Raw genomic sequence first — 115,343 nt, 5'->3', positions numbered from 1 at the left:
GTTTGGTGTCGTGATGATCATTTTGTTAACAGTTTACTTAGTGCTCGATCAGAAAATGACGATCGGTGCGATCATGCTTCATATTCTTTTGTTTAATAATGTTTCCTCGCCAATCCGGCAGTTGCACCGGATATATGACGATATGAATGATGCCATGATCTATGCAGAAGGATATTTCGATATTCTAAATGCAGACGATGAAACCGAACCGAATGGAAATTTCGTAGAGAAAAATATCAAAGGGAAATTTGAGCTGAAAAATGTGAACTTCTCTTATCCGAATGGTACAAAAGCTTTGAACAATGTTTCAATGACCATTGAGAACGGAAAAACTACTGCTTTGGTCGGACTAAGCGGCGCCGGAAAATCAACGGTTATTAATCTCTTGTGTAAATTTTATTTACCGGATTCCGGAGAGATTTTGTTGGATGAAGTGAATTTAAATAATTTCGACAATACTTCACTTCGAAGTGATATCGGATTGGTTTTACAAAAAAATCACATTTTTCAGGGAAGTATCGAAGATAATATTAGGTACGGAAATATGAATGCAACTTTTGAAGAGATCGAAGTTGCCGCGAAAAAAGCGTATCTCCACGATCAGATCGTCGATTTGCCACAACAATATAAACATGATGCCACGCAACTTTCCGGTGGTCAACAACAGCGAATTGCGATTGCAAGACTATTTCTGAAAGATCCACCCATTATTTTTCTGGATGAACCGACAGCAAGTTTAGATGCGATCGCCACGGAGCAGATTAAAAATTCTCTGGATGCCATAAAAGCGGGCAGAACGGTGGTCATTATTTCCCATTCTCTTTCGCAGATCTTAGATTCCGACATCATTTATGTGATGAAAAAAGGCGAAGTTGTAGAGAGCGGAACACACGATCATCTCGTAGGTTTACAGGGAACATACCGCGAAATTTTCGATGCTTCTGCAAGGAGTTTGAATCTGGATAAACTTATGAGTACGTATCGCGAAAATTAATTTTAATAAAAAATACCTTCAATATAAATTTCAAAAATGAAAAATTTAATCATACTATCCTTTATTGCCATTACCGTAATTTCGTGCGATAAAATAGAAGAAAAAATATCGACTGTTGTTACAGAAACTACAGAAAAGGCACAACAAAAAGCCAAAGAAACCATTCAGGAATCAGTAACAGAACAAATAGGGAAAATTGTAAATTCTGAAAACATTCAGTTTGATCAGATTTTTCCGCATCAAAATAATTTGGCCCTCGAAAATGTAGTCGGGAAAAAAGTAGCTTTTCCGAATGGAACTCCATTTTATGTTTTCAAATACAAAGCTGCTGATAAAGATCTGTTGTTGAATACTTTGGTCGCGCAACCGACAAGCGATGAAACGCAATCGAAAAAAGAATTTCAAAAAGTTGATGGTACGTCGATCATTGAAAAAGTTACTTTTTTCGAGAAGTTTCTGCCTGCAAATTCTATCGATCTGAGTTTTTTAGATGACATCAAAAACGACAAAAACATAGAGTATTATAAAGTAAAACGTTTCCCAAATGCGAGTACGATCATTTATAATCCGAAAACTGAAATGGTGTATCAGTTTGTAGAAGTGAAGAAATAATTCTTTAGATAAAGGATAATAGAGTAATATAAAAGACTTTTATCGGAACGTTTATAGAAAAATTAAAATGAGCGAAAATTTAATTCAAAATACAGTTGATTTCGTAAAAGAAAAACTCGAAGGTGCGGAAGCCGGACACGACTGGTTTCATATCGAAAGAGTCTGGAAGCTTTCAAAAAAGATCGCTGCAACGGAAAATGGCAATCTTGAAGTGATAGAACTTTCGGCCTTGCTTCACGATATTGCAGATCCCAAATTTCATGATGGCGACGAAACTTTAGCTTTAAAAATATCGAATAAATTTCTGGAAAGTCAACATGTTTCTTCTGAAATCATCGACCAGGTTTTATTTATCATCAAAAACATTTCCTTTAAAAATAGGGGAGAAGTTCCTCAGAATTTACCCATTGAATTGAAAATTGTGCAGGATGCAGATCGTCTCGATGCCATCGGAGCCATTGGAATTGCGCGGACTTTTAATTTCGGAGGCTTTAAAAATAATTTAATGTATCATCCGGACATTCAGCCAAAGTTGGATATGACGAAAGAGGAATACAAAAAAAGTCAGGGTACGACGATCAATCATTTTTACGAAAAACTGCTGCTCCTAAAAGATATGATGAACACAGAAAAAGGAAAAGAGATCGCGTTGGAAAGACATCAATTTATGCTTCAGTTTTTAGAGGAATTCGACAAAGAATGGAATGTGAATTAGCGATTTTAACATTATTGGAAAAGTCTTTTTTCAGCTTAAGTATTTTTCAGTACTAAGAATACAAAATCCAACACCCAACATTTAAATCGTTCTCTCCAATATTATTTTATCTTTACACCATGTTTTACTTGTTTTTTCTCCTTTTTCTATTCCTCTGCTTTGGTCTTTTTATTTCCATTTTTAAAAACGGAAAACTAAAGATCTGGGTGAAAATGATCCGAATTGCGATTGTAACTTTTGGAGTTGCCCTTTTTACGTATTATTTTGTAACCAAAAGTTTGACTCAATTTCGTGCTGATTCTTTAACAGTGCAGGTCATTAATAATTTACCGCTTCCTTTAGATTTTTATCTTGTAAAAGTTAATACTGATAAACAGGCAGATGTAAAATACGAAACGCGCCATGTCGGGACAATTCGTACCAATTTTTTTCGGATTGATCATTTAGATATGAAATTTTCTGACGAATTTTGGATCGCAGGTTTTATGGGAAAAAAGAATATGGTTTATTTCTCTCAGCATTCCGTTCCAAATAAGAATGAAGACCAGATCATTGAGATTCACAACTACATCAATCAAAGTGTAAAACTCTCAGAAATCTCGAAAACGCTAGTCGCAGATCTAAAATTTGAAAATATGAAAACTGCGATCTGGATTACTCTAGATTTGCTCCTGCTTTTTCTTAATGTGACTTTGCTCTTTAAGAAATTTAAATAAAAAATCCCGAAAATTTCGGGATGATCTATATTGTAAAGTGTGATAATTTATTATTTACCCTTCTTTTCCTTCAACGCTTCTTTGTCTTTATCAGACGGATTCCAGACTTTCACTTCAGAATCTTTCGTGATTCCGGAAAGGATCTGAACATTAATACCATCAGAAGCTCCTAATTTCACATACGTTTTTTTGAAACTTCCATCGGGCTGTTTTACTTCTACGAAAGGTTTGTCTTCGCCTTTTACTTTTTCATACTGAATTAAAGCTTCATCCAAAAGAAGTGCATTTTTCTGAGAACTCAAGATGATTTCTCCATTTGCAGAAAATCCTGCTCTGATATATTCATGAGTTTCATTGAAAACATCGCCCTCAATCGGGAATTTAATGGTTCCACTTTCATCTTTTCCTTTCGGCGCGATCATGGTAACACGTCCGCGGAAACTTTTGTTTTGTAACGCTCCGATGACCACGTTCATATCCATTCCTTCTTTCAGTTTCCCCGCTTGAGCTTCATCAATCGTCCCTTGAAATATTAAAGAGTTTAGATCTGCGATGGAGCAAATCGTGGTTCCTGCATTGAATGAGTTGGCTTCAATAACCTGGCTTCCGACTTTTACAGGAACTTCTAAAACGGTTCCTGTCGCTTTCGACCGAATTTGAGTCGTTGCTAAACTGGCGAGTTCAGGTGTTGTCCCGGTTTTTGCAATTTGAAGATTTTTCTGAGCGGTTTGCAATTGTTGCTGAGAATTTTTCAAAACCTGTTGCGTCGATTGTAAAGATTGCTGCGCAGAAATATATTCCTGTTTAGAAATAACACCTTGCGTATATAAACGCTGTTGCATCGCGAATTGTTTCTGTTGCGTATCAACGTTTATTTTAGCGTTGCTGATCTGCAGATTTGCATTATTAATGTCCTGTTGTGCAGCATTGATATTCTGAACGGTAGGTACAATTCGAATGGTCGCCACAAGTTGTCCTGCAGTAACGTGATCGCCTTCTTTTACCAAAATTTTATCGATGATCCCCGAAATATTGGGTTTGATCTCAATTTCTTCCCGCGGTACAATTTTTCCGGTCGCCAGAACTTTATCGTCCATGTTTTGAACGATGCCTTTTTTCGTAAGAAACAGGTCGCTTTTCTTGGAATTTGAATTAATGAGATATCGAACTCCCATCACCAATCCCACTAAAAAGACGAGTCCTAAGATGATATAAATAACTTTTTTTACGGTGAATTTCTTTTTCATAATTAGTTTTTAATCTTTTTTGATGATCTTTTGTTATCGCCAATCTTCAACTCAGTATTCTTTCGAGATTTTTGAAATGCGATTTCATATCAATTTTTTCTATCGTTTTTTTTCTAAATTTATTCTGTTCTCAAAGCTTCGATCGGTCGAATGGATACGGCTCTTTGTGCGGGAATCATTCCAATTAAAAGGCCTAAAAAAACCATCACGCCCATCGCGGCAAATACTTCTCCGTAGTTCACGGTCGGGTTATAAAATGGAAAGGCATCTTGTCCTTCCGTTAAAGCATTCAAAATCATGAGCAGAAAGATCCCAAAAATAAATCCGAGAAGTCCCGAAGTGATCGTGATGACGACGCTTTCTAATAAGATCTGATTGCGGACTTCCGCAGGTTTCGCGCCTAAAGCCCGTCGAATCCCTATTTCATTTGTCCGCTCTTTTACGGTTATCAGGAGGATATTTGAGATGGCAATAACTCCCGCCAAAATAGTTAATGTTCCTACAACGATCGTTAACAGTTGCATGCCGGTCAGAAATCCGGTCAGTTTACCAAAAAGTTTTCCTAAGTTGAAGCTACCGAAAGCATTGGTGTCATCTGGTGAAACGTTGTATTTTGCTTTGAGTTCGGTCTTCACGGTATTTTCCAGGACATTTAAATCTGCGTCATTTTTACCGACAATTGCAAAAAATCCAACCTTATCGCCGTCGTTGTACATTTTGGTAAAAGTGCTGAAGGGAATATAGGCTGAGTTATCGCTTCCCATATTTCCACCTTGCTGCTGAACACGGAAAACACCGATAACATTGAAAAATAGACCTTTTACAGTCACCGATTTTCCTAAAGGATTTTCATTCTTCTTCGCATCGAAAAAGTTTTTGTAAATTTCTTCACCGATGACGATCACATTTTTATTTCCGCTGATATCGGCATCGTTAATATATCTTCCGAAAATTAATTTTTTTTCTGAAATTTTATTTCCAACGGGATAATCTCCATTTAAAGTGTAGGTTTCATTTTTGCCGTTTCGGGAAAAGAGTTCGCCCGGACTTCCGAAATTACCACGCGTCGATTGGGGCGAAATGTAATCTATTTGCGGGATCTTTTTCTGCAAAACCTGAATGTCGGGTAAATGTAAAGCCATTTTTCTTCCTTTCGGAAAACCATCATAAGGAATCGTAGTGTTTTGTGCCCAAAGGAAAATTGAATTCGTCGCGAAACCGGCAAAGGCTTTATCAAAACCGTTTTCCATACCTTTTGCTGCACCAAGAAGTGCTACGAAAAGGAACATGCCCCATCCAACGCCGATCATGGTGAGAAAAGTTCGAAGTTTATTATTCTGTAGGGAATGATAAATTTCTTGCCAGGTATCGAGTTTGAATATAATGTTCATAAAAAAACTTTGTTTTTTTTGTCAGATTTTAGTCCTTCTTTTTAAATAATAAGTGTTGATAGATTACCTATTAATCATTACCTATTGCTTATAATTAGTCGCTTCTCAATGCTTCAATTGGTTTTATTTTACTGGCTCTGTACGCAGGAACAAATCCGGAAATTAATCCGGCGATGACCAAACACACAAAAGCGACAGCGATCAAACCCCAACCAACTGACGGCGCCATTATAAAATATTTTTCTAAACTATCTCCTATTAATGTCAAAGTTAAAACGCCTAAAGCAACACCGATAATTCCGGAAATAACCGTAATGACGACACTTTCCTGAATAATTAAGGCTACGATCGCGTTAGGTTTTGCACCAATTGCTTTTCTGACCCCGATTTCTCGCGTTCGTTCTTTGACAATGTAAACCATGATATTGCTGATCCCGATGATCCCCGCCAGTAAAGTTCCCAAACCGATAAACCCAACGATCAAAGTAATGATGAGCAAAAACTGGAAAGTCTTTTCCATATTTTTCGCGTTGTTATTTACACGAACTGCGTTTTCATCATCCGGAGAAACCTGAAGATTTTTTTTAAGATCTTTCTCTAATTTATCACTGTATTTGATCGCATCAGCTGGTGTTAAATTCTGGTTGTAGGTGATGAAAATTCTACTGAGTGTATCAGAACCTTTTTTCAATTGCTGTAACGTAGAAATAGGCACGCTGATCATTCGTTCATCCTGATCGCCGCCATCATCGGAGAAAATACCGATCACTTTAAACATCGTTCCATTCAGGTCTAAGTCTTTTCCGACCGCACTTCCGTTTTTGATGAGATCGCGCTGAACCATTCTACCAATTACGGCAACATTTTGCTTCTTATCGATATCTGCATTATTGATATATCGCCCATCTAAAACAGTTCTGCTTTCGATATAAGGTTCGGCAGGATCTGCGCCATTTACTTGATAAGAGCCACTTTCCTTGCCGTATTTTACAAGCATATTGGATGTATATCTGCCGGAAGAATATTCTATTTTGTCGGGATCTGCTTTTTTTATGTTGTCAAAATCTTTATTCTGTAAGATAACTTTTCGGTCGGTTTGCAATCCATTAAATGCGATGGTGGTTTTTCCTGTAGAAATGGAAATTAAATTGGCGGCATCTCTCGCAAAGCCTTCTGTAAAAGCATTTTTTAAACCATTTCCAATTCCAAATAAAACAATGAAAATATAGAGACCTAAAGCCACGGTGAAACCCGAAAGCACTGTTCGCAATATATTACTGCGAATAGACTCAAAAATTTCTCTCCAACGGTCTAGATCAAACATATTATTTTATTGATTTCTTATTTTTATTAAAGACCTTTTAAGCTAAAACTCTTTGGGTGATAAATTCATCACTTTCGATAATTCCATCTTTTAAAATGACATTTCTTTTGGTTTCTGCAGCTACATCTGGTTCGTGAGTTACTACGATGATGGTTTTTCCGTTGTTGTTAATTTCCTGCAGCAATTTCATAATATCGTACGTTGTTTTAGAATCTAACGCTCCGGTCGGCTCGTCGGCAAGAATAACTTTCGGATCTGTAATTAATGCTCTCGCAATCGCAACTCTTTGTTTTTGTCCACCTGAAAGTTCATTCGGCATGTGCGTCGCCCAATCTGCAAGTCCAACTTTGTCCAGATATTCCATTGCTCTTTTGTTCCGTTCTTTTCGGGGGACATCCTGATAATAAAGTGGAAGTGCTACATTTTCCAAAGCATTTTTGTAGCCTATCAAATTAAATGACTGAAAGATGAATCCAAGAAATTTACTTCTGTATTCTGCGGCTTTGATTTCTGATAAATGCTCTATCGGAATACCATCAAGATCATAAACGCCGGAATCTTTTTCATCTAAAATACCAATGATATTCAGCAAAGTAGATTTTCCAGAACCCGAACTTCCCATGATGGAAACAAACTCACCTTCCCCAATAATAAGGTTTATTCCTTTCAGAACATGAAGCTTGCTTTTTCCAGTGTCGTATGATTTATTAAGGTCCTTAATTACTAACATGCAGTGGTAGAATTGATTTAAAATATAAGTATCAAAATAACAGTGTTTGTTACAATCTGCTTTTTCTTTTTCATTAAACTTTTGTTTAACTGTTCAGCCTAATAATAGAAAGGTTTTTTGAGATTTGTTTAAGAGGAATTGGCGTAAACAACGCTGTTTGCATTTTTGTACTTGGCAAATGTAGTAACAGAGCAAGGTGTGTGTCTTTGTGGAAAACTTTTGAGGTTCAAAGTCAGACTTTTAGTATTTAGCCCTTTCTTTATAGACATCAATTTTCTATTTTTGTGATTCACACGTCTGAAGAAATCTTCAGAGAATTGTGGATAAAAAATTATTTTAAAATTCAGAAAATCAGCGTTTTAACCTATTCGTTGATTTTGTCCACAATGATCACTAACATCTAATTTGTAAACCAACCGAGCATGGGAATTTTTGACAAAAGAGTAAGCTACAAACCTTTCGAATATCCGGAAATTCTACAATTCGTAGAAGCCATCAACAAATCATTCTGGGTTCATTCCGAGGTTGATTTCACCGCAGATGTGCAGGATTTTCAGTCTCAACTGGAACCGCACGAAAAAAATGCGATCAAAAATGCTCTCTTAGCCATTGCTCAGATCGAAGTTTCTGTAAAAACGTTTTGGGGAAACTTATACAACCACATGCCGAAACCTGAATTGAATGGTTTAGGTTCAACTTTCGCGGAGTGCGAATTCCGTCATTCTGAAGCATATTCAAGATTGTTGGAGGTTTTGGGATACAACGATTCGTTTAATCAGGTTGTAGAAATTCCGGCGATCAAAAAAAGAATTGATTTCCTATCCAATGTTTTAAAACACGCGAATTCGACAACGCCGAAAGAATATGTTTCTTCTCTTTTGCTGTTCAGTATTTTGATTGAAAACGTTTCCTTGTTTTCTCAGTTTGCGATTATTTTATCTTTCACAAGATTCAAAGGTTACATGAAAAATGTTTCCAATATTATCGCCTGGACTTCCGTTGATGAGCAGATTCACGCCAACGCAGGAATGTATCTGATCAACAAGATCCGCGAAGAACAACCCGATCTGTTAACCGATTCTGACATCGAAGATATTTATACTTTGGTCGATCATTCCATCGAATTGGAAAAAGAAATCCTGGACTGGATCTTCGAGATGGGAGAAATCGACAATATCGGTAAAGACGATCTTTTAAATTTCATGAAGTATCGTGTTGATGATAGTTTGAAGAATATCGGCATGAAAAAACGCTACAATATTACGCCTGAGCAATTTCGCCCGATGGTTTGGTTTGAAGAAGAAGTTTTCGCCAACTCAATGGATGATTTCTTCGCAAAAAGACCCGTCGATTATACAAAACACGATAAGAGTATTACTTCGAACGATTTGTTCTAGTTTTATTTGGGCGCTCTCGTCATAAAAGACGAGACCTTCCACTCCCTTCCGATTTCAGATCGGGATTCGTTCTAGTCGGGGCGCAGTTGGGATTTTAAAATAGAAGAGGGCGCGAGCGAAGCGAGCGTCGATCCGGTTTTAAGAAAAAATCAATAGGAACGGACTTTAGTCCGTTTGAAAAGAGAAAAGTTGCGACTGGCTTTAGCCAAAACTTATTCGTAGATTTTACCTCTGACTACAGCTCGGAACCTTGACAGGGTTTTATAAAGATAAAAAGTGGCGCGAGCGAAGCGAGCGTCGACAAGTTTTAAAGTAAAAAAGAATTGGTGAATTGAGATTTGGATCATCTAAATTGAAATGATCGTACTAAAACTAAAATCGTAACTTATCGGTTAGTAGAGAATAATTCTCTAAATTAATTTCACAAAAATTGTTATTATGAAAACAGCCTCAACAAGCCAGATAGATCAATTAGAAATTTTAAATAAAAAGATTCAATTATCAAAAGACAGTGACGCAATAAGCGAAATGTTACTTCAGATTGAAGGACTTCTGAAGGATATTGACTTTATGAGTCCTTTCTATACTAATTTTGCTAATGATATGAGAATTTATAAATCACAAAAAGTAACGACTGTCCAAAGTTCTTTATTGAAAATCCTGGATGACGCTATTAAGTCTTATAAACAAAAATAGTTGGTGATTTAATCTGCAGAGTTGAAAATCTCTGATAGACTTAAGGAAAAATAAGACACTTGTACAAGTCGCCGCAGCCGCATAGCGATGAACCCTTTCTAGATTAAAAAAGACCATTTGAATTGAGCCGCATCGCGGCGACCTCTTTGTGGAATTAGAAATCTTCGAAAGAAAAAATATAGAAATTAATAGCCCCGATTGAAACGGCATCCTTTTTTGGTATTGCGATTGCAAAAATCTCCGTAAAGATTGCTTCACTTTTTTCGCAATGACAAAAAAGATACAGTGAAAAGCGGGTACAATTTAAATAAAAAGCAAGCATTTGATGCTTCAAAAAAAATAAAAAACACAATGTACCTCAGTGCATTTTAGAGAAAAAAACTATGGAAGAACAATCGAAAATCTGGTGGCTGAACGAGGAATCGGAGCAAATGCTGAACCGTGGCTATTTGTTAAAAGGCGAAACTGTAGACGGTGCGATTCTCAGAATTACGTCGGCCGCTGCAAAAAGATTATATAAACCTGAACTACAACCGGCTTTCGAAGAGATGATCAGGAAAGGGTGGATCAGTTTTTCTTCTCCAGTTTGGGCAAATATGGGAACAGAGAGAGGACTTCCGATTTCATGTTTTAATGTTCACGTTCCGGATAATATCGAAGGAATTACGCACAAATTGGGTGAAGTCATCATGCAGACGAAAATCGGTGGTGGAACTTCCGGTTACTTTGGCGAACTAAGAAATCGTGGAACTGCGGTGACCGACAACGGAAAATCTTCCGGCGCGGTTTCGTTCATGAAATTATATGATACCGCAATGGATGTGGTGTCGCAAGGCGGCGTTCGTCGTGGTGCTTTTGCAGCATATCTGGATGTTGACCACGGAGATATTGAAGAATTTTTATCCATTAAAGATATTGGAAGTCCGATTCAGAATTTGTTCACCGGAATTTGCGTTCCCGATTACTGGATGCAGGATATGATCGATGGCGATATGGACAAACGTAAGATCTGGGCGCGAGTTTTAGAGAGTCGTCAACAGAAAGGTTTGCCGTATATTTTGTTTACCGATAACGTGAACCGAAATAAACCACAGGTTTACAAAGATCTTGGAATGACGATCAATGCAAGTAATTTGTGTTCTGAAATCATGTTGCCTTCGAGCGCAGAAGAATCGTTTATCTGTTGTTTATCTTCCATGAACTTAGAATTATACGATGAATGGAAAGATACTGATGCTGTGAAACTGGCGATCTATTTCTTAGATGCGGTTTTGTCTGAATTTATTGAAAAAACGAATGGTAATTATTATTTGACAGGAGCGAGAAACTTTGCTTTACGTCACAGAGCGCTTGGTTTAGGCGTCCTGGGTTATCATTCTTATTTGCAGAAAAACATGATCCCGTTTGAAAGTTTTGAGGCGACTCAATTTAATGCAAAAGCTTTCCGTCAGATCAAGGAACAATCAATTGTTGCTTCCCAAGAATTGGCGAATATTTACGGCGAACCGGAATTATTGAAAGGTTACGGAATGCGAAATACGACGACAATGGCGATTGCTCCGACCACTTCGAGTTCCGCAATCTTAGGTCAGACTTCTCCGGGAATTGAGCCTTTTGCTTCGAATTATTATAAAGCAGGTTTGGCAAAAGGAAACTTTATGCGCAAGAATAAATACCTCGCAACATTGCTTCAGGAAAAAGGGTTGGACAATGAAGATACGTGGAGAACGATCATGTTGAATCACGGTTCTGTGCAAAATCTGAAAGAATTAAGCGACGAGGAAAAAGCAGTTTTCAAAACGTTCAGAGAAATTTCTCCTATGGAAATTATTTCTCAGGCCGCCCAAAGACAGCAGTATATTGATCAGGCGCAATCTCTGAATTTACAGATTCCATCTACGATGCCTGTAAAAGATGTGAATTACCTTTATATCGAAGCCTGGAAAAAAGGTGTGAAAACGTTGTATTACCAAAGAAGTTCTTCCGTTTCGAAAGAAATGATGGTGAATTTTGTGAGCTGTTCAAGTTGTGAAGCTTAGACTTTACAATCTTATCATATTAAAAACCACAGATCAGTTCTGTGGTTTTTTGTTTCATAAAGTTTAGTATATTTAATTAAAAAAAGGAAATGAAATATATTATTTTAATTTATATCAGTTTTTTCCTGATATCGTGCAGCAGCAGGGAAGATATCATTAAATCGCCTGATGGTATTAAAACTGAGGTGACCGGAAAAGTATTTGATTTCCAAAGAAACATTCCCGTTTCAAATTATTTGGTCAGTGTGAAAACAGAATACCGCGATTACTGCGGTTACGCGAGTTGCATAAAAACAGAACAGGTTGCAAGTGTTAGAAGTGATCAAAATGGGTTGTACCGTATTTCATTTGATTATATTAATGATCCTGCGAAGCAGGATTTAAACTATTTTATTAAAGTTGAAAACAGCGATGGATATATCGCGGAAAAGATCAGCAATTCTGTAATAGATCCTGCCAAAACTAATGTTCAGGACATAAATGCCTGGAAACCTATCACTGCAAAATTTAATTTAAAGGTAAGTAATAATGCTAATCCACCGCTTTATGTTGCAACACTTTTAACTCCCGAGAGTGGAACTTTTAATAATGATATTGTTGCAGCTGATGGTAATGTTTCTGTTGAATTATTGGCAAAACCATCCTCAGTAATGTATGTGAAATTCTATTACTTTGTTGGTGGAAATTACAGTGTAATTCATAGTGTCACCAAACAGATAACAACTTCTAATGAGGAGGTTCAAAATTTTAATTTTGATATTGACTGCTCAACGTTTTAAAATTGAGTCAAAAAAATCGGTCTCAAAACATTTGAAACCGATATAAATATTGAAAAGTATAAAAACTACATAGGAAATCCGTTGAAATAGGTGATGCCATAATAAGCACTCCAGCCGGCGATCAAAATAATTAAAACCCACATCCAGACAGGAACAGTTTGTGGCGTTTCGCTTCCTTCGATGACAAAACTTTTCAGATTTCCTTTGTCGTAAGCATTTATCATTAGGGGAAAAGTCCCTTCAACGATGTCATCATCCTGTAATCCTTCAATACTAATTGCAGGTCCATTCTTTACAATGAAATTTAATTTGCGAATTCCTTCCCTGCCAGAAGGTGATCTGCTCACTATTTTCAAAGTATGATTTCCATCGGTCAGTTTCGAAGTATCAAAGTCGAAAACAATCGGAGTCTCAAGATCAGCAATCGGTTGTTGATCTTCATCGATGAAAAGCAGGACGGTGGTTTTATCTTTGGTCATCTTTTTAAATTTAATTTAAAATAGAATTTTTGATATGATCTCTATTTTTCTCGCCTGGTTTTACTAAATATTTTACGGAATAAAACAAAGTGTAAACCGTGATGATCGCGATCACTGCGACAATCATCCAATCCCATTTACTGTCCGGTCCGCTTCCATGGGTGAAACTTTGGGTAATTTTTGGCTGCTGCAGTTTGCAGGCTTCACAAGCGAAGGCAAAGTTTGCTGCCAATATGAATATAAATGAAATGACTTTTTTATAATTTTTCATAATACTATTTTTATAAGATTATACGAGCCTGTGGAAATTTATATTTTTATAAAGTTACTTGATCTCATCATATATTTTTTTAACTTCTTCTAAAGTCACTGGTTTTGCGGCATTGCCCCAACTTGATCGTTCGTGATTCATCAAAGCGGTCACCATTTCTGGAGTGAAATTAGCATTGGTCCCAACAGGCGGCATTACACCATATCCCGGTCTTCCATTGTAGCCTTTCATAATAATGGTCACATATAATTTTAAATCATCACCCAGTACAACAGGGCTTCCTTTCAATGGTGGGAAAGCCCCCGGCAAACCTAATCCGGTAGACTGGTGACAGGCAACGCAATTTCCATTATACAATTCACCGCCATCTGGTAAAGCTCCAGCTGCTACTGTTGCTGCAGCTTTTTCTGTCTGTTTGTACAAAAATTCCGGTGCTAAAATTCCATCTGGTAATTTGATCTGTTTCAAAGATAAAAGGTAAGCTACCAACTGAAGCGCTTCTTTTTTAGCAACAATTTTTTTGAATTTGTGTGCGAGAAACTTTTCGGGAACTTTAACTTCTACATCTCCTTTTGCCAAATATTCTTTCTCCTCAAATAGCCACTGAAAAGCCGGCATTATCGATTGACCGACTACTGCTCGTGGTTGATAAAGGTGTAACAAATGCCAGTCGATACTTGGTTGTCTTTCTCCAATATTAGTCAAATCCGGTCCTGTTCTTTCAGATCCTAATAAATTTGCAGTATTTCTCCAGACATCAGTTCTTTGATTTCTGGCATAATCTGCCGGAATATTTGGTCGGCTACCGAATACTTTATCCATTTCAACACTTCTTACCTGCTGAGTGTGACAAGCGATACAACCGTTTGCAACATAAAGGGCTTTTCCTGCCAATTCATCTCTAGTCAATGGTTTTGAATTGGGCAAAGGTTTATAAACCTGCTGGTTTTGAATCGCAGGTAAAATAGCAATATTTAAAGTCAAAAAAAGGAAAAATACAATTGCAGACCCAAATAGCAGTTTATGATTACTATAAAAATTCATGTGTAATTATTTAATTGGGATAAATTCAGTGTTTTGAAGTCTTTTCTTTGCTGCCAAAACTTCAGCTGGTGTAGTTGGAATTTTAATTTCGTCTCTTCCATTCACCATTTTATAAAAATTATAAGCAAAAATAAAGTGAGAGATCCACATCATGGTTCCACCAATTGCTCGCCACAACCAGAACGGCGCCATTAATACTACACTTTCTATAAAAGGTTTCTTCGCCATCCAAAGCAATCCTTTTTCGGTAGATCCTATCATTAAAGAAATAATATAAAACATTAAGCCGATCAAAGCGAGCCAGAAATGGATGCCGACCCAGATTTTTGGTGGTTCTTTCCCTGTTAATCTTGGAACGAGCGTGTAGATAAATGCCCATAACATAAAGGTAATAATTCCATACATCGTCATGTGTGAATGCGCAACCGTAAAATCGGTAAAATGCCAAACCAGGTTGGTATATCGAAATGCTTCAACAGTTCCCTGCATGGAGCCGGTAAAATAAAAAATAATTCCGATCAGATAAAAAGGAAGCGTATAACTTGATCTCAGTTGGTACCAGTTTCCTTTGAAGGTTAACAGAAAATTCGTAGTTCCAGCAACAACCGGAATCACCATTCCAACACTCGCAACAATGGCTACTGTTTGCATCCACCAGGGAATCGCACTGAAAATAAAGTGGTGGCTTCCTATTAAGGTATAGAATAAAATCTGTGTCCAGAATGCCAGAATTCCTAAACTGTAGGAATAAATAGGTCTGTTCAGTTGTTGAGGAAGGAAATAGTACATCAAACCTAAAGTCAAGAACATGAACCACATCCCAACACCTTGGTGCATGTAATATCCCTGAATAATAGTCTCGCCCAGTCCATGCTGCCAAAAAGGTAAATAAGCAACTACTAAAATTACCACGACATACATCATAGCAGCAACGATATACCAGTTGGAAACATAAATTTCTTCAGTTTTCCGCCGCGCGATCGTCATTAAATAATTGTAAAGAGAAAGTATAATTCCCGCTGCAAATAATCCCATGATCGGCCAAATATACTCGCGGTATTCACCACCTGCATTATTCATTCCCGCCATCAAAGCAATTGATCCTGAAATCACCGCTATATTCATCAGTATTAAAGAGTAATAGCCAAATTTCAAGTTGAAAATTTCAACATTACTTACTCGTGGAATAACATAATAAGATAAACCGACCATTGCAAAAGAAGACCATCCCCAGAAAACCAGATTGGTGTGGACAGGTCGAAGTCGCCCAAAACTTAGCCAACTTTGATGATCAACGTCGGGAGCAACAAATTTAATCCCAAGATATTCCCCCACAGATGTTCCAACTAAAAGCCAGAGAACAGAAAATCCTAAAAAATATAGAATTAGTTTTGAAAGTTCGGGTGAAATATAATTTTGCGCAAGTGGACTTTTTTTATGAGGAATTACGCGTATCTCATCAATTTTGTTAATGTTATTGATAATTCCTTTTGCGTCTGAAGCGGCAAGGTTTCCTGATAATTCATTTTGTGGAAGTTGATATTCGAGCTCTTTTCTTCTCTGCTCATATTGCTCAATTTCCTCCGGAGACATGGTTGCCATTTTCTTTTCAAATTCGTGCAGTTTCCTTCTGCTGATCAAATTTTTATAGGTTCCGTAGGTTTTTACGATCGCAATTACCAAACCCGCGAGAAGTGGAACCAAAACCAGCAAGATGGTCATCTGTACCCCTGATTCTCCAAATATTGAATTATTCATAAAAAATAAAGTTAGAAGACAAATCTGTCTTTTATTATGAGAAAAAAATTTTTACCTCTTCAAAAATGAAATTCCGTCAGAAACTTCCTCTGCTAAAAAACGCAGCGAAGTACCCTCTAATGTTTCTCTTATTTCTGCTCTGATCTTAACAAAACTATTGTGCATAGGGCACGGTTTAAAAGCATTACATTTCCGAAGCCCCAAAGTACAGTCTTCCAGTAATCCGTCACCATCTATTGCAAGAATGACATCCCAAAGTTTAACATCATCTAAATCTTTTTGATCTAAAAAAAAGCCGCCATTTGGTCCTTTGCTCGATCGCAGAACATTTGTTTTCGTCAGCTTCTGCAAAATTTTAGCAGTAAATGCTACCGGCGATGCAATTGCATTGGCAATTTCCATTTGACTTACCTTGCGCTCTTTTAAGGATTGTTTAGCAATATAAATAGAAGCTCGTATTCCGTATTCGCATGATTTTGAAAACATTATTTCGCTAATTTAGTACAGAAAAAAATAATAAAAGACAAATGCATCTTTTATTTTCTCTATATAATTTATTTATAAAACAGATAATTAAAATTTCGTCTTTGCATCTGCCATTTCAGGAATATGAATTTCAGTTCCAAATTCCTTGTTGAGGTTTTCAATAAAGTAAGAAGAGAGTAGTGGAGAGGCTTTTTCAATATTTTGATGAACAAAAAAATAGAGTTTTTCTAGTCCTTCATTTTTCCAGATCTTAATTCTTTCCACCCAGTCATCTAATCTCGTATAATCGCTTTCGGCATTCGCACCAACATAGCGGATAAAAGCAACAGGAGTTGTAAGTCTCATGTGTAGCATATCTCTTCTTCCAGCGGTATCTACAAGGATATTGGTGATTTTGAATTTTTCGAAAAGTTCACAGGTTTTATTAAAGATTTCTTCATCAGAAAACCATTCCTCATTTCGAAGTTCAACTGCAAGCGGAACTTCTTTCGGCCAATCCTGAATAAACTTTTCCAGCCGTTCGAAATCTTTTGGTTTGAAATTATTATGAAGCTGCAGAAATACCATTCCCAGTTTCTCATCAAAATTTAAAACCGCGGTCGCAAATTTTGTAACAACATCTGTGATATTGATTAACCGCCGGTAATGAGAAATCGTACTGGTGACTTTCGGGAAAAATTTGAAATCTGCCGGAACTTTATCGCGCCAGGTTGCAATTTGCTCTTCACTCGGCATTCCATAAAAAGTAGCGTTCAGCTCGATCGAGTTGAACTGAGTTGAATAATAGGTAAGTTCGTCTTCGGTCCCTTTTGGATAAAAGCCTTTCAGATCGGTTTTATTCCATTTTGCGCAACCAATACACATTTCAAGGCTTTTTGCTTTCGATTTTTTTAAAATTTTGGCAGTGCTTTTATGATCTTTTGGAAGAGTAAAATCAACTTGAGACGGGTCTTCAACTTGTCCGAATTTCATTTGATACGTCAATTAAAAAATAAAGATAATGAAATTTTGAAAAATCATTATCTTTATTTGATGTAAAATCGGGAATTTTGAAATACTGAATTTAAGCCAGAAATTCGATTTCTTTATCTTTCAATTTATTTTTATCAACCAGTTTCAACATCGTTTTCAACATTTTATTACGAAGTTTCGAGATTCTTCTGATATTTTTATCCTCGCTGTAATCGAAAATATTATCTTCAAAAGAGAACGTGTCGCCTTTTTTAAAAGTAATATTATTTTCTTTTAATTCCTTTAATAACATCAAATTAGTCATCGTTTCGAGCAATACATTTTCTGAAATTGAAAGCTCTTTTAACGATTTTAAGATCTGTTTTTTATATTTTTTCTTTGGATTCATTTTATATGATTTTATAACTTTGCAATAGTAAGGAATTTAAATTAATTTTAAAAAAGACAGATGCTATATTATCTAAGTTTTCTATTTTTAGTCATCAGTTCTAAATTTGATTATATTTGTTTTCGCAATGAAAAATACAGATCTTATAACGCTTATCTCCCTCGCTAAGAATAAAAATCAAAAGGCTCAAACTCAACTGATCAATCTTTTTTGGGTTGATGTTTTTAGTTTTGTGATGAAGAAAGTACAGAATGATAATGTTGCCGATGAATTAACCGTTTCCGTTTTTTCTAAAGTTCTGGCGAAACTTGATCTCTACGATCCAAATTTTCAGTTTAAAACCTGGATTTTAACCATTGCGCAAAATTCAGTTATTGATTACTGGCGAAAGAAAAGCCGCGAAAATGAAGATTCCACGGACAATTTCGATGATTTCAAAAACCATTTCGCTTTATCACCCGAAGAACTTTTAATTTCAGCTGAAGATCAGAAACAAATTGTCACCATTATAGAAAGTTTAGACTCTAAATATCAGGATATTCTTCGGTTGCGTTTTTTTGAAGAGAAAAGCATCAAGGAAATTGCGGAAGAACTCAATATTACTGTCGCCAATACAAAGGTCAGAATCATGCGTGCGAAAAAAGTACTCTCCGAATTATTGAAAACAAAGGAGTTCGAAGATTGATGAAAACAATTCCAAATTCCCTAAATTTGTAACTTACTTTTAAAGATGAACGAAACGCTTCTCGATACACCACTTCAAAAACCAAAATGGATCCGCGTAAAACTTCCGACCGGAAAAAATTACCGCGAACTTCGAACTTTGGTAGATAAATATAAACTCAACACCATTTGCCAAAGCGGAAGTTGTCCGAATATGGGCGAATGTTGGGGTGAAGGAACTGCAACTTTTATGATCCTCGGAAATATCTGCACCAGAAGTTGTGGATTTTGCGGTGTAAAAACAGGAAAACCTTTAGACGTCAACTGGGATGAACCTGAAAAAGTTGCGCGTTCTATTAAACTCATGAAAATTAAACATGCCGTTCTTACTTCTGTAGATCGCGATGATTTAAAAGATATGGGTTCTATATTATGGACTGAAACGGTGAATGCTGTTCGCAGAATTTCTCCCGGGACAACCATGGAAACATTGATTCCGGATTTTCAGGGAATCACAAAACATATCGACAGAATAATTGCGGTATCTCCCGAAGTAATTTCTCACAACATGGAAACGGTAAAACGTTTAACCAGAGAAGTTCGGATTCAGGCAAAATACGAAAGAAGTCTCGAAGTTCTCCGTTACATGAAAGAAGCCGGACAAAATCGTACGAAAACCGGTTTGATGCTTGGTTTAGGAGAAGAAAAATCGGAAGTCATGCAAACTATAGAAGATATTCGGAATGCCAACGTTGATGTGATTACCATCGGGCAATATTTACAGCCAACTAAAAAACATTTGCCTGTAAAACGTTTCGTAGACCTTGAGGAATTTGAAGAATACAAACTCTTCGCGAAAGAATTAGGTTTCCGACATGTTGAAAGTTCACCTTTGGTAAGAAGTTCTTATCACGCCGAAAAACATATTCATTAAAGGATTCAAAATACAAAATTGATAAATCGTTACCATAAAATTGGTAGCGATTTTTTCGTTACTTTTAAAACATAAAATCGAAAACAATGAAACTTCTGAAAATCTCGACACTGTTTCTCTTTTTTATGGCATTTTCCTGCAAAGATAAAACGGCTGCAGATGATACGAATTCATCTTCGGCCAATAAATTAAAAACTGAAGATGTTTCCTATAACATCGACGGAAAAAATTACAGATCTTTCGTTGCGTACACAGAAGGTTCAAAAGAAGCGAAACCTGTTTTAATGATCCTTCCCGAATGGTGGGGATTAACAGATTATGCAAAAGACCGCGCGAAACAATTGGCAGAATTAGGCTATTTCGCAATGGCGGTAGATTTATATGGCGATGGGAAAGTAGTAGATAATCCGACCGATGCTCAAAAGTTAACCGAACCTTTTTATAAAATTCCGGTGAATGCCAAAATGATATTCGATGGTGCAAAAGCGCGAATTCTCAATTTTGAAAATGCTAATTATAATAAAATCGCCGTAATCGGTTACTGTTTCGGTGGTGCGCAAGCTTTGAATATGGCAAGACAGGAAAGCGATTTGAAAGGAGTCGTAAGTTTTCACGGAAATTTAATGACTGGAATCAAACCAAAAAATAATAAAGTTCCTATTTTAGTTTGCAATGGTGCGGCAGATTCTTTTGTTTCACCAGAAGAAATTGCAGCTTTCAAAAAACAAATGGATTCTTCGCACATTAAATACACTTTCATTGATTATCCGAATGCAGTTCATTCATTCACAAATCCCGCGTCAACAGAATTAGGCAAAAAATTCAATTTAAAAGTTGCTTATAATAAAGAAGCCAATGAAAAATCTTGGAATGATATGAAGACGTTTTTAAAAGATATATTTAAATAAAAAACAAATCACTTTTAAGTTCAAGAAAGCCTTCTGAAAAAAGAGGGTTTTTTTATCGCACTTAATCTTTAGAATTTGGATCAAATGCGGTCAGGTTTTTAGACCTTAAAGCAACATTTCAACCAGATAAATCTTCATATTCACTTAAATAGTTTCGTTTAGTGAATAGAAAACAAATAAGAAGTAAAATTTAAAAGTTTGATTATCAGATCTTAATCGATTTATAGTTTTTGATATTCATGAATTTTACAAGCCAAAAACTTTATTTACAGGGTTAGAAAAAAGATCTTTGTTTTTATAATTCAAAAAAAATATTATGAAAAAGTTTTACACTCTGGCTATCGGAGTTTGTTCACTGGCGTTTGCAAATGCTCAGGTAAGTGATCTTGGCAGTTATGTTCAGGTAAGTGATGTTTCGAATACCGGCGTTGCAGTTGGTAACGTAGATGGAAGCACATTTTTTATGTGGTCTGAAGAAACTGGCGGAATAGTCATTGGAGAAGCCGGTGCAAACGGAGTTTCTGGAAATTGCAATATCACTGCTGATGGATCGATCATTTCTATGGCGCTACCAAATCCCGCAAACCAAGATAAAGAAGAAGCTGTTTTATATAAAGTTGCGAATCAGTCTCTAAATTTTCTGGGTTACTTAGGAGTTTCTTCGGGATCTGATACTTCGTCCGCTTGGGGAATGTCGTCTGACGGAAAAAACATTGTAGGATTTGCGTGGAATACGAGCTCAAAGGGAGAGGGCGTTTATTGGAAAGAAGGTGCGGCGATCGTAGGTTTGGGAAGTACAGTTGCAACAAGAAGTTCAAGAGCTGATGCGGTAAGTGCAGATGGTTCGGTGATCGTTGGCTGGCAAGATGCAAGTAACGGCATTCGTCAGGGAGCAATGTGGAAAAATGGTGTTCAGCAACTTTTAAAAGATAATGACGGAAATATTCTTGGCGCTGCTTCTGCAGTAAGTGCAGACGGAAAAACAGTTGTGGGAATAAAAAATACGACTGGGGAAGGTTATATTTGGAATGAAACCGAAGGAACCATTTTCCTAAGCAGCGATAATCCAGATTTTGTTACCAGCATGTCTGTAATATCCGATGATGGTTCCGTTGCATTGGGACTATCTTTCGATCCGACCACAAGTATTCTTTTAGGTGAAGGTTTTATCTGGACTAAAACAGGTGGAAAAGTTAATCTTAACGATTATGTTACAAGCTTAGGATATGATGATTTAAACATTGTTTTTGCGGTACCAACCGGAATTTCACCTGACGGAAAATATTTGGGCGGAATCGGAGCCAATTTTATTGAAGGTGATGCAAGAGGATTTTTAATTAAATTACCGGGAGCAGCTTTAGCTTCAAATGAAGTTTCGGTTTCCAACAAGTTAAGTGTTTATCCAAATCCTGTAAAAGACATCACGACGATAAGATCCTCCGATAAAATCCTAGGTGCAGAAGTTTACAGCACAACCGGACAATTGGTGTATTCATCCAGAACCGTTGTGGATAACAAAATTAATCTTTCAACTTTAACCAAAGGATTATACATTCTGAAAGTGAAAACAAACAAAGAAGTTCAAACCGTAAAATTGATTAAAGATTAAAAGTTTTCTTTAACTAATTAAGTTTGACCCCAAAAAAAGTACAGTTGATTTTTCAGCTGTACTTTTTTGATCTAAATGGAATTCTAAGATTCTTTGAAATATTTTCTCAGTTTCCACGCCATTTTTTCGTGTTTTTGCATCAAACCATTTAAAAAGTCCGATGTTCCGGCATCGCCATATTTATCTTCAACGACATCTAAATTTTTACGCAAAGATTTTACGATCGTTTCGTGATCACCTACCAGTTCGCGCAACATTTCCTGAACCGTCGGAACTTTCCCCGGTTTTTCTTTCAGTAGAGACATTTTCGCGAATTCAGAAGTAGTTCCGATCGCAACTCCGCCCAAAGTGCTGATTCTTTCCGCAACTTCATCAATCGCTTCTGCAACCGCAGTGTATTGATCTTCAAAAAGAAGGTGAAGTTCCATGAAATTATCTCCCGATAGATTCCAGTGAAACTTTCTCAGTTTAATATAAAGTACATTTCCATCGGCTAAAACATGGTTAAGCACATCGTTGACCGAATCTAAATTCTTCGCTGTAATTCCTAAGTTGGGTTTCATAATTTATTATTTGATTTAATATTGATTGTTTATTAATGAATCATTAATCGTTTACTTCATCACCATTTGCGCACCAGAACAGCGCATTTTCTAGATCTTCGATCGGGAAAAACCGAAATTCTCCCGGCATGATCACACTGAAAATTGCCGTGAAATTCTGCACACTATTATTATCCGTTACAATTGCCGCACGGTTCCATTTTGTAATATTTTTCAGACCCAAAAGCGCGTCCTGAAACCAGGCTCCTGCTGTAAACTGATCCAGATCGGTATCTAAAAGAAAGAGATAATTGAGCTCATCAAAAGTATTTACTTTCGCTTTTACATGCGGAAAAACCAGATTTTCAAAATCTTTGGTCGATATTTCACCGGTCGCTTTAAATGCCGCAACATTTTCGGGCACATCAGGAATGACTGTAATCATAATATTTGTTTTTTAATGTTTTTTAGAAGCACCAGGATTTCTATTTTCTTCCACGGAAAAACCCGCTTTCACTACTCGCTTCCCGATTGCATCGGGAGAGCTCAAACAGGCCGTTCAATCGGGGCTAAAATAAAATTGGTTTCTTCTTCCGAAAGGATTTCCTTCTGTTCTCAACAAGAATTGAACCATCGTTCCATCAAACATTTTTAAAAAGCGCGGATTTATAAAATCTATCATGAACAAACCAAAATAACTTTCAAATACATAAATTCTCTTTCCTAAATTCCGTAATTTTATCCGATTAAATTTAAAAATGAAAGCAGTTCTTATATCCATCGGCGACGAAATTTTATCTGGAAATACCATCGATACCAATTCTAATTTTATCGCAAATCATCTCAAAAATATCGGAATTCCTGTCCTGCAGATTTTTACCATTTCAGACACATTTGAAGCCATCCGGAAAACTTTAAAAACGGCTCACGAATTGGGCGATATCATCATTACAACCGGCGGCTTAGGACCAACGAAAGATGATAAGACTAAAATTGCTTTTGCTGCATTCTTTAATGATGAATTGGTTTTACACGACGAAACTTTTGAGCATTTAAGAAAACTATTCATCAAACGAAATCGCGAACACTTACTGGAGATCAACAGAAATCAGGCGGTTGTTTTATCCAAAGCCAGTATTTTTCAGAACGAAAATGGTTCTGCGCCCTGTCAAATGATCGAAGAAAACGGCAAAATTACCATTTGTCTTCCCGGAGTTCCGTACGAAGTAAAACCGTTGATTAAAGATAAAATAATTCCTTTTTTAAAGAACAAATTTTCTCTCAATCACCTTGAATCTCAAATAATTTCTGTCGTTAATTTCCCCGAAAGTTTATTGGCTTTAACCATTGAAGATTGGGAACTGGCGTTACCAAAAAATATTTCTCTCTCTTATTTACCCATCGGAAACCGCGTAAAACTTAGATTAACCGCAAACGGAAATGATTTAGAAGAATTAAAAAATCAACTCCAGCAGGAATCTGAAAAACTCAAGCCAATAATTGGCGACAAAGTAATCTCCTGGAATGGCAACGAAATTCAGGAGATTTTGAAAGAACTTTTAATCGAAAAAAAACTCACGCTTTCCACCGCAGAAAGCTGCACCGGCGGAGAATTAACGCGATTGATCACTTCGGTTTCCGGAAGTTCCAGCTATTTTCTGGGCGGAATAATTCCGTATGATTATCATAAAAAAATAGAGATTTTAGGCGTTTCAGAGAAAACCATTTCAGAAAAAACTGCGGTTTCAGGAGAAGTTGCTCAGGAAATGAGTTTTGGTTGTCAGAAATTATTTCACACCGACATTTCTCTTTCTACGACAGGAGTTTCAGGACCCAATTCTGATGAATTTGATAATGAGATCGGAACCGTTTTTTATTCCATTCGTGTAAAGGATTTCGAGAAAACAAACCGATTGTTTCTTCCGCATTTGGAAAGAAATGATTTTGCCAATTTTGTTTCTCAAAGAGTTTTGCAAGATCTCATCGAGATTTTAATCCAGGAAAAATTTTAGTTTGAGCTTAAAAAAACTTCAACAGAAACTGAAAAATCTCAAGCAGGAAAGTATCACGATTTACTATGCCTTGCGGGATAAACGAACGCCTTTGATCGCTAAAATCTTTGCGGGAATTACGATTGCTTATTTGTTAAGCCCCATTGATTTAATCCCAGATTTTATTCCTTTACTGGGAATTTTGGATGATTTAATTTTAGTTCCGATCCTTATCAAAATCACGGTTTCTTTAATACCAGACAATCTTTACGAAGAAATTAAAGCCAACGTTAATGCAGAAGAAAAGCTGCAAAAAAGATGGTATCTGGCAATTCCTGTGATTGCGATCTATGTTGCTCTTCTCATTTTTCTCTATTTAAAATTTTTTAATAAATGAAACTCAAATATATTTTATTGATCTTAACATTGGTTGCCACAGTATTTTCTCTAATTGGAGCAAAGGAAAATTTCACCTGGTGGCTCGAAGCTTTTCCTGTGATTCTGGGGATTTTAGCTTTAATTATTTTCCGAAAATTTCAGTTTACCAATTTAGTTTACACCGTAATTTTCATACATATTTTAGTTTTGCTTTTGGGAGCGCATTACACGTATGCAGAAGTTCCCGGTTTCAAGTGGATGAATGATCTCTTTGGCGGAACAAGAAATAATTATGATAAGATCGGTCATTTTATTCAGGGATTTTCTCCAGCTTTAATTGCGCGCGAAATTTTAATTAGAAAAGAAGTTCTTCATAAAAAATCCTGGCTTTTCTTTATTGTGATTTCAATTATTCTGGCGATCAGTGCTTTTTATGAAATGATAGAATGGTGGGTTTCTTTGTTTTCTGGCGAATCAGGCGACAGTTTTTTAGGAACGCAAGGTTATATTTGGGACACTCAAACCGATATGTTTATGGCACTTGTAGGTGGAATATTTGCATTGTTGCTCTTTGCTAAAATTCACGATAAAAAAATTCAGGAATTGCCGTAAATTAATTGCTATTAATTTTATTTAGTTGTTTTTACTTAAATTATTTAAGGTCAAATAATTAAAATCCTTTGTACAAAAAGTGTAAATCTTTTTTTTAAATTTGAAATAATTGAGCATTGAAAACGTTTATAAACTATAAATCAATTTAATTATGAACAAATTTTTCGGAAGTTTTTTAATCCTCGCTTCTCAATTTTACTTCGCACAATCGACCCGAAATGTAGGCGATTTTTCTTCGTTGAAAGTGTACGATAAGATCACAGTCGTACTTATTCATTCCGACGAAAACAAAGTCGAAACAGCAGGCGACAACGCCGATTTGGAAACGGTGAACAAAAATGGGGAACTTAAAATTCGAATGGCGCCCACCAAAATCATGCAGGGAGATCAGGTTTCTGTAAAAGTTTTCTACAAAAATCTCAATGATATTCAGGCAAGTCAGGGTTCAATCATCTCTTCTAAAGATGAAGTAGAAGGAACAATGCTTTCGCTAACTTCCAATGAAGGGTCAAAAGTAAATTTAGCAGTGAATGCAAAAACACTGAATGCGAAAATGAATTCTGGGGGTGAAATTACAGTTTCCGGCAATGCAGATCATCAGGATATTTTGGTCAATTCCGGTGCAAAATATTTAGGTAAAAATATAGAATCTCAAAGTGCTTCCGTCACCACGAACGCGGGAGGATTTGCAGAAGTGAATGTTTCTGATTCCGTAAACGCAACAACCAGAGCGGGCGGCGTTATCGATGTTTACGGTGATCCAAATGACAGACAGGTGAAAAATGTCATCGGTGGGAAAATAAACTTTAAATAAATTACAACAAAGTCATTCGAAAAGAATGACTTTTTTAGTTGGTATGCTGTAACAAATAAAAAATAATAGAGACTAAACTATAAATAGCTTTTTCAATGAAAAATATAAACATAGGTATTTTGGCTTTCGCCGGAATAATCGCCCTTAACTCTTGTGCTACAAAAGCGGTAGCAACACCAGAAACGCCTGCTACACCAATGGAAACACCAAAAGAAGTGGTAAAAGAAATGCCGGAAAAAGGTTTAGATTTCACAACGTTTGATAAATCGGTTCGTCCGCAAGATGATTTCTACGATTTTGTGAACGGTAGCTGGATGAAAACGGCAAAAATCCCTTCAGATAAATCATCTTGGGGAAGTTTTAATAAACTGGCAGAAGATACCGACAACAATTCAATGAAAATCCTGAACACGCTCTTGAACGATAAGTTTACAGACGGAAGTGAAGGCAAAAAAATTCAGGATTTGTACGGAACGTATATGAATATGGAGAAAAGAAATGCTGATGGCATCGCTCCGATCAAAGGTGATTTAGCAAAAATTGACGCTATAAAAAATGTTTCTGATCTGCAAAAATATCTCATCGAAGCGACCAGAAATGGCGAAAACCCTTTCTACGGTTGGAATGTTGATGCTGACATGAAAAACTCTCAAATGAACGCGGTTTATTTAAGCGATGCTTCGCTCGGAATGGGGCGTGATTATTACCAGAAAGTAAATGCAAAAAATACGGAAGCTTTAGCAGAATACGCGAAATATATCGCTTCAATGCTCGATGTTTTAGGTTATAAAAATTCTTCAGTTGCTGCAAATAATATCGTTGCTTTTGAGAAAAGTATCGCGCAATCTTATTTAACCAATGAGCAAATTCGAGATGCAACTTTACAGTACAATCCAGAAACGATGGCGCAGCTTTCGACAATGGTTAAAAATGTAAATCTGCCAAAATATTTGGCTGCTGTTGGCGTAAACACCGATAAAGTAATTGTTGGTGAATTAAAATATTACAAGAATTTAGATAAATTCATCAATGCCAAAAACATTCCTTTGATCAAAGATTACATGAAATTTCATATGATCTCCGGGAATGCAAGTCATCTTTCTGCGGATCTTGATCAGAAGAAATTTGAGTTTTATGGTAAATATTTGAGAGGACAACAGGAGCAAAGAGCGCAGAACAAACGTGGTTTCGAAATGATCAACGGCGTTTTGGGTGAAGCTTTCGGGAAATTGTATGTAGAAAAATATTTCCCTGCTGCTGCAAAAACTCAAATGATCGAATTGATCGATTATCTGAAAAAAAGTTTCGCTTCCCATATTACCAATTTAGCCTGGATGTCGCCTACAACGAAAGAAAAAGCTTTAAAAAAACTGAACAAGTTTACCGTAAAAGTAGCATATCCGGACAAATGGAAAGATTATTCGAAACTCACCATTAATTCCGAAAAAAATGGCGGAACTTTATACAACAATCTTCAAAATGTGACCGCTTGGCAATACCAAAAAGATTTAGACAAGATCGGTAAACCGGTTGACCGTACAGAATGGGGAATGTCGCCACAAACCGTGAATGCGTATTACAATCCTTTGAACAATGAGATCGTTTTCCCGGCTGCGATTTTACAGCCGCCTTTCTTTAATCCAGATGCAGATGCAGCCATTAATTTTGGTGGAATTGGTGCCGTAATTGGTCACGAAATGACACATGGTTTCGATGATGCAGGAGCGCAGTTTGATGCAGATGGAAATTTAGTGGATTGGTGGACTGCAGAAGATAAAGCCAACTTCGAGAAAGCTACAAAAGCTCTCGCAGCGCAGTACAGCACTTATGAACCTGTGAAAGGAACCTTCGTCAATGGTACTTTTACCAACGGTGAAAATATTGCAGATCTAGGTGGCGTAAATATTTCTTACGACGCCCTTCAAATGTATTTAAAAGACCACGGAAACCCAGGAATGATCAGTGGTTATACGCAGGATCAAAGATTCTTTATGAGTTGGGCAACCGTTTGGAGAACCCTTCAAAAAGAAGCTGCCGTATTAAACCAGGTGAAAACCGATGAGCATTCACCGGGATTATACAGAGCATTTGGTCCCTTGGTTAACACCGATGCTTTCTACAAAGCGTTCGATGTAAAAGATGGTGACAAACTTTATAAAAAACCAGAGGAAAGAATTAAAATCTGGTAATCATTTAAGATTAAATAATTAGAAAGTCACTTCATTAATTTGGAGTGACTTTTTTAGAGCGTAACCCTCGCCAAAGCTTTCCCATCACTCGGGTCGCGCTTTCCGCTATATCTTTTTTATACCGTTTGTTGAACGGCACAAAAAAGGATACCGCTGCAATCGCTTACGCAAGAAAAGAGACATTAATAAAAGCTATTTTAAAACGATAAAATAATTACTATCTTTGAAATATATCAAAAAATCATTTACGATCTTATGAAAAAAATCACCATTACTGTACTTGCTTTTTCAGGTATTATAGCCCTGAATTCGTGTTCAACCACAAAGACCGCAAAAACTGAAACTCAACAAATGCCGGTAGAAACAAAAGTAATTCCTGAAGAAGGTCTCAACCTTTCTTATATGGACACTTCTGTTCGTCCACAAGATGACTTCTTTAATTATGTCAACGGAAACTGGATGAAAACTGCCGAGATTCCTGCCGACAAAACAAGTTGGGGAAGTTTCAACGCTTTGAGAGAAGATGTCGATAATTCCTCTTTAGAGATCCTTAATAAAATCCTTACCGATAAATTCTCTGCCAATTCCGAAGGTGAGAAAATCCAGAATCTGTACGGAACTTATATGGATTGGAATAAAAGAAATGCCGACGGCATCAATCCCATCAAGAATGACCTGAATAAAATCGATGCGATCAAATCTGTTGCAGATCTGCAAAAATATCTAACCGAAGCAACCAAAACAGGTGACAATCCTTTTTACGCTTGGAGAGTGAGTGCAGACATGAAAAATTCTGTAATGAATGCCGTCTATTTTGGCGGTGCTTCACTTGGTTTAGGCCGTGATTATTATCAAAAAGACAACGAAGCGAATACCAAAACTTTAGCAGAATATAAAAATTATCTGGCGCAACTTTTCGGCGTTCTAGGCAATAAAAATGCAGATCAAACTGCGCAACGAGTTGTCGCTTTCGAAAAACAACTGGCAGGAGATTTATTGACTAATGAACAAAATCGCGACGCTAATCTTCGTTACAATCCAAAAACATTACTTGAACTTTCTAAATTGGTAACGCATATCGATTTACCCAAATATTTGAGCGATGCCGGCGTAAAAACCGATAAAGTAATCGTAAGCGAATTGAAATATTACCAGAATATGGATTCGTGGATTAACGAAAGAACGCTTCCGTTGATCAAAGATTACATGAAAGCAAGATTGGTTTCATCCAACGCTGGAAATTTAGACAAGCAGTTAGATGATATCAATTTCAATTTTTATTCTAAATTTTTGCAGGGACAACAGGAACAGCGAGCCATGAACAAAAGAGGTTTGGGCGTTATTAATGGTGTTTTAGGAGAAGCATTTGGTAAATTGTATGTAGAAAAATATTTTCCTGCAGGTGCAAAAGAACAAATGGAAACTTATATTGGCTACATCAAAAAATCTTTCCAGCAGCACATCGCAGACAACGACTGGATGTCTCCGGAAACCAAAGTGAAAGCGCAGGAAAAATTAGCAAAATTTGCTGTGAAAATTGCATATCCAGATACCTGGAAAGATTATTCAAGATTACAGTTGGAAGGACCACAAGATGGCGGAACTTATTACAAAAATCTTCAAAATATCACCGCTTGGCAATATGCGAAGAATTTAGCGAAAGTTGGACAACCGGTTGATAAAACCGAATGGGGAATGGCGCCACAAACTGTAAACGCTTACTACAGCGGCTCTAACAACGAAATCGTTTTCCCGGCTGCAATTCTTCAACCCCCGTTCTTTAATTTCAAAGCAGATCCTGCCGTGAATTTTGGTGGAATTGGTGCAGTGATCGGTCACGAGATCTCGCACGGTTTCGATGATTCAGGTTCCAGATTCGATGGCGACGGAAACCTTAATAATTGGTGGACTGATGCAGACCGAAAAAATTTCGATGCGAAAGTTGGCCAATTAGCTACTCAATATAATGCCTACGAACCAGTGAAAGGAAGTTTTGTCAACGGAAAATTCACAAGCGGAGAAAATATTGGTGATTTAGGTGGAGTAGCAGTTGCGTACACCGCGCTTCAAATGTATTTGAAAGATCACGGAAATCCAGGATTAATAAGTAATATGACGCAAGATCAAAGATTCTTCATGAGTTGGGCAACCGTTTGGAGAACCAAATCTAAAGAGGAGTTTATGGTAAATCAGGTGAAAACAGATCCACATTCTCCAGGATATTTCCGGGCATTTGGACCATTGGTGAATCAGGATTCATTCTATCAAGCATTCGATGTAAAACCAGGTGATAAATTATACAAAGCACCAGCAGAAAGAATAAAAATCTGGTAAAAAGATAAGTTTTTATTAATCACAACCCTTTCAGCCTTTCAAAGGCTGAAAGGGTTTTTTATTTTCAAAATGATCAATATTTTCGGGAAAGTAGCGCATAATTAATCTTAAAATCAAGCACAAAATCCTATATTTGTAAAAAACCACCATGTTAGATTTTCTTGAGGGAATGGATCAACTCCAAAAAATATTTTGGTATATCGCATTGATTACAAGTCTTATTTTTTTGGTTCAAACTGTTCTCACTTTTACCGGCAGTCATTCCGCAGATGTAGCAAACACCGATTTTGATGGAGATTTAAATCATGCAGATGCGCCATTTCAATTATTTTCATTAAGAAACCTGATCAACTTTCTACTCGGCTTTGGTTGGACAGGAGTTGCCTTCTTCGAAACGATAACGAACAAAATGATTTTGGTCGCGCTCGCTTTTGCGGTCGGAGTTGCTTTCGTTTTTATCTTTTTTATTCTCATCGTGCAGATCATGAAACTCACTGAAGATAATACATTCAACATCCACAATTTGACAGGAAAAAGTGGTGAAGTCTATCTGAATATTCCCGCAGAAATGTCGGGAAGAGGTAAAATATTAATTTCTGTAAATGGTGCAAACCATGAACTTCAAGCCATGACGCGTTCAGAAATGCCTTTACTCTCGAGCCGATTAGTGAAAGTCGTAGAAATTTTAGACGGTGTTCTAATCGTCACTCCAATATAATTCAAATCAATAAACTATTTATATGTCCGGAACAATTATTCTTATTTTAGTAGCGGTATTCGTATTCTTCGTTACTTTTTTAGCCCTTATTTCGCGTTACAAAAGATGTCCATCCGACAAGATCTTGGTAATTTATGGTAGAACAGGAGGAACATCTGCAAAATGTATTCACGGTGGTGGAGCTTTTGTTTGGCCGGTAATTCAGGATTACGCTTATCTGGATTTAAAACCGATTTCCATCGACACCAATTTAACGAATGCCCTTTCAAAACAAAACATTAGAATTGATGTTCCGTGTCGTTTTACAATTGCCATTTCCACAGAACCTGATACCATGGGAAATGCAGCAGAAAGATTGTTGGGTTTAGCGCCGGAACAGATTCAGGAATTGTCGAAAGATATTTTATTCGGACAATTGCGTTTGGTAATTGCGACCATGACCATTGAAGAAATTAATACCGATCGTGATAAATTTTTAGATAACATTTCTAAAAACGTCGATACCGAATTGAAGAAAATCGGTCTGAAACTGATCAACGTAAACGTTACCGATATTAGAGATGAATCAGGTTATATCGAGGCTTTAGGAAAAGAAGCTGCAGCTAAAGCGATCAACGAAGCGAAAATTTCTGTTGCAGAACAGGAAAAGATCGGGGAAACGGGAAAAGCTTCTGCTGACCGTTCAAAAGATATTGAGATCGCTGAAACAAATCGAGACCGTGATGTTCGAATTGCGGTAACTCAAAAAGACAGAGAAGTGAGTATTGCTGCTGCTGAAAAAGATGAGTCCATCGGAAAAGCAGAAGCGATGCGGGAATCCAGAATTGCAACTTCTCTTGCGAATTCAATTGCAGTCGAAGGAGAAAATCATGCAAAAATCACCATTGCAAATTCTGATGCACAAAGAAGAGAAAAAGAAGCAGAAGCTTTGAAACTTGCGATGACTGCTGAAAAAGTTCAGGCTGCCGAAGCGTTGGAAGAATCTTATTTAGCAGAACAAAAAGCAGAAACAGCAAGAGCTGAAAGAGAACGATCCACCCAACTGGCAAACGTCGTAGTTCCCGCTCAAATTTCAAAACAGAAAATAATTATCGACGCAGAAGCTGATGCAGAAAGAATTCGTTTGAATGCAAAAGGAGAAGCAGATGCTATTTTCTTAAAAATGGAAGCTGAAGCAAAAGGTCTTTATGAAATTTTGACGAAGCAGGCAGAAGGTTACGATCGAGTTGTAAAAGCTGCTGGTGGTGATGCTAAAAATGCCTTCCAATTACTATTAATCGAGAAACTTCCGGAATTGGTGAGAACTCAGGTTGAAGCCGTGAAAAATATTAAAATTGATAAGATCACCGTTTGGGACAGTGGAAATAATGCCGACGGAAACGGTTCTACCGCTAATTTTGTGTCGGGAATGATGAAAACGGTGCCGCCTTTAAACGATCTTTTCAATATGGCAGGATTAAATCTTCCTGATTATTTGAAAGGAAAATCTGAAGCAGAAACGAAACACGATATTGCAAAAACTGTTGAAAAGGTGAAGAAAGAGATCAAACCGGAAATCAAACCGGAAATCAAACCTGATTTGCCGGAAAACGATACGAATCCGACTTAAATTAAAACATCATGAGTAATCCAATTACTTCGCAGAAAAATATCATCATCAAAAATCCCGAAACCCGGGATTTTTTGGCGGATGCATTTTATCCTGAAAACGAAACAAATTTACCGCTCGTAATTTTTGCCCATGGTTACAAAGGTTACAAAGATTGGGGCGCCTGGAATTTGATGGCCGAAGAATTTGCAAAAGCAGGTTTCTTTTTTGTGAAATTTAATTTTTCCCACAATGGAACAACCATAGAACAACCAAATAATTTCGCCGATTTAGAAGCTTTTGGAAATAATAATTTCTCCAAAGAAATGTCAGATTACGATGAGGTTTTGAATTATTTTCAGGAAGATCCTCACGTGGACAAAGAAAAGATCGCCATTATCGGTCACAGTCGAGGCGGCGGAATTACGGTCATCAAAGGTTTTGAAGACGAGCGCGTAAAACTCATCGTTTCTTTAGCGGGAGTCAGCAATTTCAAATACCGTTTTCCGAATCAACAACGTTTTGAAGACTGGAAAACTTCCGGAGTTATGTATTCAGAAAACAAAAGAACACATCAGGAAATGCCTCATTATTTTCAGTTTTTTAAGGATTTTGAAAGGAACGAAGAGCGTTTTGATATTCAATATGCAGCACAACATTTGGTAAAACCGCTCTTGATCATTCAGGGAACAAATGATGATGCGGTTAAAGACAAGGAAGCTTTTCTCTTGAATGAATGGTGCAAAACTTCTGAACTGGTTCTTCTTGAAAATGCAAATCATACTTTCGGGGCAAAAGAACCCTGGACAGAAAATCAACTTCCGGAGGATTTGAAGAAAGCAACTTCTACGATGATCAGGTTTATTAAGGAACATTTTTAAGGCGCAATATTAATAAAACTTAATATTTAAGTCCTCTAAAATTTTGATAATTTTATCGGCCAAAATTTAAATTAAAATGCTTTTATCCATTCTCGAATTTCCAGATTTTGCGCAACCCCAGATTTGGATCAGCTTATTGACCCTTACTTTTCTGGAGATTATTCTGGGGGTTGATAATATTATTTTCATTTCCATCATTTCAGATAAATTACCCAAAGAAAAACAGAAATTCGCGAGAAATCTGGGATTGACTTTTGCCATGGTTTTCCGGATAGTTTTACTCTTAATGATCAGCTGGATCATCGGCTTGAAAGAACCTGTTATAACGCTGCCATTTATTGATGAACCGGGAAGTGATCTGCCATTAGCTTTAAGCTGGAAAGACCTGATCCTTTTTGTCGGTGGATTATTTTTGATCCTTAAAAGTACCTTCGAAATTCATGGAAAAATGCAGGCACACGATGAAGATCACAAACCAAAATCTGCCGGATCGTCTTTGATGACGATGGTTATTATCCAGATCATCTTAGTTGATATGGTTTTCTCCCTTGATTCAATTCTTACCGCAATTGGATTGGTTGATAATGTAGTTTTGATGATCATTGCGGTAGTAATTTCAATTGGAATGATGATGGCTTTTGCAGGACCAATTTCCAGTATCATTAATAAATATCCGAGTTTACAGATGCTTGCACTTTCTTTCCTCGTTGTGATCGGGGTCATGTTGGTTGCTGAAGGAATTCACCAGCATGTGAGTAAAAATATCATTTATTCCTGTCTTGCTTTCAGTCTTTTAGTCGAGGTTCTGAACATTAAATTCAGAAATAATCAAGAAAAAAAATATCTGAAATTAAACCCTGATCTGAATAAAGATTTAAGCATCAAAGAAGATAACGATTAAAATAAAAGAGTGAATTTTTTCACTCTTTTTTCTGCTTTTTCGTTGAAATTGTTGTTGCAATTAAATTTGATTTTCTAATTTTTCTGCCAATATAAGCCATCGCGAAAGGAATTAGAAATAAGATCATTCTGCCAATTCCGGGAGATAGAAGACAGACGAGTAAAGAAATCAGAAAAATGACAGGCGTAACGAGAGATCTTATTTTCCCATATTTGACGTAATTTTCCGGAACAAATTCGGTAATTTTATTTTTTGGATTAGTGACGTAAGTCAATAAAATGAAATTCATAATTCCCGAAAAACAGACATTAAAAACATAGATCGCGTAAGGCGAAATTAATTTTAAATGTCCTTCAGTTACAGAATATTCACTATAAATTGCCGTAGTGAAAGGCATAATCACAATCGTGAAAAGGAAAACCAGATTGATCCAAAGAAGTTTTTTGGTATAATTGATCACGTAACCAAACAAGTTATGATGCGCGGTCCAGTAAATTCCAATAATAAAGAAACTTAATACAAATCCTATAATTTGCGGAATCTGTTTGGCGAATTCATTTAGGAAATCCTGTTCCGTAGCACTTTCCGGAACGACCGGAACTTTTAGATCGATCACCAAAATCGTGATAGCGATCGCAAAAACTGCATCAGAAAAAAATATTAAACGTTCGACCTGAAAGTCTTGTTTGTGAGGATGATGTTGCAGTTGATCCATCAGTAATTTTTTATAAAATTAACACAAAATTCTGTTGGATTAATTTTTAAAGTCATTTTTTTTTCGGCGCTAGCTTTCAGGTTATAAATCAAATCAAAATTGTAAAGAGAAATTTTTTAGGATTGGAAAGACTTCCCTTAATTTAGGTTGCTCAAATTTGTTTCATTATATTTGGATGAATAACAAAATTTTCTCTTATGAAAAAAAACCTACTTTTTTGTTTTTCTCTGTTTTTAGGATCTTTTCTAATTGCTCAGAATACGCACAGCAATCGTCCAAGTTCAAGCGCAAATCTACCGTATTCCTATGGTTTTGAAACTGCAGATCTAGATGAATGGATCATTACCAACGAAGGTCAGGGTAATATTTGGACTCGTGCACAAGCTTCATCTTCAACGCCAGATCCGTCGGAAGGAACTTTTTACATGCTCTATGAATACAATGATACTTTTGCGGCAAATACTTATCTGTATTCCCGTGGTCTCAATTTAAAAGCTGGGAAAAACCTCACTTTAAAATTTGATTATCAGGGGATCAATCCTATTTTTACAGAAAAGATGGAGGTAAAGATTGGAACTTCAAAATCGGTAGCGGGCCAGACGACGCAGTTGTGGATCAATGAGGCGATCAATAATTATCCTTATCAAACGGCGACTGTTAATTTTACCGTTCCAGCTGACGGTATTTATTATATTTCATTCCGGGCTTTTTCTGATCCGGATGAATTTTATTTGGCATTAGATAATGTGAAGGTTTTTGAAACTGACCTGGCTACTGAAAATGTAAATACTTCAAGCTTAAAATTTTATCCTAATCCTGTAGTCGACCAATTAACGATCGCTGATTCGAAAGGACTTTCTGGTCTGGAAATTTACGATCTATCCGGGAAGAAAGTAATGTCGCAAGAATCTAAATCTTCTAAAGTTGAATTAAATGTATCTCAACTAAAACCAGGAATGTATATCGGTAAAGCAAATTCTGAGGGAAAAGTAAAAACTTTCAAATTTATTAAGAAATAAAAAATTTTTAAAATTAAATAAAATATCCCGATTTGTAGTCGGGATATTTTTGTTTAAAAAGTAAAGTCAAGTTTTATTTTAGTAAAATTTTCCAGGCTTCTGCAATATTGTTTTCTGAAAGATGCTTTTGTGCTTCCAGATGTTTGTTCTCATCCTCGTGGAAACTTCCGCTTGGTAGCTCTTCTGTATTCGCAAGCATTCCTAAGTCATTACCTGTGAGGATTTTACTGTGTTTAACTTCGTCGGGTAATAAATCGAAGCCAATTCCTTTTGTTACTAATGGTTTCGGAACTTCAAACAAATTGTCGGCATTATTTCGGGAATACCAGTTTCCACCTAATCGTGCAACGAGATCAAGTTTTTTCTGGTCTAAATTTCCATCCTCATCTAAATATTCTTCGCGAACATGTATTTTAATGATTTCACAAATGACTAAATTTCCGGCGCCACCTTCAGTTCCCAAATGTTTTACTTCCAGAACTTTACATTCTAAATTGACCGGGCAATCTTCGATCAGTTTTGGTTGAATCAGATCAGCATCTTTCATGGTTAAACCTGATTTTACAAACTCGTTGATTTCCTTCTCATATTCCGTAGAAGCTAAAGAAATCTGTTGTACAATTTTATAATTTACAATTCCGATCACGACTTCCGGAACTTCCAGAACGTTTTCTAAAGTATGTTTCGTCGTATTGTCACGAACTCTTCTGGCTGGAGAAAAAATCACAACCGGCGGATTAGAACTGAACATATTGAAAAAACTGAACGGACTTAAATTCACATTTCCATTTTTATCAATCGTCGAAGCCAGAGCGATCGGTCGTGGAGCAATTGCAGTCTGCAAAAGGATTTGTAACTGGAAATTATTTAGATCTTGAGGAGAAATTGTTTTCATATCGTTTGGAATTGGTGTCTTTTTAACACATTAGTCACATTAGTTTTTAGTTGAATTCTTGGTGAACATTTAGATCACATTATTTTAGGTTTGCAAAATATCTGCTTACAAATGTTTCATGTCCTTCGTGATACAAATTATTGACATTAAAATTTACCAAGATTGCTTTTGGAACTTTTAGCAAATTCATATAATTCATTGTTTGTGCACGATGAAAATTATTAAAGTCTGAAGTAGATTTTATTTCCAAAACAATCTGGTTTTCGATTAAAAAATCACATTTAACTTTACACGCGATAATTTTATCTTTATAATTGAAAGGAATCTCAAGTTCTGATTGATATTTTATTTCAAGTAGATCAAATTCTTTTTTAAGACACTCGTGATATACATTTTCAAAAAGACCAGGACCTACAATTTTATGAACTTCAATGCAAGCTCCGGTAATTTTATAGGTCAGTTCATTGATATATTTCTGTGTAATCTCCATCTTGCGTAAAAATTAAATGATAAGAAATCTAATGTGTCCTCATGTGAACTTAAAATTAAGGAACAGTAATAAAACTAATGTGTTAATTAGAAACGATCAATAGTTCCAGTTCTTTGTGGTTTTTAAATTAATTTGCAGGTAAAATCTTTCCAGAAACCTCTCCGAAACCAACTCTCATTCCATCTTTTTCAGCAAAACCTTTCATGATCACCGTATCATTATCATTGATGAATTTACGTTCTTCCCCATCTTTTAATTTTAAAGGATTCGTTCCTCTCCAGGTTAATTCGAGCATGGAACCAAAAGAGTTTGGATTTTCCCCGGAAATCGTTCCAGATGCGTACATATCACCAACTTCAACATTACAACCGTTGATGGTATGATGCGCCAATTGTTGCGTCATATTCCAGTACATGAATTTGTAATTGCTTTTTGAAATTAAATTTTCAGTCCCATTTTCAGGTTTGATATAAACTTCCAGATTGATGTCAAAATTTTTGTCGCCTTCAAATTTTAAATAATCTAAAACTTCTGGTTCCTGTTTTGGCGATTCGGTTCTGAAAGGCATTAAGGCTTCCAAAGTTACGACCCAGGGTGAAATTGAACTTCCAAAGTTTTTCCCTAAAAATGGTCCAAGTGGAACATATTCCCAGCTTTGAATATCTCGAGCCGACCAGTCATTGAAAATTACCATTCCGAAAATGGCATCTTCTGCTTCGGCGGTAGAAATACTTTCGCCCATTTCGGTATTTTTATTGACGATGAACGCCATTTCCAGTTCAAAATCGAGTTGCTTGCACGGTCCAAAAATGGGAGACTCGACATCGGCAGGTTTCATCTGACCTTTCGGACGAATAATATCGGTTCCTGAAACAACGATCGAAGAAGCGCGGCCATGATAACCTACAGGAAGGTGTTTCCAGTTGGGAAGCAATGCATTTGCAGGATCACGAAACATTTTCCCAACGTTGGTCGCGTGTTCGATGCTGCTGTAAAAATCGGTATAATTTGGAATGTGAACCGGCATCATCATTCGGACTTGATCTGCGTTGAAAAAACATTCTTCAATCGTTTTTTCGTCATTTGCCAGTTTTGAATTTTCGTCTAAAAGTTGTTGGATTTTTAAACGGACGGCGTTTGTTACAGGTTTTTCCAGTTCGATGAATTCATTTAAAGTGTAAGCTTCAAAAACATTTTCGTTAATGCCTTCAATTTCATCAAAAAATCCGTAATCGTATAGCGTTGCGAGATCGATGACCATATCACCTATTCTGGTGCAGCATGCAATATATTCGTTGGAAAAAACACCTACACCAAATGGAATATTATGAATAGAAAAATCTGAATTTTGATCGTAGTTTATAAAAGATTTTATCATTTTTTAGAATTTAAAGTAAAGGCTCAAAGTGTAAATGATATTTAAACTTTGAACCTATTTATAATTGAGTAAGATTTATTTTTTATTGATCGCGCCTTCTTCGATCCAGCGGTCTTTGGTATTAATGTCGACGAGATAAAGCACTTCTTTTTGTTTCGTCATGAGGAATGTTTTTGCAATGGGAATCGCAATTTTTGTTCCTTCCAGTTTATCAGCTCTTAGCGATACGATGTTGTGATTTGTTCTCACTACATCTCCCGAGAAAACATTAGATGAAGTTTCGCCATTTTTTTTATCATCAAATATTTCGACATAAGTTGCCAAATTACCTTTGATGATGATAAAACTTCTTTCTGTATGATCATCAAATTCTTTGATCAGAACAAATTTGGTGTTATCGATATTGACGTCTTTCAGATTTTGATTAATTCCTCTTCTCGCTTCTAATTTATCCAGAATTGCATTGATAGAACCGTATTGAGCCTTCATTACCATAGAACCCACGATAAGTAAGACGAAAGAAAATATTTTTGTCATTTTAAACTTATGAATTTTGTTAATGAAAAGTTTTCATATACCTGCAGAAATCAATTTTGAAAACTTTATTTAAAGATTTCCTCTTTTTTCCTGCTCTTTTTCTAAGGCTTCGAATAATGCCTTGAAATTTCCTGCTCCAAAACTTTGTGCGCCGTGTCTTTCAATAATTTCGAAGAAAAGAGTAGGGCGATCTTCAACAGGTCTTGTGAAAATTTGGAGAAGATAACCTTCTTCATCGCAATCAATTAAGATTCCTAAATCAGAAAGTTTTTTAAGATCTTCGTCGATCGTTCCAACACGTTCGGGAACCATCTCGTAATACGTATTCGGAGGAGCCGGTAAAAATTCAATTCCTCTGGCTTTTAATTCGGTAACGGTTTTGATGATGTCTCTTGTTGCAACTGCGATATGCTGAACACCTTCTCCTTCGTAAAAATCTAAATATTCTTCTACCTGAGATTTTCTTTTTCCTTCTGCAGGTTCATTGATCGGGAATTTTGCAAAACCGTTTCCGTTGCTCATCACTTTAGACATCAAAGCTGAATATTCAGTGTTGATCTGTTTGTCGTCGAAACTTAAAATATTTACAAATCCCATCACATCTTCATACCATTTCACAACCGGGATCATTCTGTTCCAGTCTACGTTTCCTACACAGTGATCAACATATAAAAGTCCGACATCGCTTGGATTATAAACGCTTTCCCATTTTTGATAACCTGGCATAAAATCACCTTTGTAATTTTTTCTTTCAATGAACATGTGAATCGTTTCGCCGTACGTATAAATTCCCGACATACGAACTTCACCGTTCTCATCGGCTAAAGTAGTTGGTTCTAAATAAGGTTTTGCACCTCTTTTTGTCGTTTCTTCAAAAGCCGAATAAGCATCATCAACCCAAAGTGCTAAAATTTTTACACCGTCGCCATGTTTTTTTTGATGTTCACAGATCGGAGAATCAGAATTTAATCCAGATGTTAAAACCAACCGGATTTTTCCCTGCTGAACGACGTAAGAAGATCGGTCACGAACTCCCGTTTCGGGTCCCGCATAAGCGACGGACTGAAAACCGAAAGCCGTTTTGTAGAAATGGGCTGCCTGCTTCGCATTTCCTACATAAAATTCAATATAATCTGTTCCGTTAATGGGTAAAAAATTCTCTGCCTGTGCTATTTTTTCCGCAAATGTAAGTGTTGACATTTTTCTTTTGTTTAGTAATGCCAAATTACGATAATTTTAGGTTTTACGAAAATGCATCCTTCAGATTTGAAAATGAAAGCAAGTGCTTATAAGTATTTTTAAGTATTTTTAAGTTTGAAGGGAGAATGTTACTTCTTTTATATTTGCAGCATAGAAATATTTAGATATTCTAGAAACACAAATGATGTAAACTAAGCCCTATTTTGGGGCTTATTTTATTTTTAGGATCTGTCCGTAATCGGGATTAAAATTATCCCAGATCTTCCATTCCTCTCCGAATCTTTTTATAAAATAGAACTGGGTATTAAGGTGATTCGCAATGTACGTATTCTGATCACCATCTATGAACAACAAATTCCAGAATTCCTGGGTTTTAATTACTTTCAGTTTTCCATCATCGCTGATCTTCGTCATTCCAAAAACTTCATAATTAGATCGGTTGTTCTCTGTAACAATAACTAAATTATTCTTTCTCTTTTCCTCCATTGCAACCCGAATTCTTTCAGTCAATGGCGATTCCAGGTAAACAAATCTTGAAATTCTGTTGATGCTAATTTTGGGTAGATCAATTAACGCTTCAAACTGAGATTTACAAAAGTTGAGAATCAGGCTTTTTTCAATGTGATCTACGTGTAGCGTATCAGTCTCAATTTCATCGATCTTATGAACGCGGTCGTGGATGTAATTATTTAAATCAATCTTCCCTAAAAATAAGCAGATCTTATCTAAAGTTTTGATGAAGCGCAAATCATTATGCGTTTTAACGTGATAATCAGTTTCAAAAAAGCGCTGTAAAGTAATGGCTGAAATGGTGACGCCCAAGTTGAGTTTCCGCTCGTGCGTTAAGAGTGGACAGGTCGACAAATATGCAGAAATAATTTCTGACAATATAATGAACTGACTTCTTTTCCATTCGGGAACAAGACCTAAAATTGATGATGTAACATCTGGATGAGATTTAATATCCTTTTTAATGGCATTGTAAATATTTTCCAAATTTTTATCTTTTTTCGGAACAAAGATAACAATTCTTTAAATGTAGCATAATAAAATAAGCATCAAGAGCTTAATTCAATTTTTGCTAGAAATGCAAATAATAATATTTTATTTTAAATGCAGTTTAAATCGCTCAAAAGTTGCCGGTCCAGCATTTCCCGATAATATGGATGAGAAATTTCGATGATTGCTTTTGCTCTTTGTTTTGAACGTTTACCATAAAGATAAGCTGTTCCGAATGTGGATGCTTTTTATTTTCTACATAAAACTCAATATAATCGGTTCCGTAATTGGTAAAAAATTCTCTGTCTGAGCTATTTTTTCGACAAATGTAAGTGTTGACATTTTTCTTGTTTTTAGTTACGCTAAATTACGTGATTACTAAACAATCAAAAATTAAAATTGAGTCCAACCGTCGCATAATTTTTTGGTTCTGTAATAGAATTTGATCTGAGAATTCCTGTTGTCGGAGAAATTTGTAAAGATTTATTTTTGTTATTTTTAGCAGAAATATAGAAAGGAACGGAAGCCACCGCCGATAAAATTCCCAAACCAGAGAGTCCGAGTCCGGCTAAATCGCGATCTGAAATCAACATACTATTTTTATGTTGTGCCGTTGCTGAAACGACGATTCCTGTCAGAAGCAAGCCGCCGCCGGTTATTAAGAGTATGTTTGCTGTCTTTTTTTTTGTATTTGCTTTTTTGAGGTACTGATTAATTTCAGATTGTTTCGTTTCCTGGGCGTTCATAACAGTTGGTAAAATAAACAGTAAGACGAAGGGTAGATTTTTCATATTTTAAATTTTTTATAAAATTACTTTAATTAAACCTTAAAAACATTGTGAAAATCAAGAACGTATTTTTACTTACAACCTCCGCTGCAGCCCGAATTCTCCGTGTAGCCTTGATTAAAAATAAACACTGTAATTATTACTATTCTGCATGTCATACAATTGAATCGTACGACAGTAGTACTTCGCTCGTAATGACAGACTTCACGAACTTATAGCCCCGATCGAAATGGAAATCCTTTTTTTCTTATCGGAATCTTATTCAAAGAACCGGGAATTATACGGAAAAAAAGATTGTAAATAAAAGCGGCGTTTTTTCATGAAAACATGAAACTTCGTTGATCCTAAAAAATTACATCAAAACTTTGAATCTTTCAAAAGTTGCCTGATCAAGCATTTCCCGATCATCTGGATGAGAGATTTCGATGAGTGCTTTTGCTCTTTGTTTCAAATTTTTCCCATAGAGGTATGCAGTTCCGTATTCGGTCACCACGTAATGAATATGTCCGCGAGTGGTTACAACTCCAGCTCCTTGTTTTAAATAGGGCACGATTCTCGGTACGCCTTTTTTTGTTCTTGAAGAAATGGCGATGATTGGTTTTCCACCCTCAGAAAGTGCAGCACCACGCATAAAATCCATTTGTCCACCAATTCCACTGAACTGATAAGTCCCGATAGAATCGGCGCAAACCTGACCAGTTAAGTCTATTTCGATCGCAGAATTTATCGCCACCATTTTTTTATTTTTCATAATGTTGATGGGGTAATTCACGTGTTCAACATCCATAAAAGCGAACGAAGGATTGTCATGAATATAATCGTATAATTTTCGGGTACCAAACGCAAAACTGGTGATGGTTCTGTTCAAATGCGTTCCTTTAAATTTATTATTGACGATATCATTCTTTATCAGATCTACAATTCCGTCGCTGATCATTTCGGTATGAACTCCCAAATCTTTGTGATTGTGAAGGCATTTTAGAACTGCATCCGGAATGGTTCCGATTCCCATTTGTAATGTCGATCTGTCATCAATTAACTCTGCGACATTTTTTCCGATCAATAGTTCACACTCCGTTACTTTTGCCCCATAATCTACAGTTAAAAGTTCCTCATCATGCCAAACCATTTTATCAATTTTGGATACATGGATCATCCCGTCACCGTGAGTTCTTGGCATTCTTGGATTTACTTGTGCAATAATTATTTTCGCATTGTCAACTGCGCTTCTGGCAACATCTACAGAAGTTCCCAAAGTGCAGTAACCGTGTTTATCTGGAGGTGTTATTGTAACGATTGCAACATCCAGGGTCAATATTCCATTTTTAAAAAGCAATGGAATTTCACTTAAAAATATAGGAACAAAATCGCCGCGTTCTGAATTTACCGCTTCACGAACGGGTGTCGAAACAAAAAGAGAATTAATATAGAAACTGTCTTTATACTCAGGTTTTGCGATTTCGACATTTCCCTGTTGCGTGATCGAAACAAATTCTACATCTCGAAGTCGGGAAGATTGTCTTGCCAACTCATCAATCAAAAAATTCGGTGTACATGCACTTCCGTGTGAGAAAATTCGATCCCCGCTTTTGATTAATGATACCGCTTCTTCGGCACTTACATATTGACTCATGCTATATTCTTTTAGTTTAATTTTATTCTGCTTTCTTTTTCAAATTTACTTATTTAGATTCATATTAGTGATGAGTAAAATCAGTTTTGAAGAAATGCTTTCTAATTTTTGCTTTTGAAGACCAATTGATTTTATATTGTCAATAAACCCTAAAATAAAAGCTGACTCAAATTGCGTCAGCTTATTTATTCAATTTAATTTATTCCTGCGAACGATCTTTCAAACTGTGATCTTCGCTTTCTAACCAGGAAGTTTTGTACGTCGGATCTTCAACTTTCATGGCTTCTTCCGTAATTTTAAAGGGCCGGAAAGGATCGACCATCACTGCAAACTCTTCAGTAAATTTTTTACCAATTGATCTTTCCATTGCTCCCGGATGCGGTCCATGAACAATTCCACCGGGATGAAGCGTGAAATCCATGAGATCAATATGATTTCGGCTCATAAAATCGCCTTCGGTATAAAATAAAACCTCGTCTGAATCGATATTGGAATGGTTGTAAGGTGCCGGAATTGCTTGCGGATGATAATCATACATTCTTGCAACAAAAGAGCAAACTACGAAATTATGCGCCTCGAAAGTCTGGTGAATTGGTGGCGGTTGATGAATTCTCCCCGTGATCGGTTCGAAATTTTTGATATTAAATTTAAAAGGATAAAAATAGCCGTCCCAACCAACTACGTCAAACGGATGTGTCGCGTAAACGAAATCCCAGATCTGGTTTTCCTTTTTTACTTTGATGAGGAAATCTCCTTTTTCATCAATTGGTTCTACAAAAGTTGGCGTGATAATATCTCTTTCACAAAATGGTGAATGTTCCAGAAGTTGGCCGAACTCATTTCTATAGCGCTTCGGCGTGTAAATTGGGGAATGGCTTTCTACAATTAAGAATACATTTTCTTCTGTATTAAATTCCATTTGATAGATCGTTCCGCGGGGAACAATTAAGTAATCGCCCACTGAAAACTCTAGATTTCCTACAAATGTTTTCATGGTTCCGCTTCCTTCATGAACGAAAAGAAGTTCATCACACTCTGCATTTTTATAAAAATATTCGGTTGATTTTCGTGGTTTTGCCAAGCCCATTTTTAAGTCATTGTTGAGCATCAAAATTTTTCGACTGTCCAGAAAATCGTCTTCTGCGGTTACGTTCGCTCCTTTAAACATTCTTGGAGTTACATTTTTATCAACTGCAATTTTTGGCGTCACATCTTTCGGTTCGCTGATCGATCTTATTTGTGTTGGGCGGTGAATATGATAAAGTAAGGAAGAAATTCCATGGAAACCTTCCGTCCCGAAAAGTTGCTCATAATGGAATTTGTCGTCTTCTGATTTGAAAACAGTATGTCTTTTTTGAGGAATTTTCCCGGAATGATGATATCTCATTTTTTTACTTTTTGGAGTCATGTAAAATTAATGAAATTTTCAGACTTTCGAAAAATGATTTATAGCGAAAAAAAATAAAGTAAATCGTAGAGCCTGCTAAATTTAAATAAAACTACAAAAGGAACAAAAAGTTAAGAAGAATTGAATTCGGTTTAAAGTAAAAATAAGCATTCCGTAACTTTTTTTCACATTAAAGAGCAGCATCTCTACTTTTTCTTTTGTGGCTTATAAATTTAAACAGGCTCCTAAAAAAAATTATTCAAAACTCATCGTGGGTTCATAAAATTCTTCTTCCATAACGCCAAACTGCTGGCAAAGTAATTTAATTCCCTCGAAGTTCATTACTAAATTTTCATCCTTTGAAATCAGTGGAATTGATCCTATTTCTGTCGTAAGAACAAATTGATCGTTGTTTTTTTGAAAGACAGATGATTGAAAAGGGAGTTTTCTGAAATAATGCGGACATTCTTCAACAATCGTTTCCAGTTCATTTGGATAAATTAGAATTCCACCGGGTGTAATTGTTCTTAAAGCCGGATCTAATTTTTCGCTGCTAATTTCCTTTGAAATAAAGAATATAGTTGGTTTAAACTGAGAAGCTTTTTCTATATCGGAAGTTTCAAAAATAACAAAATCATTATTGTCATTTTTAATCAAGCCATCCTCAAGAAAAAAGTCAAATTCTTTACCGGAAAAATTCAAAACTTCTACAACTAATTTCGCAATCGATGGATTTGAAGTGTAGATCAGGACGCGGGTTTTCTCTTTAGAATAATCGAGTAGAGCAGGAAAAGAAATCATTACAGGAAATTATTTTTTAGAACCTACGACATTCGTGTTTGCGGAAATGATCTGCTTAAAAACATTCGTTACTGCTTCCCAACGTTTTTGATCTTTCGCCATAATATAGGCAGCATCGGATTTTCTTCCAGAATTTGCACCATTTGTTACATTAATGGCGGTTGAAATGTGATCATAAATTTTTTTATAATCTTCCTGAATGCTTCGAAAATTATTTTGGGTAAGAACCGATTCGATGTTTTTCAGATCTTCATTAGAAATTTGAAAATCCTTTTTGATTTTTTTCTCCTGTGCTTCAAAAGAATAATGAGCGTTGTTGCCTTTGATCAAAAGATTTTCATAAATCGGCGCGAAACCACCACTGCGAGAATAACTGTAATCAAAATCCGAATATTTATTCTGAGTTTTACAGCTCGCTAAAATCAATATTAAAAATATAAAAATTACTTTTTTCATTAATAAATATTTTTCTTTTTACTGTCGTTTTCCAGTTCAGCTTCCGTTTTTTGTGCTTTTAATTCTTGATCATAATCGTGCAGAATGTTAAATTCTTCCGACTGTTCAATTCCTACCATGATCTTATTCAAAATTGTTTGGGCATCATCTTTATCGTAATCGATATTGAGAGGCTTTTTAAATTCCATCGTTGGTTTTACACCGGTAACTTTTACGCGTAATCCCTTTTTGTCAAAAGCTCGTCGAAATCCATTTATTTTTATTGGAATTACAATGGGTCTTTGGTTTTTTACCAACCGCGCCGTTCCTTTTCTTCCCTGCGCAAAGGCAGAAGTAGTTCCTTGTGGAAATGTGATCAACCAACCGTTGTCCAGTGCTTTCATTATATTATCAACCTCGGTAAGATCAACCATTCTGTTCACATCTTTCCCTTCAGCACGCCAAGTTCTTTTTACCGTAACTGCTCCTGCTAAAGCGAAAATTTTGGTCATAAAACCAGCCTTCATTGTTTCTTCAGCCGCAACGTAGTAGAAATCTACTTTTGGATTCAGTAGATAAATTGGATTTTTGATGGAATTAAGATAGCCGTTATTCACCGCGCAAAATGCATGATACATCGCAGCAACGTCTGCAAAGTAAGTTTGGTGGTTTGATACGAATAAAACGTTGGAATCTGGCAAATCAACGAGATTTTCCGTTCCTGTTATTTTCAGTTTGTTAAATCCGTTGAATCGTCTGTAAGAAACCATTCCCAACACAAAAATAATCAGTCTTTTCAGGAAATAGAGGTTACCGAATGCATCGGTAAATATATTTTTCTTCGCCATTGTCAATTTACATAATCCGCGAATTTACAAATTTTTCAGCAAGTGGCTAAATTCACTTAAAATCATTGAAGTTGCGCCCCAAATAATATAATTGTTGAAGTTAATCACGGGAACCTGTACACCTCGCGAACTTGGTAACACCATCATTTCAGGTTGTTCAGACAGACTTAAAAGTGCAGTTACAGGAAATTCAATCAATTCTACCGCTTCCGTTTTTTGCAGTATAAATTCGGGATTTTTTTTGGTATAAGACACAAAAGCTCTCACGTAAAAGTTGCTCGGTGGTATATAGATCGGTGACATTTCCCGGATGATCCTGTTGTAATGAATGTCGATTCCCATCTCTTCGGACGTTTCTCTTTTTGCGGTCACTTCGAAATTTTCGTCGTATTCTTCTTTTTTTCCGCCGGGAAGGGAAATTTGTCCGCTGTGTCGGTCGCGATCATTTGTCGTTCTTACCATAAGCGGAAAATACCATTCATTGTCTTTCAAATAAAGGAGAATGTTTACGGCCGCGAATTTTGGATCTTTAGTTAGAATTTCTTCATAAGAAAACAGCGGTCTGTAAGGTGGAGAATAAATTTGATGTGCATTTTCACCTTCTAACTGTGCATTTTGTATTTGTTTGAGTAAATCTCTACCGAAAATTTCCATATCACAAATTTAGGAAAAGAGTTTTTGATTATGTTTTAAGGAAAGGTTAAAATTGAGGGTATTCTCGAAAAAAACTTGTCACTTTATGTCGTTTTTAATGCAAAAAACTCCCGAATTTTCGGGAGTTATAATTTTTATTAAAAAGATCATTTGTTTTTAATGGCTCTTTTTACTTTTACCTTGATTCTTAATTGGAATAACTTTTCAATTCTTCTTTTTTGGAATTGATCAGTTTATACTCCAAATATTTGAACGAATCTCTAGGAATAATGGTTACCCATTTTTTGTACTTCAAAAACCATTTAACCTGAATACTCATAAAACCTTTCGTTAAATAAGCTTCTACAAACGGATGAACATGTAGAAATATCTTGCCTTTTTCGATCTGAATAATGTTTCGAATCACTTCTTCCATTCTTTCAACTACGACAATTGGTGCAAGAATTTCACCGTCAATATTCGGGTTTTCTTCTTTTGTTTCAATTTGATTTTCAGGGCGCGTTCTTTGTCGCGTCATCTGGATGAGACCAAATTTGCTCGGTGGTAAAATTTTGTGCCGTGCTTTGTCACGTGCCATTTCTTCTTTCAAATGTTCAAACAAATCTCTGCGATGATCTGCACTGATCATATCGATAAAATCTACAACAATAATTCCGCCCATATCTCGAAGTCTGAGTTGTCGCGCAATTTCGGTAGCCGCCATTTTATTCACACTCAGAGCATGTTCGTTTTTTGCTGCATTTCCAGAGGAAATATTATTTCCGGAGTTAACATCAACCACGTGAAGTGCTTCTGTATGCTCAATGACAAGATAAGCTCCTTTGGAACTTGGAATATTCACGTGTTTTCCAAAACTTTGTTTCAGCTGTTTTTCCACGTTATAGTATTCCATCAAAGGAATAGGTTTGTCGTAGAACTGTACAATATTTTTTCTTTCCGGCGCAATCACTTCAATATAATTCCGCATTTCATCTACCATTTGCTCATCATCACAGATGATCGAAACGAAATCTGCATTGAAATTATCCCGTAAAATAGAAGATGCTTTATCCTGTTCGCTTAGAACTTTGCTCGGAACTTTATTTTTCTGAAGATTTTTGAACGTATTCTCCCATTTTTGAATCAATTGATTCATATCGTTATGAAGTTCAGCTACTTTTTTTCCTTCAGCAACTGTTCTTATGATAACACCAAAACCTTCTGGTTTAATGCTTTCAATTAATGTTCGTAAACGCTCTCTTTCTTCAGCATTGCCGATCTTTTTGGAGATCGAAACACTTTTGTCAAAGGGAATCAATACCAAAAATCTTCCTGTTAAAGAGATTTGTGTAGATATTCTTGGACCTTTTGTAGAAATGGGTTCTTTTGTGATCTGCAAAATAACGCTGTCGTCTTTTGCGAGAACTTTTTCGATATTTCCGTTTTTGTCGATTTCCTTTTGAACCTCAAAACTTTTCAGAGAAGAGTTTTGCTGCTTTTTAGAAATAGTGTCCTGCAGAAATTTTTTGTACGTGAGAAATTGCGGACCCAAATCCTGGTAATGCAAGAATGCATCTTTTTCATAACCGATGCTTACAAACGCAGCATTAAGATTGGGTGCGAGTTTTTTTACCTTTCCGATAAATAGATCACCAACAACGAAATCGCTTTTGTCCTCCTGTTCGTGGAGTTCAAAAAGACGTCCGTCTTCGAGCAGCGCGATTTTAGAATGCGCAGCTTCATGTGAAATTATCAGTTCTTTCTTCATTGTAATAATAGGAAATTAAAAGATTTAGGGCTCAAAATAATGTAGAATAAATTCTAACACTCTGAAATTTAAAAATTTTAATTAGTCTTTTTTAGAGGTGTTTAACTTAAAAAAATCAGAAGAAAAGATGATCGTGTAAATCTTATTTTCTGTTTCTGACTTTGGGGTAAAACAAAAATATAGTCGGTGAGATTTTAATCATATAAAAACACCAACTATATTGTTATATTGTAAATCGCGAATGGATTATTTTTTCTTGTGTCTATTCGCTCTTCTTCTTTTCTTTCTTTTGTGAGTTGCAACCTTGTGTCTCTTTCTTTTCTTTCCGCTTGGCATAATTTAAATTTTTTTGTTTGTAACGTATATTTTCTTTAGTTAATTATTTTACTAAAACTTTGGTTTTTACTTTCTCTACAAATGTTTTCGAAGGTTTGAAAGCTGGGATATTGTGAGCCGGGATCTCAATTGCTGTATTTTTAGAAATATTTCTTCCCGTTTTTGCTGCTCTAGTCTTGATTATAAATGAACCGAAGCCTCGTAAATAAACATTCTCACCGCTGTACATTGAAGTTCTGATTTCCTGCATGAATGCTTCCACAACTTTCTGAGTTTCATTCTTTTCAGTTCCCAATTTGTTTGAGATAGTATTTACCAATTCTGCCTTTGTCATTTCCTTTTTTTATTTATATTTTTGGTGTGCAAATATAATAAGAATTTTTGAAAACAAAAAAACAAAATGCTGATTTTCTTCATGTTGGTAGGAAATTGCTCGATTGGTACGAAATCAACGGCCGGGATTTACCCTTTCGCAAAACCAGCGATCCATATAAAATTTGGATCTGCGAAATCATTTTTCAGCAAACAAGAATTGAACAGGGCTTGAATCATTACCGAAATTTTATAGAAAGATTTCCCGATGTTCAAACTTTAGCAAATGCACATACAGACGAGGTTTTACTTTATTGGAAAGGTTTGGGATATTATTCCCGTGCTTTAAATTTACATAAAGCAGCGTTACAGATTATTAATGATTTTAATGGCGTTTTCCCTTCTGATCATAATGATATTTTACAGTTAAAAGGGGTCGGGAAATATACTGCTGCAGCAATTTCTAGCATTTGCTTCGGTAAAAAAATCGCGGCAGTTGACGGTAATTTCTACCGCGTGTTATCCCGGGTTTTTGCCGATGATTTCGATGTTTCGCATTCAAAAGCTTTTGATTATTTCTCTGAATTGGCTTTGAAAATGATGCCCGAAAATGAAGCCGGTCATTTCAACGAAGCCATGATGGATCTGGGTTCAGAGATTTGTAAACCGAAAAATCCAGTCTGTTTATATTGTCCTTTAAACGAAGATTGCCTCGCTTTTAATTTGGGTAAAATTCCATTATTTCCGGTAAAGACCAAGAAAGTAAAACCCACTGATCTTGAACTTACCTACTATTTTGTAGAGTTTAAAGATCAATTCCTGATCAAACAGCGAAAAGAAGATTTTATCTGGAAAAAACTCTACGAATTTCCGATTCAAATTCCGGAAAGTTTTGAGAAGTTTATCACGGGACAGAAGAAGATATTGCATAAACTCACGCATAAAAATCTCACCATTCATATTTATAAAGTGACTTTATCTTCAAAAAAAATATTCGATCAATTTTCTGTTGATGAAGAATTTTCTGCAATTACCTTTGATGATTCTCATCAGAAATCTTTTCCCAAACCTTTGGAAAATTACCTTTCTTCTCGGTTTAAAGGCGAATAATTGAGATTGATTCCATTAAACAAGTCTCAATAATGAAAAATTTGAAATCTAAAACTAATTCGTATTTTTGCAAAATGTTTAAAAAACTCCTGTTCACTTTTTTAGGGTTTGCTTTGATTTCCTGTGCGAAAGAAACGCAGCCGAAACCATCGGGTGAACTGCGGTTAGAATATCCGGAAGGGAAATATCAAAAATTCACCTCGCCCTGTAACTTTGATTTTGAATATTCCAGTTTCGCGAAGATCGAAAATGCTAAAAATCCTTGCTGGTATTATATCGATTACCCGAAAATGAAGGCTAAAGTCTTTATTACTTATTTTCCGGTAAAAAATGATCTGGATGTTCACGTGAAAGAATCTGAGAAGATGGTTTATGAACATACGATCAAAGCAAGTTCTATTGACACCAAATCCTTTAATTATCCGGAACGTCGTGTTTTTGGTAATTTCTATGAATTAAAAGGACCAACTGCTTCTAATCTGCAATTTTTTGTCACCGATTCTACAAGACATTATGTGACGGCGAATCTCTACTTCAACACGAGACCAAAACCCGATTCTTTGGCTCCTGCGATCGATTACATCAAAAAAGATCTGCTCCATTTAATAGACACTTTTAACTGGAAATAATTCGAATATTAAATAAAAAATTTACTCAATAACACTTTAAATTAAATTATAAATGAAATTATTAGTCGTTGGTTCAGTCGCTTTTGACGCCATAGAAACTCCGTTCGGAAAAACAGATAAGATCTTAGGTGGCGCGGCAACTTACATTACTTTGGCTTCTTCGGTTCTTAAAGTGGAATCAGGAATTGTCTCCATCGTCGGTGGCGATTTTCCACAGTCAGATCTTGATATGCTTACAAACAGAGGCGTCAACATCGAAGGAATTGAAATTGTAAAAGACGGTAAAACTTTTTTCTGGAGTGGTAAATATCACAACGATTTGAATTCCAGAGATACTTTGGTGACTGAAGTGAATGTTTTGGAACATTTCGATCCAAAAATCCCAGAATCGATGCAAGATGCAGAGATTTTATTATTGGGAAATCTTCATCCAGGTGTACAACTTTCTGTTTTAGAGAAAATGAATAACCGTCCGAAACTGGTGATTCTTGATACCATGAATTTCTGGATGGATTCTGCAATGGATATTTTATTGCAAATGATCGCAAAAACAGATGTCATCAGTATTAATGATGAAGAAGCAAGACAACTTTCCGGCGAATATTCTTTGGTAAAAGCTGCGAAGAAAATCCACGAATTGGGTCCTAAGTTTGTCATCATTAAAAAAGGAGAACACGGCGCATTGCTTTTCCACGACGGAAAAATATTTGCAATTCCTGCTCTACCATTAGAAGATGTTTTCGATCCAACCGGAGCGGGTGATACTTTCGCAGGTGGTTTTGCAGCCTATCTGGCAAAAAAAGAAAATTTTAGTTTTGAAACTATGAAATCTGCATTGATCGTTGGTTCAGCCATGGCATCTTTCACCGTGGAGAAGTTCGGAACCGAAAAATTACAGGAAGTTACAGAAGCTGAAATCATCGCGAGAATTAAAAACTTCAAAGATTTAACCACTTTTGAAGTGGAAGTTTAACTTTTATACTTTGCTACAATCTCACTATTTCAACTTTAAAAATTAATCTTCATCTGAAGAAGACTGAATTATGAAAAAATTATTTGTTATCATCTTGATGGCTGGTTTAGGCGGTAAAATGGCTGCGCAATATATGATCATCGGTAAAGACAGCATTTCTCTTGCAGATTTTAAAAAGGAATATCAGTACGGTTTGCAGAACACCGGTGTTGATAAAACGATCAGCACAACACAGGATTTTATTTTGCTGCAACAGTTTGCGCAGCAGAAAAAAGCAGATACCACCGCGGCATTCCGGGAAAAAATGAGCGAAAAAGAAGATGGTTTGCGTACCAAATATTTTTACCCTGCCAATGTCATCGATCCGGTTTTTAATGCTTACATGAAAGACAATCAAACGGAAAAAGAGGTGCAGATCTTTATGGTTCAGAAATCAGCAGATGATAAAAATGATTATCAGCAGATCTATAATGATGTGAAATCCGGGAAGATCACCATGGATGAAGCGATTACCAAATATACAAAAGGAAGCGCGAAAGCGGTTTACGTAAAACCTGGTAGTGTAGATAACGACTTGTATTCGGAGCTTAAAGTATTACCCAATAATTCTTACACAAAATTCTTCAATAATTCAGGATTTGTTGCTTTTGGAAAGGTTTTAAACTCTCGTCCGACTTTGGGATATGTGATTTTTGGAACCATTTCTTATCCGAAAGATGCAAATTCAGAAGCGATGAAAACCAAAATTTATGCAGATCTAAAAGCGGGAAAAAGTTTTCAGGATGTCGCAAAATTATACGGCGCCAATGATCACGAAAAACAAAATGGTGGAGTAGTAATGGGTTCTCCCACACTTCCTGATGAAGTTTATGAACTGTTTAAAGGAAAAAAAGCGGGTTATTTCACGCCAGAACCTTTGCTTTTCGGGGAAAGTTATTTTGTATTTAATATTTATAATGCAGAACCTTATGCTTTGACGGATAAGAATCGCGATTTTTTCCTGCGCGAAATGAACAGCTCTTTGTATGCAGAAATGCTTCAGGATAAAATGATCGCTTATTTAAAAGGTGATCCATCTTATAAAGAATTCCCTGAATTTGCGAATGTAAAAAAATCGTATTTAAATTTTAATGCTGCCAAAGATAATTCGGTGCTTTATCAATATAAAAGCCACAAAACTACGGTTGGAGATCTTAAGAAAATCATTGGTGACAAAAAAGAAGAAGCTGAGAAATTAAGTCCGGCGCTGTGGAGTGATGCGATATCCGGCGTGAATACTCAAGATCTGTTGAAATTTTACAGTAAGGATTTTACAGATCTACCCAACATTAAAAAAGATCTGGCCGAATTCAAAAAAGGGCTTTACTCAGATTATATTTTCTCCAAATATCTTACAGAAGAAGTTGCAAAACACCCGGAATGGGCGACCGAATATTACAACAAAAACAAATCGAAATTTATCTGGGGAAACAGAGCCGATGGCAGAGTGGCAATTATTGCTGACGACAAATTGAACAGCGAGATCGAAAAAGCCATTAAAGATCCTAAAAACTGGGAAACTTTGAAAGCCAAATATTACGGTAAACTGAACGATAAAAAACAGATCCTCATCAATTTCGAGAAAGGCGAAATGTCGGAAGATGCTGATGTGTTCACGAAATACAAAGTACCTTTCAAAACCGGTGTTCATCAAACCAAAATGGAACAGCGTTCTTTGGTTATTGCAATTGACCAAATTTTGCCTCCAACGCAAATGACGCAAGCTGAAGCTGCAGACCTTTTGAAAGATGCTGTAACTGAGCAAAAACTTCAGGAGATCATCGATGAGCAAAAAGCAAAAACTAAAATCGTGGTTCAGCCCGAATTTAAGAAAGATCTGGAAAAGAATTTTAAGAAATAATTATAATAAATAATGCATGTTATATCACTGAGAATGATAATTTTGCAAATCGTTAAAAAATGAATATGAATAAGAATATAAAATTTGCCTTAGTTTTTACTTTTCTTTTAGCTTTTTTTGGAGTTAAAATGAATGCACAGCTGAAATCAGGAGATTTGATCGATGGAATTGCAGTTGTAGTAGGAAACGAAATTATCCTGGAATCAGATATCGAGGATCAGGCGAATTATTCGAAACAGCAAGGTGCAAATGTGGCCAATAAATGCGAGTTTGTAGAAGGGATCATCAGTAACAAGCTTTTGATCTACGAAGCAAAAAGAGATACGCTGATTGAAAACCGTTCTGCGGTGCTCAAAGAAAACGCCAATCAAAAATATACACAGATTCTTGGTCAGTTTCCAGATGAGAAAACAATGCTTACAACGTACAAATTCCGTACTTCGTTTGAGATGAAAAATGCCATCGAAAAAATTGACTCCGATAATTATTACGGACAGATGAAATACGGCAGGATCACCGATAAAGCCGATGTAACTCCAAATGAAGTGACCGATTTCTTCACGACATACCAATTTCAACTTCCGGAAGTAAAAGATGAGGTAAGCTTATCGCAGATCTCCATGTTCCCGAAATTAACAGATGCGCACAAGGATGAAATTATCGCCCGACTCAACAAAATAAAACAGGCAATTCTTGGCGGCGAAACTTTCGAAAGTCAGGCAAGAATTTATTCCGAAGATCCAGGTTCCGCTTCAAATGGTGGATTGTACAAAGCGATTTCTAAAGGAAAAATGGTAAAACCCTTCGAAGCTGCAGCTCTTAATTTGCAGGAAGGCGAAATGTCAGACCCTGTAGAATCAGACTTTGGTTATCACTTGATTCAACTCGTGAAAAAAAGCGGTAAAAACTATGACGCAAGACATATTCTTTTGAAAGCCGAACCAAACGCTGCTGAAATTGCAACTGCAAAAAAAGAACTCGACAGCATCAGAACTTTAATTCACGATGGCAAGATGACTTTTAAAGACGCAGCTTTCAGATTTTCAGACGATAAGAAAAGCAAATTCAATGCAGGCGTTTTAACTTCCGAAGATGGAAGTGACAAATTAGAAAAACTCAATCTTTCTCCCACAATTGCTTATCAAATTGCAGGTTTAAACAAAGGAGACATGACCGAAGTTTTTCAGGATAAGGTTCAACAGGATCGCAAAATCGTTACGTTCATCAAAATTAATGATGTTATTGCAGCACATAAATTAGACATTGCGACCGATTATGACCGCATCAAGCAAATGGCATTGACCAAAAAGAAAAATGAAATGGTAGAAAAATGGGTCAAAGAAAAACTACCCAATATATTTATCTCCATCAATGACCGCTACAAAGACTGTACGTTCAAAACCGACTGGCGAAAAAATACTGAAAAGAAATAAATGAAGATCTCTGCTAATTTGCAGAGATTTTTTTTTGCCCTCCATCGCGAGATAAAAAGCGATCCTTAAATTAAAGAGACTTTCTTTTAGGAGCAACAAGATTTCCGCTTCTCCAAAAATATTAACCTGCTTTCCGCTCTATCTTTTTCTCGTCGTTCCTCCTCAAAAAAGGATGCCGCTTCAATCAGGGCTATAATATAAAGATTGTTTCTTCCAGAAGGAAAAATTAAAGTTTTGAAGCAACAAAATTTTTATATATTTATCCTTTAACGATCACGTCAAAATTAAAAACCACGATATTGAGAATATTGCAACTCTTTTTACTTACCATCTTTTTATCCTGTGCAAAACCGGCTGAAAAAATACCAGTTTCCTCGGAAAAAGAATCAAAAACGGTTGTAGCTGTCGAAAAAAAAGAGCCGTTGATCATACAGAAGGATATTTTGAGTTTTGTTGACTACAATGATGATGGAGATTACATGTTGTTGAACGCTAAAAAAGATCAGTCAGACTTCTCTTTCATCAATGATAAAAATGAGGACCGAACTTTACTGAAAGGTGACCTCATAGAAATCACCTGGAAAAAAGATACCATTTACATTTCCGGTGATGGCGAAACTCCTGAGCTTGCGGAGTGGGTCATTTCTGTAAAAAAGCTGAAAGACGGTAAAGTTTCTCTCTTCCGAAAAAATTATCGAAAGAAACTCAAATACTACTGGTCAGCTGAAGAAAGCTTCAGTAAAGATTATTTAGATAAACTGTATTTGATCGTGGAATATTACATTGCAAACACCAAAAATGTCATGATAAAAGATGCCGTTTCAAAGAAACAACAATTAGAATATTCCATCGAAGAACAAACAAGAGACGGTAAAAAATATACGGTAATTGGGATCGCGATTGTTTTTGAACATCGCGTAAATACCTTGAGATGGTTATATTTAGACCAAGATAATGGAAACAAATTATACGAATATGATTTGCCAAATGACCAACTGGTTAATTTTGAATAAAAAAGATAAGGAAAAACTAAATTTTTTAGATCTTATTTTACGAAATCAAAGAATAGGACAAACATTATATTAATGTCATCATGAAAAATCCGGTAAAAATATTTTTAATTTTTGGACTCGCTCTTCTAAGCGTTATTTCCTGTTCCGAAAAAAAGGAAGTCGTTGAACTCGCACCTGCAAAAGAAATTACCAAAACATTTTCTCCAAAAAAAACAGCCTCAAAAGAAATAGTAGAAGCAGTTAAAAAGGATCAAATAAACCTTGTTCGGAAATTGCTCGAAGCTGGCGAAGATGCAAATGGAATTACTTCGGGATATTTTCGAGGTGGTAGACAAAAAAGTGCTTCTGACGTTTCAAACGAAGACTGGACTTTGCTGATGCATGCTGCTTTTCAAAATAATGTAAAAATGGTAAAGCTTCTTTTAAGTAAAAAAGCAGATATCAATGCCATAAATGCTGCAGGACATTCCGCCCTGTTTATAGCCTGTGCAAACCGATGTGAAGAGATGGCGAAATTTTTACTGCAAAATAATGCGGATGTTAAAAACACAGGACTCGATGAAAGTGGAACATCGGCATTACAGTGGGCCATAACGTATGGATGGAATGAGGTAGCTGCGAAAATGATACATTCGGGCGCCGATTTAAATACAAGCTCTTCTGAAACAGGAACAACCGTTTTGTTGGAGGCGATGGATGAAGAGAGCATTAAGCCGGAAACAATTCATTTACTCATCGATTCCGGCGCAGATGTAAGCATCGTGAATTCTAAATATAGAACTTCACCCTTGATGCTTGCCGCCCAGAGAAATGATCTCATCAGTGTTAAAAAAATACTTGCGAAAAAAGTCAACATCAACCAGGAAGATGAAAATGGAAATAACGCTTTATGTTATGCTGCTGGAAATGATTCGGACGATATCGAACTCCTGAAACTTCTAATTAACGCAGGTGCGAAAGTAAATATAAAAAATGGTTATGGCAGAAATGCATTGATAGAAGCAGTAAGCAGCAAAAGCTTAAATAAAGTAAATTTCCTCCTTAAAAATGGCGCTTTGATCAACAGAAGAAGCGAAGGTTTTGGCGGAGTCAGTCCGATCAGTGTCGCGGCTTTCGATGTAAATTTGCAAATGATTCAGCTCCTGATCGACAATGGCGCAGATGTCTCAATTACAGATTCGACCGGCGATACCGTGCTTTTAAAAGCGGTATTGTCTGAAAAAAGTTATGATATTGTTAAACTGCTCATTAAAAATGGAGCAGACGTAAACAAAGCAAATAATGATAAAGGCACACCTCTAATGAAAGCTGCTCAATATAATTTACCCGAAATCGTGAAGCTTCTTTTAGATTCAGGCGCTAAAAATGAAGGCCGTGATTTTTTCGGTAAAACCGCCCTTAATTATGCCGAAGAAACTGCTGAAAGAACTGGTGATAAGGGCGCTTTAAATTTGCTACGAAATTAAAATAACATCTGCAAAAGTAAAAATACATCCAAAAAATGGAACAAATAAACGATCTTGAAACAACGCTTTTAAACGGTTTAATCCAAAAATATCCTTCTTTGAAATCTCATCTAAACTTTTTGAAAGTGAAAGACAGAGAGATCACTAAAGTCGGAATGACGGTGAATTTTGAATATACAAATACGGAAGAAGAACTTAATTTTGAAGATATCAACGCCTTATTTAGCGGCGGCGAAAATATCAAGATTAAAGGTTTAAAAGAAGGTTTAGGTTACGTAATTGATGTTACCGACGGTCAAATTCTATACATGGAATTCACAACTTATGGTGAAAACTGGAACGGCAAATTCGGTGATTACAGAATTGTTAAAGAATAATTTTTCTTAGTAACCTACAAGATTTAACACAAAATATTCCTTGCAAACTACCTTTAATTCTAAAATTTCACCGGAAGATTTTTTCTTTGTCCTCGAAATAATTAAATTTACCCCATGAGTAATTTTATAGATTTCGGCGCTGCGAAAAAACTGAAGGAGATGAATGAGAACCAAAACAGGATCACGCAATTATTTCAGGTCAAATATCCCATCATTCAGGGTGGAATGATTTGGCATTCCGGTTGGCGTTTAGCTTCTGCCGTGTCCAATAACGGTGGTTTAGGTTTGATCGGTTCTGCAAGTATGTATCCCGATATTTTGCGCGAAAATATACAGAAATGCAAAGCCGCAACCGACAAACCTTTCGGCGTTAATATCGCTTTGCTTTATCCCAACTTAGAAGAAATCATCAATATTATTCTCGAAGAAAAAGTGAAAATTGTTTTCACTTCTGCAGGCAGTCCGAAAGCCTACACCGAAACTCTACAAAAGGAAGGAATAAAAGTCGCTCACGTCGTTTCCTCCACCAAATTTGCCATGAAATGTGAAGACGCGGGAGTTGACGCTATTGTTGCAGAAGGTTTTGAAGCAGGCGGTCATAACGGACGTGATGAAACAACCACTTTCTGTTTAATTCCCAACGTAAAACAACATATTTCAAAACCTTTGATCGCCGCCGGTGGAATTGCTTTAGGTTCGCAAATGAAAGCAGCAATGATCCTCGGCGCAGATGGCGTTCAGGTCGGTTCCCGCTTTGCCGCAACGGTTGAAGCAAGTTCACACGAAAACTGGAAAAATAAACTCATTAGTCTCAATGAAGGCGACACACATTTAACATTGAAAGAATTAGCACCCGTTCGTATGGTGAAAAATAAATTCTTCCACGATCTGGAAAAACTCTACGATCAAGGCAGAGACGCCGAAGTTTTAAAAGAAACCCTCGGAAGAGCCAGAGCAAAACGCGGAATGTTCGAAGGCGATCTGGAAGAAGGTGAACTCGAGATCGGGCAGGTTTCTGCTTTGATTCACGAAATATTACCAGTAGAGAAAGTCTTTGAAAATTTATTAAAAGAGTTTCGGGACGCTTCAGTAATGGAATTATAAAGAATAATCAGCATCCTCAGAATCTACAAAGAGAAACGTGTTTCTCAAACTCTAAAGATTCCCCAGATTAATATTTTAAAAATATAAAAATTAAATTTCCAAAAGAATTGAAATATCAATAGGAACGGGCTTTAGCCCGTTTTTTCATTAAGTTAATCGCATTGGCTTTAGCCAAAACCTAAAAAATCTGCGCAATCCGCGTAATCTCGGGAAATATAAACTCAAACAAAACTCCCTCCTCATTTTAACCATTTGCAAATCTTTACATCAAAGGTGCAAATATCTCCATGAGCGTTTCCCAACTTCAGAAAAATAAACATCTGCTTTTACGCGCAGGTTTTGGTTTTAACCTATCTCAAACCAAAGATTTAGAACAGCTTCCTCTCACCGATATCTGGAAGAAATTATCGGCGTCCTATACTTTTCAACCTCTTGCATTAAAAGAAGTTCCGGAGAATCTGGACTATCAAAAAGTTTCAAAATTAGATGCAGATGGAAAGAAAGAAATTCAGAAAAGAAACCGCAGAGAAAATATTGAGATCAATCTCAAATTTTTAAACTTCATGGTTCAGTCTGAAGATCAGCTTCGCGAAAAGATGGCTTTTTTCTGGAATGGTCACTTCGCAACCAGAGTCGTAAGTTCTAAATTTAATCTGCAGCTTTTAAATACCATCCGTGAAAAATCACTGGGTAATTTTGGAGATTTATTAAAGGCCGTCTCGCAAAGTCCTTCGATGTTGCAGTTCCTCAATAATCAACAGAATAAAAAAGACCATCCGAACGAAAATTTTGCGCGGGAAGTCATGGAACTTTTTACTTTGGGACGTGGAAACTACACCGAAAAAGATATCAAAGAAGGCGCCCGAGCTTTTACAGGCTGGAGTTTTCAAGCCGACGGAAGTTTTTTTGAAAGACCAAAACAACATGATTTTGGTACTAAAACTTTCCTTGGAAAAACAGGCAATTTTGATGGAAATGATATTCTAAATATAATTTTAGATCAGAAAGCAACTTCAAAATTCATCGTGACAAAAATTTACAGATTCTTTGTGAATGAAAAACCAAATCCCAGTATTATTGAGCATTTGAGCGATCAGTTCTATGATTCCAAATATGATATTAAAAAATTAATGACGGAGATTTTTACTGCGAAATGGTTCTATAGCGAAGAAAATATCGGAGCCAAAATAAAATCTCCCGTTGAACTCATGGCGGGAATAATGCGTATTCTACCCATGGAAATTGCGAAACCTGAAAACTTAATTGTTTATCAGAAATTATTGGGACAAATGCTGCTTTATCCGCCAAATGTCGCTGGTTGGCCTTCAGGAAATTCCTGGATCGACAGTTCTACTTTGATGTTGCGTTTGCAAATTCCGCAGATCTGGTCGGGTTTGAGACCTTTGGAATTCAAACCAAAATCAGATGATGACATTGAAATGGGTTTGAAAAATGCTCAAAATACGTACGCCAGTTTTAAAAATCCAACGATTACGATCGACTGGAATCTGGTTGAAGAAGCTTTTAAAAATAAAAACATAAGTGATTATCTGCTTCAAAATAAATCGTCGCTCGATGAAAAAACGGTACAGCAATTCTCAGAATCGTCGGTCAAACAAAGAATCATCAACACGATGTCAACTCCTGAATTTCAACTTTGTTAATTGCTCTTCACTAATTACTCACTGCTAATTTTAAAAATATGTTAATCAAAAGACGTGAATTTCTAACGATATCTTCTTTGGCAACTGCTTCGTTGATGGTGCCAAATTTCCTTAAATCAATGACTTTTCCGGAAGCATTAGATAAAGAAAACAGAATTTTGGTCGTGCTGCAATTAAGCGGTGGAAACGACGGACTCAATACGATTATACCGACGCGAAATGATATTTACTTTCGGGAGAGAGAAATGATCTCCATCAAAGATGCTTTAAAATTAACCGATGAAGCAGGAATTAATCCGAGTTTGAGTTATTTTAAAGAACTTTTTGATAATGGAGAACTGGCAGTTTTAAATAATGTAGGATATCCAAATCCTGACAAATCGCATTTCAGAAGCATGGATATTTGGCAATCTGCGAGCAAAAGCGATGAGTTTTTAAACACAGGTTGGGTCGGAAGATATTTAGATGAAGCCTGCTACAACTGCGATCATCCAACTCAAGCGCTGGAAATTGATGACATGTTGAGTTTGGCTTTAAAGGGGAAAGAGAAAAAAGCTTTTGCCTTCAAAGATCCGAAAAGACTGAATCAGACTTCGCAGGAAAAATATTTTAAATCGCTCTATGAAAACCATCATCACGAAGATGAAACCGTAGAATATTTGTACCAAACCATGGGTTCGACGATCAATAATGCGGGTTATATTTTCGAGAAAAGCAAAGCAAAAGCGAGCACTGCAGTTTATCCAAATACTGCGCTGGGAAAGGATTTTAAAAATATTGCCTCGCTCATTAATTCTGATATTAATACGAAAGTTTATTATCTTTCTGTGGGAAGTTTTGATACGCACGTGAATCAGAATCAGAGACAGGCGCAACTTTTTACCGAAATTAATGATGCCGTGAAAGCTTTTGTGGAAGATTTGAAATCCTCCGGAAGATACAAGGATACTTTGCTCATGACTTTTTCCGAATTTGGAAGACGGGTTTCTCAAAATGCGAGCAAAGGAACGGATCACGGAACGGCGAATCAAATGTTTTTTGTTTCCGGCGGCTTAAAAAAGAAAGGAATTCTTAATCAATTGCCTGATCTGGAAAAACTCAACGATGGCGATTTAATTTACACCGAAGATTTCCGGAAAGTCTATGCAACTGTTTTGAAAAACTGGCTTAATGCAGACTCCTCAAAAATCCTCGGCTGGAAAAACGGAATTTATGATTTTGTTTAAAATAAAAAAAACCTCATTTTAAGATGAGGTTTTGTGTTTTAAGCTTTTCTAGTGGGAAGAGTAGCCTGTTTTTTACTTTGTAATTTTTTCATTACATAACCGATTGCAAGTGGCGCAACCCAGATCAGGACTTTTTTAAATAGGGAAGATCTCATATTGTTTATTTTTATTTGAAGATTTATTTGCAATAATTTTGCCAAAGCGTATTCGTGTAATGTTCTTAATAATAAAATTTATTTGGGCAATCTCGTCTTAAATGACGAGACCTTCCACTCTCGCTTTTTTGTTTCTCTTCGTTCCACAAAAAGAGCTCCGTTAAAGTCGGGCTGCAAAAGATATGAGAAAACCTTGACAAGGTTAATAACTACTTTTTTCTCAAAGCGTCACCTTCAAACGAAATTCCTTCCCACCCAAATTCCATAAAGTTCCGGATATTTTGATGATCAATTCCCTCAGGATTTCCCAAAACATCTTCTCTGTAAAAAGCTCCAAAAAGAAATAAAGTTTCCTCTTTTGATAAATGATTCAACTTCGCAAAACTGAAAATTTTACAGGAACCATTATTTTCGTTCGCTTCATTTATAATATTCCCGTTTTTGAACTTTGTTGGGGCGAAATCGTAATTTTCATCGATGTAAGCAATGACTTCTTTGAAATCGATATCTTCTGGTTTGTTTTTTAACTGGTCTAAGATCATCCTAATTTTTTTACTATTTTTTGCATTTCCGCATCTAAGTTTTGCCAGCAATTCTGACTCCAGATCCGCACATATTCAAACCCCGAATTCTGCAGGATTTTTGCCTTATGAAGATCTTCCAGATAACCCAACTCGCCATCATACTTTTCCTTACTCATGCATTCCACAATAATGGAGCGGTGATCAGCTTTTTCGATAAGCAGATCTAAAATATAACCGCCAAAATGATGGTTTTTAGAAATTTTTAATTCAGGAAATTTCTCTTTTAAATGCTCCTCGATCTGGTTGATAAACGAAGTCGTTTCGGCATCTTTTTCTGTGGAAGCTTTATGTCCGTAAATATCCAGAACATTTAGAACTTCATTTCTTTGCGTTTCATTTTGATCACTCACCGCTTTGCAATAAGCCAGATACGCATAGAAAACCGCCTTTCTATTATTGGCGCCTTCCTGTTCGATCGCATCTTTATAGTTCATAAAAAACTCTTCGGGAATCGAATTGCAGATGTAGATTTTCTCTTTCGCTCGCGTAATAATCACATTCAATAATTTATAGCCTTTGGAATGATTCACCGGACCAAAACTTTGCACAAATTTCCCGCTCGGTTTTCGTCCGTACGTGGTAGAAATAATGATGATATCTCTTTCGTCTCCTTGAATATTTTCCAGATTTTTTATAAAAAGCCCAGCTTCTTCCAAACCTTGAATTTTCTCTTTGAAAAGTTCGTTTTCCGGCAGATTAATCTGATGAACGATCTTTCGTTTGATATAATTTCGTTGTGTAATATTAAAAGTCGCAATACCTACGGAAGGATATTTTCCCTCTTTATCAGGTTCAATCGTTGCCAAAATTTCAAGCACTTTATCCGCTTCTTCTGTGTTGATATGATCATTGAAAATACCATTAACCTGAAAAAATTCAATTGGTTTATTTTCAGTTTGCGCCGGAAGCGGTTTTAATCTTGAATTATAAAAAGCATGGTTAGAAAAATCAATCAGATAAGGATGTCTGGACCGATAATGAAAATCGAGATGGTTCTTCTCAAAATTATTTTCCATGGCGAAATCCAGCAAAGATTCGATATTAAGCATGGCGTTTTTGTAGGTGATGATTTCGTTTTCGCCCTCTAATTCATATTCATCATCGGTAGAACCGTCAAAAACTTTACTGAAATAATTCGACGGCGGCATTTGATGTTCGTCTCCCGCGATGATAATATTTTTTCCTTTCAGTAAAGCCGGCAGATTATCTTCCAGTTTCAACTGACTCGCTTCATCAAAAACAACGTAATCGAAGTATAGATTTTTATTCTGAAAAAGATTGCTGCAAACATCCGGCGTCGTCAAAATGATAGGGAAAAAAGTCGTGAAAAGATCGGTGTCTTTTTGGGCAATTTGTCGCAAAGTTAGTCGGGTGTGATTGATGCTGCTGCGTTTATTGTAAAGATTTGCGACCGTGATATCTTTATTGTCTTTCTCGAAATTTTTCACGGCTTCCTGTTGCGCAGTATTCCAGAATTGTTCAATGAAACTTTTCTGAGTAAAACCGAATATTTTTAATTTTTTAATGATTTCTGCATATTGCTGCTCATTGAAATTGAGTTTCTCATCGCTGTGATATTTCAGCAAAAGAGAAAAATATGCGGAAAGAAAAGATGATTTCCAGTTTTGAAGTGGATATAATTTCTCCAACAAACCTTTCTGGAAAACCGACAAATTTTGATGAAATGAAAACCAGTTGTATTCCGCCAATAAAGGATTCGAAGAATCATTGCGAAGTGCTGAATATTTCGAGAAAACCCTATTTAACCGTTCTTTAGTTTGCAGATAGATATTTCCAAAATCAGTATTGTTGATCCAACGGTCATTCAAAATAGCCTTTTTTAAATTCTGAATTTTTTGTGAAATCGTTTCCGTTTCTCGCCCCGAAATAGCTGGGTCAAAAAGATTCAGGAAATCCAACGACTCATAATTAACTTCGATATTGGAAGAGAATTCTGTTTGCGCCGATTCCGTTTTTTGCCGATAATTGAGGATCTCATTTTTATTATTCCAAAGATTTCCGGAAATCTCAATAGTAGGAAAAAGTGGATTTAAACTGATCTCTTTAATGGAGGAAGAAATGGCGGTTAATCTTTTTTGATTCTGAATTTTCCTTTTTTTCGTGGAGGAAAATAAAGCGCCCAATTTATAGAAGAAACCATCCGTGACTTCCGGTAAAAACTCATCTGAACTTGAATTTAAAGTGGAAGTCATAATTTCTGTTTCATTAATTAACGAGGTCAGTTTCTGCAAATTCTGCCCAAACTCTTGTTTTTTCTTTTCAATATAAATGGGTTCAAAATCGCGAATCAAGTTTTGGATTTCCTCCCAAGATTTTTGATAGCCCCGGAAAGATTGATCTAAATTTTGCAAACTGCTGAGAAAATTTTCCTGGACTAATTTTTCCGTGTTCAGAAAAGAGGATTCAATGAAAGGTTCGTATTCTCTATAAATCGATTCTCCTTCATTCAGCAAAGTTTCAATCTCAGTAAACTCTTCTTTTGAAAATGAAAAAATGGAATCCTGAAGATCCAGCGTTTCCTGAGAATCTTTAAATTCCAGTAGATTTCCCACAATTTCCGACCAGTTTTTTTCCGGCAACAATTCTGTATTCAATAAATGATGAACAGCGTTCACGTTATTTTGATGACCTGTTATTTCCGCGATTTGATCGTTTAAGGATTGTTCAGAATACAGTTGCATGGGTTTTTTAAAGTCTGCGGGATCTATCAGATTTCGTACAGAATTTACGACCAGTTTACGATCGGAAATACTGTCTTTGATCATCGTGCAATATCTGGCGTAACCCATTTTATGAAGTGCGTTGTAGAGAACTTCCAGAGCAGTTTGTTTCTCGCAAACCACGATCGTTTTTTGTTTATTTTCTAAAGCGTTCACCAAAACCGCCGTCAAAGTCTGGCTTTTCCCGGTTCCGGGCGGACCTTGAATCAAAATTTTATTTTGAGATTTCAGCGCTTCCAGAATTCCCTGTTGCGAAGGATCGGTTTCGATGGAAGTGATGGATTGAAAAGGGAGTTTTGCCGGATCCTCTAAAGGTTTAAAGCTGCTTTTTAAAACCTCATAATCATTAATAATATTTTGTTTCTGAACTTCAAAAATGGAAAAGATTCCGGATTTTATAATGAAAGCGTCGCCTTTCTTCGGCAGCAACGTTTCATAAATCGCTTTCGTTTTAATGGCCGGAATTTCAGCATAATTATTCATGATGAAATCCAGATTCTGCGTGACTTTCAGCTGACTTAAAATGGTTTCGCAAATATTGAAAAGCTCGGGTTTATCGATCTTTCCATCCGACAGCATTTCTTCTGAAAGCTGGTCTAAGACAACACCGGAATCACTTTGAAAATGGTTGATGAGAACTTCATTCAGATAAATGGGATCATCTTCCGCACGACTGATTTCCCACGTATTCATTTCGTTCGTCGGCTTGATGTTAATGGACCAGATCAAAAGGGGAGAAGCCGAAATTTGCCCATCGGAAACGTCTTTCCGGATCAATATCGGAAAACCAAATCCTAAAGAATTTACCCCTTTTTCGGAATAAATCACTTCATTCTGAAAGATGAGATTTTCTAAACTTCGCGATAGTTTTTCCTTGTTCTTATCTTTTGTTTCGTCTTTTGAAAGTGCAGCCGATGCAGGATTTTCTTCATTTTCAATTGCTTCCGTTTCCTCCTTATCTACTTCAAAAGAAAGCGTCCTGCGTGATGAATCAGCGGAATCTTCCTCCACAATTTGATCGTGGATCGAAAATTTAAAAGAAACATTTTTCTGCGTTAAAAGATCTACAATAAAATGTTCGGGTAAACTTTTATGAATTTCCGAAAGCTGTGCGAGATCCAACTTATACCGAGAATTCCCGGGAATGGCATTGAGGTGAACGCCGCGACGGTTTCCGGTTTTCAGTTTATTTTGAAAAGCTTCGAAGATTTCTGGGGATATATTGAGCATTGGATTTTGTAGGAAAATTGTTGTGGATTAAAAGTAGGAAATTTTAACTGGAATGCAATGAAGTTAATATTTTGCAGCAAACTTTATTTTAATGCACTTCCTTCGTCACTTTTTACTCATCAATTTTATTATCCACAGAATTTAAAATGATCTTTCCTCTTAATTCCACCGGTCGCAAGGTTATTAAAGCGATAGTTTTCATTTCTTTCGTCTGCAGTTCCAGGTGGTATTTTTTATAGAACAATCGTAAAAATAAAATCATTTCCATGTAGGCAAAATGTTCGCCGATACAGTGTCTTGCGCCACTTCCGAATGGAAAATAAGGTTTGCTTTTGATGTCACTTTCGTTAAATCTTTCCGGAAGAAAAGAATTCGGTTGCTCCCAAAAAACCGGATTTCTGTGCATATCATAAAGCAAAAATTCTACGATCGTGCCTTTTTCCCAGGAGAAGCCTTTATAAGTATCATCTTCCAAAGCCACTCTGTCGATGATCCACGCGGGAGGAAAAAGTCGCAGTGATTCTTTAATGATCGTCATGGTTTTAGAATTCCCAAAAAGTGTTTTCAATGAGAGAAAATCTTCGCCCAGATCGTTGATCTCTTTTACTAATAATTCCTTTTCGCTGTCATTATTTTCAATTAAAAACAAGGTAAAAGCCAGCGTATTTGCAGACGTTTCGTGTCCCGCAACGAAGAGGATGATGATCTCGTCGATCAACTGTTCCATCGCCATTGGTTCGCCAGTGTCTTCGTATCTGGACTCCAGTAAATTTTGCAGAATATCGTTGTATTCTCCCGTTTCACTTTGCCTTTTCACTATAATTTCCCGGAAAACATCGCGCATTTCCTCCGACAGTTGCAGGTGTTTTTTTAGTTGTCCGGAAGTTTTATACCACCACATCAAATAAGGTTTCCGCACTTCTTTGATGAACATTTTCTGGATTTCCGTAATAGAACCCGAAATTCTCAGGATCTGATTATAATCGATAGAATTTCCGAATAACGTTTTCGCGATGATATTAAAAGTGAGCGTATTGGTCATCTTATAAAGATCGATCGTTTCATTTTTGATCTGATCTTCAATCACGGCGTTTATTTCGTCCACCATCGTTTGATGCAGCAGTTCTATATTTTTATTGCTGAAATTGGGTTGAATGAGCCGGCGTTGTTTCAACCAATCTTTTCCTGTATTCGTTAGTAAACCTTTACCCAAATACTTGCCCAAAACATGCGTTTGAATGGCAGATTTCTCATAGTTTTTTTGATTTTTTCGCAACACATAATCAAACAGTTCGGGATCGCGGCTAAAGACAAATCGCTTTTTCACTAAAAAAGAACTCAAGGTGTATGTATTTCCGAGTTCCTGAAAATTTTGAGAAATAATGGCGATTGGATCGCTGTTTAACTTCAGTAAAGTTTTCCAGATACTTTTTTCGCTAACTTTTGGTGGATAATTGTACACAGTTCTGTTTTGTATTTGTAGCGAAATTACGGGAAAATATTAAGTATATTTGAACATTGCCACCTAATATAAATCCTGTTTTCATGACATTACACCAGAAACTAAAACTTGCAAAAAGCGAAGAAGATGTAAAGGATGCTTATATAAAAGCACTCGGTTTAAAAGGATATTCTAAAAATCTCATCGATATTCAAACGAAAGAAATTTGGTTTGAAGCCAAAGATTCCGGCAGAAATTCTACGTACGCCATGTTTACGCAATTGATGCATTATGTACAGGATGCTTTGAACAAAGGTCACTATATTCCGCCCTTTTTGTGTGTGATCGATACACACAAAGCTGCGATTATGAAAACTGCAGATGTGCTCCCTTTTTTGGAAAAGAAAACCATCAAATGGGGAAAATCTGCGAGTGGTTATACTCAAGAAGCTTTGGATGCGGTTTCTGCGTACATCGGGACTTATTTTGTTTCCTTTAAAATAGAAACGCACGAAGAAGAATTTATTTCTACCATCAAAAATGCCATTAAAAATGGTGATATTATTCGCACCCAAATTACGCCCGACAATTTAAAACAGGTTTTTGATAAATGGGTTTTGATGATCGGTCGGGAAATAAATGGCGTTGCCGAAGAAGATTACGCTCTTTTATTTTTTGCAGATATTATGAGTGATGGTACAATTTCTACGCACGAAAATTTACCGGCTGAACTCCTTCACAAAAACAATGCACCCGTTTTTTCTCTGGGTGGAAAAAATTATGAACTCGGCAATAAAGATGGGTACCGACAATTCTGGGCAATCTACCACCGACCGCCAAAAGCAGAATACCGCAATTATTTATTAGAACGCCGCGACAGTTTAATTCCTTTGGATGAACGCAGTTTCAAAGGAGCTTTTTACACGCCTTTGGCGGTTGTAGATAAAGCCTATGATAAATTGACTGAAACTTTGGGCAACAATTGGCAAAAAGAATATATCGTTTGGGACATGTGTTGTGGCGTAGGAAATCTGGAAGTAAAACACAGCAACCACCGAAATATTTATATGAGCACTTTGGATGAAGCTGATATTGATGTGATGAAAGCCACCAAAACCTGCGTTGCCGCCCAAAGATTTCAATATGATTATCTGAATGATGATATTGCCGATGATGGAAGCATAGATTATTCCTTGACGAATAAAATCCCCGAAGGTTTGCGAAAAGCCATTGCCGATAAAAAGAAAATTTTGATTTTAATTAATCCGCCTTATGGGGAAGCGGGGAATACTGGGACAATCACAAATGGAGGTGAGCATAAAACTGATATTGGCTCTACAAAAATTGGTAATCACATGAATGATTATGGTTATGCAACAAGAGAGTTATTCACACAGTTTATTGCAAGAATTACAAAAGAAATTCCGACCGCAACTGTCGCGATGTTCAGTAAATTAAAATATGTAAACGCACCTAATTTTGAAAATTTCAGACAGCTTTGGAATGCAAAATACTTAGGTGGATTTGTCGTTCATAGCAAGTCATTCGAAGGATTAAAAGGAAATTTTCCGATTGGCTTTTTAGTTTGGAAAACTAACATGACATCAAATCAAAACATTTCAATAACTGAGATTGTCACAGATGTTTTAGATAAAAATGTAATACCGATTGGAGAAAAAAAGTTTTATAACATTCCAAACCAATACTTTTTGAGTGAATGGTTTAAAAGACCACGTTCTAATAAAGAAGATGCTTTACCATTAAAAAATGCAGTAACTCCTGCTTCGGTGACAAAGGATTTAAGAGGAGCAAAATGGTCTGATAATGCAATTGGAAGTATTTTATCAAACAGCAACATGCTTCAAAACGCAAGTACATTAACTGCAATTTTTTCATCTGGTTTTGGAAGTGCAGGAGCTTTTTTTATTAATCCAGAAAATTTATGGCAAGTCGCTGTAACATTTTCAGTACGAAGATTAATAAAACCAACTTGGCTCAACGATCGCGACCAATTTCTACAACCCACCGAAGAACTCTCCGATGAATTTAAAACCGACTGTTTAATTTGGATGCTTTTTAATGGAAGCAATCTTACCGCAAGTGCAAATGATTTGGAATGGAACGATAAAAAATGGAGCATCGTGAATCACTTTATTCCATTTACAGAGCAAGAAGTCAACGCACCCGATCGTTTCGAATCGGATTTTATGGTTCAATATATGAGTGATAAAAAATTCTCTGCTGAAGCAAAAGCAGTTTTGGAAGAAGGAAGAATTTTGTGGAAAGCTTATTTTGATCACACCGATGTACGAAGCGTAAGAGATGAACTAAAATTAAACCGCCCCGATGTAGGTTGGTATCAAATTCGAAAAGCCTTGCAAGCAAGAAATTCCAGCGGTGATTTTCCACCAGTAAGTTTCAAAAATTTTGAAACCGCCTATAAATATTTGAGTGAGAAACTTCAACCGATGGTTTATGAACTTGGATTTTTAAAAGTGTAAATAAAAAGACTTTCTCATCTTCCAGAAATTATAAATCGCCCTGCAGATATGCTTCCGCAACTTGCAGAAATGCTTCCGCAACCTGCAGGAATCATTCCGCAACCTTTAGTAAAGGTTCCGCAACCTACAGAAATGCTCAATCAACATTGCGCACTCATTTCTGCAATTGATCATGCATTTATTTAGTCCATTATTTATTATATTTACATCTAAATACTAAAAACAATGGAAAATCCTGAAAACTTAAATCCCGAAATGGGTAAGACAACATCGAGAAACCGATATGTTTCTGCAGAAGAATTAATTGCTAAAATGAAAGTAGCATTCACCAATGCCAAACAACCTGATATTTTACCGGAACTGGAAACCGTAGGTATTACAGAAACTATTTTAGACGATTATCTGGCAGAGATTACCAATCTGGAGCAACTGAGCCAAAAACAAAAGCAAGAATACGGGGAACAATACGCTGAAACGGATAATTTTAATTTGAAAAAAGCAGAAATCGACACGCTTTTTACCCGTCATCGTAATCTTGCGAAGATCGCCTTCAAAGGTGACCGACAAGCGAATACCACATTGGGAATTGACAGTGGACGAAAACAAGCTTTCGCCGCATGGTTTCAGCAGGTGAGTAATTTTTATGCACAAATTCTCGCAAACCCTGATTTTAAAACCAAAGCCAACGCGGTGAACATTAAAGATGCAGATATTTTAGCAATGCGAACATCACTGGAAGAAATTTCTGACGTCAAAGAATCTCAGAAGAAAGAACTCGGCGAGGCACAAAAAGCAACCGATACAAGGGATGCAGCAATAGATATTCTTTATCCAAAATACACGCAACTCATCGCATTTGCCAAAGTGCTTTTCAAAGATGATCAAACCCTGGAAAAACTTGGAATTATCGTAAAAAGAGAGGGTAATTTGCTATGATGAGAATCTAAGAACCACGAGCCAAGAGGAAAGATTCAAAAGCCAAGAACAATTACTATATTTCAACCATAAAAAAACTCCCGAAAAAATCGGGAGTTTTTATTATAGAAAGAATAAGATTTTATCCTTGATTATTTTCAGGATTCTGACCATCATTATTTTGAGGTCGGTCTTCTCTATTTTGCTGAGGTCTGTCGTTTCCGTGTTGCGGCCGATCATCTCTTCTCTGAGGTCTGTCGCCTTGTGGACGATCTTCTCTCGGTCTGTCATTATTATATTGAGGACGATCACCTTGTGGTCTTTCTTCACGAGCCGGTCGGTCTAAAAGAACTTTTCTCGAAAGTTTCATTTTCTTACGGTCATCGTAACCCATGAATTTCACGTCTACCATATCGCCTTCGTTGTAAGGAACTTTGTCCAAACGAGCCCATTCGATTTCGGAGATGTGAAGTAAACCTTCAGTTCCTTTTGCAATCGCTACGAACGCTCCGAAATCCATTACTTTTACAACTCTACCGTTGTAAATTTCGCCTACAACCGGTACGAAACAAATCTGATTGATCGCTGCAATGGTTGCGTTGATGTTTTCTCTGGAGATACCGGAAATTTCAATTCTTCCAATTTCGCCAATTTCTTCGATCGCGATAACGGTTTCGAAATCTTTCTGCATTTGCTGAATAATTTTTCCACCAGGTCCGATGATCGCTCCGATAAAGTCTTTGGAGATCTCCAATACTTCCATTTTCGGTGCGTGAGGTTTCACGTCTGTTCTTGGTGCATCCAAAGTTTTCATCATTTCTCCAAGAATATGCAATCTTCCTTCTTTTGATTGAAGTAAAGCTGATTCCATAATATCCATGGTTAAACCTTCTACTTTGATGTCCATTTGACAAGCGGTGATTCCTCTTTCAGTTCCTGTAACTTTGAAATCCATGTCTCCTAAGTGATCTTCGTCTCCTAAGATATCAGAAAGAACGGTGAATTTACCGGATTTTGGATCTGTAATTAATCCCATTGCAATCCCTGAAACCGGTCTTGTAATTTGAACTCCTGCATCCATCAAAGCTAAAGTTCCGGCGCAAACCGTTGCCATAGAAGATGAACCGTTAGATTCTAAAATATCAGAAACGATACGGATCGTGTAAGGATTTTCTGTTGGGATCATATTTGCCAAAGCTCTTTGAGCTAAGTTTCCGTGACCAACTTCTCTTCTTGAAGTTCCTCTCAAAGGTCTTGCTTCACCTGTAGAGAATGGTGGGAAATTATAGTGTAAAAAGAATTTTTGATCGTAATTGATTGCAACGGTATCAACCATATTTGCATCTTTCACAGAACCTAAAGTCACTGCGGTCAATGATTGAGTTTCCCCTCTCGTAAACACTGCAGAACCGTGAGCTCCCGGAAGATAATCAACTTCTGACCAGATCGGACGGATCGTAGAAGGAGTTCTTCCATCTAAACGAACGCCTTCATTCAAGACCATTTGACGCATTGCTTCTTTTTCTACATCGTGGTAGTAAACTTTCGCGAATGGTTTTACAGTTTCTAACTCTTCTTCAGAATATTGTGCTAAAAAGTCAACCAGAACGGCTTTGAAGTTTTCGCTTCTTTCTTCTTTTGCAGAAGGTGAAGTTGCTACTGCATATACTTTATCATAAGTTTCTGCCCAAACTTTCTTACGAATATCTTCGTCGTGATTTTCGTGGGAATATTCTCTTTTAATTTTGCTTGATTCTACTCTTGCTGCTAAACGTTCCTGAGCTTCAACCTGAACTTTAATTTCTTCGTGCGCATATTTGATGGCTTCGATCATTTCCTGCTCAGAAATTTCTTTCATTTCGCCTTCTACCATTACGATAGAATCTTTTGTTCCTCCAACCATCATGTCAAGATCAGCTTTCGCTGCGTTTTCCATGCTTGGATTGGTAGATAACTGCCCGTCGATTCTTACGACTCTTACTTCCGACATTGGTCCGTTGAAAGGAATATCTGAAATTGCGATCGCTGCAGATGCTGCTAAACCTGCAAGTGTTTCCGGCATTACTTCTTTATCATAAGAGATCAAAGAGATCATTACCTGAACTTCTGCGTGAAAATCTGAAGGGAAAAGTGGACGCAAAACGCGGTCAACCAATCTCATTGTCAAGATCTCTTCATCTGAAGGTCTTGCTTCTCTTCTAAAAAAGTTTCCGGGGATTTTTCCACCTGCGTAGAATTTTTCTCTGTAATCTACAGTTAAGGGTAGGAAATCTACACCTTCTTTTGCTTCTTTGCTGGCTACAACGGTTGCTAATAGCATTGTTCCGCCACATGTTACTACTACAGAACCATCGGCTTGTTTCGCTAATTTTCCTGTTTCAAGCGTGATTTCACGCCCGTCTTTTAATTGAAATTTTTCAATAATTGCTTGTGGAGCATTCATAAAATTTGTTCGTCTTTGGCACTCCGTATTGAGTGCGTTATTATTTAATTTATTTAAATTTTCGTGTGCAAAGATACGGAATTTTTACAGAGTACGATTGCCCTGAAATACGGGATTTACTTCATTAAAGGCAGGGGGTTTTTGCAATAAATATTTAAATAATACGGCTAAAATGAACTTGAGTTTAATTCCGATATCAACTTATATTTAAAACTGTATTCGAATAGTAAATACATATTATCCACCAAAATATCGTCGGCAGAAAATTTTATGATTTTTATCATAATTTTGACAATTTCGGCACAAAATTGGATAATATGGTAAACGTAACAGAATTATAAACATTAAAAATTTAACATTATGGGAATTTTATGGACACTTATTATCGGTGCAATTGCAGGATGGTTAGGATCACAAATCTTTAAAGGCGGAAGTCTTGGATTAATCGGAAATATCGTAGTTGGTATTGTCGGTGGTTTTATCGGATATTGGTTATTAGGAGGCAGACTGGGCGAAGGTGTAGTTGGTGAAATTTTAACCGGAACGATCGGTGCGATTGTATTATTAGCAATTGTAAACCTATTTACGAGAGGAAGAGTATAACCTAAAATTTATCTTCTAATCAAAAAAAAGCAACTTATTTCTAAGTTGCTCTTTTTTTTTCTTGCGAAAAAGATTATTTTCTTAATCCTAATTCTGCAATAATAGCTCTGTATCGAAGTACATCTTTTTTCTTAAGATAATCCAAAAGTGCTTTTCTTTTTCCTACCAGAAGTACCAATGATCTCTCAGTTGCGTAATCTTTGTGGTTTTTTTTCAGGTGACCTGAAAGGTGATTGATTCTGAAAGTAAAAAGGGCTACTTGTCCTTCTGCGCTTCCTGTGTCTGCGTCAGACTTTCCGTGTTTTGCGAAGATTTCTTTCTTCGTCTCAGTTGTTAGGTACATTCCAATATTATTTTAATGATTATTATGTAATGGGTGCAAAAGTACAACTATTTTCTGAATCGCTAAAACGTTATGCAAACTTCGCATTAAAAGGAAATTTATAAGTGTTAAAAATTTCTTAAAATTCTTGTTATTAATCCATCAAATGGCAGTATTTTTGCAGCAACACCATGTAATGAAAAATCTTTATTTCTTAACCTTTTCTGTATTGACTTTTATTTCTTTAACTTCCTGTAAATCATTGAATTCTCCAAGTATTATTTCAGGTAAAGAATCGAAAAGTCAAAATATTCTATATTTCAATCCCGAGGTTTTTCCTGATTTGGAAGAAATTAAAGAACCTACCTATTCAGCCTTCTACGCTGCAGTTTCCGTAAAGATAAATGATTACCGCAATTATAAGATGCTTCGTGTCGATTCACACATTCCTTTTGATTCCGTAGATGTAGAATCGGTTAAAGAGTTTTGTCGAAATAATAATGCGCAGTTCGCCATTATTCCTAAAGTTAAATATTTTAAGGTCGGTATTGGGAAATATGTTTTTTCAAACCAGGTGATCGTTAGTATGAAACTGTACGACGCCTCCGGAAAGTTTATGGCAGAAGCAGATTATGATACTTATAAAAAAAATGCAAGAATCCTCGGTTCTGCAGAAAATTCTATAAAAATAGGTACAGAAGGTGCAATGAACTTTATTGCAAAGGACCTCACCAAAAATAAGAAAGCACTATAAAAGAATTTTAAAACAGGATTAATTTTAATTTAAAATTAATACGTTTATTCGTTCCTCTTAACTATTTGGGCTAATTTTGCAATTCTTAAAATCGAGGCAGTGAACATCAATCAACTTGTTTTTAATCCCGCAGATATTGCAGAAACGCTCAGTGAACTTCATGCTGATGAGCGCCTTTTGGCATTTTTGAAAGTTCCGAAAGAGTACAAAGCTGATGTTTTCTCCCATCTCGATCCCGATTTTCAGGAAGAAACAATTAGAAGCATCGCAAGCGAAGACGTTTCTGAAATTCTAAATGGAATGACGCCCGATGATAGAACGGCGCTGTTTGAGGATTTCCCCGATGAATTGATAAAATCTTCCATCAATCTCCTGAATCCGCAGGAACGGCGAATTGCGCTGAAACTTTTGGGTTACGATTCCGATTCCATTGCACGTTTGATGACACCATATTATATCCAGATTCGAAAAGAATGGACTGTAAAAAAATGTCTGCAACAAATTAAAAAAGTCGGAAAAAAGATGGAGACCATGAACCATCTTTATGTGGTTGATGAAAGAAATAAACTCATCGACGATATTGCGTTGGGTTCTTTGCTTTTAGCTGAAGAAGATACTTTGATTTCTGAGATCACCGATAACCATTTCGTTGCGATTACAACGACTACATCCAAAGAAGATGCGGTGCAGTATTTTGAAAAATATGACCGAACTGCAATTCCGATTGTTACAGAATCCGGTGTTTTAGTCGGCATCGTGACAATTGATGATATCTTGGATCAGATTGAAGCACAAAATACCGAAGATATTCAGAAATTTGGGGGTTTGGATGCTTTAGATTTACCATACATTCAAACTTCCTGGACAGAAATGATCAAGAAGCGCGCGACATGGCTCGTTATTTTATTCTTTTCGGAAATGTTGACCGCTTCTGCAATGGGTTATTTCGAACATGAAATTGAAAAAGCGGTTGTTCTGGCATTATTCGTTCCCCTAATTATTTCCAGTGGAGGAAACTCTGGTTCGCAGGCTGCTACATTAATTATTCGTGCGATGGCATTGCAGGAAATCACCCTCAAAGACTGGTGGTATGTGATGCGAAAAGAAATTGTTTCCGGAATTTGTCTGGGCGGAATTTTGGGTGCAATCGGCTTTATCAGGATTATGATCTGGCAAAAAACAGGATTGTTTAATTACGGTGAATATTGGGTTTATGTGGCTTTGAGTATTTCTTTTTCTTTAGTCTTGATCGTGCTTTGGGGAACACTTTCAGGTTCAATGATCCCATTTGTGTTGAAACGTTTAAAACTTGATCCTGCAACTTCGTCAGCACCGTTCGTTGCGACGTTGGTCGATGTTACAGGTTTGATCATTTACTTCACAATAGCAGGCTTTTTCCTTAGTGGAAAGATGCTTTAATTTGAAGTTTCTTCCTTAATGATTTTTGAAAAATAGCAGCAGAATCATGAAAATTATTTCCCTCGTTCCCAGTATTACAGAAGCGCTTTTCGATTTTGGTTTGACGGATGAAGAAGTTATCGGCAGAACAAAATTCTGTATCCATCCAAAGAATTTGGTGAAAAATGTGGAAGTTATTGGCGGTACAAAAAACCTCAATATTTCTAAAATTAAATCGCTCAAACCTGATTTAATTATTGCCAATAAAGAAGAGAACGATAAATTTCAAGTAGAGGAGTTGATGAACGATTTTAAAGTTTGGGTAGCCGATATTGAAACTTTAGAAGACAATCAAAATTTCCTTATCGAACTCGGGTCGCTTTTAAATAAAGAAGAAGTTGCTGAAAATTTCAACCAAAAGATCAATTCAGTATTCAACTTAAAAAAAGCATCAGCATCTAAAAAAGTAGCCTATCTAATCTGGAAAAATCCCTACATGACGGTAGGTTCAGATACTTTTATTCATGAAATTATAGAGAAATTAGGTTTTGAAAATTTATTCAAAGATCAAAAAAGATATCCGGAAATTTCTGTAGAAGAAATGAAAGAAGCGGAAATGATCTTTTTATCAACCGAACCTTTTCCTTTCCAGCAAAAACATATTGAGGAACTTCAAAAAGAACTTCCACATCAAAAAATTATTTTAGTTGACGGGGAAGCTTTTTCCTGGTACGGAACGCATCTCGCAAATTGTTCTGACTATTTTCAGACTTTAATTTCTGAAAATCTTTAACAAAAAAAGACTCTCTTTCGAAAGCCTTTTATATAAATTAGTGTTGAGTGAAAATTAGATTTTTTTCATCTCTGTTTTAATTTTATCCTGTAAACCTGCACTTGCAGCTACTAAAGGTAATCTTAAATAATTTTTCAAAATTCCCTTTTCAGCCAAGATCGTTTTAATTCCGGCCGGATTTCCTTCTGCGAAAATCATTCTCGTGATCTCAACTAATTTGTTGTGAATTTCATAAGCTTCTTTTACTTTTCCGTCAAAAGCCAATTGTACCATGGTAGAAAATTCTTTCGGATAACCTTGTCCGATGACCGAAATAACGCCGTCTCCACCCGCTAAAGTTACGGGAAGTGTATATTCATCATCTCCGGAAACTAAGCTGAAATGAGCAGGTTTTTGTCTCAAAATATCGAAATATTGTGCGATGTTTGGTCCTGCTTCTTTGATCATGATCAAATTTGGGAAATCATTTGCCAGTCTTAAAGTCGTTGCAGCTTCCACATTTTGTCCGGTTCGGGAAGGAACGTTGTAAATTATAATTTTTTTGCCGGTCCCTGCTAACATTTTATAATGTTGGTAAAGCCCTTCCTGATTGGGTCTGTTGTAGTATGGGGACACCGAAAGTATCGCTTCAAAAGCAGAAAGATCAGCTTCTTCGATTTGTCTTTTTACTTCCATCGTATCATTTCCACCAATTCCCAAAACCAAAGGAAGACGCCCGTTATTTGCCTTTATGATATGATTGATCACTTGCGATTTTTCCTCTTTTGAAAGGGTTGCAGCTTCTGCGGTAGTTCCCAAAACCACCAAATAATTAGTGCCGTTTTCGATATTGTAATCTACGAGTTTCGTCAATGAATCAAAATCTACTGATAAATCTTCATTAAACGGCGTTACCAAGGCAACACCAAGTCCTTTTAAATTGCTCATTCTTATAAAATTAATGTTTCAAAAATACAAAATTTAATGCAAGAATTTATGAAAAAAAAACCTAAGTTTATATTCATATCTTTATATTTGCAACACTAGATTTTACCTCTATGAAAATTAAATTTCTACTATTCGGTTTCACAGCTTTAGCTTTAACGTCGTGCAAGACGCCTCTGAATGTTGCGAAGATCCATACCGAAAAAAATATTTCTATTTCGAAAGATCTACCTGATGATCAAGCTTTCAATACGATCATAGCACCTTACAAATATGAACTGGAAGGGAAAATGAACAAGAAAATTTCCTATACTTCCGTTGATTTAAATAAATCGGGCGATAACAGTAATTTGGGAAATCTTCTGGCCGATTATACTTTCGATGGTGCCGATGAGTGGGCGAAAAAAAATGGAATTCCGGGTGGAGTTGATTGCGCTTTGATTAACGTCGGAGGGATTCGTTCAACGATTGGAGCGGGCGATATTTTGACAAAAAGTATTTATGAAGTGATGCCTTTTGAAAATGAAGTACTGATCGTAAAAATGAAAGGTTCTGATTTGAAGGGACTTTTTGACTATTATTTAACGACTCAAAAAAATAATCCTGTTTCGCATTTGTACATTGAAACTGATAATGGAATGACGATCAAAGAATTAGTGAACGGCAAAGAAGTAGAGCCCAATAAAGATTATTATATTGCGACTTCGGATTATTTGGCAATGGGAGGTGATAACATGACTTTTTTCGGGAAAGGAAAGATGATTTCTACAGGCATTAAATTGCGGGATCTGTTTCTGGAAAAATTCCAGGCAAATCCACAGATTGTGGCACCAACCGATATCCGTTTAAATTTTAAAAATAAAAAAAATAAAACCAATGAATAGAATACAATTTCTAAAAACAATTGGTGGTGGGACTTTGGCAATGACTTTAGCTCCCAATTTACTCTTGGCAGAGAATTTTAAATTTCTAGATTCCAATTCTGAATATAAATTAACGATTCTTCATACCAACGATCAACACAGTAGAATTGAACCGTTCGAGGAAAGTTATACCCGAAATCCAAATCAGGGTGGTTTTGCAAGACGGGCAGCTTTAATTGAAAAAATTAGAAAAGAAAACAGTAATGTTCTGTTGCTGGATTCTGGTGACACATTTCAGGGAACACCTTACTTTAATTTTTTTGGAGGTGAACTTGAATTTAAATTAATGTCGATGATGGGTTATGATGCTTCTACAATGGGAAATCATGATTTTGATAATGGTTTAGCAGGATTCAAAAAAGTGCAGCCGAATGCGAAATTTCCGTTCATCTGTTCCAATTATGATTTTAAAAATACCATTTTAGATGGACAAACAATTCCGTACAAAGTGTTTGATAAAAATGGAATAAAAGTAGGAATTTTCGCAGTTGGAATTGAATTGGCCGGTTTAGTTGGCAAAAAAGAATATGGCGAAACACTTTACCAGGATCCGATAGAGGTCGCTCAACATTATTCTGAATTTTTGAGAAAAGAAAAAAAATGTGATCTTGTCATTTGCCTTTCTCATATTGGTTATGATTACAAAGATAATCCGGATAAAATTTCAGATAAGATTTTGGCAGCAAAAACGGATGGAATCGATTTAATTCTGGGAGGTCACACGCATACTTTTTTACCGGAACCACAATCATTTATGAACAGAAAAGGGAAGAATGTCTTGGTCAATCAAGTGGGTTGGGCTGGATTACTTTTGGGTAAACTCGACTTTTATTTCGATAAAAATAAGATAGTGAAAAATATTTCATGGAACAATCAAGTTATAGATGATACAATTCTAGTTTAAAATGATGAAAAAACTACTACCGCTTTTATTACTTTTATTTTCCGGAAGCATTTTTTCGCAGGTTATTTCCTCGAGTAAATGGACCGATTTATTTTCTTATAATAACGTTCTAGCCGTTCGTGAGGACAATGGAAAACTCATTGCAGCAACCGAGAACGGGATCTTTTTTTACACTCCAGCTTCGGGAGAAATTACCAAACTATCTAAAGCAAACGGCTTGCATGAAGTGAAAATTTCTGCTTTCGATTATAATCCTACGACCAAAATAGGTTTAGTCGGCTACAAAAATGGGTCGATGGATGTTATTACTCCAGACGGAATTACTTACGTTGTAGATATCCCTATCGCCTCAGGTTTTAACGGTGATAAAAAAATCAATCATATTTCGATTACAGGAAATTTAGCGGTGATCTCTGTGGGTTATGGAGTTTCTATTTTTAAGTTAGACAGAAAGGAATTTGGAGATTCTTCCTTTTTTACCAATGCGGGAACTTTTGAAGTTGCAAAGGAAGCAGTCATCAAAGATAATTTTGTCTACGTGGTAACTGCAACAGGCTTGAAATCTCACGAAATGAATGTTACATTTCCTATTTACTCAACCTGGAATACGGTTGCAGGCGGAAATTATAATCAAATTGCAGGTAGTGATGTGGTGGCTTATGCTGATGCAAATACCGTAAAATATGGCAATGGAACGACGTTTTCTACCATTCCGCAGAGTTTTTCGAATATTCAGGATGTCACCGTCACCAATCAGAATATTGTGGTAACGGATGCGAATTCTGTTTCGGTTTTCAGTATTACAGGTGCTTTTGTGAAATCTTACGATGCAAGTGAACAACTAAATACAGGTTATTATTCTGCCTCAAAAATTTATGCCGGAACAAAAGTTTCAGGAATTAAAAACGAAACAGGAGATATTTTAAAACCTGATGGGCCATACAGCAATATTTCTTATAAAATTAACATTGTCGGTCAACAAATTGTGATTTCTTCAGGTAGCAGAGATGCGTTTCTAACACCCAGCGAAGTATCATCTAATTTAGGATATTATCATTTCGACGGTTCTAAATGGAATCACCCAGATCTTTTTAAAAATACTACAACAAAGTATAATGTAATGGATGCAGTTATAAATCCATTAAAATCCACAGAAATTTTCTTTACATCATACTACGACCCTGAAGGTTTAAAAGCACTTTACAAAATGGATCATGATATTTTAGTTAAGAATTATGGGGAGGGATCTTCAATAGTTGGTTATGTCAATGGTTTGACCTATGACGAAAATAATCAATTATTTGTTGCAACATCTCATTTAACAGGTAATAAAATAGGCTTTTATTATTATAATCCGTCCTCAGATAATTTTAATTTAGTAAGTGTCGTAAATGCCGGGGGTGTTCAGAAACCATTTTCGAAATCTGGAATACTATATATTCCGGCTCCGTTTTTTACAGGAGGCGGATTATTAATTTACGACTATAACAATACACCAGCTTCTACGGGGGATGACCGATTTACTATATTGCGTAAAATTAATAATTTGCCCTCAGATGGAGTAGTTTCTGCTACAATCGACAAGAATGATGATATATGGATAGGAACTCGAATAGGTTTAAGAATTATCAGCAATCCCTCTTCAATTATTACCGAAGATAATCCGCAAACTCAACCGGTCATTATTGAAGAAAACGGATTAGGTGAAGAACTTTTCCGAGATAGTAATGTTTTGCAGATTGAAGTAGATGCAGGTAACCAAAAATGGATCTCGATTGATGATGGTGGAGTTTTTTATTTAAGTTCGACGGGCGAGAAAACCATTAAACATTTCACTACAGAAAATTCACCTTTGCCGAGTAATAGTGTCACCGATATCAAAGTAGACAATAAAAGCGGAAAAGTATACTTTGTAACTTTAGATGGAGTTATGGTTTATCAAGGAGATGTGCTGGATGTTACCTCAAATTTTGGTGATGTTCTGGTTTATCCGAATCCTGTGGTATATTCTAAATTTAAAGGGAATGTGAGTATTCGTGGTTTAGCGGAGAAAACAAATATCCGTATCACCGATGCGGCGGGAAATCTAGTTCATCAAGCCGTTTCCAGAGGAGGTTATTATGAATGGAATCTCAACAATCACCGCGGTGTTCGGGTTGCATCCGGAATTTATTTTGTATTGATGACCAATGCTGATGGAACCGATACAGCAACCGCTAAAATCGCAGTCGTGAATTGATGCAGAATAAAACTTGCTTTCTTCTTTCCTACAACAAATATGGCGATAATGATGCTTTTCTGCACTGTTTTTCTGCCGAAGAAGGATATCAAAGTTTTTTTGCTAAAGGCATTTATTCTTCCCGAAATAAAAAGAAACCTTATTTATTCCCACTGAATTTATTGAATATTTCGGTGATTAACAGAGGCAATAGCAAACCAGTTTCTACAGTTTCGAAGTTAGAATTGGCGGGTGAATTCTATGATTTTAATGATGTTAAGATCAATTCGATCTTATTTTTTGTTGCAGAATTTTTGCACCAGATCTTGAGAAATGAAGATCAAAATAAATTTTCATTCGCTGCGATACATGAATTTCGGGAAAAAATTAAAGTTACCAATTACGATTCTCATATTGAATTACTCTTTCGATTTTTAGAAATTTCAGGTATTGCGCCGCTTTCGAATGAAAAAAAATATCTGGATCCGGAATCGGGGACCTTTAATGATGAAATATCAAACGCCGTTTTTAATGAAGAAATGTCTGATATCTGGAAAAATTTTTTAATGACTGACTTCGCAGGGATCCATTTAAAAAGGAGTCAAAGAAATGCTGTTGTAGATTCATTAATGATTTATTACCACTATCATTTCACAGGCTTCTATACGCCGAATTCTTTAGCAATAGTGAGACAGATTTTCGAATAAAACTGTCAGAGTTCTTTCCATTATAAACAAAAAAAAGTTCCTTCATCGGGAACTTTTAATTTATACTAAAGTCGTAATTCGAATTTATCTTGCTGTAGTTTTATATACTTGAAAATTAAATACGAAACTTCTGTTTCTGAGAGAAATATTAGAATAACTAAAGTAAGGATCTCTCGCAAAAGCCGCTCTGGAAGGCACAATAATTACACCCTGAAGATTATAATTGGTCTCATCTGGAATGTCAAAAGATTTAAAAAGTTGAAGCGCTTCTCCGAAACCTTCGATCTCATAATAACTTCTTTGTTTTGCTTCCGGCGTCGTAGCATTAGCTAAAGTTTCATCTTTAACATGGAAATAAGTGGGATCAACTTCTGGAACACCTGTGCCGTTAACTGTATTTCTTAAAGGATATCCAGAGACAAATGAAGATTTGCCGTCTGCATTTACTGCTATATAACTGTTGGTAACACTCATTAATCTGATGATGTCTGTCGCACCTATCGTTTTACCTGGATCTGGTTGAGCACCTTGTCTTTTAATATAGATCACTCCTGATGGTAAAGTTACAGGAGCCGGGATAAGATCAGCTAATTTTTTATTGATAGTATCTGTTGCTACGTAATTTTTTATATTCCCTTTAATATCCAAATAATGGGTTTGCAAAAAGTTCAGCGCTGCCTGATCATCGTAACTATTTTGAGTTTCTATAATTACTTCTGGCTCTACTACGGGTTGGTCTGTTCTACAAGAGGACAACGCAATAGAAGCTAGAGCAAGGAACAAAAATGCTTTTTTCATATTTAATAATATCTGTAAATTGCTAAAATTTTTTAATCCTGCAAAAGTATAAATAAAATATGAGAATAGATAAGTTTTTATGGTGTGTTCGATTTTATAAAACCAGAAGCATTGCAACGGATGAAATTAAGAAGAATCGCGTTTCAGTCGGACAAAATACAGTAAAAAGTTCCAAAGAGGTAAAAGAGGGCGACCTTATAAAAATCAGAAAGAATCAAATTGATTACCTCATAAAAATTGTGCAGATTCCGAAAAGCAGAGTAGGCGCTAAACTGGTTCCTCTTCATATCGAAGACAAGACGGATAAGGAGCAGCATGAAATTTTAAAACAAAGAAAACTCGCGCAAGACTATTACCGGATCAAAGGAGAAGGGCGACCTACGAAAAAAGACCGCCGCGAACTCGATGATTATATAGAAAGCGAACCTTCTTCAGAAATGGAAAACGGAGAATGGGATTTATTTTTCAGCGATGTCGACGAATGAACTGAAGATTAAAAGAGTTTTTTAATTTCACTCACTATTTGATCAACTTCTTTACCATCTGTATCGACGGTATATTTCGCTTTGGAATAGAATACATTTCTTTCAAATAAATGTTTGGCTATAAATTCAGGCAGATCTTCATCTTTAATTTTTGCGATCAAAGGTCTTTTTTGTTTCTGCTTCAGAAGTCTTTCGGCCAAATTTTTTATGGATGTTCTTAAGAAGATACTTTCGGTCCGCTCATTGATTAATTCCATGTTATTGTAATACGCAGGTGTGCCGCCACCGACGCTTAAAATAATATTGTCCTCGGTTGCTAAAATTTCCTCCAAAATTTCTCTTTCCTGCTTTCGAAAGTAGATTTCACCTCTTTTTTCGAAGATTTCGGCAATAGTCATTTTATTTTTCAAAGAAATTTGATGATCCAGATCAATTAATTTTAGGGGCAATTCTTGACTCAAAACTTTGGAAATGTGAGATTTGCCGCTTCCCATGTATCCGACCAGTGAAATTATCATGTTTTTATTTTGCACAAAGTACCAAAAAAATTTTGAGATTTTAAAAAAAGACTTATCTTTGCACCACTTTAAAACGAGAATATAATTCTGCAGATTTAATGGTGACCGACTCGGTAGCTCAGCTGGTAGAGCAATACACTTTTAATGTATGGGTCCTGGGTTCGAATCCCAGCCGGGTCACAAGTGAAAAATTTCCGTCTCGTTCTTTATACGACGAAACGGTTTTTTTTTGCCTGCGTGGTGAAATTGGTAGACACGCCATCTTGAGGGGGTGGTTTCTTATGGATGTGCTGGTTCGAGTCCAGTCGCAGGCACAGCAACGCATTAGCAATGAGTATGTTTTTAGGAGTGATGTAAAATTGCTTATTTATGATTACTTATTAGAAAAAAATCAGACCGACTCGGTAGCTCAGCTGGTAGAGCAATACACTTTTAATGTATGGGTCCTGGGTTCGAATCCCAGCCGGGTCACTAAATTACTCCTTCGGGAGTAATTTTTTTTTCATATTAATATTTTGTGATTTGGTTTTCAAAAGTCTTCTCATCAGGAAGACTTTTGATGTTTTTAATAGACGTGGATCATCAAATTTTAAAAAATTTTTAAAGTTTATAGAACAGTGATTATTTTTTCATGACTTTTTCCGCAATTATTTTCCCACTGTTTTCTATGGTCAAAATATAAACTCCTTTAATTAAAAAAGATCCATTCCAACTAAATGACTGATTACTTTGAGATTTAGTATAAATCGTTTTGCCGGTTAAATCGGTCACTTTGAAAGTGTAACTACCTTTGATGTCGTCAGGAATTTTAATATTTATTGTTTCAGAGAATGGATTAGGATATACAGAGAAACTTGATTTACTATTATTTTCTACTGCTAAAGTACCATTCCGTTTGAATGCCGGTGAAATTATCTGTTCCTGTTTGTTTCCATTCTCATCTGTACAGATCACCTTTAAGTCATACCAAACGTTTGTACTTTCCTTTGCAATTCCCTCTAATGAACCTTCGTAGTAATCCCCGAAAGCAGGCATTTGAAAAAATTCCGGGTATTTGGTGACTCCAAGTGGTGCCCAAATGTTTTGATTGTATTTGCTGTAGGATAGAGCTACATTGTTTCCCGCTTCATAACTAAAGTAGCCATTCGCTCCAATACTGTTGTATTTAAAATCTCCTGCCGCTAATCTTACGGTTGCACCTTGTGTTGAGTCAAAAGTATTTGTTACTTCGTTATTTAAATTTCTGAATTGCAGATGTTGCAAAGTTGGTGGAAGATCGGTTGCGTTATAGGAAATTGTAGTCGTGTTTTTTCCTTGAAGACCTTCTATTAAAGTATTTGCGTTAGTCAATATTATTTCTATATCTCCGCTGGATGGTAGGGAATTTGTGAAATCATTCAAATATCCGGAAATAATTGAATTTCCGTTCTGTTTAAGTTCTATTTGGGTTGCCAAATAATCAGTTTCCCGTGTTTCTCCGTAGCGTCCTTTATTTGTGATCTTTAATTTATTATTTTCAAAACCTGTCACCGTAATCGGAACATTATTTCCTAAAATTACCGAAGGAGAAGTCATATTATCAAAACTAAATTTTGGATGAACTGGAAATAACAGTGTTTCATTATTTGCAACCCGATAGTAATCATCTGATAAATAAGGAAATGTTGCGTAAAGTGGATCGGCGTGAGAATTAAAAGATACATCTCCAGAACCATATAATATTTTGCCGGTTCCATCTGAAAAAACAGGATTTGCTTTGGTGAAAAATTCTATTCCTCCTGTCGTTGGACTATATTGTATATAATGATCTATAATTGCCGGAGTTACGATCAAATCAGCCAGATCACCATCGCGGCGATTGCTCACATAACCTCTGAATGGATCATCTCCCGGATTTATTTCGCCACCTGCACTTGATCGCCATCCATTCAATAATTTCCCTTTGTACGCAGAAGCGGTGAAATTTGCAGAAGCCAAGGTATTGCCTACTTTGGTGCGCTGAAATTTTTGGGTATGATGACTCCAGTCTGCCGGATTATTTGCGATGGAAATGTCATTATTAACGCCGGTGACGGTTTTAAATTTTGTGAAATAAGTTCCTTCTGGAAAACCTGTTCCAATAAGTGATTGAATAAAAGAATAACGGTTACTCACATTATTAATATAAAAATTCCACTCTGGCTCTTGTCCATCTACCGGACTTGTAAAAAAATAATCTCCAATGGTTACAAAGTCGGTTGGATTAAAATAAAGCGATCTTTGAAAGGAGAAATATCCCGAAACTCCCGCAGGAAATAAATCGCCGTTTTCATTATAACCTGTGATTGAAAAATGATTTACCGCTTCAGTCGGATTTACTTGAACGGTCGTATTGGTCTGAACATTTTGCTGCTCTTTGATCACCGTATGTGTTTGTCCAGCATTTAAAGGGCTAAATTCCGTGATGATATCATAATTTCCCGTCGGAATATTTAAAAGCAAAGGATTTGTTATGCTGTAATAATCTGCAGCATATCGATAACCGGATTCATTGAATACTAAAAGGGAGGAAATATAATATTCGGTGGTGTCATAATTAAAGTTGACATTCAGATTTCCATCACTTATTTTATTTTGTGAGGAACTTGGGACCGAATTTTGATTTTTAATGAAAATTTGATCGCCCTTTTTACCTTGAGTTTTCGTGTAGGTGTCAACATCAAAAGTCGGTTGGAATTTCGTACTTCCTGTTTGATCAGCAGAGAAGTGTTCAGTGAAAATTTCTTGCGCGGTTAAAGCTTCTCCTCCTGAAAACAGCAGGAAAGAGAGTAGTCCCAAAAGAAATGTTTTGCGTGAAAAATAAAAGTGTTTCATAGCAGTACGTTTTAGATTAATAGGAAAGAGTGATTTTATTTAACAGTTTTAAAATCACCAACTTATTACTATAGAGTTCTGCCTCTCGCTTTTGGTTACAATTATTTTTACTTTGAAAGCTTTAGATAAATAATAATCGCTTCAAAGAATTACTTCGAAGCGATTATTATAGGTGACAACTTGTACTTTATTTGTTTTCAAGCCTAAAGAAGTTTATTTATAAATTACTCCAGATGCATATTATCAATTAGCCGCACCTCATTTACGAAAACTACGATAAATGCTCGGTAATCATGACCTTTATAAAAGAAATCGGTTTCTTTTAAGGTTTGTTCGTCGGCGATCTCAAAATATTCTAAAACCATTCCTCTCTGATCTTCGAAAATATCTTTTACACGCTTGTTGATTTCGGGTACAGTGATAATTCTGAACCAGTCATTCACTTTAATTAAAGTTTCATGAATAACTTTGGAAGCTTCACGCTGCTCTGCGCTGAGTCTTTCGTTGCGCGAACTCATCGCCAAACCGTTTTTCTCCCGATAAATTGCAACGCCATGAATTTTTACCGGCAGTTTTAGTTTTTCCACTAATTTTTCGATAATTGCCAGTTGTTGAAAGTCTTTCTCCCCGAAATAGGCGTTGTCGGGTTGTACCTGTCGCAATAATTCTTCGACCACCGTTCCTACACCATCAAAATGTCCCACACGAAATTTTCCTTCCATTTCATTTTCTAAACCATCAAAATTATAGGACTTGCTTTTTAATCCTTCAGGATACAAGTCTGATACTTCGGGGATATAAACAGCATCTACAAAATCTGAATTCTCTAAGACTTTTAGATCATTCTCAATATTCCGCGGATATTTTTCTAGATCTGCTGCATTATTAAATTGCGTAGGATTTACAAAAATAGAAGAGATGACCAGATCATTTTCTTTGCTCGCCGCTTCGTATAGGGAAATGTGTCCTTGGTGAAGCGCGCCCATCGTTGGAGCAAAGCCAATTTTTTTGCCCATTTCCCGTTGTCTTTCAATATAGTCGTGAAGGGTCTTTTTCGATTTAAAAATTTTCATAGTGTAATTATATCAATGTAAAAATAGGAATTTCTGCTAAAAAATTACGCAATTGAAATGAAATATTTTACAGAAAAACCAAGCCATTGAAATTATAATTATTAAAATATGTTAATTAAAAAATATTCGTTTTAAATTTCGTAATTTTGCGCTGTAGAATATTCTGCTTAATCATACGAAGAACGATAGAATTTATGCCGAACCAAAAGATATTATACGTCACCACAGAATTGTATCCTTACCAGGAAGACAGTAACATAGCGACAATGGTGAGTAAAATGGCACTCAAAATGCACCAAGGAGGGAATGATGTGAGAGTTTTCATGCCAAGATTTGGTCAAATAAGCGAACGAAAGTTTCAGCTTCATGAAGTAATTCGCCTTTCGGGGATGAATATCATTATTAATGATCTCGATCAGCCCTTAATCATCAAAGTAGCTTCTCTTCCGGGAGAGAGACTACAGGTTTATTTCATTGATAATGAAGAGTATTTCAAAAGAAAACAATTCTATATTGACGACGACGGAAAACCTTTTGATGACAACGATGAGCGCGCTATATTCTTTGCAAGAGGAGTTATAGAAACCATCAAAAAACTCAACTGGGTTCCCGATGTTATTCACTTAAATGGCTGGATGGCCTCTTTTATCCCAGTATACTTAAAAACTTTTTACAAAAACGATTCTTACTTTAAAGATTCAAAAATTGTTCTTTCTGTTTACAATGAGGAAGATCTGCCGCTTTCTTCATCGATAGAAGAAAAAATGAAATTTGACAATATTACTGCACTTGATGCGTTTAAAAAACCGAGTTTTCAACAATTCGTGATCGACAGTATGGATCTGGTAGATGTGGTTTTAAAAGGTGATGAGTTCTTACAAGATGAACTCAAAGATGCTTTTGACAAAACTGCTACTACAAAATCTGAATACATCGACGCTGTATCCATCAATAACTTATACTAACAATTTTTTTTTAATGATAAATAATATTCAAAAATTATTCAAAATTACCGCAACACTGGTAATTGGGAGTTTAATTTTGTGGAATTGCGAACCCGAGTCAGATCAACTTGGTTCGCAATTTTTTCAGAACGGTGCACAAGGAACAGAAACTTCATATCCGGTTATAGCTTATAATCAATATAACGGAATCGCTGGAGTTTTAAATGGTGATACCATCAGAACGGATGCTGTTCGTCTTAACAGTGCAACTCTTGGTGCTTTCACCGAATCACAATTTGGGCTGCAGAAATCAGCGTTTGTTACGCAGGTTCGTTTAAGTTCTTATGCGCCAGATTTTGGGGTGAATCCTGTTATAGATTCCGCGGTCATGGTTATAAAACCATTGTATGCAGCAGATTCAGTAACTACAACTACCAATGAAGCCTATATCTATCCAATTGGAGCAGTTGAGGCAAAAAAAGTGGTCAATACTTATCCCGTTACCAAATATGGCAAAAGTAAACTTGGAGGTGTAAAAGCTACTTTTAATATAAAAGTGCGCGAAGTAACTGATTTTCTTGGTGGGAATACTGATCAGATAAAATCAAACAAAATCGTTGGCACTGGAAATATTATTGGCTCCACACTTTTTAAAGGTGATGTCAATTCGATATCGATCACAAAAAAATCAGATAACAGTGTTCTTTTTCAAAGAGATGCCACAATAAGAATTCCAATGGATTCGGCATTTTTCCAGAATAAGATCATTACAAAAGGGATGTCGCCGGAATTGACCGACGCGGCCTCGTTTATAAGATATTTTAAAGGATTGAGAATCTCAGTTGATGAAAATGACGGTTATATTTTCAATTTCGATCCAAATTCTGTAGTCATTAATCTTTACTACAAAAAGGATAAAGTTGATGGTACTACAACAACTCGTGAACAGATGGTCTATCCGATGGATGTAGGGTCATCGAATACTCACTTCAGTCAGATCGCTTTTGACAGAACGGGAACTCCTTCTGCGTCGGTTATTTCTGCGAATCAAGATACAGGGGATTCCAGGATTTACGCACAGGGAATGGGTGGTCCGGGAATAGGACTTCGGGTACCTCTTTCAACAGTTGATGCCATAAAAGCAATGTATAAAAACGATAAGATTGGAATTATTTCAGCCAAGATTAGAATTTATACGGATGCCGTTAACTGGAACAACTCTTACAGAAAACCAATTACTTTCGTGGTTAGACAGCGAGATCTAAGTCTTACCGGTGATGCTCAGTATCTTAATGATTTCCTTACAGATATGAGTACTTTGGCTTACACGGGAAATTATAATTTGGTTAAAGCTTATGACCTTGACAAAAATCCTGCGTATTACGATATAGGAATTACCCAGACTTTCAAGAATATTATTGAAACTGAAGCGAAAAATAATGACCTTATTTTAAATGTTGGTAATTATACGACAGATGCAAATGGTAATTTGTTAGGAATACAATATAAAAATTTAGGTCAGCAGAATTTTAATTCAAGATCTTTTACCCCATTCAGAGCGGTATTTATAGGTACAGAAGCGAACAACCCTCAAAGTCCTAAGTTGATTTTAACTTACGGTAAGAAGTAATAGTAATAATTAAAGAATATAATAGATGTGTGGTATTGTAGGATATACAGGATTTCAGGATGCATATGAAGTAGTAATAAACGGACTTCGAAGATTAGAATATAGAGGTTACGACAGTGCAGGTATTGTTTTGGAGCAGGGAACAAACTTCGATGTTGCAAAAACAAAAGGAAAAGTTGAAGATTTAGTAGCCATATCGAAAAATCTTATAGGCAAGTCGCACGTTGGAATGGGACATACAAGATGGGCAACCCACGGTGTTCCGAGCGATCGAAATTCCCACCCACATATCTCAAACAATGGCAAGATCGCCATCGTTCATAATGGGATCATCGAAAATTACGATACGATCAAAACGATGCTTACCGAGAAAGGTTTCGTTTTTCATTCAGAAACCGATACCGAAGTTCTCGTAAATCTAATTCAGTATTTGATGGACATCAATGCTGATATTGATTTTCCCACTGCAGTGAGATATGCTTTGAATGAAGTGTACGGAGCTTACGCAATCACGGTAATGCACGAGGATTTTCCGGGGGTATTGGTCGTTGCGAGATTAGGTTCTCCATTGGCAATTGGTTTGGGGAATAACGAATATTTTATTGCTTCAGATGCTTCTCCCTTTGTAGAGTTTACAAAAGAAGCAGTTTATCTGGAAGAAGGTCACATGGCGACTATTTCTTTAGAACACGGTGTTGACATTAGAAATATTAAAGATAATGTAAAGATCATTCCAGAAGTTCAGCAGTTAAAACTGAGTTTAGAGCAGATAGAGAAAGGTGGTTATGAACATTTTATGCTGAAAGAGATTTTCGAACAGCCAAAATCTATTCATGATACTTTAAGAGGAAGATTACTGGTAGAGGAAGGGATCATCAAAATGGCCGGAATCTGGGATCACCTCGAAAGATTAAATCAAGCACAAAAAATTACGATAATCGCTTGCGGAACATCTTGGCACGCCGGTTTAATTGGCGAATATTTAATTGAAGAATTTGCAAGAATTCCTGTTGAGGTTGAATATGCTTCAGAATTTAGATATAGAAACCCGATCATTACCGATAAAGACATTGTCATCGCGATCTCCCAATCTGGAGAGACTGCGGATACAATGGCTGCAATAAAAATGGCTAAAGAAAAAGGCGCATTTGTTTATGGAATTTGTAATGTCGTAGATTCATCAATATCTCGGGTAACAGACGCAGGTTCTTACACGCACGCAGGACCGGAGATTGGTGTTGCTTCTACAAAAGCCTTTACTTCTCAGCTGACCGTACTTTCTTTGATCGCATTAAAATTAGGAAAACACAACGGAAACCTGAGCAATCAGGAATTCATGAGATTGATCACTGAACTCGATGCACTTCCGAAAAAAGTGGAGGAAGTGCTAGAAACGACAAATGATATTGTTAAAGATATTGCAAAACATTTTATTGGCGCTCAAAATTTCCTTTATTTAGGAAGAGGTTATAACTTCCCGGCAGCTTTAGAAGGAGCACTAAAATTAAAAGAGATCTCTTACATTCACGCAGAAGGATATCCTGCCGCAGAAATGAAGCACGGTCCAATTGCTTTGATCGACGAGAATATGCCGATCGTGATCATTGCACCTAAACAGGGTCACTATGATAAGATTGTGAGCAATGTTCAGGAGATCAAGGCCAGAAAAGGAAAAATTATCGCATTAGTAAACAAAGGTGATACTCAGGTTGCATCTGTTGCAGATTATGTGATAGAGTTTCCGGAAACGTCCGAATGTTTTTCTCCAATCATTGCATCCATCCCGTTACAGTTATTAGCTTATTACATTGCAGTTTACAGAGGCGCAAATGTGGATCAACCTAGAAATCTCGCAAAATCTGTTACCGTAGAATAAAAATAATGTTAATATTTATAAAATAATTCAAACATTTTTTCGTTTTGGAAAAAAAATCATAATTGTTTTTCCAAAAAATTATATATTTACCGCTTAATTTTAATAAATAGAATGAAAAGAATATTTCTCATATTACTATCCGCATCTTTTATCATCTCTTGTTCCAAAGGTGGCAAGTCTAGCTCTGGAAAGCCAGGTATTAAAGGAGAATTAGTGCCAAGAAGCAAATCAAAATCTTTTGTTGCAGAACGTCCGTACGGAATGGTTGCAATTCCTGCCGGATCTTATGTAATGGGTCTTGCTGATCAGGATTTTACCAATACTCCAGAAAAAGCAAGCTTGAAGACAGTAACTGTTTCTTCTTTCTTTATGGATGAAACTGAGATTACCAATGCAGAATACCGTGTTTTCATTAACTATGTTCGCGATTCTATTGTACGTTCTTTATTAGCAGAAGCTGCCGGTGACGGTGGTTCAACTGGTGACGGAGGTTCAATTGGTGATTTTGCCTATTTGTCGAAAAAAGCTGGAGAAAATAAAACTCCTTATCAGGATTTTATGGAAGCTCAAGGCGGTAGAGATGGGTATAACGAATCAAAAAAATTAGACTGGAGCGTTCCTTTAAGATGGAAAACTTCTGAATATCCAGATGCTCAATATGCTGAAATTTTAGAATCAGTTTATATTCCACCTGCTGAAAGAATTAATAATGAAAGAATTATTGATGCTAGAAAATTGAAATATGCTTACCAATGGGAAGATATAGAATCTGCAGTTAAAGATAAATCAAGAGGGGCAAAATATTTGAAAAAAGAAAGTATTGCGGTTTATCCTGATACAACGGTTTGGATCAAAGATTTCAACTACGCTTACAACGAACCTCTTTATGATGGATATTTCTGGCACAGCGCTTACAAAAACTATCCTGTAGTTGGCGTAACGTGGGATCAGGCGAGAGCGTACTGTAATTTTAAATCTAAATTGAAATCAGATTACAACGAATCTCTTAAAAAGAAAAAACAAAAAGCGATGGCTTTCCGTCTACCTACAGAAGCGGAATGGGAATATGCAGCTCGTGGTGGAAAAGAAAATGCAACTTATCCTTGGGGTGGACCTTATTTAATGGATGACAGAGGGTGTTATTTAGCCAACTTCAAACCGAAAAGAGGTAATTATATCGAAGACGAGAAAAAAGGAACTTACACGTATACTGCGCCAGTAAAACAATTTGGGAAGAACGGTTTCGGATTATTTGATATGGCAGGAAATGTAGCGGAGTGGACAGAATCTCCTTATAACAATTCTACTTACGAATTTGCTTCTACCTTAAATCCATATCTATCAAACCAAGCTTACAGAGAAGTAAGAAAAACCGTAAGAGGTGGTTCTTGGAAAGATGTAGGATATTTATTAATGAACGGAGCAAGAGATTACGAAAGAAAAGATTCTGCCAGAAGTTATATCGGTTTCAGAACCGTACAGGATATTCCTGAGGGAACGGCGAAATTCAAAAAAAGAACAAACTAGAAGCATTTAAAAACAAATAATAATTATTAACTAAAAAAAATTAATACCACATGTTTAAAACTAAAGAAGGAGTTTACAATTTTATTTACTCAATTGGAGCCGCAATCGTAATTTTAGGGGCGCTTTTCAAAATGACGCATTGGCATTTAGGTCCTCTTACCGGTAACGTAACCTTAGCAATAGGTTTGATTACGGAGGCGATCATTTTCACCATTTTCGCATTTGATGCACCAAAATCTGAAGAGTCTTATGCTTGGGAAAATGTATACCCTGAATTGTTAGATTCTCACGCATCACCAAATCCAAAACATTCTACGCTGGGTTTTCAATCAGCTGAAGTTAAAGAATTAGAAAATTCTTTGTCAGATAAATTAGATAAGATGTTGGCAGATGCTAAACTTGATGTAAGCCTTTTTGATAGATTGAGAACAGGCATAGATAAATTTTCATCTTCAGTAGACCAGATCAACCAGACAGTAGATGTTACAGGTTCTACTCAAAAATACAATGACCAGTTAATGCTTGCAGCAAGTCATCTTGAAAGCATGAATGCATTATATGCACTACAATTAGAGCATGGTAAAACACAAACTGAATACAGCAAAAAGTATGTAGAAGATATGCAGAAATCTGCTGCTCATTCAGAAAAATTCAACGATGAATTATCCGGATTAACTTCTAACCTTAACAGTCTTAATAGAGTTTACGGCGGAATGCTTAGCGCAATGAAATCATAGTTTTCTAACCATTATATTTAAAATTTAATTATTAACAAAATTTACTAAAGAAAATGGCACAAGGAAAACAGACGCCTCGTCAGAAGATGATCAACTTGATGTATCTGGTTTTCATTGCAATGCTTGCAATGCAGATCGACCAGGAAATCATTAGATCTTACAAAGATACCACCGGTTCTTTGGAAGAAACAAGAGCACTTACCGAAAACAATAATAAAATCTTTGGGATCACTTTAGCAGCTAAGGCCGCAAATACTCCTGAAACATTTACCACTCCTTTAAATAATTACAAAGGTTTAGAAGCAAAAGCCGATGATTTGGTTCAAAGTATCGAAACTTTGAAAACAGAATTGAGCAAAGGCGCTGAGTACAACAAAAACGAACAGGATATTCAGGAAAGTTTCGCTTCATTAAATAATACAGAACCTTCTTCGAACGTATTTTTTATTGGAGGTGACGAAAATAAACCTTCTAAAAAAGCCGATGAGTTAAAAACGAAGATCGAAGCTTTTAAAACTTATATCAACCAGACTTTCGGATCTAATAAATTGATGGAAGGAATGGTAGCAAGAACTAACAAACAAATGGTTACCGAATACAAGCAATTGCGAAACGGTAAAAACTGGGTTCAGTACAAATTTTATAATCAGCCGTTAATTGCTGCGTTGTCTAATTTGGAAGTAATTCAATCATCTGCGAGAGGAATACAAGGTGATGCATTATCAATTATGCTTCAGGAAAAAGTGGATGCAGACATCAAATTTGATGCTTATCAGGCAATTGTTTCCGCACCAACGATCGTTATTCAAGGCGAAACGGCCCAAGGTAAAGTTGCAATTGGAAATTATTCCAGCAATGTTCCTGGTTTAACAATGCCTGGTTTAACAGTTGAAAATGGTCAGGGAAGCCGTAATTTAGATACAGGTTCTTTGGGTGATAAAACTTTTGCGGGTACGATCTCTTTCAAAGATGTCAACGGAAAAGAAATTCCTTTAACTTACAATCATACTTATAAAGTAATTGCAGGAGCACAAGAGTTGAAAGCTCAAAAAGGAGCTATTGTAACTGCAGATAAAATGAATGTTTTATACAGAGGTTTACCAAATCCGATTTCAGGATCTATCTTAGGAGCAGACATGTCTGGAATTTCATTATCAGCAGCAGGTGCTTCTGTTAGCGGAAGTGGAGGAAAATGGACTGTAACTCCGGGAGCAGGTTCAACCGTAAAATTGACCATTTCTGGAAAAGATCCAAAAGGAGGAACTATTTCACAAGCATTTGATTTCAGAATTAAAAATGTTCCGCCACCAGTTGGTCAAATTCAGGGAAGCTTTGTGGTTTCGATGCCTGCAAGTTCAATTCCAAACCAGAAGGTTTCGGTTGTTATGCCAGAATTCGATTTCCCGGTAAGCTTCGTAGTGAACAGTTTTATGTTTAAAGTACCAGGAAAAGCAGGAATGCTGATCAACGGGAATTCATTGAGTTCAGTTGGTAATTTAACAAAAGGATTGCGAAATGGCGATATCGCTTACGTATTTAATATTAATGCAACAGCAACTGGATTAGGTAATCAAGCATTAAAACAAATTCCGCCTGTTGTAATAAACGTACAATAATTACGTTTAAAAATCATATATATATAATTTTCCAGAAAGATGAGAAAGATACTATTTCTGCTATTAGCTTTGAGTTTCCTAGGGTTAAATGCTCAAAAGAAAAAAAAGACAGTTAAGAAAAAGAAAGCAAGAACGACAAAAACTGTTGGTTCAAAAGCTGATGCGGGGCAAAATACGGCTAACATTGATTCATTAGTTAATGCTTACGCAACTCCTGCTGTTCCTGAGGTTCCAGAAGAGCCCATCAATTCGATGTCCATTTTAAATGCGAAATCTCCTGAATCTTTCAGAAAATACAGAGATCTTGGTATGATCAAGCAAGGTGATTCTATGGTTTCTACTAGAAAAACACCACTTAAATATGGCTTTATCGAAGATAAGGACATCTTAAAAAGTATGGTGGTTTGGGAAATTATCGATATGAACGACAAGATCAATCAGCCTTTCTATCATAACGAAGACGGAATAGTTTCTCAAAACAGATCATTGTATCAGGTTTTATTTGATGCTATTAATAATGGTAAGATCAAAGAAGTCTATGATGATGAACTGTTCACGGTAAGATTAAGTCCGGAAGCCATTCAGGCAAGGATCAAGAATGAAGTGATGAGTAATGCCGGAACTGATGCTATGAATGCTAATAACGGAGTTTTGACGGAGGAACAAAAGAAAGAATTCATAAACGTTTATGAAACTAAAACTGAAACAGTAAAGGTTTTGAAAATTAAAGGAATGTGGTACATTGATAAGCGAGATAGCCAGATGAAATACAGGCTCTTAGGAATTGCTGCAATGGGACCAGATCCATCAACAATGGGTCAGTTCGGGCCAGACGGAAAACCTTTAGCTTCAAAAGATGAACTCATCGATTTATTCTGGGTTTATTATCCAGATGCGAGAGAAGTTTTAGCGAATTCGGTTGCTTTCAATAACAAAAATCTTTCTTCAGACATCAGTTTTGATGATTTATTGAACGCCAGACGATTTTCTACGATCATTTATAAATCAGACAATGGTTTAGGAAACGGGGTTATCAAGGATTATATTCCGAAAGATGCCGATGGTCAGTTGGAAGAAAGTGAAGCGATTAAAGCGCAGATTCTCCAAATGGAAAATGACATGTGGAATTACTAAATTTCATTTGAAAATATCACAAAACCTGAGTATTTTTACTCAGGTTTTTTTGTCTTAAATTTTAGATTATTGTAAATGAAAAATGTTGATTATATAATTGTTGGTGGAGGTTATGCGGGGATTTTTTTTGCCCATCAATTGATTACTCACAATAAGTCTTTTGTTCTGTTTTCCGGAGACCAATTGGGAGCTTCCAAGGTTTCAGCCGGAGTTATAAATCCGGTTGTTCTAAAAAAGTTCACTACTTTTTGGCTCGCTGAAGAGCAGATTGATTTCCTAACAAAAACAATGTCGGAAATTGAAGTTTATACAGGGAAAAATTACCTGATCAACGAAAATATTCACCGTATTTTTCATGATAAAAATGAAAAAGAATTATGGTTAAGCAAAACCGAAACTGATGAGTTAAGACCATTTCTTAATCCAGATTTTGAAAATTTGGGAAACATAAAAAATCCGTTCGGAACCGGTTCTGTCAAGAAATCTGCGCGTATCAATGTCGACGCTTTTTTTAAAGATTTTTTCGATTATTTGAGAGAACATGATCAACTTGTTCAGGAGCAATTTGAATACTCACAACTATCAGACAATATTTACAAAGATTTTACTTTTAAACATCTCGTTTTCTGTGAAGGTATGGGAGTGCGGGCAAATCCTTTTTTCAATGATATACAGGTCATTCCGAACAAAGGCCATCATTTAAAAGTGAAACTTTCTGTGAAACTGGATCATCAATATACTTTGAAGAAAAAACATTTTCTGTTTCCATTAAATGAGGAGGCCTATTATTATGGTGGAAGTTATGATCCTAATGAAAGAGAGAATGAGATTGATGAATTCAAACGAGAAGAACTCATTGTTGGTTTACAGGAGTTTTATCCTCATGACTTTGAGGTTGAGGAAATCAACTATGGTTTTCGTCCTACTGTAAAAGACCGCCGACCAATTATAGGAAATCATCCCGAGCATCCGGATTATTTTATTTACAACGGCTTAGGAGCGCGCGGAATTTTAAACGGATGTTATTTTTCCCTGGAACTATTCGAGCATATCGAAAATGGAAAAGAATTAATGGCGGAAGTTGATATAAAACGGTTTAATAAAAAGAAATAATTCCATCCTATTTGATAGTTAAACCGTAAAATAAAATGGAATTAAAATCATTAGAAACGCATTCGGTTATCAAAAAATTTTATCATCATTTGTGTTGGTGAAATAAAATTTTTTAAAGCTCGTGACAACGCTTATGTGGTGTGTTTTTAGAACCTATAAAGGTCAGATTTCAAATAATTCTAAATTGAAGAAGTTTTAGGAAATCCAAATTTTATCTGCGCAAAAATCGGCAGGTTATAAACTTTGTGCAATACGTAAAACGACGTATTTTACTGTCAATTATTTTCATCTAAATTGTACTTTGCTTAAATGTAGCTTTAAATTTTTTTGAATTGAAGGTATTTTTTGACCTGATTAAGCTGGATTTCGTCGTTTATTTATTTCTCCTCACTAAACTTTAACGTAATTTTATCTTTAAAATTTACTTTTTATTTTTTCTTCGTTGTACCTTACATACTCAAATTTAATGAAAGCAGAGTTCCGGTAACACTAAAAAAGTTGCATTCTCTACCAGATTCTAGCCGAGTCATTGCATGTTATTTTATGAATGGTCAGTTCGAATTAAAAGATAAATCAGCATTTGTTTTTTCCATGAACGAAACCGAATGCGTCTTTTTATAAAGCAAGAGCAGGTAGTAAATGGACTCTAAATTGCTTTATTTTTTAAACATCTATTTCCCGGATTTTAAATTCTAAAAGAGTTAAAAATTCACATTAAAATTAAAGAAGAAGTATAATAATATGGAAACTAAAAATTTAATTCAAAAAAGTATTGACACCGTAAGAGTTTTATCCGCCGATGCTGTTCAAAAAGCCAACTCCGGCCATCCGGGAACACCAATGGCTTTAGCTCCTCTTGGGCATGTTTTGTGGTCGGAAGTCATGAAATACAATCCGAAAAATCCTGCGTGGGCAAATCGCGATCGTTTTATTCTTTCTTGTGGTCACGCTTGTATGTTGCAATACAGTTATTTGCATTTAACAGGTTATGAAATTTCTTTAAAGGATATTGAAAATTTCCGTCAGCTTCACAGTATAACAGCCGGTCATCCGGAATATGGATTAACGCCCGGAATCGAAGTGACGACAGGACCATTAGGACAGGGATTTGCGAATGGAGTTGGAATGGCGATTGCTCAGCAATACATGGCGAAACGCTACAACCAACCCGATTTCAATATTTTCGACTATCATATTTATGCAGTTTGCAGCGACGGCGACTTGATGGAAGGAGTTTCTGCAGAAGCCGCTTCATTTGCAGGACATCTTGGTTTGGGAAATATGATTTATTTCTACGACAGCAATCACATTACTATTGAAGGCGACACGGATATAACTTTTGAAGAAGACGTTTCCAAAAGATTTGAAGCTTACGGATGGCATGTGCAAAATCTTCCCGATATTAATGATTTAGACGCATTGAATGCCGCCATTAAAAATGCAAAAAATGAAACAACTCGTCCTTCTTTAATTAAAGTTCGAAGCATTATCGGTTACGGAAGTCTAAATAAAGAAGATACTGCCGCAGCTCATGGTTCTCCTCTAGGTAAAGATGAAGTCCGTTTGGTGAAAGAAAATTTCGGCTTTGATCCCGATAAGAGTTTCGTCATTCCCGAAGAGGTTGCCGATTTTTACGAGAAAGCAGGAGAGAATGCTGCGAAGAACGAAACTGAATGGAACGAACTTTATAAAAATTACAAAGAGCGCCATCCAGATTTAGCCAAAGAGTATGAAGATATTACCTCCGGAAAAGTACCGGAAGGTTGGGAGAAAAAACTCCCCGTATTTGAAGCCGGAGAAGATTTAGCCACAAGAAAAGCTTCCGGAAAAACTTTAAACGCAATTGCAGAATATTTCCCACAACTCATCGGTGGTTCTGCGGATCTTGCGCCTTCTACTGATACCAATCTCGACGATTATAAATCTTTTTCAGCAAAAAACAGAGACGGAAGAAATTTCCACTTTGGAATTCGCGAACATGCAATGGGTGCCGTTTTGAATGGAATGGTTCTCAGTAATTATTTAATTCCCTACGGCGCGACATTTTTGATCTTTTCTGATTATATGCGACCACCGTTAAGATTGGCGTCCATCATGAAGATCCGTCCGATCATGGTTTATACGCATGACAGTATCGGTTTGGGCGAAGATGGAACAACACACCAACCGGTCGAACAATTGATAGGATTACGCACAGTTCCAAATATGACCGTCATTCGTCCCGCCGATGCAAATGAAACTGCTCAAGCTTGGCGCGTTGCCATCGAACATAAAGACGGTCCGGTTTGCATCGTCTTGACTAGACAGGGAATTCCGATTATCGATCAGAAAAAATATGCAAGTGCAAAAAATGTAGAAAAAGGCGCCTACATTCTTTCAGATTCTGAAGGCGAACCCGATGTGATTCTCATCGCTACAGGTTCTGAAGTTCACTTAATTATGCAGGCGCAGGAAGAATTGAAAAAAGAAAATATTAATGCAAGAGTCGTAAGCATGCCGTGCTGGAATCTGTTCGACAAACAAAGCGCAGAATACCGTGAAAAAGTTTTTCCGAAAAAAATTCGCAAACGTTTGGCGGTAGAAGCAGGATCACCTGTTGGTTGGATGAAATATACAACAGATGATGGAGACGTTGTTGGAATAGAAAAATTTGGAGAATCAGCTCCTGCGGAAGAAATATTTGAGGAGTACGGCTTCACTGTAGAAAACGTCGTGAAAAGAGCACGGGATTTGCTTTTAAAGAAAGACTAGAACTTTTGTCCACCTCCTTTCTTCATGATTTCTAATAATATTCAAATAAAAAAATGTCCAACGAAAGCCTTAAAATCGGAATTTGTGCAGACCATGGTGGTTTTGACCTTAAAGAAAGAATAATTTCCTTTTTAAAAGAGAATAATTTCCAACCCGTTGACTTTGGTGCAAAGGAACTTGACAATGCTGATGATTTTCCTGATTATGTTATTCCACTCGCGAAAGCAGTTACAGCCGGAGAAGTTTTTCGGGGAATCGCAATTTGTGGAAGTGGGGTTGGAGCATGTGTTGCGGCAAATAAAATTTCCGGCGTAAGAGCGGCTTTAATTACCGATTACTTTTCCGCCCATCAAGGTGTGGAAGATGATGACATGAATTTGATCTGTCTTGGTGGTCGGGTAACAGGCTATGCAAGTGCGGAAGAATTAGTTCTGGCTTTTTTAAACGCCAAATTTATAGGTGCAGAAAGACATCTGCGGCGACTGAAGAAAATTCAAAACTTGGAGAACAATTAATAATTAGATTTTTTTTTCCTATCTGAGTGGAACGCCTTTGCGGACTTAATCAATCACAATGTTTAAAATTTTCTTTGCTGAACTTCGCGTTTAGATACATTAATAAAGTTGAGCAAATTCATATATTAATCTTTAAAACAATCAAAATGAATCCATTAAATAAAATAAGAAACTTAGGACAAAGTATTTGGCTCGATCTACTAGACCGCGAAATTATGACATCCGGAAAATTGCAAGATCTCATTGATAATGATAACTTGCGTGGATTGACTTCTAATCCGTCTATTTTTGAAAAAGCCATCAGTGGAAGTTCAGATTATGACGAAGATATTGTAAAACTGGCACAAAAAGAAACCGATAATTCTGCGATATTTTTCGATCTGGCAATTGCAGACATTCAAAAAGCTGCAGATCTATTCAAACCGGTTTATGATAAAACCGAGGGTAAAGATGGTTTCGTCAGTTTAGAGGTTTCCCCTTATTTGGCGAGAGATACCGACGGAACGATTTCGCAGGCTAGAGAACTTTGGAAAAGAGTAGATCGTAAGAATGTGATGATCAAAATTCCGGGAACCAAAGAAGGATTGATCGCGATCCGCGAATGTTTGCGCGAAGGAATTAATATTAATGTCACGTTGCTTTTCGGACTTCCGCGTTATCGTGAAATTACCGAAGCTTTTATGGGTGGTCTTGAAGATCGCCTTGCAGAAGGAAATTCCATTAAAGATGTTGCTTCTGTAGCGAGTTTCTTTTTAAGCAGGATCGACGTTATGGTTGATCCAATGTTAAAAGAAAAGGGTGCTGATCAACTTTATGGAAAGATCGCCATCGCTTCCGCAAAACAGGCATATCAGATTTATTTGGAGATGGTTCAAAGCGACCGTTTTAAAAAACTCGAAGAAAACGGAGCTCAAAAACAACGCGTTCTTTACGCAAGTACCGGTACAAAAGATCCTTCATTTAGTGATGTAGTTTACGTAGAAAGTATTATTGGAAAAGATACCATCAACACGCTTCCTATCGAAACCATCGATGCTTTCCGTGATCATGGAAATGCCGAAGAAACTTTGACCACCAATTTAGACGAAGCGAATAGAGCAATGGAAGAATTGAAAGAAAAAGGAATCGATATCGATAAAATTACCCAAAAGCTTGAAGATGAAGGAATCGAAAAATTCAACCAGGCTTATGAAAAACTGATCAAAAGTATCGACAGTCAAAAACGTAAACTGTAACGTAATGGCAGAATTTGATGTTTCCAGAATTAAGGTAGTTTTCATGGATATCGGTGGCGTTTTGCTCACCAATGGTTGGGATCATGAATCTCGCTTAAAAGCCGCGAAAGTTTTTAATTTTGATTACACGGAAATGAATATTCTTCATAATTTCATTTACAATGTTTTTGAAATTGGCAGTATTTCTCTGGATGAATATTTAGATACCATTTTATTTAATCAACCGCGTGATTTTTTAAAAGAGGATTTTAAAGAATTTATGTTTGACCGATCTGTCGAATTACCACAATTTCTAGACTGGTCAAAATCCTGGAAAAAACAAACTGATTTAGCAGTGTTCGCTTTGAGTAATGAAAACGAAGAACTCAATGATTACCGCATCAAGAAATTTAAACTACATGATCTTTTTGATGGATTTTTCTCCTCCTGTTATTTGGGAATGCGAAAACCAGATCCCAGAATTTATAAAACTGCCATGGAAATTGCACAGGTTAAACCCGATGAATGCATCTATCTCGACGACCGACCCATGTTGGTTCAAGCGGCTAAGAAATTAGGAATGAACAGTATTCTCCATCAGGATTTTGAAACCTCAAAAAACATTTTAGAAAACTTTATAAGAAAATAAAATTATGAACGAAAATAAAAATCAGAACGCTTTTGGAATGATCGGTTTGGGAACAATGGGTTCCAACCTTTTACAAAATATCGCCGACCACGGATATTCTTGTGCTGGATATGATAACAATACGAAAACCGTACAGAAACTTAATGACTTGAAAAATGAAAATATCCACGGATTTTCAGATTTGAAACAATTTACGGACAGTCTGAAAAGTCCGAAAGTTGTCATGATGCTCGTCCCTGCAGGTGAAATTGTAGACAGCGTTATCAAAGATCTTTTAACTGTTTTAGATAAAGGAGATATCATCATCGACGGTGGAAATTCACATTTTACCGATACAGAAAGACGGTATCTTGAATTAGAAAAGCAGGGTTATCATTTTGTAGGAATGGGTGTTTCCGGTGGTGAAGAAGGCGCCAGAAGAGGTCCGAGCATGATGCCGGGCGGAGATCAAGAAGCTTATGAAGTTTTAAAACCTATCCTGGAAAAAATTGCGGCTCATGTAAATGGCGAACCGACTGTTGCTTTTATGGGAGAACGTTCAGCCGGACATTTTGTGAAAATGGTTCACAACGGCATCGAATACGCGATCATGCAACTGATTTCGGAAACCTATGAGATAATGAAAAATGGTCTTGGAATGAAGAATGATGAAATTCAAAAAGTTTATAAAAAATGGAATGAAGGTCGCTTGAAATCTTATTTATTAGAAATCACGGCCGATATTTTCACTTATAAAAATGAAGGCGAAAAGGAATTTTTGTTAGACAGCATTCGCGATCAGGCAAAAGCGAAAGGAACAGGGAAATGGACTTCTCAAGCAGCGATGGATCTCCATCTTCCAACTCCGATTATCGATATTGCAGTTTCGATGCGCGATCTTTCCAGTTTAAAAGAGTTGCGTGTAGAAGCTTCCAAAATATATCTGGACTCTACGGAAATGGATTATAAAACCAACAACGAACAATATTGTACTCAGTTGGAAGAAGCCTTTTACTTTGCGATGGTTTCTGCGTATGCACAGGGAATGCATTTGCTTTATCAAGCGAATGTTGAATTTAAATACAATTTGAATCTAGATACCATTGCGAAAATATGGCGTGGTGGCTGTATTATTAGGTCAGAGTTTTTAGAAGATATTTATGCAGCTTATAATAAAAATCCTGAATTGACACATTTGCTTTTAGATGCTTCTGTAGCCAAGGATCTTTCCTCCAGTATTCCGGCGATTCGAAAAGTCGTTTCAGATGCGGCGCTTCATGGTATTTCCACCCCGGCTTTTTCTGCATCTTTAAGTTATTTTGATGATTTTAGAAATGAAAATATGCCAACGAATTTAATTCAGGCACAACGCGATTATTTCGGGTCTCATACTTATGAATTGAAAGCGAAAGAAGGCGTTTTTCACACCAAATGGATGATGGAAAATATCAAGGAGTAAACTTTTTTAAATTAGATAAATTGTAAAAATGCCAAACACGATCAATATAGAAAGTCCTACCGTTCTCATAATTTTCGGCGGTAACGGAGATTTAACAAAAAGGAAAATTATTCCCGCTTTATACAATCTGTTCCTTGAAAACAGATTACCCGAGAAGTTCGCGATCATCGGAACTTCAAGAACCAAATTTACCGATGATAAATACCGTGCCTTGCTTTTAGCAGGAATCAATGAATTTTCCCGAACCGGTAAAGCGAAGAAAGAAGACTGGGCTAATTTTTCCGCGAAGATCACTTATCAGGCGGCGAATATTAAAGATGTTGCCTCTTACAATGATTTCGAAGGAAGGATCAGTAAACTGAAAACTGAGTGGAAAGAAGATCCCGCGATTCTGTATTACTGTGCTGTTTCGCCCGATTTATTTTGCACCATCGCCGAGAATGTTTCAAAAAGCAAATTAGAAAATAATAAGGATACGACCAGGATGATTATTGAGAAACCCTTTGGTCGAGATCTGGAATCTGCGAAAACTTTGAACGCAAAATTACTCACCATTTTCGATGAGAAACAGATCTACAGAATTGACCATTATCTCGGAAAAGAAGTCGTTCAAAACGTCATGGCTTTCCGTTTTGCGAATACGATCATGGAACCTTTGTGGAATCGGACGCATATCGAACATGTTCAGATTTCAGTGACAGAAAAAATTGGCGTTGAAGACCGCGGAAGTTATTTCGATCATGCCGGAATTTTGCGCGACATGATTCAAAATCACCTGCTTCAATTGTTGTGTATTATCGCAATGGAACCACCTGTGAACTTTGATGCAGACTTGGTTCGGGACAAAAAAGTAGAGGTTTTAAAAGCCATGCGAAAAATTGTTCCGGGAATGATCGACAAAGTGGCCGTTCGCGGTCAGTACGGTCCCGGTTGGGTAGAAGGGAAGGAAGTTCCCGGTTATCGTGATGAGGTTGATGTTGACCCGGATTCCAATACTGAAACGTATGCTGCTATGAAATTTTATGTAGATAACTGGCGTTGGCAAGGTGTTCCGTTCTATTTGAGAACTGGGAAAAGATTATTCAAATCGGCTTCGCACATCATCATTCAGTTTCGGGAAGTTCCTCATAATATGTTTACGAACAAAGCGGAGAATCTTCCAAAACAAAACCGACTCATCATCAGTATTCAACCTGATATGTCCATTAAATTTCAACTGGAAAGCAAAACTCCGGGCTTGGAAATGACTTTGAATACCGTAGATATGGTTTTTGATTATGCCGGAAAAACGAAAATTGATTCCCCTGAAGCTTATGAAACCCTTCTATTAGATGTAATTTCTGGCGATCAAACATTATTTATGCGTGCTGATCAAGTGGAAGCTGCGTGGGAAGTGGTGATGCCCGTTCTTGATTACTGGGAAAATAATAAAATACCCGATTTTCCAAATTATCCCGCCAATTCCTGGGGTCCGGAAAATGCAGAAGCATTGATCGCAAAAGATGGTTTTCACTGGATCAATTTACCCGACAAAAATTTAAAAGAGTAATAATGAAGTTGAAAATATATAATAATATTGACGATGTAATAAAAGCTTTGGCAGAAAGAATTTGCGAAGTTTCAAAAGAATCCATCCAATTGCATGGACAATTTAATTTTGTGCTTTCCGGTGGAAGTTCTCCGAAAAAATTATATGAATTGTTGGCATCGGAATCTTATCGCGATAAAATCGACTGGGAAAAAACTTATTTTTTCTTTGGAGATGAAAGATTCGTTCCCGCCGATAGTTCAGAACGAAATTCGATGATGGTTGAAGAAGCTTTATTCCAACCTTTAAAAATTAAGAATTCGAATATTTTTGAAGTCGACACAACCGGTTCTCCCGAAGAATCGGCGCTGAAATACTGGGAAGTAATTTCAGATCATTTTAAAGGAAATCTTGTGGAATTTGATTTCACTCTTTTGGGTCTCGGCGATAATTCACACACCGCGTCACTTTTTCCAAACACTTCGGTCTTGGAGGAAAGGGAAGCAACTATTAAAGCAGTTTTTGTGGAAGAAGTTGATATGAATCGAATTACAATGACGGCGCCTTTAATTAATGAATCTAAAAATATTGCATTTCTGGTTTTTGGAGAGGGAAAAGCTGAAGCCGTTTATCATATTTTAGAAGATCATTCGGGTTCCGCAAATGAATATCCGGCGCGGTTAATTTCAAAAGATGAAAATAAGACAGAATGGTTTTTAGACGAAAAAGCGGCTTCTCAATTGAAGCATAAATAAATATTTTTCTAAATTATTATAGTTTTAAAAATATAATTTACCCTGATAAGTCTTTTAACTTCGATAAAATATTTCTAATGAAAGCACTACAAATAAAAGGATACGGCGACGTAGAAAGTAATTTAGCTTTCAATAACATCGAAAATCCTTCAATCAAGGAGAATCAGGTTTTGATTGAAATCTTCGCTGCAAGCACAAATCCCATTGATTATAAAATTATTGAAGGACTTTTAAAGCAAGTCATCAAATTAAATTTTCCCACCGGTATTGGTTACGACCTCTCAGGAATTGTTCGGGAAACTGGTAAAAGTGTCAAGGGTTTTAAAGTTGGAGATGAGGTTTTTTCCAGCGTTCCTCAAGAATCCCGTAGTTCTTTTGCTGAATTTATCGCAGTTGATGAAAATATGGTTTGTTTGAAACCGAAGAATTTAAATTTCGAAGAAGCTGCCTCTTTACCAATGGTCGGTCTTACCACAATTCAGGCTTTTAAAAGAGGAAATCTGAAAGCTGGAGATAGGATTTTGATACACGCCGGTTCGGGTGGCATCGGTTCATTTGCAATTCAATATGCGAAAAATATTGGCGCTTATGTTTACACAACAACGGGTACTGCAAACGTTGGCTGGGTAAAAGAATTGGGCGCTGATCGTGTCATAGATTATAAAACTGAAAATTATCTGGACCTGGTAAAAGACGTGGATTTTGTTTACGATACGCTTGGAGAACAATTTACGATTGACGCTTTTAAAGTGATCAAAGTCGGTGGAAAAGTAATTTCACTCATTGGTCCGGTTGATGACGAAACTGCAAAAGAATTCGGCCTAAATTTAATTGCGAGAATTTATTTATACTTTAAAAGAATAAAACTGACAGGTAAGATCAAAGAGAAATCAGCCTATTATAAACTGATTTCAATGAAACCCAATAGTGAAGATCTGGAAATTATTAAAAAACTGGTCGAAGAAAATAAAGTAAAATCCATCATTGATAAAATATTTCCCTTTTCTGAATCCGTCAATGCATTGCTTTATCAAAAATCTGGGCGTGCAAAAGGAAAGATCATTATAAAAATGAAGTAGCATTTAGTGAGTTGAAATCGCTTAGATAATTTCTCTTCATATCTATATTTTTCATTATCAAATCTTAAAGATGTAATTCGTTAAGATTAAATTATTTTTCAATTCCCATCGCCGCATAATATGCTGCACCCATCAAAGCAGTTTTATCATTGAGTACAATTTTCACAGGAATTGTTTTTAGCAAATGTTCCATTCGACCTGCATTGATAAAGTTTTTATAGAATTGTTTTTTATCGATGAGCTTAAGAATTTTCGGCGCAATTCCGCCACCTATATAAATTCCACCCGTTGCGTTTGCCTTTAACGCGAGCTGTGCGGATTCGATGGCAAGATAATTCAAAAATAGCTGGAGGGTTTCCACGCAAACAGAATCTTTATTTTCTAAAGCCGCAGCAGAAATAACTTTTGCCGAACGGTCAATTTTTAATTGTTCCTTCAGCCACTGCGGTTCTTTTTCCTTTCTATATTGTCGCAGAAATTCGTAGATGTTCATAATTCCCTGTCCTGAAACTACGCGTTCCCAACTCACATGGTCAAATTTCGTTTTTAAATATTTCCACAATTTCATACCCAGTTCATCGGTCGGACTAAAATTACAGTGACCACCTTCCGTCGCATAAGGGTGAAAATTCGAACCATCCCAATATAATCCTGCCTCTCCAAGACCTGTTCCGGGCGAGATAATTGCGGCATTTCCGGGATCGTCATCGCCTTTAGTTAAAACTTGAAAGTCTTTCTCTTCAAGTGCAGAAAGTCCATAAGCATTCGCCTCCAAATCATTGATAAGAAGTATTCGCTTAATATTTAAATCACCCTCCAATTTTTTCGCATCGATTTCCCAGGCGAAATTTACGCCGCGAACTTTATCACCATCAACCGGTCCTGCAACACCTAAACAGGCGCAATTTATTACGATAGATTTGTCATTGTGAAAAGTGCGGAGCGCCTTTACGAAAGATTCATGGTCGCTCGTTGGGAATCTTTGACTTTTTAGGGAAACCAGTTTTCCTTTCTGAATTTCGAACAGGGCAAAATCGGTTTTCGTTCCGCCAACATCTGCAGCAAGTACTACTCCGGAATTTGGTAATTTATTTTTTTTCGAAGGATAAGCCATTGGTAATTGGGCTTCTAAAATATCTGGTAAGGAACTTGAATTGAAGTTTTCCATTTTTAGTTGCTTTTAAGGGAAAAATTTTTAGAAAAATAATTTTGGGAAGAATCTGAAAAGTCCAAATACTTATTAGCAATGAATTTGAAATTAAATCAAAATAACGGTTAATTTTTTTCCGTCGATTCTTATCTTATTTAAAGATAAGATTTTTTAAGAACAAATTTTCCTAACTCAACAAAAATTACTTCTCCCCATAAATTAAGAGCGCAGTTCCTTCAATATTTACATTTCCGTCTGGATATTTTTTATTGACCAGTTCACAGACTTCTTTTTTTATTTTTTCCCTCATCTTTTCATCCGCGTTGTTAAGTCCAGCCACAATCGGAGCGGCAATTTCGGTCATGAGTTGCCAGTAAATTTCTGCGGTTCCGCATTGGAGGACGCAAGAGATCTTAGTTTCAGTACTATTTTTGAAACCTGCTTCATTAAAAATATCGGTCATTAAACCACTTTTTCCACACCGAAAAATCCCCGGAGATCCTGAAAGCGGAGGAGGTAAGTGCATATTTTTATTGATGATTTCTCCAATGGCGCTTCCCCAGAAATTTTCTTGAGGTGTTCCCCAAACGGCAGTCGCTAGTTTACCACCTGGTTTTAAAACCCGCAATATTTCTTTCGCTGCTAATAGCATATCTGGGAAAAACATAAATCCCATTCTACAACTAACCGAATCGAAAGTATCACTTTCAAAAGGAAGTTCGGAAACATCGCAGGCAAGAAATTCAACATTTGTTATTCCTTGTAGTAGGGCATTTTCCCGCGCAATATTGAGCATGTCATCGGATAGATCTGTAACAATCACTTTTCCATCGGGAACCATTTTTGCGAGACTTAATGCAGGTTCGCCGGTTCCTGCAGCAATATCCAGAATTAATTCTGAGCCTTTCGGTTGGAGTAATTTAATAATTCCATCTGCAGCAGGTTGCATGTGTTCGAGAAGTTTTGATTCCCATTTTTTCCAGCCTGTAGAAAATTGATTCCAGGAGGCTTTTTGCTTTTCGCTAACGTTTTGAAAATGGCTTTCCATGATTTTAATTTTTAAATAAAACAGGTTGATAAACAATCAAAGGTACAACGTTTAATCATATGGAATTCAGGGTTTTGTGTATTTTTTTATTTCAAAGATGAAAGCATTTTTTAATGAAGTGTTTGAGGAAATATTATTGGTATTTTACTAAAAACTCATATTCTCAGAGGAAAAAAGTTTTTAAACAGAGGATTAAAATTAGTGGCAATTTTTAGATCCTGATTTAAATTTTAAGTGTTTTTTATTAATGCTGTAGCAGGAGTAAATAATCGTTTCCTTTAATCGACATGCTCTCTGCCGATGATTGTTGCAATGGATGATTAATTAAATCATAAAACTTTTGGTTTCGCAACAAACTTTCAAAATTGTAGTAGAATTACTACAAAGAATTTAGAAAAGTGGGTCTATCTTTGAATTATCAAAAACAGTAAGAATATAAAAAAATTCAAAAATAATTTAATAATTTAAAATTTAGAAATCATGGCAGCAAACAATTCAAGAGGTGTTCTGAAATTCAACGGAGGCGCAGAACAGAAAGTTTTAAAACTTAATTACAGTGTATCAAGATCTACGGACGTTTCCGGACGGGTAGCTTCAGATCCATCAAATGCACTGATCAAAATTACAATCGAAGCAACAGAAGATGCTCATGTACTGGAAAGTTTATTGAATGGGAAATACAAACCAACAACTGGTGAAATTACTTTCAACAAATCTCACGAAGAAGGAACATTGATCACCTTGAAATGGAATAATGGTTATGTGATCCAGCACGAAGTAGATTTCGATGCTATTGATTCAGACAACATGTTGATCTCATTCGTAGTAAGTGCAGAGAAAATCGACTACGGTACCTCTGCTTATGAAGGAGTTTGGCCGGGTAAATAAGAAGTTTGAAAACTTTTTAAATCGGTTTTAAAACTTGAAAAGGTTTTGTTAAACTAAAATAATTCCCGATGAATATGCTTTACGCAATTTTTATCGGGAATTTTTTATAATATCGGTCAGATTAATTTTTAATGAGCCTGCAATATCCTGGAAAAATGATATTTTTAAACTTAATTAAAAATATATACTTAATTTTAGTACATCAAATTTGTCTTTTAAACCTTTAAACCTTTAAACTTTAGAAGTTTGATAATCGTAAAGTACGAACTGAAAAAAAATAAGGATCAACTTTCAAATTA

The 115,343-nt window shown here is 36.3% G+C and carries 104 protein-coding genes, 3 tRNA genes and 1 pseudogene (1 of these 108 running past the window's edge); 66 read left to right on the top strand and 42 right to left on the bottom strand.

Annotated elements, in window-relative coordinates; genetic code table 11:
* The 4 genes from IV494_RS07820 to IV494_RS07805 form a co-directional block, all read left to right on the top strand.
* Positions 1 to 994 carry the 3' portion of an ABC transporter ATP-binding protein gene (locus tag IV494_RS07820; RefSeq protein ID WP_230380086.1) on the top strand. It extends 734 nt beyond the left edge of the window, so the window shows 994 of its 1,728 coding nt (coding positions 735-1,728); the start codon falls outside the window, past its left edge; the stop codon is at positions 992 to 994.
* A gap of 36 nt (positions 995 to 1,030) precedes the next feature.
* Positions 1,031 to 1,606, top strand: a complete 576-nt coding sequence (locus tag IV494_RS07815) for a hypothetical protein (RefSeq protein ID WP_196079608.1) — start codon at positions 1,031 to 1,033, stop codon at positions 1,604 to 1,606.
* A gap of 67 nt (positions 1,607 to 1,673) precedes the next feature.
* A complete protein-coding gene (locus IV494_RS07810) occupies positions 1,674 to 2,321 on the top strand; it encodes an HD domain-containing protein (RefSeq protein ID WP_196079607.1) in 648 nt (215 codons plus the stop codon).
* A gap of 119 nt (positions 2,322 to 2,440) precedes the next feature.
* A complete protein-coding gene (locus IV494_RS07805) occupies positions 2,441 to 3,037 on the top strand; it encodes a hypothetical protein (RefSeq protein WP_039351546.1) in 597 nt (198 codons plus the stop codon).
* A gap of 50 nt (positions 3,038 to 3,087) precedes the next feature.
* Here IV494_RS07805 and IV494_RS07800 read toward each other — a convergent pair whose 3' ends face one another.
* From IV494_RS07800 to IV494_RS07785, 4 genes are all read right to left on the bottom strand, one after another.
* Complete coding sequence (locus IV494_RS07800) at positions 3,088 to 4,284, bottom strand: efflux RND transporter periplasmic adaptor subunit (protein ID WP_196079606.1); 1,197 nt, start codon at positions 4,282 to 4,284, stop codon at positions 3,088 to 3,090.
* A gap of 119 nt (positions 4,285 to 4,403) precedes the next feature.
* On the bottom strand, positions 4,404 to 5,675 hold the full coding sequence (locus tag IV494_RS07795; protein WP_196079605.1) for an ABC transporter permease: 1,272 nt from the start codon (positions 5,673 to 5,675) through the stop codon (positions 4,404 to 4,406).
* 94 nt (positions 5,676 to 5,769) lie between these two features.
* A complete protein-coding gene (locus tag IV494_RS07790; RefSeq protein WP_196079604.1) occupies positions 5,770 to 6,999 on the bottom strand; it encodes an ABC transporter permease in 1,230 nt (409 codons plus the stop codon).
* A 37-nt stretch (positions 7,000 to 7,036) separates the two neighbouring features.
* Positions 7,037 to 7,729, bottom strand: a complete 693-nt coding sequence (locus IV494_RS07785) for an ABC transporter ATP-binding protein (RefSeq protein WP_196079603.1) — start codon at positions 7,727 to 7,729, stop codon at positions 7,037 to 7,039.
* A 422-nt stretch (positions 7,730 to 8,151) separates the two neighbouring features.
* On the opposite strand from IV494_RS07785, the gene IV494_RS07780 reads away from it, so the two are divergent.
* The 4 genes from IV494_RS07780 to IV494_RS07765 all read left to right on the top strand — a co-directional run bounded on the left by IV494_RS07780 (position 8,152) and on the right by IV494_RS07765 (position 12,640).
* A complete protein-coding gene (locus tag IV494_RS07780) occupies positions 8,152 to 9,126 on the top strand; it encodes a ribonucleotide-diphosphate reductase subunit beta (RefSeq protein ID WP_196079602.1) in 975 nt (324 codons plus the stop codon).
* Positions 9,127 to 9,564: 438 nt separating this feature from the next.
* Positions 9,565 to 9,822: a hypothetical protein gene (locus IV494_RS07775; protein ID WP_196079601.1), complete on the top strand. Its 258-nt coding sequence runs from the start codon at positions 9,565 to 9,567 to the stop codon at positions 9,820 to 9,822.
* A 383-nt stretch (positions 9,823 to 10,205) separates the two neighbouring features.
* Positions 10,206 to 11,861 (top strand): ribonucleoside-diphosphate reductase subunit alpha, encoded by a 1,656-nt coding sequence (locus IV494_RS07770; protein ID WP_196079600.1) that lies wholly within the window; start codon positions 10,206 to 10,208, stop codon positions 11,859 to 11,861.
* Positions 11,862 to 11,950: 89 nt separating this feature from the next.
* Entirely contained in the window at positions 11,951 to 12,640 is a 690-nt protein-coding gene (locus IV494_RS07765) for a hypothetical protein (protein ID WP_196079599.1), read from the top strand.
* 65 nt (positions 12,641 to 12,705) lie between these two features.
* On the opposite strand, the gene IV494_RS07760 is transcribed toward IV494_RS07765, so the two are convergent.
* The 7 genes from IV494_RS07760 to IV494_RS07730 form a co-directional block, all read right to left on the bottom strand.
* Positions 12,706 to 13,119 (bottom strand): cytochrome C, encoded by a 414-nt coding sequence (locus tag IV494_RS07760; protein WP_196079598.1) that lies wholly within the window; start codon positions 13,117 to 13,119, stop codon positions 12,706 to 12,708.
* Between the two features lie 10 nt (positions 13,120 to 13,129).
* Positions 13,130 to 13,390 (bottom strand): hypothetical protein, encoded by a 261-nt coding sequence (locus tag IV494_RS07755; RefSeq protein ID WP_196079597.1) that lies wholly within the window; start codon positions 13,388 to 13,390, stop codon positions 13,130 to 13,132.
* Between the two features lie 54 nt (positions 13,391 to 13,444).
* Positions 13,445 to 14,434, bottom strand: coding sequence for a cbb3-type cytochrome c oxidase subunit II (locus IV494_RS07750; protein WP_196079596.1), 990 nt, complete (start codon positions 14,432 to 14,434; stop codon positions 13,445 to 13,447).
* 6 nt (positions 14,435 to 14,440) lie between these two features.
* Positions 14,441 to 16,192 (bottom strand): cbb3-type cytochrome c oxidase subunit I, encoded by a 1,752-nt coding sequence (locus IV494_RS07745; RefSeq protein ID WP_196079595.1) that lies wholly within the window; start codon positions 16,190 to 16,192, stop codon positions 14,441 to 14,443.
* Positions 16,193 to 16,243: 51 nt separating this feature from the next.
* Entirely contained in the window at positions 16,244 to 16,678 is a 435-nt protein-coding gene (locus IV494_RS07740; RefSeq protein ID WP_196079594.1) for an RrF2 family transcriptional regulator, read from the bottom strand.
* A gap of 87 nt (positions 16,679 to 16,765) precedes the next feature.
* Complete coding sequence (locus IV494_RS07735; protein WP_196079593.1) at positions 16,766 to 17,650, bottom strand: DUF72 domain-containing protein; 885 nt, start codon at positions 17,648 to 17,650, stop codon at positions 16,766 to 16,768.
* 91 nt (positions 17,651 to 17,741) lie between these two features.
* Positions 17,742 to 18,038 carry a hypothetical protein gene (locus IV494_RS07730; RefSeq protein ID WP_196079592.1) on the bottom strand — a complete coding sequence of 99 codons (297 nt, stop codon included), beginning with the start codon at positions 18,036 to 18,038 and terminating at the stop codon, positions 17,742 to 17,744.
* A 127-nt stretch (positions 18,039 to 18,165) separates the two neighbouring features.
* Here IV494_RS07730 and IV494_RS07725 point away from each other — a divergent pair, with 127 nt between their 5' ends.
* From IV494_RS07725 to IV494_RS07710, 4 genes are all read left to right on the top strand, one after another.
* Positions 18,166 to 18,723, top strand: coding sequence for an RNA polymerase sigma factor (locus IV494_RS07725; protein WP_196079591.1), 558 nt, complete (start codon positions 18,166 to 18,168; stop codon positions 18,721 to 18,723).
* 45 nt (positions 18,724 to 18,768) lie between these two features.
* A complete protein-coding gene (gene lipA, locus IV494_RS07720; RefSeq protein WP_196079590.1) occupies positions 18,769 to 19,635 on the top strand; it encodes a lipoyl synthase in 867 nt (288 codons plus the stop codon).
* 86 nt (positions 19,636 to 19,721) lie between these two features.
* Entirely contained in the window at positions 19,722 to 20,543 is an 822-nt protein-coding gene (locus IV494_RS07715) for a dienelactone hydrolase family protein (protein WP_196079589.1), read from the top strand.
* A gap of 316 nt (positions 20,544 to 20,859) precedes the next feature.
* Positions 20,860 to 22,152, top strand: coding sequence for a T9SS type A sorting domain-containing protein (locus tag IV494_RS07710; protein WP_196079588.1), 1,293 nt, complete (start codon positions 20,860 to 20,862; stop codon positions 22,150 to 22,152).
* An 83-nt stretch (positions 22,153 to 22,235) separates the two neighbouring features.
* Here IV494_RS07710 and IV494_RS07705 read toward each other — a convergent pair whose 3' ends face one another.
* The gene (locus IV494_RS07705; RefSeq protein WP_196079587.1) at positions 22,236 to 22,715 is read right to left on the bottom strand and encodes a Dps family protein; all 480 of its coding nucleotides are present in this window, start codon (positions 22,713 to 22,715) and stop codon (positions 22,236 to 22,238) included.
* A gap of 43 nt (positions 22,716 to 22,758) precedes the next feature.
* Positions 22,759 to 23,139, bottom strand: a complete 381-nt coding sequence (locus IV494_RS07700) for a SpoIIAA family protein (RefSeq protein WP_196079586.1) — start codon at positions 23,137 to 23,139, stop codon at positions 22,759 to 22,761.
* Between the two features lie 313 nt (positions 23,140 to 23,452).
* On the opposite strand from IV494_RS07700, the gene IV494_RS07695 reads away from it, so the two are divergent.
* The 10 genes from IV494_RS07695 to IV494_RS07650 all read left to right on the top strand — a co-directional run bounded on the left by IV494_RS07695 (position 23,453) and on the right by IV494_RS07650 (position 35,100).
* A complete protein-coding gene (locus tag IV494_RS07695) occupies positions 23,453 to 24,706 on the top strand; it encodes a CinA family nicotinamide mononucleotide deamidase-related protein (protein ID WP_196079585.1) in 1,254 nt (417 codons plus the stop codon).
* Between the two features lies 1 nt (position 24,707).
* Positions 24,708 to 25,082 (top strand): YkvA family protein, encoded by a 375-nt coding sequence (locus tag IV494_RS07690; protein ID WP_196079584.1) that lies wholly within the window; start codon positions 24,708 to 24,710, stop codon positions 25,080 to 25,082.
* Entirely contained in the window at positions 25,079 to 25,675 is a 597-nt protein-coding gene (locus tag IV494_RS07685; RefSeq protein ID WP_196079583.1) for a DUF2238 domain-containing protein, read from the top strand. The genes IV494_RS07690 and IV494_RS07685 overlap by 4 nt, the downstream gene beginning before the upstream one ends.
* Positions 25,676 to 25,826: 151 nt before the next feature.
* The gene (locus tag IV494_RS07680; RefSeq protein ID WP_196079582.1) at positions 25,827 to 26,489 is read left to right on the top strand and encodes a head GIN domain-containing protein; all 663 of its coding nucleotides are present in this window, start codon (positions 25,827 to 25,829) and stop codon (positions 26,487 to 26,489) included.
* A 95-nt stretch (positions 26,490 to 26,584) separates the two neighbouring features.
* The gene (locus tag IV494_RS07675; protein WP_196079581.1) at positions 26,585 to 28,678 is read left to right on the top strand and encodes a M13 family metallopeptidase; all 2,094 of its coding nucleotides are present in this window, start codon (positions 26,585 to 26,587) and stop codon (positions 28,676 to 28,678) included.
* Positions 28,679 to 28,933: 255 nt separating this feature from the next.
* The gene (locus IV494_RS07670) at positions 28,934 to 31,012 is read left to right on the top strand and encodes a M13 family metallopeptidase (protein WP_196079580.1); all 2,079 of its coding nucleotides are present in this window, start codon (positions 28,934 to 28,936) and stop codon (positions 31,010 to 31,012) included.
* A gap of 148 nt (positions 31,013 to 31,160) precedes the next feature.
* Entirely contained in the window at positions 31,161 to 31,730 is a 570-nt protein-coding gene (locus IV494_RS07665) for a serine protease (protein ID WP_196079579.1), read from the top strand.
* A gap of 22 nt (positions 31,731 to 31,752) precedes the next feature.
* Positions 31,753 to 33,339 carry a flotillin family protein gene (locus IV494_RS07660; RefSeq protein WP_196079578.1) on the top strand — a complete coding sequence of 529 codons (1,587 nt, stop codon included), beginning with the start codon at positions 31,753 to 31,755 and terminating at the stop codon, positions 33,337 to 33,339.
* A gap of 11 nt (positions 33,340 to 33,350) precedes the next feature.
* Positions 33,351 to 34,199: an alpha/beta hydrolase family protein gene (locus IV494_RS07655; RefSeq protein ID WP_196079577.1), complete on the top strand. Its 849-nt coding sequence runs from the start codon at positions 33,351 to 33,353 to the stop codon at positions 34,197 to 34,199.
* Positions 34,200 to 34,275: 76 nt separating this feature from the next.
* The gene (locus IV494_RS07650) at positions 34,276 to 35,100 is read left to right on the top strand and encodes a TerC family protein (RefSeq protein ID WP_196079576.1); all 825 of its coding nucleotides are present in this window, start codon (positions 34,276 to 34,278) and stop codon (positions 35,098 to 35,100) included.
* A gap of 19 nt (positions 35,101 to 35,119) precedes the next feature.
* Here the strand turns inward: IV494_RS07650 and IV494_RS07645 are convergent, their stop codons facing one another.
* The gene (locus tag IV494_RS07645; protein WP_196079575.1) at positions 35,120 to 35,815 is read right to left on the bottom strand and encodes a TMEM175 family protein; all 696 of its coding nucleotides are present in this window, start codon (positions 35,813 to 35,815) and stop codon (positions 35,120 to 35,122) included.
* Between the two features lie 197 nt (positions 35,816 to 36,012).
* Here IV494_RS07645 and IV494_RS07640 point away from each other — a divergent pair, with 197 nt between their 5' ends.
* The gene (locus tag IV494_RS07640) at positions 36,013 to 36,834 is read left to right on the top strand and encodes a T9SS-dependent choice-of-anchor J family protein (protein ID WP_196079574.1); all 822 of its coding nucleotides are present in this window, start codon (positions 36,013 to 36,015) and stop codon (positions 36,832 to 36,834) included.
* A 73-nt stretch (positions 36,835 to 36,907) separates the two neighbouring features.
* Here IV494_RS07640 and IV494_RS07635 read toward each other — a convergent pair whose 3' ends face one another.
* From IV494_RS07635 to IV494_RS07560, 16 genes and pseudogenes are all read right to left on the bottom strand, one after another.
* Entirely contained in the window at positions 36,908 to 37,729 is an 822-nt protein-coding gene (locus IV494_RS07635) for a flavin reductase family protein (protein ID WP_196079573.1), read from the bottom strand.
* Positions 37,730 to 37,808: 79 nt separating this feature from the next.
* A complete protein-coding gene (locus tag IV494_RS07630) occupies positions 37,809 to 38,219 on the bottom strand; it encodes a GxxExxY protein (protein ID WP_196079572.1) in 411 nt (136 codons plus the stop codon).
* A gap of 127 nt (positions 38,220 to 38,346) precedes the next feature.
* Positions 38,347 to 39,594, bottom strand: a complete 1,248-nt coding sequence (fahA, locus tag IV494_RS07625) for a fumarylacetoacetase (protein WP_196080150.1) — start codon at positions 39,592 to 39,594, stop codon at positions 38,347 to 38,349.
* 78 nt (positions 39,595 to 39,672) lie between these two features.
* A complete protein-coding gene (locus IV494_RS07620; RefSeq protein ID WP_196079571.1) occupies positions 39,673 to 40,134 on the bottom strand; it encodes a hypothetical protein in 462 nt (153 codons plus the stop codon).
* A gap of 69 nt (positions 40,135 to 40,203) precedes the next feature.
* Positions 40,204 to 41,334, bottom strand: coding sequence for a 4-hydroxyphenylpyruvate dioxygenase (gene hppD, locus IV494_RS07615; protein ID WP_196079570.1), 1,131 nt, complete (start codon positions 41,332 to 41,334; stop codon positions 40,204 to 40,206).
* 210 nt (positions 41,335 to 41,544) lie between these two features.
* Positions 41,545 to 42,330: a hypothetical protein gene (locus IV494_RS07610; protein WP_196079569.1), complete on the bottom strand. Its 786-nt coding sequence runs from the start codon at positions 42,328 to 42,330 to the stop codon at positions 41,545 to 41,547.
* 113 nt (positions 42,331 to 42,443) lie between these two features.
* Positions 42,444 to 42,524: pseudogene (locus IV494_RS14940) on the bottom strand (hypothetical protein); the annotation flags it as partial.
* Positions 42,525 to 42,719: 195 nt separating this feature from the next.
* Positions 42,720 to 43,124 carry a hypothetical protein gene (locus IV494_RS07600; RefSeq protein WP_196079568.1) on the bottom strand — a complete coding sequence of 135 codons (405 nt, stop codon included), beginning with the start codon at positions 43,122 to 43,124 and terminating at the stop codon, positions 42,720 to 42,722.
* A 349-nt stretch (positions 43,125 to 43,473) separates the two neighbouring features.
* On the bottom strand, positions 43,474 to 44,754 hold the full coding sequence (locus tag IV494_RS07595) for an acetyl-CoA hydrolase/transferase family protein (RefSeq protein ID WP_196079567.1): 1,281 nt from the start codon (positions 44,752 to 44,754) through the stop codon (positions 43,474 to 43,476).
* Positions 44,755 to 44,953: 199 nt separating this feature from the next.
* Complete coding sequence (locus IV494_RS07590) at positions 44,954 to 46,141, bottom strand: homogentisate 1,2-dioxygenase (protein WP_196079566.1); 1,188 nt, start codon at positions 46,139 to 46,141, stop codon at positions 44,954 to 44,956.
* 255 nt (positions 46,142 to 46,396) lie between these two features.
* Positions 46,397 to 46,942 carry a hypothetical protein gene (locus IV494_RS07585; RefSeq protein ID WP_196079565.1) on the bottom strand — a complete coding sequence of 182 codons (546 nt, stop codon included), beginning with the start codon at positions 46,940 to 46,942 and terminating at the stop codon, positions 46,397 to 46,399.
* A gap of 9 nt (positions 46,943 to 46,951) precedes the next feature.
* Complete coding sequence (locus tag IV494_RS07580; protein WP_196079564.1) at positions 46,952 to 47,398, bottom strand: hypothetical protein; 447 nt, start codon at positions 47,396 to 47,398, stop codon at positions 46,952 to 46,954.
* On the bottom strand, positions 47,398 to 48,225 hold the full coding sequence (locus IV494_RS07575) for a lysophospholipid acyltransferase family protein (RefSeq protein ID WP_196079563.1): 828 nt from the start codon (positions 48,223 to 48,225) through the stop codon (positions 47,398 to 47,400). The genes IV494_RS07580 and IV494_RS07575 overlap by 1 nt, the downstream gene beginning before the upstream one ends.
* A 24-nt stretch (positions 48,226 to 48,249) precedes the next feature.
* Positions 48,250 to 48,879: an NUDIX hydrolase gene (locus IV494_RS07570; RefSeq protein WP_196079562.1), complete on the bottom strand. Its 630-nt coding sequence runs from the start codon at positions 48,877 to 48,879 to the stop codon at positions 48,250 to 48,252.
* Positions 48,880 to 49,066: 187 nt separating this feature from the next.
* Complete coding sequence (locus IV494_RS07565) at positions 49,067 to 50,626, bottom strand: Rne/Rng family ribonuclease (RefSeq protein WP_196079561.1); 1,560 nt, start codon at positions 50,624 to 50,626, stop codon at positions 49,067 to 49,069.
* Positions 50,627 to 51,005: 379 nt separating this feature from the next.
* A complete protein-coding gene (locus IV494_RS07560; RefSeq protein ID WP_196079560.1) occupies positions 51,006 to 51,296 on the bottom strand; it encodes an HU family DNA-binding protein in 291 nt (96 codons plus the stop codon).
* Between the two features lie 47 nt (positions 51,297 to 51,343).
* On the opposite strand from IV494_RS07560, the gene mutY reads away from it, so the two are divergent.
* The 11 genes from mutY (at position 51,344) to IV494_RS07505 (ending at position 64,169) form a co-directional block, all read left to right on the top strand.
* Positions 51,344 to 52,384, top strand: a complete 1,041-nt coding sequence (gene mutY, locus IV494_RS07555) for an A/G-specific adenine glycosylase (protein WP_196079559.1) — start codon at positions 51,344 to 51,346, stop codon at positions 52,382 to 52,384.
* A gap of 74 nt (positions 52,385 to 52,458) precedes the next feature.
* A complete protein-coding gene (gldD, locus tag IV494_RS07550; protein ID WP_196079558.1) occupies positions 52,459 to 53,013 on the top strand; it encodes a gliding motility lipoprotein GldD in 555 nt (184 codons plus the stop codon).
* A gap of 52 nt (positions 53,014 to 53,065) precedes the next feature.
* Positions 53,066 to 53,986, top strand: a complete 921-nt coding sequence (locus IV494_RS07545) for a PfkB family carbohydrate kinase (RefSeq protein ID WP_196079557.1) — start codon at positions 53,066 to 53,068, stop codon at positions 53,984 to 53,986.
* A gap of 70 nt (positions 53,987 to 54,056) precedes the next feature.
* A complete protein-coding gene (locus IV494_RS07540) occupies positions 54,057 to 55,886 on the top strand; it encodes a peptidylprolyl isomerase (RefSeq protein WP_196079556.1) in 1,830 nt (609 codons plus the stop codon).
* Between the two features lie 65 nt (positions 55,887 to 55,951).
* Complete coding sequence (locus IV494_RS07535) at positions 55,952 to 57,319, top strand: peptidylprolyl isomerase (protein ID WP_196079555.1); 1,368 nt, start codon at positions 55,952 to 55,954, stop codon at positions 57,317 to 57,319.
* A 299-nt stretch (positions 57,320 to 57,618) separates the two neighbouring features.
* Entirely contained in the window at positions 57,619 to 58,332 is a 714-nt protein-coding gene (locus IV494_RS07530; RefSeq protein ID WP_196079554.1) for a hypothetical protein, read from the top strand.
* A gap of 80 nt (positions 58,333 to 58,412) precedes the next feature.
* The gene (locus tag IV494_RS07525) at positions 58,413 to 59,798 is read left to right on the top strand and encodes an ankyrin repeat domain-containing protein (protein ID WP_196079553.1); all 1,386 of its coding nucleotides are present in this window, start codon (positions 58,413 to 58,415) and stop codon (positions 59,796 to 59,798) included.
* 35 nt (positions 59,799 to 59,833) lie between these two features.
* Positions 59,834 to 60,175, top strand: a complete 342-nt coding sequence (locus tag IV494_RS07520; RefSeq protein WP_196079552.1) for a hypothetical protein — start codon at positions 59,834 to 59,836, stop codon at positions 60,173 to 60,175.
* A gap of 114 nt (positions 60,176 to 60,289) precedes the next feature.
* The gene (locus IV494_RS07515) at positions 60,290 to 61,279 is read left to right on the top strand and encodes an NAD(P)H-dependent flavin oxidoreductase (protein ID WP_230380016.1); all 990 of its coding nucleotides are present in this window, start codon (positions 60,290 to 60,292) and stop codon (positions 61,277 to 61,279) included.
* 287 nt (positions 61,280 to 61,566) lie between these two features.
* Positions 61,567 to 62,943 (top strand): DUF1800 domain-containing protein, encoded by a 1,377-nt coding sequence (locus tag IV494_RS07510; RefSeq protein ID WP_196079551.1) that lies wholly within the window; start codon positions 61,567 to 61,569, stop codon positions 62,941 to 62,943.
* Between the two features lie 38 nt (positions 62,944 to 62,981).
* Positions 62,982 to 64,169: a DUF1501 domain-containing protein gene (locus IV494_RS07505; protein WP_196079550.1), complete on the top strand. Its 1,188-nt coding sequence runs from the start codon at positions 62,982 to 62,984 to the stop codon at positions 64,167 to 64,169.
* Positions 64,170 to 64,533: 364 nt separating this feature from the next.
* On the opposite strand, the gene IV494_RS07500 is transcribed toward IV494_RS07505, so the two are convergent.
* The 3 genes from IV494_RS07500 to IV494_RS07490 all read right to left on the bottom strand — a co-directional run bounded on the left by IV494_RS07500 (position 64,534) and on the right by IV494_RS07490 (position 70,341).
* The gene (locus tag IV494_RS07500) at positions 64,534 to 64,866 is read right to left on the bottom strand and encodes a HopJ type III effector protein (RefSeq protein ID WP_196079549.1); all 333 of its coding nucleotides are present in this window, start codon (positions 64,864 to 64,866) and stop codon (positions 64,534 to 64,536) included.
* Entirely contained in the window at positions 64,863 to 68,879 is a 4,017-nt protein-coding gene (locus IV494_RS07495; RefSeq protein ID WP_196079548.1) for an AAA domain-containing protein, read from the bottom strand. The genes IV494_RS07500 and IV494_RS07495 overlap by 4 nt, the downstream gene beginning before the upstream one ends.
* A gap of 112 nt (positions 68,880 to 68,991) precedes the next feature.
* Positions 68,992 to 70,341, bottom strand: coding sequence for a cytochrome P450 (locus IV494_RS07490; protein ID WP_196079547.1), 1,350 nt, complete (start codon positions 70,339 to 70,341; stop codon positions 68,992 to 68,994).
* Positions 70,342 to 70,424: 83 nt separating this feature from the next.
* Here IV494_RS07490 and IV494_RS07485 point away from each other — a divergent pair, with 83 nt between their 5' ends.
* From IV494_RS07485 to IV494_RS07475, 3 genes are read left to right on the top strand one after another with little or no spacing between them, the layout of a single operon-like run.
* Positions 70,425 to 72,821 (top strand): hypothetical protein, encoded by a 2,397-nt coding sequence (locus tag IV494_RS07485; RefSeq protein ID WP_196079546.1) that lies wholly within the window; start codon positions 70,425 to 70,427, stop codon positions 72,819 to 72,821.
* Between the two features lie 48 nt (positions 72,822 to 72,869).
* The gene (locus tag IV494_RS07480) at positions 72,870 to 73,007 is read left to right on the top strand and encodes a hypothetical protein (protein WP_196079545.1); all 138 of its coding nucleotides are present in this window, start codon (positions 72,870 to 72,872) and stop codon (positions 73,005 to 73,007) included.
* 39 nt (positions 73,008 to 73,046) lie between these two features.
* Complete coding sequence (locus tag IV494_RS07475; RefSeq protein ID WP_196079544.1) at positions 73,047 to 73,757, top strand: hypothetical protein; 711 nt, start codon at positions 73,047 to 73,049, stop codon at positions 73,755 to 73,757.
* A 121-nt stretch (positions 73,758 to 73,878) separates the two neighbouring features.
* Here IV494_RS07475 and IV494_RS07470 read toward each other — a convergent pair whose 3' ends face one another.
* Positions 73,879 to 76,179, bottom strand: coding sequence for a polyribonucleotide nucleotidyltransferase (locus tag IV494_RS07470; RefSeq protein WP_196079543.1), 2,301 nt, complete (start codon positions 76,177 to 76,179; stop codon positions 73,879 to 73,881).
* Between the two features lie 360 nt (positions 76,180 to 76,539).
* On the opposite strand from IV494_RS07470, the gene IV494_RS07465 reads away from it, so the two are divergent.
* Positions 76,540 to 76,782 (top strand): GlsB/YeaQ/YmgE family stress response membrane protein, encoded by a 243-nt coding sequence (locus IV494_RS07465; RefSeq protein ID WP_039351382.1) that lies wholly within the window; start codon positions 76,540 to 76,542, stop codon positions 76,780 to 76,782.
* Between the two features lie 73 nt (positions 76,783 to 76,855).
* Here IV494_RS07465 and rpsO read toward each other — a convergent pair whose 3' ends face one another.
* Complete coding sequence (rpsO, locus tag IV494_RS07460) at positions 76,856 to 77,125, bottom strand: 30S ribosomal protein S15 (protein ID WP_196079542.1); 270 nt, start codon at positions 77,123 to 77,125, stop codon at positions 76,856 to 76,858.
* 145 nt (positions 77,126 to 77,270) lie between these two features.
* Here rpsO and IV494_RS07455 point away from each other — a divergent pair, with 145 nt between their 5' ends.
* The 3 genes from IV494_RS07455 (at position 77,271) to IV494_RS07445 (ending at position 80,049) form a co-directional block, all read left to right on the top strand.
* A complete protein-coding gene (locus tag IV494_RS07455) occupies positions 77,271 to 77,858 on the top strand; it encodes a pyruvate decarboxylase (RefSeq protein ID WP_196079541.1) in 588 nt (195 codons plus the stop codon).
* 99 nt (positions 77,859 to 77,957) lie between these two features.
* Positions 77,958 to 79,277, top strand: coding sequence for a magnesium transporter (mgtE, locus tag IV494_RS07450; RefSeq protein ID WP_196079540.1), 1,320 nt, complete (start codon positions 77,958 to 77,960; stop codon positions 79,275 to 79,277).
* Between the two features lie 46 nt (positions 79,278 to 79,323).
* Complete coding sequence (locus IV494_RS07445) at positions 79,324 to 80,049, top strand: ABC transporter substrate-binding protein (protein WP_196079539.1); 726 nt, start codon at positions 79,324 to 79,326, stop codon at positions 80,047 to 80,049.
* Positions 80,050 to 80,103: 54 nt separating this feature from the next.
* On the opposite strand, the gene dapA is transcribed toward IV494_RS07445, so the two are convergent.
* A complete protein-coding gene (gene dapA / locus IV494_RS07440) occupies positions 80,104 to 80,976 on the bottom strand; it encodes a 4-hydroxy-tetrahydrodipicolinate synthase (RefSeq protein WP_196079538.1) in 873 nt (290 codons plus the stop codon).
* A 110-nt stretch (positions 80,977 to 81,086) separates the two neighbouring features.
* On the opposite strand from dapA, the gene IV494_RS07435 reads away from it, so the two are divergent.
* Genes IV494_RS07435 through recO form a run of 4 tightly spaced genes read left to right on the top strand, consistent with a single transcriptional unit; the run spans position 81,087 to position 85,725 of the window.
* Positions 81,087 to 81,857, top strand: a complete 771-nt coding sequence (locus IV494_RS07435; protein WP_196079537.1) for a 5'-nucleotidase C-terminal domain-containing protein — start codon at positions 81,087 to 81,089, stop codon at positions 81,855 to 81,857.
* On the top strand, positions 81,850 to 82,800 hold the full coding sequence (locus IV494_RS07430; RefSeq protein ID WP_196079536.1) for a bifunctional metallophosphatase/5'-nucleotidase: 951 nt from the start codon (positions 81,850 to 81,852) through the stop codon (positions 82,798 to 82,800). The genes IV494_RS07435 and IV494_RS07430 overlap by 8 nt, the downstream gene beginning before the upstream one ends.
* A gap of 4 nt (positions 82,801 to 82,804) precedes the next feature.
* Positions 82,805 to 85,039: a type IX secretion system anionic LPS delivery protein PorZ gene (gene porZ, locus IV494_RS07425; RefSeq protein ID WP_196079535.1), complete on the top strand. Its 2,235-nt coding sequence runs from the start codon at positions 82,805 to 82,807 to the stop codon at positions 85,037 to 85,039.
* The gene (gene recO, locus IV494_RS07420) at positions 85,039 to 85,725 is read left to right on the top strand and encodes a DNA repair protein RecO (protein WP_196079534.1); all 687 of its coding nucleotides are present in this window, start codon (positions 85,039 to 85,041) and stop codon (positions 85,723 to 85,725) included. The genes porZ and recO overlap by 1 nt, the downstream gene beginning before the upstream one ends.
* Positions 85,726 to 85,809: 84 nt before the next feature.
* On the opposite strand, the gene IV494_RS07415 is transcribed toward recO, so the two are convergent.
* Entirely contained in the window at positions 85,810 to 86,523 is a 714-nt protein-coding gene (locus IV494_RS07415) for a hypothetical protein (RefSeq protein ID WP_196079533.1), read from the bottom strand.
* Positions 86,524 to 86,582: 59 nt separating this feature from the next.
* Here IV494_RS07415 and IV494_RS07410 point away from each other — a divergent pair, with 59 nt between their 5' ends.
* Positions 86,583 to 87,008, top strand: a complete 426-nt coding sequence (locus tag IV494_RS07410) for an RNA-binding S4 domain-containing protein (protein ID WP_196079532.1) — start codon at positions 86,583 to 86,585, stop codon at positions 87,006 to 87,008.
* Positions 87,009 to 87,016: 8 nt separating this feature from the next.
* Here IV494_RS07410 and IV494_RS07405 read toward each other — a convergent pair whose 3' ends face one another.
* On the bottom strand, positions 87,017 to 87,526 hold the full coding sequence (locus tag IV494_RS07405) for a shikimate kinase (protein ID WP_196079531.1): 510 nt from the start codon (positions 87,524 to 87,526) through the stop codon (positions 87,017 to 87,019).
* Between the two features lie 107 nt (positions 87,527 to 87,633).
* Between IV494_RS07405 and IV494_RS07400 the strand changes: the two genes are divergently transcribed.
* The 3 genes from IV494_RS07400 (at position 87,634) to IV494_RS07390 (ending at position 87,997) form a co-directional block, all read left to right on the top strand.
* Positions 87,634 to 87,706: transfer RNA gene (locus IV494_RS07400), tRNA-Lys, on the top strand.
* A gap of 51 nt (positions 87,707 to 87,757) precedes the next feature.
* A tRNA-Leu gene (locus IV494_RS07395) sits at positions 87,758 to 87,840 on the top strand.
* A gap of 84 nt (positions 87,841 to 87,924) precedes the next feature.
* Positions 87,925 to 87,997 (top strand) — tRNA-Lys (locus IV494_RS07390).
* Between the two features lie 150 nt (positions 87,998 to 88,147).
* Here IV494_RS07390 and IV494_RS07385 read toward each other — a convergent pair.
* Both IV494_RS07385 and panC read right to left on the bottom strand, forming a co-directional pair.
* Positions 88,148 to 90,379 carry a T9SS type A sorting domain-containing protein gene (locus IV494_RS07385; RefSeq protein ID WP_196079530.1) on the bottom strand — a complete coding sequence of 744 codons (2,232 nt, stop codon included), beginning with the start codon at positions 90,377 to 90,379 and terminating at the stop codon, positions 88,148 to 88,150.
* Positions 90,380 to 90,603: 224 nt separating this feature from the next.
* Entirely contained in the window at positions 90,604 to 91,452 is an 849-nt protein-coding gene (gene panC / locus IV494_RS07380) for a pantoate--beta-alanine ligase (RefSeq protein WP_196079529.1), read from the bottom strand.
* A 194-nt stretch (positions 91,453 to 91,646) separates the two neighbouring features.
* Between panC and IV494_RS07375 the strand changes: the two genes are divergently transcribed.
* The 16 genes from IV494_RS07375 to IV494_RS07300 all read left to right on the top strand — a co-directional run bounded on the left by IV494_RS07375 (position 91,647) and on the right by IV494_RS07300 (position 111,958).
* On the top strand, positions 91,647 to 92,417 hold the full coding sequence (locus IV494_RS07375; RefSeq protein WP_196079528.1) for a glycogen/starch synthase: 771 nt from the start codon (positions 91,647 to 91,649) through the stop codon (positions 92,415 to 92,417).
* Positions 92,418 to 92,430: 13 nt separating this feature from the next.
* On the top strand, positions 92,431 to 94,026 hold the full coding sequence (locus tag IV494_RS07370; protein ID WP_196079527.1) for a DUF4270 family protein: 1,596 nt from the start codon (positions 92,431 to 92,433) through the stop codon (positions 94,024 to 94,026).
* Positions 94,027 to 94,051: 25 nt separating this feature from the next.
* Positions 94,052 to 95,902 carry a glutamine--fructose-6-phosphate transaminase (isomerizing) gene (gene glmS, locus IV494_RS07365; protein ID WP_196079526.1) on the top strand — a complete coding sequence of 617 codons (1,851 nt, stop codon included), beginning with the start codon at positions 94,052 to 94,054 and terminating at the stop codon, positions 95,900 to 95,902.
* Between the two features lie 111 nt (positions 95,903 to 96,013).
* Positions 96,014 to 97,429 (top strand): T9SS ring complex lipoprotein PorK/GldK, encoded by a 1,416-nt coding sequence (gene porK / locus IV494_RS07360; RefSeq protein WP_196079525.1) that lies wholly within the window; start codon positions 96,014 to 96,016, stop codon positions 97,427 to 97,429.
* Positions 97,430 to 97,479: 50 nt separating this feature from the next.
* Complete coding sequence (gene porL / locus IV494_RS07355; protein ID WP_196079524.1) at positions 97,480 to 98,166, top strand: type IX secretion system motor protein PorL/GldL; 687 nt, start codon at positions 97,480 to 97,482, stop codon at positions 98,164 to 98,166.
* Positions 98,167 to 98,219: 53 nt separating this feature from the next.
* Positions 98,220 to 99,782, top strand: a complete 1,563-nt coding sequence (gene porM, locus IV494_RS07350; protein WP_196079523.1) for a type IX secretion system motor protein PorM/GldM — start codon at positions 98,220 to 98,222, stop codon at positions 99,780 to 99,782.
* Between the two features lie 252 nt (positions 99,783 to 100,034).
* A complete protein-coding gene (gene porN / locus IV494_RS07345) occupies positions 100,035 to 100,916 on the top strand; it encodes a type IX secretion system ring subunit PorN/GldN (RefSeq protein ID WP_317193001.1) in 882 nt (293 codons plus the stop codon).
* A gap of 75 nt (positions 100,917 to 100,991) precedes the next feature.
* A complete protein-coding gene (locus tag IV494_RS07340; protein WP_196079521.1) occupies positions 100,992 to 102,029 on the top strand; it encodes an NAD(P)/FAD-dependent oxidoreductase in 1,038 nt (345 codons plus the stop codon).
* A 741-nt stretch (positions 102,030 to 102,770) separates the two neighbouring features.
* Entirely contained in the window at positions 102,771 to 104,780 is a 2,010-nt protein-coding gene (gene tkt, locus IV494_RS07335) for a transketolase (protein ID WP_196079520.1), read from the top strand.
* A gap of 53 nt (positions 104,781 to 104,833) precedes the next feature.
* On the top strand, positions 104,834 to 105,295 hold the full coding sequence (locus tag IV494_RS07330) for an RpiB/LacA/LacB family sugar-phosphate isomerase (RefSeq protein WP_196079519.1): 462 nt from the start codon (positions 104,834 to 104,836) through the stop codon (positions 105,293 to 105,295).
* Positions 105,296 to 105,441: 146 nt separating this feature from the next.
* Entirely contained in the window at positions 105,442 to 106,530 is a 1,089-nt protein-coding gene (tal, locus tag IV494_RS07325; RefSeq protein WP_196079518.1) for a transaldolase, read from the top strand.
* A 4-nt stretch (positions 106,531 to 106,534) separates the two neighbouring features.
* Entirely contained in the window at positions 106,535 to 107,158 is a 624-nt protein-coding gene (locus IV494_RS07320; RefSeq protein ID WP_196079517.1) for an HAD family hydrolase, read from the top strand.
* Between the two features lie 4 nt (positions 107,159 to 107,162).
* A complete protein-coding gene (gndA, locus tag IV494_RS07315; RefSeq protein WP_196079516.1) occupies positions 107,163 to 108,596 on the top strand; it encodes an NADP-dependent phosphogluconate dehydrogenase in 1,434 nt (477 codons plus the stop codon).
* 28 nt (positions 108,597 to 108,624) lie between these two features.
* Positions 108,625 to 110,145 carry a glucose-6-phosphate dehydrogenase gene (zwf, locus tag IV494_RS07310; protein ID WP_196079515.1) on the top strand — a complete coding sequence of 507 codons (1,521 nt, stop codon included), beginning with the start codon at positions 108,625 to 108,627 and terminating at the stop codon, positions 110,143 to 110,145.
* A gap of 2 nt (positions 110,146 to 110,147) precedes the next feature.
* Positions 110,148 to 110,879, top strand: a complete 732-nt coding sequence (gene pgl, locus IV494_RS07305) for a 6-phosphogluconolactonase (RefSeq protein WP_196079514.1) — start codon at positions 110,148 to 110,150, stop codon at positions 110,877 to 110,879.
* A 77-nt stretch (positions 110,880 to 110,956) separates the two neighbouring features.
* On the top strand, positions 110,957 to 111,958 hold the full coding sequence (locus IV494_RS07300; protein WP_196079513.1) for an NADP-dependent oxidoreductase: 1,002 nt from the start codon (positions 110,957 to 110,959) through the stop codon (positions 111,956 to 111,958).
* A 91-nt stretch (positions 111,959 to 112,049) separates the two neighbouring features.
* On the opposite strand, the gene glk is transcribed toward IV494_RS07300, so the two are convergent.
* Positions 112,050 to 113,126 (bottom strand): glucokinase, encoded by a 1,077-nt coding sequence (gene glk, locus IV494_RS07295; protein WP_196079512.1) that lies wholly within the window; start codon positions 113,124 to 113,126, stop codon positions 112,050 to 112,052.
* 184 nt (positions 113,127 to 113,310) lie between these two features.
* Positions 113,311 to 114,156: a class I SAM-dependent methyltransferase gene (locus IV494_RS07290; RefSeq protein ID WP_196079511.1), complete on the bottom strand. Its 846-nt coding sequence runs from the start codon at positions 114,154 to 114,156 to the stop codon at positions 113,311 to 113,313.
* Positions 114,157 to 114,636: 480 nt separating this feature from the next.
* On the opposite strand from IV494_RS07290, the gene tssD reads away from it, so the two are divergent.
* Positions 114,637 to 115,044, top strand: a complete 408-nt coding sequence (gene tssD, locus IV494_RS07285) for a type VI secretion system tube protein TssD (RefSeq protein ID WP_074781444.1) — start codon at positions 114,637 to 114,639, stop codon at positions 115,042 to 115,044.
* The last annotated feature ends 299 nt before the right edge of the window (positions 115,045 to 115,343 follow it).

Source organism: Kaistella gelatinilytica (assembly GCF_015679325.1).
Lineage (GTDB): Bacteria > Bacteroidota > Bacteroidia > Flavobacteriales > Weeksellaceae > Kaistella > Kaistella gelatinilytica.
The sequence above is the reverse complement of the archived record's forward strand: the minus strand, read 5'-3'. Positions and strand labels throughout refer to the sequence as shown.

Bases quoted from the DNA above. Each gene is read 5' to 3' on its own strand.
- IV494_RS07815 (WP_196079608.1), top strand. From the start codon at position 1,031: ATGAAAAATTTAATCATACTATCCTTTATTGCCATTACCGTAATTTCG.
- IV494_RS07810 (WP_196079607.1), top strand. From the start codon at position 1,674: ATGAGCGAAAATTTAATTCAAAATACAGTTGATTTCGTAAAAGAAAAA.
- IV494_RS07805 (WP_039351546.1), top strand. From the start codon at position 2,441: ATGTTTTACTTGTTTTTTCTCCTTTTTCTATTCCTCTGCTTTGGTCTT.
- IV494_RS07800 (WP_196079606.1), bottom strand. From the start codon at position 4,284: ATGAAAAAGAAATTCACCGTAAAAAAAGTTATTTATATCATCTTAGGA.
- IV494_RS07795 (WP_196079605.1), bottom strand. From the start codon at position 5,675: ATGAACATTATATTCAAACTCGATACCTGGCAAGAAATTTATCATTCC.
- IV494_RS07790 (WP_196079604.1), bottom strand. From the start codon at position 6,999: ATGTTTGATCTAGACCGTTGGAGAGAAATTTTTGAGTCTATTCGCAGT.
- IV494_RS07785 (WP_196079603.1), bottom strand. From the start codon at position 7,729: ATGTTAGTAATTAAGGACCTTAATAAATCATACGACACTGGAAAAAGC.
- IV494_RS07780 (WP_196079602.1), top strand. From the start codon at position 8,152: ATGGGAATTTTTGACAAAAGAGTAAGCTACAAACCTTTCGAATATCCG.
- IV494_RS07775 (WP_196079601.1), top strand. From the start codon at position 9,565: ATGAAAACAGCCTCAACAAGCCAGATAGATCAATTAGAAATTTTAAAT.
- IV494_RS07770 (WP_196079600.1), top strand. From the start codon at position 10,206: ATGGAAGAACAATCGAAAATCTGGTGGCTGAACGAGGAATCGGAGCAA.
- IV494_RS07765 (WP_196079599.1), top strand. From the start codon at position 11,951: ATGAAATATATTATTTTAATTTATATCAGTTTTTTCCTGATATCGTGC.
- IV494_RS07760 (WP_196079598.1), bottom strand. From the start codon at position 13,119: ATGACCAAAGATAAAACCACCGTCCTGCTTTTCATCGATGAAGATCAA.
- IV494_RS07755 (WP_196079597.1), bottom strand. From the start codon at position 13,390: ATGAAAAATTATAAAAAAGTCATTTCATTTATATTCATATTGGCAGCA.
- IV494_RS07750 (WP_196079596.1), bottom strand. From the start codon at position 14,434: ATGAATTTTTATAGTAATCATAAACTGCTATTTGGGTCTGCAATTGTA.
- IV494_RS07745 (WP_196079595.1), bottom strand. From the start codon at position 16,192: ATGAATAATTCAATATTTGGAGAATCAGGGGTACAGATGACCATCTTG.
- IV494_RS07740 (WP_196079594.1), bottom strand. From the start codon at position 16,678: ATGTTTTCAAAATCATGCGAATACGGAATACGAGCTTCTATTTATATT.
- IV494_RS07735 (WP_196079593.1), bottom strand. From the start codon at position 17,650: ATGAAATTCGGACAAGTTGAAGACCCGTCTCAAGTTGATTTTACTCTT.
- IV494_RS07730 (WP_196079592.1), bottom strand. From the start codon at position 18,038: ATGAATCCAAAGAAAAAATATAAAAAACAGATCTTAAAATCGTTAAAA.
- IV494_RS07725 (WP_196079591.1), top strand. From the start codon at position 18,166: ATGAAAAATACAGATCTTATAACGCTTATCTCCCTCGCTAAGAATAAA.
- lipA (WP_196079590.1), top strand. From the start codon at position 18,769: ATGAACGAAACGCTTCTCGATACACCACTTCAAAAACCAAAATGGATC.
- IV494_RS07715 (WP_196079589.1), top strand. From the start codon at position 19,722: ATGAAACTTCTGAAAATCTCGACACTGTTTCTCTTTTTTATGGCATTT.
- IV494_RS07710 (WP_196079588.1), top strand. From the start codon at position 20,860: ATGAAAAAGTTTTACACTCTGGCTATCGGAGTTTGTTCACTGGCGTTT.
- IV494_RS07705 (WP_196079587.1), bottom strand. From the start codon at position 22,715: ATGAAACCCAACTTAGGAATTACAGCGAAGAATTTAGATTCGGTCAAC.
- IV494_RS07700 (WP_196079586.1), bottom strand. From the start codon at position 23,139: ATGATTACAGTCATTCCTGATGTGCCCGAAAATGTTGCGGCATTTAAA.
- IV494_RS07695 (WP_196079585.1), top strand. From the start codon at position 23,453: ATGAAAGCAGTTCTTATATCCATCGGCGACGAAATTTTATCTGGAAAT.
- IV494_RS07685 (WP_196079583.1), top strand. From the start codon at position 25,079: ATGAAACTCAAATATATTTTATTGATCTTAACATTGGTTGCCACAGTA.
- IV494_RS07680 (WP_196079582.1), top strand. From the start codon at position 25,827: ATGAACAAATTTTTCGGAAGTTTTTTAATCCTCGCTTCTCAATTTTAC.
- IV494_RS07675 (WP_196079581.1), top strand. From the start codon at position 26,585: ATGAAAAATATAAACATAGGTATTTTGGCTTTCGCCGGAATAATCGCC.
- IV494_RS07670 (WP_196079580.1), top strand. From the start codon at position 28,934: ATGAAAAAAATCACCATTACTGTACTTGCTTTTTCAGGTATTATAGCC.
- IV494_RS07665 (WP_196079579.1), top strand. From the start codon at position 31,161: ATGTTAGATTTTCTTGAGGGAATGGATCAACTCCAAAAAATATTTTGG.
- IV494_RS07660 (WP_196079578.1), top strand. From the start codon at position 31,753: ATGTCCGGAACAATTATTCTTATTTTAGTAGCGGTATTCGTATTCTTC.
- IV494_RS07655 (WP_196079577.1), top strand. From the start codon at position 33,351: ATGAGTAATCCAATTACTTCGCAGAAAAATATCATCATCAAAAATCCC.
- IV494_RS07650 (WP_196079576.1), top strand. From the start codon at position 34,276: ATGCTTTTATCCATTCTCGAATTTCCAGATTTTGCGCAACCCCAGATT.
- IV494_RS07645 (WP_196079575.1), bottom strand. From the start codon at position 35,815: ATGGATCAACTGCAACATCATCCTCACAAACAAGACTTTCAGGTCGAA.
- IV494_RS07640 (WP_196079574.1), top strand. From the start codon at position 36,013: ATGAAAAAAAACCTACTTTTTTGTTTTTCTCTGTTTTTAGGATCTTTT.
- IV494_RS07635 (WP_196079573.1), bottom strand. From the start codon at position 37,729: ATGAAAACAATTTCTCCTCAAGATCTAAATAATTTCCAGTTACAAATC.
- IV494_RS07630 (WP_196079572.1), bottom strand. From the start codon at position 38,219: ATGGAGATTACACAGAAATATATCAATGAACTGACCTATAAAATTACC.
- IV494_RS07620 (WP_196079571.1), bottom strand. From the start codon at position 40,134: ATGACAAAAATATTTTCTTTCGTCTTACTTATCGTGGGTTCTATGGTA.
- hppD (WP_196079570.1), bottom strand. From the start codon at position 41,334: ATGTCAACACTTACATTTGCGGAAAAAATAGCACAGGCAGAGAATTTT.
- IV494_RS07600 (WP_196079568.1), bottom strand. From the start codon at position 43,124: ATGAAAAATCTACCCTTCGTCTTACTGTTTATTTTACCAACTGTTATG.
- IV494_RS07595 (WP_196079567.1), bottom strand. From the start codon at position 44,754: ATGAGTCAATATGTAAGTGCCGAAGAAGCGGTATCATTAATCAAAAGC.
- IV494_RS07590 (WP_196079566.1), bottom strand. From the start codon at position 46,141: ATGAGATATCATCATTCCGGGAAAATTCCTCAAAAAAGACATACTGTT.
- IV494_RS07585 (WP_196079565.1), bottom strand. From the start codon at position 46,942: ATGATTTCTTTTCCTGCTCTACTCGATTATTCTAAAGAGAAAACCCGC.
- IV494_RS07580 (WP_196079564.1), bottom strand. From the start codon at position 47,398: ATGAAAAAAGTAATTTTTATATTTTTAATATTGATTTTAGCGAGCTGT.
- IV494_RS07575 (WP_196079563.1), bottom strand. From the start codon at position 48,225: ATGGCGAAGAAAAATATATTTACCGATGCATTCGGTAACCTCTATTTC.
- IV494_RS07570 (WP_196079562.1), bottom strand. From the start codon at position 48,879: ATGGAAATTTTCGGTAGAGATTTACTCAAACAAATACAAAATGCACAG.
- IV494_RS07565 (WP_196079561.1), bottom strand. From the start codon at position 50,626: ATGAAGAAAGAACTGATAATTTCACATGAAGCTGCGCATTCTAAAATC.
- IV494_RS07560 (WP_196079560.1), bottom strand. From the start codon at position 51,296: ATGACAAAGGCAGAATTGGTAAATACTATCTCAAACAAATTGGGAACT.
- gldD (WP_196079558.1), top strand. From the start codon at position 52,459: ATGTTTAAAAAACTCCTGTTCACTTTTTTAGGGTTTGCTTTGATTTCC.
- IV494_RS07545 (WP_196079557.1), top strand. From the start codon at position 53,066: ATGAAATTATTAGTCGTTGGTTCAGTCGCTTTTGACGCCATAGAAACT.
- IV494_RS07540 (WP_196079556.1), top strand. From the start codon at position 54,057: ATGAAAAAATTATTTGTTATCATCTTGATGGCTGGTTTAGGCGGTAAA.
- IV494_RS07535 (WP_196079555.1), top strand. From the start codon at position 55,952: ATGAATAAGAATATAAAATTTGCCTTAGTTTTTACTTTTCTTTTAGCT.
- IV494_RS07525 (WP_196079553.1), top strand. From the start codon at position 58,413: ATGAAAAATCCGGTAAAAATATTTTTAATTTTTGGACTCGCTCTTCTA.
- IV494_RS07520 (WP_196079552.1), top strand. From the start codon at position 59,834: ATGGAACAAATAAACGATCTTGAAACAACGCTTTTAAACGGTTTAATC.
- IV494_RS07515 (WP_230380016.1), top strand. From the start codon at position 60,290: ATGAGTAATTTTATAGATTTCGGCGCTGCGAAAAAACTGAAGGAGATG.
- IV494_RS07510 (WP_196079551.1), top strand. From the start codon at position 61,567: ATGAGCGTTTCCCAACTTCAGAAAAATAAACATCTGCTTTTACGCGCA.
- IV494_RS07505 (WP_196079550.1), top strand. From the start codon at position 62,982: ATGTTAATCAAAAGACGTGAATTTCTAACGATATCTTCTTTGGCAACT.
- IV494_RS07500 (WP_196079549.1), bottom strand. From the start codon at position 64,866: ATGATCTTAGACCAGTTAAAAAACAAACCAGAAGATATCGATTTCAAA.
- IV494_RS07495 (WP_196079548.1), bottom strand. From the start codon at position 68,879: ATGCTCAATATATCCCCAGAAATCTTCGAAGCTTTTCAAAATAAACTG.
- IV494_RS07485 (WP_196079546.1), top strand. From the start codon at position 70,425: ATGACATTACACCAGAAACTAAAACTTGCAAAAAGCGAAGAAGATGTA.
- IV494_RS07480 (WP_196079545.1), top strand. From the start codon at position 72,870: ATGCTTCCGCAACTTGCAGAAATGCTTCCGCAACCTGCAGGAATCATT.
- IV494_RS07475 (WP_196079544.1), top strand. From the start codon at position 73,047: ATGGAAAATCCTGAAAACTTAAATCCCGAAATGGGTAAGACAACATCG.
- IV494_RS07470 (WP_196079543.1), bottom strand. From the start codon at position 76,179: ATGAATGCTCCACAAGCAATTATTGAAAAATTTCAATTAAAAGACGGG.
- IV494_RS07465 (WP_039351382.1), top strand. From the start codon at position 76,540: ATGGGAATTTTATGGACACTTATTATCGGTGCAATTGCAGGATGGTTA.
- rpsO (WP_196079542.1), bottom strand. From the start codon at position 77,125: ATGTACCTAACAACTGAGACGAAGAAAGAAATCTTCGCAAAACACGGA.
- IV494_RS07455 (WP_196079541.1), top strand. From the start codon at position 77,271: ATGGCAGTATTTTTGCAGCAACACCATGTAATGAAAAATCTTTATTTC.
- IV494_RS07445 (WP_196079539.1), top strand. From the start codon at position 79,324: ATGAAAATTATTTCCCTCGTTCCCAGTATTACAGAAGCGCTTTTCGAT.
- dapA (WP_196079538.1), bottom strand. From the start codon at position 80,976: ATGAGCAATTTAAAAGGACTTGGTGTTGCCTTGGTAACGCCGTTTAAT.
- IV494_RS07435 (WP_196079537.1), top strand. From the start codon at position 81,087: ATGAAAATTAAATTTCTACTATTCGGTTTCACAGCTTTAGCTTTAACG.
- IV494_RS07430 (WP_196079536.1), top strand. From the start codon at position 81,850: ATGAATAGAATACAATTTCTAAAAACAATTGGTGGTGGGACTTTGGCA.
- porZ (WP_196079535.1), top strand. From the start codon at position 82,805: ATGAAAAAACTACTACCGCTTTTATTACTTTTATTTTCCGGAAGCATT.
- recO (WP_196079534.1), top strand. From the start codon at position 85,039: ATGCAGAATAAAACTTGCTTTCTTCTTTCCTACAACAAATATGGCGAT.
- IV494_RS07415 (WP_196079533.1), bottom strand. From the start codon at position 86,523: ATGAAAAAAGCATTTTTGTTCCTTGCTCTAGCTTCTATTGCGTTGTCC.
- IV494_RS07410 (WP_196079532.1), top strand. From the start codon at position 86,583: ATGAGAATAGATAAGTTTTTATGGTGTGTTCGATTTTATAAAACCAGA.
- IV494_RS07405 (WP_196079531.1), bottom strand. From the start codon at position 87,526: ATGATAATTTCACTGGTCGGATACATGGGAAGCGGCAAATCTCACATT.
- IV494_RS07385 (WP_196079530.1), bottom strand. From the start codon at position 90,379: ATGAAACACTTTTATTTTTCACGCAAAACATTTCTTTTGGGACTACTC.
- panC (WP_196079529.1), bottom strand. From the start codon at position 91,452: ATGAAAATTTTTAAATCGAAAAAGACCCTTCACGACTATATTGAAAGA.
- IV494_RS07375 (WP_196079528.1), top strand. From the start codon at position 91,647: ATGCCGAACCAAAAGATATTATACGTCACCACAGAATTGTATCCTTAC.
- IV494_RS07370 (WP_196079527.1), top strand. From the start codon at position 92,431: ATGATAAATAATATTCAAAAATTATTCAAAATTACCGCAACACTGGTA.
- glmS (WP_196079526.1), top strand. From the start codon at position 94,052: ATGTGTGGTATTGTAGGATATACAGGATTTCAGGATGCATATGAAGTA.
- porK (WP_196079525.1), top strand. From the start codon at position 96,014: ATGAAAAGAATATTTCTCATATTACTATCCGCATCTTTTATCATCTCT.
- porL (WP_196079524.1), top strand. From the start codon at position 97,480: ATGTTTAAAACTAAAGAAGGAGTTTACAATTTTATTTACTCAATTGGA.
- porM (WP_196079523.1), top strand. From the start codon at position 98,220: ATGGCACAAGGAAAACAGACGCCTCGTCAGAAGATGATCAACTTGATG.
- porN (WP_317193001.1), top strand. From the start codon at position 100,035: ATGTCCATTTTAAATGCGAAATCTCCTGAATCTTTCAGAAAATACAGA.
- IV494_RS07340 (WP_196079521.1), top strand. From the start codon at position 100,992: ATGAAAAATGTTGATTATATAATTGTTGGTGGAGGTTATGCGGGGATT.
- tkt (WP_196079520.1), top strand. From the start codon at position 102,771: ATGGAAACTAAAAATTTAATTCAAAAAAGTATTGACACCGTAAGAGTT.
- IV494_RS07330 (WP_196079519.1), top strand. From the start codon at position 104,834: ATGTCCAACGAAAGCCTTAAAATCGGAATTTGTGCAGACCATGGTGGT.
- tal (WP_196079518.1), top strand. From the start codon at position 105,442: ATGAATCCATTAAATAAAATAAGAAACTTAGGACAAAGTATTTGGCTC.
- IV494_RS07320 (WP_196079517.1), top strand. From the start codon at position 106,535: ATGGCAGAATTTGATGTTTCCAGAATTAAGGTAGTTTTCATGGATATC.
- gndA (WP_196079516.1), top strand. From the start codon at position 107,163: ATGAACGAAAATAAAAATCAGAACGCTTTTGGAATGATCGGTTTGGGA.
- zwf (WP_196079515.1), top strand. From the start codon at position 108,625: ATGCCAAACACGATCAATATAGAAAGTCCTACCGTTCTCATAATTTTC.
- pgl (WP_196079514.1), top strand. From the start codon at position 110,148: ATGAAGTTGAAAATATATAATAATATTGACGATGTAATAAAAGCTTTG.
- IV494_RS07300 (WP_196079513.1), top strand. From the start codon at position 110,957: ATGAAAGCACTACAAATAAAAGGATACGGCGACGTAGAAAGTAATTTA.
- glk (WP_196079512.1), bottom strand. From the start codon at position 113,126: ATGGAAAACTTCAATTCAAGTTCCTTACCAGATATTTTAGAAGCCCAA.
- IV494_RS07290 (WP_196079511.1), bottom strand. From the start codon at position 114,156: ATGGAAAGCCATTTTCAAAACGTTAGCGAAAAGCAAAAAGCCTCCTGG.
- tssD (WP_074781444.1), top strand. From the start codon at position 114,637: ATGGCAGCAAACAATTCAAGAGGTGTTCTGAAATTCAACGGAGGCGCA.